Origin of the sequence: Clostridium sp. AM25-23AC (genome assembly GCF_003435125.1) — a bacterium.
GTDB lineage: Bacteria > Bacillota > Clostridia > Lachnospirales > Lachnospiraceae > Pilosibacter > Pilosibacter fragilis.
Genome location: NZ_QWGI01000016.1, coordinates 2,038 through 90,701, shown reverse-complemented (window position 1 = coordinate 90,701; position 88,664 = coordinate 2,038). Strand labels below are relative to the sequence as shown.

Genomic DNA, 88,664 nt, shown 5'->3' with positions numbered 1-88,664 from the left:
TTTTAGCCACAAGTGTTACAAAAAAGCTTGACCACAACAAAGTGTCTTAAATTACGATACCATTATAGTGAGGGGGAAATTGTGAAATGCAGAAAAACAGGAAAAGTAATAATATAATAGGTATTATACAGAGTTTCCTTATATTGATATTAGTAGTTCTTGTTATTTTTATGATGATTCAGATCAGCAGGCTGCAGGGGACAGCACGCGTAATAAATTATGCAGGTCTGGTACGTGGAGCTACACAGCGCGAAGTAAAATTAGAAATTACAGGAAACCAAAATGAAGAATTAATTAAATATTTGGATGATATTCTTCTTGGATTGAGATATCAGGATGGATATTATGATCTGGTAAAACTCAATGACGAAGAATATCAGGAAAAATTGCAAATCCAGAGTGATTACTGGGATAAATTGAAAACAGAAATTAGAGCAGTAAGAAACAAGGGATACGAAAATACAGATATTGTTAATATGAGTGAAATATATTTTACGATGGCAGATGAAACTGTCTCTGCCGCAGAAAGCTATTCAGAAAAGATTGCTACAAAGATTCGTACCATAGAGCTTTTGTCGGCACTTGATATGTTGAGTCTGGTGATATTGGTTATTATGCAGACGCTAAGGGCAATGCAGATGGCAATGCAAAACAGACTGCTGGAACAGAGAGCATTCATAGATGCCCATACTGGGCTGCCAAATAAAAATGCCTGTAATGAGCTTCTTGATAAAAAAGATATGATTACTGATCCTACAGCATGTATAATGTTTGATTTAAATAATCTAAAAACTGTAAATGATACAATGGGACATTCCGCAGGAGATCAGTTAATAATGAATTTCGCAAAGCTTTTGCGAAGCGTTATTCCAGAAAAGGATTTTGTTGGAAGATATGGCGGAGATGAGTTTGTGGCAGTCATTTATCATACAAGCGAGGCGGAAATTAAGGAAATAATAAAATCCTTGTACGAAGAAAAAGACAGATTAAATAGTCATGAAAATCAAATACCAATCGACTATGCATGCGGATGGGCGTTATCCTCCGGTAATATGTCGTGTACAATGCAGATGTTATTGGATGATGCAGATGCCTATATGTATAAAAATAAACAGTTATGCAAGAAATATCATTAGCTTTCAGCTCAGTTTCAATTCCCTGAAAAAACTTTACTGCCTCCCGGAGGATTTTCACTGGCACGATTTGTGTCATGTATACGCAACGCTGATGGTTCATTGCCAGGTCAATATCAAAGAACAGGCCGTCGTGCTCGGATATTCCAGCGGAATTTTCCCGATGCAACACTAAGTTGTCCCGAGCCAGAAAGCTTGTGAAGAGGTTCTTGGATTCAAAGAGTATTCGGAAAATTTGATAAAAAGTTCGACGATATGAGCTCGAAAAATTGCTTCCGGGAAAGAATCTGTTGCGGAAACGCGGGAAATACCGTATAATAATGCGGTCTGATCTGTACATTTAGAGCGGATTTATCCGTAAAATAATGGAAAATCCGAATTGTGCGTATTTCAGAAAATTTTTTTTGTCGTAAGAGTAAAAAATATTATGTAAACTGTCCGAGAGAAAAAACACTTGACAAGAATTTGTGTTTTTCCGCTTACGGAGAAGATCAGAGAAAAAGAACTAAAAAACCAAAAAACAGCGATGAACGCATCGCAAAAACGTGAGAAATGTAGGTAAAATAAGGATTTATGAGAAAACTAGCATTACCAGAAGAGATACTCTTGAGTATCCAGCAGCCCGCCCGCTACATCGGCGGTGAGGTGAACATGGTGAAGAAAAATCCGTCCCTTGTGGACATTCGGTTTGCCATGTGCTTTCCGGATGTGTATGACATCGGTATGTCCCATCTGGGAATCCAGATCCTCTACGATATGTTTAACAAGTATGAGGACGTGTACTGTGAGCGTGTATACTCCCCGTGGACAGACCTTGATAAGATCATGAGGGAGAAACATATCCCATTATTTGCCCTTGAGTCCCAGGACCCGGTGAAGGAATTCGATTTCCTTGGAATTACGCTTCAGTATGAGATGTGCTACACGAATATTTTACAGGTGCTGGAGCTTTCCGACATTCCGCTTCACGCGGAGGATCGTACCTGGGATGATCCGGTCGTCATCGGTGGCGGTCCGTGTTCCTACAACCCGGAGCCGATCGCGGTGTTCTTTGATATGTTTTATATCGGAGAGGGAGAAATCTCCTACCGGAAGCTTCTTGATGTCTACAAGGAGTCCAGAAAGAACGGGGATTCCAGACAGGAGTTCTTGAGAAAGGCAGCGGGAATTCCGGGAATCTATGTTCCGTCCTTATACGAAGTGACATATGAGGAAGACGGCACGATCAGGAGCTTTCTGCCGACAGCGACGGGGGTGCCGGAGAAGGTGGAAAAGCAGCTTGTTATGGAAATGACAGAGTCCGTCTACCCGGAGAAACCGTTGGTTCCGTTTATCAAGGCGACCCAGGACCGCGTGGTTCTCGAGATCATGCGTGGCTGCATCCGCGGCTGTCGTTTCTGTCAGGCTGGAATGATCTACCGTCCGGTCCGCGAGAAGAATGTAGAGCATTTAAAAGAGCTGGCTTATAAGATGTTAAAGAGCACGGGACACGAGGAGATCTCCTTAAGCTCCTTAAGTTCTAGTGACTACAGAAGTCTGGAAGAACTTGTAACATTCCTGATCGATACCTTCCACGGCAAAGGCGTGAACGTGTCCCTGCCGTCCCTGCGTATCGACGCCTTCTCCCTTGACGTTATGAGCAAGGTTCAGGATGTCAAGAAGAGCAGCCTGACCTTCGCGCCGGAGGCGGGTTCCCAGAGACTGAGAAATGTTATTAATAAGGGACTGACAGAGGAAGATATCTTAAACGGCTCCGCATTGGCATTTCAGGGCGGATGGAACCGTGTAAAGCTGTATTTCATGCTGGGACTTCCGACAGAGACCGTGGAAGATATGGAAGGAATTGCCCTGCTTTCCGAGAAGATCGCGGAGAAGTACTACGAGATTCCGAAGGACAAGCGAAACGGAAAGGTACAGGTCGTTGCGAGTACGTCATTCTTCGTTCCGAAGCCATTTACCCCGTTCCAGTGGGCGCAGATGAGTACAAAAGAGGAGTTCCTCGGAAAAGCCCGCATTGTAAACCACAAGATGCACGAGATGCTGAACCACAAGAGCTTAAAATACAACTGGCATGAGGCGGACGTGACGGTCCTCGAGGGCGTTCTTGCCCGTGGAGACCGGAAGGTCGCTGCTGTCATTGAGGAGGCCTACAGACAGGGTGCGCTCTATGACGCATGGTCTGAGAGCTTTAACAATGAGATCTGGATGAATGCCTTTGAGACATGTGGCGTGGACATCGATTTCTATACGACGAGAGCACGCTCCCTCGATGAGGTATTCCCGTGGGATTTCATCGATACAGGGGTGACGAAGGAATTCTTAAAGAGAGAGTGGATCAATGCCACAAAAGAGACTGTCACCCCAAACTGCAGAATGCGCTGTTCCGGCTGCGGTGTGAGAAGATTTGGAGGAGGTGTCTGTTATGAAGATCAGAATTAAGTTTTCCAAGCAGGGAGCGATGAAGTTCATCGGACATCTCGACACGATGCGGTATTTCCAGAAGGCCATGCGCCGCGCGGATGTGGATATCCGCTATTCCGAAGGTTTCTCCCCACATCAGATCATGTCCTTTGCGGCACCGCTCGGCGTGGGCCTCACCGGAAGCGGCGAGTATCTGGATATTGAGGTGCTGTCCACGGACTCTTCCGCAGGGATGGTGAAACGGCTGAACGACACGATGGTGGAAGGCGTTGAGGTATTGAGCTACCGGAAACTGCCGGATGACGCGGAAAACGCCATGTCCATCGTTGCGGCATGTGATTATACCATCGTCCTGAGAGACGATTACGAGAACGGACTTTCCGTGACAGCGGAAGAATTCTACAACGGAATTCTTGATTTCATCGAAAACGGAAACCTGAATATCGTGAAAAAGACGAAAAAGGGAGAGAAGGAGATGGACTTAAAGCCGCTGATCTACGAGGCGCACCGTGGGGCGGACGGAAACGGACTCTTTTTACAGCTCTCTTCGGGAAGTGCTGCGAATGTAAAGCCGGAGCTGGTCCTCGAGGCATACTGTAAGTCTCTGGGAAAAGAGTATCCGCAGTTTGCGTTCCGCATCAACCGTGAGGAAGTATACGCGGACGCGGGAGAACATAAGTTTGTGACTCTGGAATCCTTCGGAGAAGAAATTGGAGAACATGTTGGATAAACTGATCATTACAGCACTGCGCGGGAAAACTGCCGCAGTGCTTTTTAAAAATGGACATGCCGCTCAGATCGACTTTGAACCGGAAGCGGCGGAGGAAGAGACCGGCGTGATCTTTGTAGGAAAAGTAAAAAATATTTCAAAGAACATCAATGCGGCATTTGTAGAGTACCGGCCGGGTGTCAACGGGTTTTACAGCCTGAAGGAAAATGCGCGCCCGATCTACGCGGATGGAAGGACGGAGCATGGACCGCTGAAAGCCGGAGATGAGATCCTGGTGCAGGTGGAGCGCTCTGCGGTGAAGACGAAGGACGCGGTGCTCACCTCAAATCTTACGCTGACAGGGCAGACGGCGGTTCTGAGTGCCGGGAAAAGTTCCCTTGGAATTTCCGCGAAGATCCGGGATAAGGAATGGCGGGATGCGGTAAAACGGCGCTGGGAGGCGACAGAACACGGAGACTGCGGTCTTGTCGTCAGGACGAACGGAGAGGCGGCTGGGATCGATAAGGTGTTTGAGGAGTTTGCAGCGCTTTATGAACGGTATCTGGTGATCTGTAAAGCAGCGGCAAGCCGGACCTGTTACAGTGTGCTGTATCGGCCGGAGAGTTTTGCGGTTCGTGCGGTCCGGGATCTAAAGATCTGTGATGGACTGGAAGTTGTCACGGATCTGCCGGAAGTTTATAAAGAACTGCAGGATGCGTTAGGGATTACAGACAGCAGGGCGGCGGAGAATTCCGGAACAGCAGCGGATTCTGAGGCGGCAGAAAACTCTGCAGCAACAGCGGATTCCACAGCGGTTGATTCTGCAAAGATGGCATGTTCCATGGCAGCAGGAATGCCATCACTCAGACTTTATACGGATGATTTTCCACTCACAGCTCTATACCATCTGGAGACGATCCTGTCCCAGGCGCTCTCAAAGACGGTCTGGTTAAAATCTGGCGGAAATCTTGTGATCGAGCCTACAGAGGCGCTCACGGTCATTGATGTGAATACGGCTAAGAGCGTTTCAAAGAAGACGTCAGAAGAGACATACCTGAAGACAAATCTGGAAGCGGCGGGGGAGATCGCTGTCCAGCTCCGTCTCAGGAATCTCTCCGGGATCATGATTGTGGACTTTATTGATATGAAGGAAGAGGAGAGCCGGAAGACACTTCTCGCAGCACTGCGGCGCGCTGTCACAGCAGACCCGGTGAAGACCGTACTTGTTGATATGACACCTCTTGGTCTTGTGGAACTCACGAGAAAGAAGATCCGCAGACCGCTGCATGAACAGGTACGGTGAGTCCGGGAAAAGGACTGCCGGGTACGGAAGAGCCGGATAAACAGGTCCGGAGAACGGATACAGGAAACGTTATTGTTCGGCCATAACGAAAAATGTTACAGTTCAGCCATTACATCTTCTTGTTTTCATATTCATGAAAACAAGAAGCTTGGTGGTTCCACCATATGCTGATTTGGATGAAAAAGTGCTTATGCAAGCAAGCTTGCATAAGCACTTTCCCATTCAAACCAGCGCATGGCTGAACTGTAACCGAAAAATATCGAAATTGCGAAAAAATGCTTGACAATACAAGCGCTGTTTGTTATAGTTTTATAGTGTGCCGCACAGTGAGGTTTTCAAGGATTCCATGATGGAAGACACCATAACTGGCGAGTAATGATAATAGGAGGTGCAATATGTACGCGATTATTGCAACTGGCGGTAAGCAGTATAGAGTAGCCGAGGGCGACAGCATCAAGATCGAGAGAATTGACGCAGAGGTTGGTTCTGCAGTGACTTTTGATCAGGTTCTTGCTGTTAACAACGGAGAGCTTACAATCGGATGCCCGACCGTTGAGGGTGCAACAGTATCTGCAACAGTAGAGAAAGTTGGCAAGGGCAAAAAAGTTATCGTTTACAAGTATAAGCGTAAATCTGGCTACCATAAGAAAAATGGTCACAGACAGCTTTATACTCAGGTTAAGATTGAAAAGATCAATGCTTAATTAAGATTATGATTCAGGTAAATATCCTGCGTGACAGGAACGAAGTAGTAAAGGGAATCGATATCAATGGTCATGCTGGCTATGCAGAATACGGACAGGACGTGATTTGTGCTGCTGTTTCCGCACTGGTTCTCAACATGGCAAACTCCGTTGAAACATTTACGGACGATCACTTTGAAGGAAGTGTGGGGGAAGATGGTGGAAGCTTTTCTTTTTCCTTCCCGGACAAAATAAGTTCTGAGTCGCAGCTCCTCATGAAATCCCTGATTCTCGGACTCGAAAATATCCGGGATGAATATGGAGCAGAATATATCAAATTTCGATTCAGGGAGGTGTAACGATATGTTTAAGATGAACCTTCAGTTATTTGCTCATAAGAAAGGTGTTGGTTCCACAAAGAACGGACGTGATTCTGAGTCCAAACGCCTTGGAGCTAAGAGAGCAGACGGACAGTTCGTATTAGCTGGCAACATCCTTTACAGACAGCGCGGAACAAAGATTCACCCGGGTCTCAACGTAGGCATCGGCGGTGATGATACTTTATTCGCTAAAGTTGACGGTGTTGTTAAGTTTGAGAGAAAGGGCAGAGACAAAAAACAGGTTTCTGTATATCCTCAGGCAATCAACGAATAATAACGATGAGCTCCATACTGGATGGTATGGAGCTTTTTTAAGATTTATGTGTAACAGTGAGACTTTGGATTCATGAAAAGAATAAGAAGCGGCACTGTTATATTTTTTAATTTTATTGAGAGGACGGTTTTCCATGTTTACAGACAGTGCAAAAGTATATATCAGATCAGGAAACGGCGGAAACGGACATGTGAGCTTCCGGCGTGAACTGTATGTTCCGAATGGAGGACCTGACGGCGGTGACGGCGGAAGAGGCGGAGACATCATCTTTGAAGTAGATGATGGACTGAACACGCTTGTGGATTTCCGTCATGTAAGGAAGTATGCGGCCGAAAATGGCGAAGAGGGCGGAAAACGCCGCTGCCATGGCGCTGACGGAAAGGACCTGATCGTCAGGGTCCCGGAAGGTACTGTCGTTAAGGACCTGGAAACCGGTAAGGTTATCACAGACATGTCCGGTGAAAACCGCCGGGAAGTGATCTTAAAGGGCGGTAAAGGCGGTCTTGGGAATATGCATTTTGCGACAGCAACCATGCAGGTTCCGAAATATGCCCAGCCGGGACAGCCGGGGCAGGAGCTCTGGGTACAGTTAGAGCTGAAGGTGATCGCAGATGTGGGACTCGTAGGGTTTCCGAATGTCGGAAAATCCACTCTGTTATCCCGTGTTTCCAACGCAAGACCGAAAATCGCGAATTATCATTTCACGACTTTGAACCCGCATCTCGGCGTAGTTAATTTAGGCGATGGCAACAGCTTTGTAATGGCGGATATCCCTGGCCTTATAGAGGGTGCGTCTGAGGGAGCCGGCCTTGGACATGAGTTTCTTCGCCATATCGAGCGCACGAAAGTCCTGCTTCATGTGGTAGACGCAGCTTCCGTTGAGGGACGTGACCCGATCGAGGATGTCCATGCGATCATGGACGAGCTTTCCGCTTATAATCCAGAACTCTTAAAGCTGCCGCAGGCTATCGCAGCCAATAAGCTGGATGCAGTTTATGATGAGGGGGCGGATCCGCTCGCAGACTTAAAGAAAGAGTTCGAGCCGATGGGAATCCCGGTATTTGGAATTTCTGCTGTCAGCGGCGAAGGTGTAAATGATCTTCTCTACTATCTCTATGATGTGATCAGGAAGACAGACCGTACGCCGAAGATCTTTGAGAAAGAATTCGAGATCGAGTATGTGGGTGACCGTTCGCTTCCTTATACTGTCGAGAAGGATGAAGAGGGCATCTATGTGGTTGAGGGGCCGAGAATCGAGAAGATGCTTGGTTACACGAACCTTGATTCTGAGAAGGGCTTTGATTTCTTCCAGAAATTCTTAAAGCAGTCCGGAATCCTTGCCGATCTTGAAAAGGCGGGAATTCAGGAAGGCGATACGGTCCGCATGTACGGACTCGTATTTGACTACTATAAATAATGCATCGGATCTTCTCCGGGTGTCCGTATAAATGCCCGGAGACCATGCTTTTCCATATATGAAAAGGAGTTACTATGACCAGCAAACAGCGTTCCTATTTAAAGGGACTTGCAATGACCATGGATGCCGTTTTACAGATCGGCAAGTCCAGCCTCACACCGGAGATCACCAAATCCGTCGAGGAAGCGTTAAACGCAAGAGAATTGATTAAGATCCATGTACTGAAGAACTGTGCGGATGACGGAAAAGACCTTGCGCAGATCCTTGCAGAGCGCACTCATTCCGAGGTTGTACAGGTCATCGGAAAGATGATCGTTCTGTATAAGCCGGCGAAGGAAGAGAAGGACAGAAAGATCATTCTTCCGTAAACAGTGTGACGATCGCGGCAATCCGGGACTGTTTGACGTCCGGATTGTGCGCGGGCAAAGGGGGGATACGATGAGACGCATCGGTATTCTTGGGGGAACATTTGATCCGGTCCACAACGGTCACCTGCTTCTTGGGGAACAGGCGTATCGGGAGTATGGACTGGATGAGATCTGGTTTATGCCGTCCCATGTTCCGCCGCACAAAAAAGATCATCTTATCACGGATGGGGCGGCGCGCATCAGGATGCTGGAGCTTGCCACGGAATCAATCCCGTATTTTACTGTCTCTGATTTTGAGATGGGACGGGAAGGGAACACCTACACGGCGCAGACTCTGGCACTCTTAAAAGAGGCATATCCGGATATAGAGGTCTATTTTATCATAGGGGCAGATTCCCTGTACCAGCTGGAATCCTGGTATCATCCGGAACAGGTGATGGCGCAGGCTGTGCTTCTGGTATCCGGAAGAACCTACGAGGACGGTGGTGTGCCGCTTGAGGATAAGGTTGCTTACTTCAATGAGAAGTACAACGCGGATATCCGGATCCTTCATAATCCGAAGATCGACGTGGCGTCCGCGGATATCCGGAAAAAAGCGGCAGAAGGCAGGGATCTTTCAAAAGACATGCCGGCGGCTGTGGCGGAGTATATCAGAAAGACAGGCCTGTATCTGACAAAATAGTCTGCCGGATATTCCGGTATCATGACGGTGCATCAGACGCGGGAAAAGAACATGCGGAAACAGATGACCCGCATCTCACAGCAAAAATGCCGGGGCATTCTTGAATTCAGAAAGAAGATTCATTATGGATAGTCGTGTACCTGAAATCAGAAAACATTTAAAGAAAAAACTTGATGCGTACCGCTATGAGCATACGCTTGGCGTGGAATTTACCTGCCAGGCACTTGCGATGCGATATGGGTACGATCTTGATAAAGCCGATCTTGCGGGACTCCTGCATGATTCGGCAAAGCGTTTTGAGGATCCGGTCATGCTTCAAAAATGTCTGGACCGCAATATTCCGGTGACTGCTGAGGAAGAGAGGGATCCGTCCCTGCTTCACGCAAAACTCGGGGCATGGATGGCGGAACATAAATACGAGGTGGATGATCCGGAGATCTTAAGCGCGATCACCTGCCATACGACGGGAAAGCCGGGCATGAGCCTGCTCGACAAGATCCTCTATGTGGCAGATTACATTGAACCGAGACGATCCAAGGCGGCCAACCTTACGGCTATGCGGAAGCTTGCGTTTATCGATCTTGACGAGGCATGCCTCGAGATCATGGAGAGCATTCTTGTATATTTAAAAAGTACGGGCTGCCAGATTGATCCGATGACAGAGGCGGCGTGTGAGGATATGCGCCGTGTCGTTTCGGAAAGGAAGAAAGAGACAGCCGGAGAGGCATCAGCCGTGACCGGAATAACCCATCAGGACAAGGAGGAACAATCAGTTGAATCAGTCAAAAGAAATGGTAAAACTTGCAGTCGAGGCTTTGGAAGAGAAAAAAGGCGAAGACGTAAAAATTATTGACATTGAGGGCGTTTCCGTGATCGCGGATTACTTCGTTCTCGCAAGCGCTTCCAATGCAAACCAGACACAGGCTTTAGTTGATAATGTAGAAGAAAAGCTTTTCAAAGCCGGTTATGAGTGTCATCAGAAAGAGGGAAGCATGAGCTCCACATGGGTCCTTATGGATTACGGCGATGTGATCGTACACGTATTCTCCAAGGAAGACCGCCTGTTTTATGATCTGGAGAGGATCTGGAGAGACGGAAAGATCGTGGAGTCTGTGGATGAGCTGTAAATAATATTGTTTAATTCCTTTTATATCACGAACAGAAAGGGAAAAACCTGCAAATGGTTTTTCCCTTTTATCGCGAATAAGAGAGAAAAACTTGAAATCTGTGTTTTCCCATCTATCGCGAACAAGGCTGGTAAAGTGTTTTCCTTTTATTTCTCAAACATCTGATTATGATGAAAAACTTACTTTTTAAAATCGCTCCATTTTGGATATTTCAAAATTTGTGAACCAAAGTGGGTTACAAAAATGGAACGAAATGGGTTACAAAAATGTACTGTTTTGGGTTACAAAAATGGAATAAAACGGGTTACAAAAATGGAATGGATTGGGTTACAAGAATTCCAAAAACCGTTATCCGCAAAATAGGTTAACATCAGTAGAATGCATTTTGGATATGTCCCCCCAAAAATATCCAAAATGGAAAATGTATATCTTTATACAATCACAGAATTTACTCACTTGTTTGTAGATATAAAACACATGAGGCCAGTCACGGAAGTTCCCGTGGCTGACCTCACATTTTGGTTCAATGAGGGTTCCATCTACCTGTAGCTGTCAGGATTTTGATGTCTTTTGACACAGTACAAAAGACATACTGATAATGTTACATATAAATGAGGAATTGAGGGGATAAAAAGAAGCTTAAAATTCCTCTACACCGAAAAATCGCAGTTGGGAACCATGATCCATATCCATACTTATAATAGGTTGATGCAAGGCATAGAGTAATGGTGAAATATCGAAGAAAATCTTGCGACGCTGTTTCAAGTGTGGTAAGATAATACTATACATTATTAATTCCAAAAAGTTGATAAGTGGGCATTGCCCCGAGATCGATATGATCAGGGGATGCCTACAGAAGGGCTTTCCCTGTTTATATAAAATATCACAGAGAAAGTGAGGAAGATGAATGGATTTTGAAAAGAAACATCAGGAAGATCTGCAAAGACTCAGAGGTTTCCGCTTATTGGATGATGACTTCATGACGAAAGTATTTGAAGATATCCAGTGTGCGGAACTGTTGCTTCGGATCATCCTGAACGATGAAGGCATCCACGTTCTGGAAGTACACAGTCAGCGTGGCATCAAGAATTTACAGGGCCGGTCCGTAAGACTGGACATTCTTGCTATCGATAGTCATGACCGTGTATTTAATGTAGAGGTTCAGCGGAGTGACAAAGGTGCTGGCGCGAAGAGGGCCCGATACAACAGCGCATTGATTGATGCGAATGTCACCGAACCAGGTGATTTGTATGAGGCTCTGAATGAGACTTTCGTAATCTTCATTACAGAAAATGATGTTATGAAAGCAGATCTCCCAATCTATCATATTGATAGGGTTGTAAAGGAAACTGGGAAATTGTTTAAGGATGAGGCGCATATCATATATGTGAATTCCCAGATTAAGGATGAAACGAAACTTGGGCGATTAATGCATGATTTCAGCTGCACAAACGCAAAGGATATGCATAACAAGGTCCTTGCAGACCGCGTCCGGTATTTTAAGGAAGATGAGAGAGGAGTGGCGATTATGTGTCGTGAAATGGAAATTATGAGAAATCAGGCACATGAGGAAGGTGTTGAAATAGGCATCAAAAAAGGTAGAATGCTGCAGTTGATTAAGCAGGTCTGCGCCAAGATGCAGAAGTTTTCTTCAGCAGAGGAAATTGCAAATGATCTTGTCGAACAGGACGTGCCTTTGATTCAGAAAATTATGGATGTAGCCCCGAACTTTGGTCCGGATTACAACGTTGATGCTATTTATAAGGCATTAAACTTGTAGAGCTGCCGAAACTCTCCTTGTGGAGAAAAATTACAGCAAAAGATATTTCCCCAAGAGCTTCCCTGAGAGGAGGCTCTTTTTTGATGCCAGCACCAACTTTTGCGACACATACCCTGCTGGCTGTCAAAAATTTTACAGCCAAAATGGGGCGATATTGGAAAAATTCATTTTGGAAAATTTGAAGTGTTAGAGCCCGGAGGAATCGACCACTCAGAGTCCAGTAGAAACAACCAATCCGAGCTCATTAGAAATAGCCAATGCACCTGCTTGGCTAATTAATTATCGACAATTATTCGGTAGGATCACTGATTTCTATCGAATAAGTTTTCAGGTTACGACCTCGATAGCTTTCACCTATCATGAGATAAACGGTGGCAGCATCAAAAGTCCTATCTAACGCACAGAGTAATGAATCCTCTTCTCGAAAGAAGTCCCTCCACTTATCTGGTGTTAGGTTACTGGTGAAAATCATGCAGTTTGGGCCTTCCTTACTGCATCTTCGGTCAATCATATCGAAAAACAGACGGGTGTTTTCCATGTCGAAGATGCTTCTGCCGATTTCATCGATAATCAGACATGATGGTCTGACAAGCCCAGATATTGCACTGCTTTCAGTGCCTGTTCTTCGGGCCTTTGTGAATTTTTCATTCAGTTCTGTGGCTTTTATGAAATAAGCTTTTAATCCTTTTTGGCAACAGGCATTACCATATGCCATTGATAAATGCGTTTTTCCAACACCTGGAGGACCGATAAAAGCTATATTCTGTCTTGAGTATAGCGCTGTCAGATTCGGAAGATTTCTTATCTGCGCTGCATGCTCGCCAGTCACTCTGCTGAAATCAAAGTTTTCGAATGTACTTGGCTCTTTCTGTGGAATACGGCTGTGCTGCAATAGTGCGCTTATTGCTTTATCTCGCTGATTTTTTCTGAGAAAAGCTATGAATCTTTTTATGGCTTCCAGGTGCTCCGGTGGAACTTTCTTTTCAGAAAGATATAAAGCAATCTCCTGTGCTGTTATTTTTATATCCAGAGCAGCAGCATCTGCCTGAATCTGTTCAATCAGTGTATCATTCATTTCTGTTACCTCCAAAAGCAAACTTTGCGAAAGCAGATTTTGGTGGATCTTCTTTTTTCTGAGTGATACTGATCTTTACAGGAACAGAAGGGTTTTCTTCTGGTTGATCATCAGTAAACTGACCTTTGCAGAAACTGTCTTTGCGGCTCCATGTCACATCGTGGGTTATTAAGACTTTTCTCAACTCCAGGTCATAGATATACAATGTAAAATCTTCTCTTTGAACACGGCAGGTATGTTGAACATAACCGTATGGAATTCCAAAACGTCTTCCTTCATATGTGACAAAACCATCAAATGAAATACAGCGGATCGGGCACAAATACTTTCGGACATCAAAGGTATCCATAAGTATGGATGCATTTTTTATACAGCTTACAGAATGTCTTTCATGAGGAATACAGTCAACAGCTTTGTGATATCGATTGTTCTGATTATCGCACCATTTCCATGCTTCATAGTTGAGATCTGTAATAGTACCAAAAACTCGTCCTGCTAGAAAGTTTTCTTTTACAAAGCGTACCAGGCGCTCAACAGAACCTTTCGTGAACGGATGTCTGGGTCTGCACAGTTTCGTTTCAAAGCCGATGGTATTCATAAAAGCTTCATAATCATGATTCCAAACCGGATGTCCTTCCGAATCACGATGGAGCACAACACTTTTCATATTGTCCGTCAGAACGTGTCCAGGAACTCCCATACGTTTAAAAGCATGAATCATACCAATAAAGAGATTTTCCTGTTTTGCATTTGGAAAGAACTCTATATAGCGTTCCCCGCAATGATGGCAGATCATTGCAAAACAAGCTACTTTGTAAGAAGTGCCATCACCTGTGTCCACATTTACAAATCCCCAGTCCATTTGATAACTCTCACCAGCATCACTGGAATATCTGCGTCCACGGTTGCCCTGCGGTGCAACTGTCTGCCTTTTGGGCGGAATAAGATATTTATGAGATTGAATGTATCTCTTTACCGTAGTTAAGCTCCCTTGAAAGCCTTGTTCCTGAATTCGTTCCAGAATAACTTCAGAATTAGATACCCCTTTTTTCAGCAGGTCATCAATAACTCCTGTATATCCAGAGATAATGGTTGTATTCGCTTTGCGGCCTGTAAGAGCATGTGGTGTTATCTGGAAATCATTCTTTTTTAATCGTCGTAGCTGTGCTCTTGTCATTCCTGTACGGCGTTCCATTTCAGCAAGGTTAATTCTATTGATATCGAACTTATCACCTTGCTCTGACTTCATTTCTTCAATGACTTGTGTTATGATAGTCTGCAAGTCATTACTGTTATTCTCATTCATGTTTCTCCTTTCGTGGTGCATTGGCTAACACCATTATAGAACATGAAGTAATATCGTAATGGCTTCTTTTATTGGATTAAGATTGGCTGTTTCTATCGGACTCAGATTGGTTAATTCTGCTGGTCTTAGGATGGCTGTTTCTATCGGACTCTAACAGAGGTAAGATTTGACGTCCTATTTTGGATTTTGGAAAAAATTTAGGAAATGTACAAAATAGCGGCAAATCCGCATGGATAAAGGATTTGCGATAATTTTCTATTTTCGTGTAAAAAAGTAGTTTTGTTTTGGGAGAGATCGCTCAGGCGATGCCGAAGGGGAACGCAGAAGCTCCCAGGCAAAAGGACCGGTTTCGGACGACGCTCCGAAAAGGCCGGGCGGCAGCGCCCGACCACCGAAGGTGCAACCTCCCAAAGCGGAGGGAATCTCTCAGGTAACTCAACGGGGGCACAAAACCGTAAAGGGCGGTTTTGTGCCCTTTTTTGCTGTCCTAAAAAAGAAACGGAGGAGCGGTATAGCCATCACTCCGAGGCGATGTCGAGACCGGCGTCCCCGCCTCCGTCGGGGACGGAGATCTCCGCCTCGCCCGCGATCTCGCTGGCGGTCTTTTCTTCGCCGTTTTTTTCCTCCTCGTCCTCAAAGAGGGAGTCGTACTCCTCGCCGTCTCCCTCTTGCAGCATGGCCGCGGTCTTGGCCGCCATGTAAAGCTTGTGGTTGTATTCCATCAGCCGCTGTTCATCCTCCGGAGGGACTTGACCGCCGGAGGCGATGCGGTGGTAGATCTCCAGCATCTTGCCCATCTCCTCTGCGGCCTTCGACAGAGCATTGCCCTGCTGCTTTGCAACCTCGGCGTTGTGGATGGCAGTCTCCCGCTCGATGATGCTCTCCATCACGCCCTGGGCCTCGTTGTATTGCGCGTCCACGGCGGACAGCTCACGGGAGATCTCCACACGATCCACATTGGGCGCGCCGCCCTGCTGGCAATTTTTGAGCGCCTGCGACAGGTCGCGTTTCCGTGTCCACAGCGTATCCATCTGCGCGGCGTATGCCTTCTTCGCATCTTGAATTTTCATTGCGGAACCTCCTGTCTAAATGTTTTTCATATCCTTATTATCGACAGAAAAATGTTTTTCATATCCTTATTATCGACAGAAAAGGGTCCGGATTTAAGCCGGAGCACGGAAAACAGGACAAAAGCTTAACTGATCGTGGGCAAGACCACTGCCGGACCGCCCTTCCTCGACAAGACCTTGTGGGAACAAACGCTCCGGTTGAAACCGAGAAGGGGAGAGAACATCATGAAAAAAGCGATTGCTTTGCTGCTGACGTTTGTAACGCTGCTGTCCTTCGCGAACGCCAAGGAGGATCTGGCCGCTGAGGATCTCCATATCCCGGGCACCGGTTAAGGCTGATCCATCGCTGTCAAGAAGGGAAAAGCGGGGCGGTCCCTTTCGCCCTCATTTTGCGTGTCCGCGCGCGTTTGTCATGCGCCGTTACCCAAACCGGATCATGGCGAAGGGGGTTCCGCGTATTTAATATGCACTGAATAATAGAAAAAGCCTTATATTTCAATCCATAGAAGCCAATCCGTGGTATAATAGGAGCAAGGGAACTGGCAAAAATCCAGCAAAAATCGTGCACCTGGAGGGCAACTATGTATCGTTACAGCAATGGCCAGATCAGCTTGGCGGATTTCAAACAGCCGGTGGATATGAATCTGAAGGAAAGCAACCGTTGGGTAAAGAAAGCCCAGACGATCCCCTGACTGGAGATCGAGAAGCGCTACGCCGCACTATTCACCAACCGGAAAGGCAATGTGGCCAAGCCGCTGCGTCTGGCCTTGGAGGTCTGCATTATTCAGGCGGAGTATGGCTATTCTGACGAGGAAACCGCGCTCCAGATCCAGGAAAACCCATATCTTCAATATTTCTGCGGGTATCCTGGCTATGATGACGAAAAGCTGCCCTTGATTATGGGCAAAGCTATGAAACAGCAGTACGAGATCTTTATGGTGATGTGCCTTTTAGACAACGTCAGTACGAGGCTCTTGTAGATGGGCAGTGGGTTGATGGTGTTGCTGATAATGTAGTGCAAATTGGTGGTATGATCACCAGACATTGGAGAAGCCAAAAGGAAATCAGCCGATTTACAGGATCACTTATGAAGATTGCCGTCATATGGTCGATGCTATGGAGGATTCGTTTCATTCGGACGTCTTTGGAGTTGAAAAAGAAAAAGGTAAGGTTGAGGGAATCCTTGCTGCAGTATATCAAAGTATATTCGGCAAGTATGCATATCCATCATTAGAAGAAAAAGCCGCAAATCTATTGTATTTTATGATCAAGGACCATCCTTATGCGGATGGCTGAAAGAGAATTGCGGCATCACTTTTTCTTGAATTCCTGGATAAAAACAACGCTTTATTCCAAGATTGAGAAAAACGACTCAGCGATGGAACCTTGGTGGCCGTTACGTTGATGATTGCTGAATCCAATCCAGAAGAAAAAGAAGTAATGGTGAAACTGGTGATGAATCTACTGAATTTGCAATAAAAAGCACGGATTGCAATACTTGTCCCTGAGATTCTCACCAGCAAATACTGCTGTGAGAAATGCTTGTGTTTTATCACGATGAATTAACAGAGGAAGATATTAAAATTCTCTCTCTGGTTTCGGAGATTACAAAGAACGAGATAGCGAAAATGCTGTCAAGATTTGCAAAGAATTCAAAGTGAGTGAAAATCGAAAGGAGACCAGACTATGGGAAGGCTTTATAAAATCAACCCGCCGTGTCCCAAGTGCCATGAGGAACATAATTGGTGGCATATCCAGCTGACGGATGAGGAACAGGCGAAGATGGATGCGTATGTGGCAGCCAGTGAGGGAAAATCATCCTTGGAGTTACTTCTGGGCGAGCCGGGAATTGTTGTTACACGAAAGCTTAAGTGTTGTTGCTGCGGTCACGTATTTGAAGCGGAAGCCGGGCTGCGGAAATTCGACGAAGTCGGATACCGGGATCGGGATTTTATTGCGGCGGTCGGCGAAATACCCGTGTGATAAGATTAAGGAGTTGATGAGATGCATTTGGATCAGTCGGCATTGGGAATCCTGCGTAAAGCAGAAGATAAGAACGGTCGGAAATACATGGATTAGCGGATACCGTATATGGATCAGCTAGGACTGATCATGGTCTATAAATCCGACAGCCGGTATGAGAAGTATATGATTTACTTTTTCACAAGTCCGGCAAGTAAATGTCCCGGCAAATACCTGCATACAACCTACGGAAGTATCCAGGTGGAAGATGGTTCATTGACAATCAGAACAAAGAACAGCGTCTATGAGTTTGAGCTGGATGCATCATGCGTATCAGAGAAGTGGATATGATTTTGCTGTTACGTATGGTAAACGAGTATTTTCGTGATGATGGCATGTAAGGCAGACAATGCCAGGTACTGGGCTGCGGGAGCGATTCCGCGGCCGTTTTCATAGCGTTAGATCTGAAATTAACAGAGAGAAAAAGGAATGATAAACATATGAGCAGTTTTGAGAATGTAGAGGTTTTTGAAGATACTAAAAAGCTGTGCGAGACAAACGGAAGGATTAAGGACACCCTTGCACGATCGGTGAAAAACCAGAAACTCATTCTGGAAGGAGAGGAGCTGTCTCCTGTGGATAAGACGCGTTTCTCGGATGAAGCGAAGATTGTTGTATCCACAGAGCGGACTTTCGAGGCGGCTGCAGGTTATGCAGGTCAGAAGGTGGCGGTACATAACTTTGCCTCTGCCACAAATCCGGGCGGCGGCGTGACAAGGGGATCCAGCGCACAGGAGGAATGTCTGTGTCGGTGTTCCGGCCTGTATTTCTGCCTGAGCGTACCGGAAATGATGAAAGGATTCTATTACCCTCATCGGAATGCAAAGAATCCGATCAACAATGCGGATATCATCTATACGCCGGATGTGACCGTATTCAAGACGGATACGGGCAGGCCGAAGCTGATGGATGAAAAAGACTGGTATGAAGTGGATGTGATCACCTGTGCGGCACCGAACCTGCGGGAACGGCCGAGCAACCGGTTCAACCAGGGTAACGGTGACCGGGCGGTAAAAGTCAGTGACCGGGAACTCCTGGAAATTCATAAGAAGAGGCTGACCAGGATTCTGGATGTTGCCGTACTGAACGGTGACGAAGTGGTGATTCTGGGCGCATTCGGATGCGGAGCATTTCAGAATAAGCCGGAAGTGGTGGCGCGTGCTGCCAAAGAAGTGATTGCGGATTATCTGTACGCATTTAAAACCATTGAATTTGCGGTCTATTGCCCGCCGCGGGATGATACGAACTTCAAAGTGTTTAAGCGGGTGATGGGAGCGTAAAGAATTGAAAGGAGACAAGCGATGGGAGAAAATTATGCATATATGGATGCCGATGAGGTGATGGAATTGCAGGATATTAAAGTTGGTGAAATAACCCGTGCAAAAACATGATTTTTGAATAGCAAAAGAAAGGCAGTCTCTGCTTAGGTAGGGATTGTCTTTCGTATATTCGCAAGAATTAAACCGCAGGTTCAATGCAGTTTTTCCTGTGCCGTGATATAACTGTCGTATCAGGGATATTACGGGAAAGGAGAAACTGTCCATGGATACTGTAAAGAGAATTGCAAAGCGAATGAGTCCGAAGGAAAACAGAAAGAGTTACAAGGAAGAATGTTCCGTTTTCCTGTCACATCGGAAGAGAGAATCATTATGGGAAAGGATTTCCATATGGAAAGAGGACGTCATCTGTATTTATCAAAGACTGCGGTACGGATACTGTTACCGTGACATCTGGTCGATTGACCAATGGTTTCTTACGGTTGTTCCGAACATGATTCATGACCTTCGTGTCAACAGCCATGGTTATCCCAGCTTCTTTGAAGGACCGGAAGAAGAAAATATCCGGAAATGGGATCGTATCCTGGGAAGAATGGAATTTCTGTTCCGGGAAGCAAATGAGGATACATGCAGAAAGAAGAATCTGTATGAGGAAGAGCATGACCTGGCACAGGAAGAATTCACGACAAAATACGGCATGTTCGGTGAGAAGCTGAAGACGGAAGAGGAGATTGCGAGAGAAAAGCGGGAGCATACACACCGGTTGTATATGATGAGCGATGTGCCGGAATATGTAGAAATCTCGGGAAAGTGGCTGGCGGCAGAGGGCGAACTGCGTGAGTATCGGGACCAGTGCCTGAAGCAGGGCATGGAGCTTATGACGAAGTATTTTCGGAACCTGTGGGATTGATATGCAGGGACGGACAAAAAGGAAGAGGTGGGGAATCGAAGGAGGATTCCCTGCCGCTTCTGTCATGGGCTTTCTGTTTCTTCCGGTAATATGCCTTGCCGTTCGGCATGGTCCGCGTTGCCGGGTTCAAAATTCCCCAGGTAGAACGCTGTGCGGAATGGTATGTCTTTTGTGCTTTCTTACTCTGTTTGCTGATCGGAACAAATGATTTCTTCATGCGGCACCTCGATTCTGTCCCAGTGTTTCCATGATGTTATTGCAGAATTCCATGTAATCGTTGTGTCCGAAAAGAAGCATCTTGTTGCACAGCAATTCCATGGATTTCTCAAATTCCGCCGTATCTTTCTTTCTGACTTTGCAGATAATGATGTGGTACGGGGAATTGTCCCGTGAGAATTCACTTCCGAACCGCACGGAAACATGGTTCTGTGTGAGCAGGGAATCTGCAAGATAGTCCTTGTGGTCGATGTACATATATGGGACGGACAGGATGGACCGGCCGTCCAGTCTCAGAAAATTTTTCATAGGCTCCTCCTTTGTGATAGCTGTCTGTAAGGAAAATGTTGCGAAATTTGCATTCCGCAGCCGTGGTGCCTGAAACCGTACCCTGGCACCGGCGTGATCACTCACGGGTTTTCTACAGGGAAATTGTTTACCTTTTTATTTTTTGAATTAATTTACCATGAACCGAAAGATACAATGGATAAAAGATAACAAAATAATCTATGCCACTGAACATTAACAAGACCATCTGCATTTTTAAAATGACCCTGTACGGAAAAATCATTTAAATGTCCGCTTCAAACAGGAAAGTCTGATTGTACCGGTCAAGGGCAATCTGCATTTCCATGATCTCACCGGAGATGCATTCATAATCACGTTTTACCAGTTCTGGATCATAATTGGTGTAGCGGTATTCAGGAACGGCATTTCTGGAGCTGAATGCATGGGAAGATTCCCTCATTTTTGGCAGATATTTCCGCATGGTGTCCAGAGTCGCTTTGCGGGAGCTAAGTTGTGCCATTCTTACCAGAATGCTGTCGACACTCATTTCCGTATCGCCTACCCTGATCTTTGCGGTGGCATTGGCCAGGTTTAGGGCGTGCTTGATGATGACGGCTTTTCGGTCGATTTCTTTTAACGTCTCAGAAACGGCGGAATAGTCATATTTCGGGATGACCGGTTCCTCGCCGACAGCGGCAACGTAAGTGCGGGATGACGCTTCCTGGGCCTCCCAGTAAGATTTTTCGTCCGCCAGACTTTTGAGCAGTTTATTGGCATAAGCCGAAGTTATTTTCATAATGTGTTTCGCCTCCTTCGCATCACTTCCTTATGACACGATTATAAGGCAGGAGAGAGAAGATGTCATTGAACCACTGGTTTAAACTGACCCATAAACGAGGAATATCCCCGTCAATGACGAGGATATTTTCAATACTGGTATGTAATAATCTGCTGAGAATGATAAAGTTGTCCAGGCTCGGCAGCGATTTTCCGGCGATCCACTTATAGATTGCCTGTGGGTTTTCAAAGCCGAACGCACCCTGGATCTCGCGGATCGTATAGTTTTGCTCCGAAAGCAGCTGCTTTATCCGCTTCCCGGTTTCCACGGGCTGGATTGACAAATACATCGGTTCCATTTGCATCCCTCCATGATTCTGTACTATCCCGAAACACTTGCTTTCATTCTATCACGAACGCAGCGGATTGAACAGCGAAATTTATCCGGCCGGACGGTTTATTTAGAAAGCTGATTGGCATGGACAATAGAAGGTGGGCGAGTAAAATCTGTTTTGATTTTGGCAGATCAATGCTTCTGCAAGGTTTACAATCAGGTCAATGTCTCACTATGATTCAGTACCGATGTACTGTACAGAAACAGTACATCCTGATTCTTAAATTCTATAAAACGTTCAAGTAAATCTGCCCTCAGATACCGGATATCCACCAGAGTGATTTTGGCATACCCTTCCGAAAGAAGAGGCGCGATACTGCTGCCAAAGGAATCCCGGAAAATGACAAGCTCTTTGTCCGATTTACAGTTCGGATTCTCGATGGTTATCAGGGAGCGGGGACCGGAAAGAAAGATCTCATAAGGATCTTTGCCGGATTTTTTCTCCATATTGTAGATGGAACCCATCGTCTGATCCTCATGATTGGTCACGATACAGCCATCTAAAACATCATTGGACAGGTAATATAGCGTTTCCGGCGGCAGTGGAAGAGCAGACTGACCATAATATACACCATAAAAAGGGACATCCAACGCATATTCTGTGTAAGCTCCTGAGATAGACGTCCCCATGCCCTCCGCAAGAACAGCTGCCGTCTCTGGAAGCTTCTCCTGACGCCAATGGGTATCGGTCTTATAGTAATCCGTAATATCCAGCGTTCCTGTGATATCGATATAGTCTGCGTAGTTCATGTGATTCCGCATCACATGGAACAGTTTTTCATAGTCCATGGAGAGGTATCCATGTTTCTCCGCAAGAAAGTAGCTTTTATCCGGGACAATGGAGAGATAGATATTCATCTCCTTGCCAGCCAGATATTTCTCATAGATATATGCAAACCGGTCCGCTGCATGTTCCAGAGAATCCATTTGAAGCGGATATTCAAGCTTTGCTGCATAACCATCCTGTATATAAATATCATGATTATCAAGCTGACCAAACACATCGTAGGTGGTATAGGCTTTCAACGTCCGGAACTGATCTCGCAGCGGAAATTGATCAAGAGTATACTTTTCAAATTCCATCATAAAGCTTCCATCGGACATGGTATCCGGGGAAAACTTCGGGCGCTGTGCAAGCTTTCGCCGTTCGTTGTCAGAAAACTCCTGGGGCGGCAGCAGCCAGGACGCCATGGTAAGGCTAACAAATACGACTCCCAGCACAACCACTGTAACTATGTTGTTTATATGATTGATATTTTTTGCATTGTTTGTATTCTTCATGCTTTTTATATTCTTACATTCTATCATCTATCATTCCTTCCCGACCTCAGAATTCCTAAAACCTGAAATAAAGAAATGGGTTAAAGGAGCCATCCACAAGAAAAGCCGTACAGATAAGCAGCAGGGCTGAAAGTGCCAGTGGTTCTACGAATAACATAACTGCTGTTCCTGTTTTCCATTGCTGGATCTGTCTGTAAAAGGACTTTGGAATCGGTGTCGCACCAAGCAGGGCTATCATCAAGACCACAAAATAGCTGCGGAAATAGTAGCTGCATGCTTCAGAAATCAATGGATATCCGCCTGCTCCAAACATGGCTTTCAGATACGAGAATGCCTGGGGCATATCAGTGGCATCAAAGATCACAAAACTGATTGCAGCAGCAGTCAATACATAGATGCGGTTTAAGACATGGCTCTTTTTAAGGATTTCCAGAAGCCATATCTTCTCCAGAATCAGCAGCAGGGCAAAATAAAGTCCCCAGATTACGAAATTCCAGGCGGCACCATGCCAGAAGCCCGTCAGCATCCAGACCAGGAATATATTAAACAGATGCCGCGGTAAACTTACATGACTGCCTCCCAGAGGAATATAGACATAATCCCGAAACCAGGTGCCGAGAGACATATGCCAGCGACGCCAGAATTCAGTTATACTTTTCGAGATAAAAGGATAATTAAAATTTTCCAGAAAATCAAATCCAAATAGCTTTCCAAGTCCGATGGCCATATCACTGTATCCTGAAAAATCAAAATATACATGAAGGGTATAGGCGACTGCATAGAGCCAGAAGAAAAGTACCGATTTATCATCCGAAGTCCGGAAGATGCTGCACAATTCTCCAAGCAGATTGGCGATCAGAATCTTCTTGCCGAGTCCTAAGATAAATCGGCGGATTCCCTGAGCCGTCTTGCCCATAGTATGAATACGCCCCTTCAACTGTTCTGCAATATCCGAATAGCGGACGATGGGACCGGCGATCAGCTGAGGAAAGAGTGCCACATATGCAGCCAGGTCTATCGGATTTCTCTGGGCTTTCACATCCTGCCTGTATACATCCACCGTATAGCTGAGTATCTGGAAGGTATAAAAGCTGATTCCGATGGGAAGTGTGATGTTAAGCAGGGAAATCGAACATCCGGTGACGGCATTTACATTGCGGATAAAAAAATCTGCGTATTTAAAATAACCAAGCATGAGAAGGCTGGATGAAACCGAAAGTGCGAGAAAAAGCCTGGCAAGCTTCGGAACACCCTGATAACGCTCGATCAGCAATCCAAATATATAAGCCATCAGGATGGCAAACATCATCCAAATCACATATCTCGGTTCTCCCCAGCCATAGAAAAAAAGGCTGGAAAGCAGGAGAACCGTATTTTTCAATGATCCCGGTGCTGCTGCATAGAGGATCAGGACACCGGGCAGCAACCAGAATAAAAATGGTATGCTCGAAAAAAGCATAGGTTCCTCCTAATCAAGTACAGCCGGTGCATCCACCAGAACGGTGGAATCCGGTGCCACTTCCGAGCAGGCCTCAACCAGATCATCGACACATTCCTCAGCGCCATATGCCATCATGACATAATCCGCAACCGAGATGACAACCACTTTATCCGGGAATCCGCACATCCAGTGCTGACCTTGAATCTCAGCTTTGTAATCCTCGGCAAATTCTTCTGCTTTCGAGGTGTCCTTAAGCTTCGCAAAGGCGGAACTGAAGGTGTTGGTGTTCATCATATGCTGCAGGGTAGCTGTATCATCATCCAGCATATCATAAAGCTCATCATTTACATGAAGAAGATACTCAAATATCTCCTTATTCTCATCAGTCATGGCGAATTTTGCCGGCGCTTCCGCTTCATTCTCTGCATCACCGCCTACAGCTGCAAACTGCCTGTCCTCGCCAAAAGCATCCCAAACTTCTGTATAAAAATCAACCGCCGATTCAATCACCGTCTCCGGGGATTTCGTCGGTTCATCTGCAGGCTTGCTGCCGCATCCTGCCAGAGAAGCAGCCATGGTAAGAGTCAGAAGCGTTGTAATTGTTTTTTTCATATTGAAAAATTCCTTTCATTATAGGTTTTTGCTTATCAGACTTTATTATCTCAGAAAACCAGGTATAAAGCAAGGCGGGTATAAAAACAGTAAGAATTGTAAAAAAATGTAAGGAAAACTTTATGGCATATGGTCAGGAGTTTATTTATAATAATAATAGAAATGTTGTCTTGTAATACAAACATATGGAGAGGCGGTGTCATAATGAGAAAAGAATTATTAGTCATATTGGGAATCTCCGGCCTGCTTCTGGCCGGCTGCCATACTGTACCCAATGCAGCGCAGGAAACAAACACGATCGCCCCTACTGGTTATGCTTCTGAAGAGGTACAACGCATCTCTTTATTTTATGATGGTTCCCTGTATTTGTATAATGCCACCGGCTTTGATTTCCAACAAAAGGGAAGCTGGGAGTATTTAGGTCAGATAGCCTTTGTGAATAATTTGGAATATCCTACAAAAGATTTAAACGGCACCCATTTAAACGTAGGGCAGGAGGTTTACAGGGATCCGGAATCTCCTCAAAAACTATATGTAAAGTATGATTCAGGTTTTGCACTCTTTGAAGCAGAAAAGGCTACAAAGGAAGAAACTGTGGAGTATCTTGATTATGTACATGCGGAAATTAGGCTGGCAACTTCTGACAGCCTTCAGCTGAAGCTTTCCAATGTCAGCAATGAAACGATAATCTATGGAGAAGCGTATACAATGGAGGTCTTTCGGGATGATAGATGGGAGAAACTTCCGGTTTTACCCGACGATTATGGTTTTATAGAGATTGCCTACGAATTGGAACCCGGAGAATCTCGGTTTATGGATATAGATTTTGCATGGTTATACGGAGAACTCCAGAAAGGCAGATATAAAATGATAAAAGAGATCTATTTGCCGGACGGCAGAGTATATTCGGTACCGGCAGAATTTGAAATACAATAAAACATGAAGCCCCACCGGATCTCGAATGATGTCGTATAGTCATAGATATCCAGTGGGGCTTTTTCTCTGAGCCATATAAGATGTCTGCCTTTTTCGAGCGGCAAGTCATCGTGAGTTCATCACGGTGGGAGTGAGATCTCCGGCGGGGAGAGACGTTCCTCGAGGATCACAGTGATTCTTTAAGAACTATCCGTAAAAATAAAAATCGGTTTAATTCATCATACGGAAAAGACCGATGACCTTTCCGAGGATCTCGACCTGGTCAAGAATGATCGGATCCATCGAGGAATTTTCCGGTTGGAGACGGAAATGGCCGTTTTCCTTATAGAAAGTTTTTACAGTTGCGGAATCGTCCACCAGAGCAACGACCTTATCACCGTTTTCAGCGTTTGGCTGCTTTGCAACGATCACTTTATCGCCGTTGTAGATTCCGGCCTCGATCATACTGTTTCCTTTTACCTTCAACATAAATACTTCCTTATTTGGAAGAATTTCTGCAGGAATCGGGAGATAATCTTCGATGTTCTGTTCTGCAAGGATTGGCACTCCGGCAGCGACCGTACCGATCACCGGCACGTTTACGAGTTCGCGTCTCGTCAGGGCGAAATCGTCATCAAGGATCTCGATCGTTCTCGGCTTTGTCGGATCACGACGGATATAGCCGTTTTTTTCCAAGGATTCCAGATGAGAGTGCACGGAGGAAGTGGACTTTAAGTGTACCGCTTCACAAATCTCGCGCACAGCCGGCGGATAACCTTTCTTTAAGATCATTTCTTTTATATATTCAAGTATTTCTCTCTGCTTATCAGTAATTTTTCCCTGACTCATGAAATCCCTCCTTTTTTCATCTGTATACATAGTACCATAAAATACGGGAAAAAGCAAACCTTTGTTCGAAAAATACCGAAAAAGAATTGACAAACATATGTTCGTGTGATAGAATTTGATACAGAACAGATGTTCGCAAACGTAAGTTTGGACTCGCTGGATACAAAGGAGGAAGCTGTATGAAGAAGTATTTGATAGCCCTTGTTATGATTGTAATGATTATGTCCTGCTTTTTCGGAAAGACTCTGGTTATGGCGAATGAAGAGAGTGATGATACAGTCTATAACCGCTATTATACGACGATCGAGGTAGAAAAAGGTGATACACTCTGGTCGATTGCAAAAACTTATTATCACCACTCCGGTATGTCGGTACGGGAATACGTTTATGAGCTGAAATTGATAAACGGAATGGTTTCAGATGAGATACGCGCCGGAAATATGATCTCCGTGGAATACTATGCGGAGACACCGGGGAATCCGTATATAAAGTGATCCTCAAAAAGATGTTTCCCGGATATGAGTGTTGCGGTAAGAACCGTTTTTTGACCAGAGAATAAGATCCCATGGACAGATATATGTTCCGGGGTCTTATTCTTTATAAGACAATGGCTTGCTATTGCCGGTGAGAGACATTACAATAGGATTAACAGCAGAGACCACAGGAGGCACAGATGAGATTATTCCATTTATCAGATCTTCATATCGGAAAGAGAGTGAATGAATTTTCTATGATCGAGGACCAGAAATATATTCTTGAAAGGATCCTGGATCTCGCGGAGAAGGAGATGCCGGACGGAGTGATCCTGGCAGGAGATATCTATGATAAACAGATTCCCTCCGCGGAAGCAGTTCAGGTGTTCGATGAGTTTATCACAAAGCTGGCGGAGAGAAAATTCCCCATCTTTGTTATCAGCGGAAACCATGATTCTGCGGAACGACTGGCTTTTGGAGGAAGACTGCTAAACAGCCGGGGAATTTATCTCTCCCCCGTCTATGATGGAACTGTCATGAAAATTCCGATCGCAGATCAGTATGGGACGGTCTGGATCCATCTTCTTCCGTTTATCCGTCCGGCAGCTGTGCGCCGCGTATTTGAAGATGAGTCAGATTTGATTACAGATGTCCAGTCTGCAGTACGTGCAGTGATCAGCCACATGGAGATCGATCCGAATGAGAGAAATATCCTCGTGGCGCACCAGTTTGTTACAGGAGCGTCCCGATGCGAATCGGAGGATATCCAGGTCGGAGGTCTTGATAATATTGATGCCTCAGTCTTTGAGGCTTTTGATTATACAGCCTTGGGGCATATCCATAGTCCTCAGAATGTGGGAAAGGGCATGGTGCGGTACTGCGGAACGCCCCTGAAATATTCCTTCTCTGAGACGGATCAGGAAAAAACGATCACGGTCGTGGAGATGGAAGAAAAGGGAACGGTAAAGATCAGACTTCTGCCTTTAAAACCATTTCGGGATATGCGAAAGCTCCGGGGAACATATATGGAACTGACTGCCCGTTCGTTTTATCGGGATATGAACTGTGAAGACTATATTCAGGTAACGTTGACGGATGAGGATGATGTGCCGGATGGACTTCAGAAGCTGAGAGTCATCTATCCGAATATTATGCAGCTTTTGTATGATAATCAAAGGACAAGAGCCAGCAGCCAGATTGACGCGGTTCAGGATGTAGAAGAAAAAACAGAGTTAGAACTGTTCCGGGAGTTTTATGAGCTTCAGAATAACCAGCCTATGATGAAACAGCAGGAAGAGTTTGCAGAAAAATTGATCCGGGAGATAAAAGAATGAAGCCAAAAAAACTGGTGATCAGTGCTTTTGGCCCCTATGCGGGAGAGAGCACGATTGATTTTGAAAAACTTGGAGAACACGGGCTCTACTTGATTACGGGGGATACAGGTGCCGGTAAGACAACGGTCTTTGACGCAATCACATTTGCCCTGTATGGGGAAGCGAGTGGGACTGTGCGGGAATCCGGAATGTTCCGCAGCAAATACGCAAAGGCAGAGACAGAAACATTCGTAGAATTGACTTTTTCCTACCAGCGAAAAGAATATAAAATCCGGAGAAATCCGGAATATCAGACCCAAAAGAAACGCGGAACCGGATTTACAACGAAAAAAGCAGATGCGGAGCTCTTTTATCCCGACGAACGTCAGCCTGTTACAAAGATGGGGGCAGTGACAAAGGCGGTAACGGAACTTATGGGGCTTGACTATAAGCAATTTACCCAGATCGCGATGATCGCACAGGGGGATTTTCAGAAACTCCTGATTGCAGGAACTGCCGAACGTGGGGAAATCTTCCGGCAGATTTTTCATACGGAAATCTATCAGACGATTCAGATACGTCTCAGGGACGAAGAACGGAGAAGAAGAAAAGATTACGATGAACTGCGCCGGAGTATCAGCCAGTATTTGAATGATGCCAGTTTTGAGGAGGATCCGGCTGCCGGTCAGGAGTTCCTTGCTTTAAAGAAAGCCGGTTTCGAGGGGAAAATAACTGATGGAATCAATTTACTGTGTGCTGAGACGAAAAAAGAGCAGGAACGTTTGGAGATACTGGATGAAACTCTAAGGAAAATTGAAGAGCAGATTTGCAGTGTTAGTGAAAAAAAGGGAAAAGCGGACCTACTAAAAAAGACAGCAGCTGAACTTAAAGCAAAACAGCAGGAGTTGGAGTTACTGCAGCCGGAATATGGACGGGTGCTCGCTGAGTGGAACAGGATAGAAAAGCAGGAAGGAACACGCGAGAAACTGACAGAACGGATTCAGAAACTTGAACTTAGCCGTCAAAGCTTTATCGAGCTGGATAAGACTCGTGAAGAGATCGCCGGAAAAGAAAAGCTTCTTTTGAAGATTCAGGAAGAAAAAAAGGAAAATGAAAATCAAGTCAGCAGCCTCCAGAAAGAACTGGAAGACAGGCGCGGGGAGAAAGAGCATAATCTGGGAGTGCCGGTAGAAAGAGAACGGCTCACACGTGCAAAAGAGAAACTTTTACACCGAAAAAATGAACTGGAAGAACAAATGAACCGGGTGGAGTCTATCAATAGAGAGTTAAAAAATGCTCAGGAGGAATACCGGAGTGCTGTTGATCAGTGCGATGAGATTCGCAGTGTCTATGCACATCTTGAACGCTTATTTTTGGATGCTCAGGCTGGAATTCTGGCCCAAAATTTACAGGCTGGAATGCCCTGCCCGGTATGCGGTTCGATTCATCATCCGGCTCCGGCGAAACTTTCAGAAGAGATTCCGGACCAGAAGGAACTGAAGCGAAAAGAACAGGAAAAGGCGCAGGCAGAAGAAAAGGTCCAGAGACTTAGTGAAAGAGCCAGCTTTTTTAAAAGGAATTTAGATCAGGAAATGAGAAATACAGCTGAGCTGATCTGCGGAACGGAAAAAAATCTGGTCAAAGAGGCCTTAATTGTAACTGGTCCAGACGAGCTTGTGACTGCAGCAGATCCGGTAATTGAAAAATTAGATGATGAACTCCGGGCTTTGGAGATCCGCATAAAAGCGAACACAGAACAGCAGAAAGTGCTGGATGGATTGGGTGGTATGATAAACCGTCTGGAAACAGATCTGAATGTTGCAGGAGAAAGAAACAAAGAACTTGCTCTTTCAGAACAGAATCTGGTGACAGTATTAACAATGCTGCGGAAGCATGTGGAAGAGTTTCAGAGAAAGCTGGAAGGTCAAAATGCTGTGGAGATTGAAAATAATCTGCAAGCCATGAAAACCAGAAAAAGTGAACTTGATCAGGAAGCAATTGACGCGAAAAAGGCTCTGGAGCGATGTCAGAACCAGAATGCCAGTCTGAATTCAGCAGCGGAAGCTCTTAAAAAGCAGATTCGGGGATTCGAAGATATTCCAGAAAAAGAACTTTCAGAGACAATGGAATATTTGGAAACAGAGAAGGCAGAGACATCAAAGCTTCGTGAAAAAATACATTCGTCCTGGCACAATAATCTCAGAATCTATGAAGCTGTATGTGGCCAGCAGGGCAGAATGGAACAGACGGAAAAGGAATATGTCTGGATCCATTCCCTTGCGGATACGGCAGGCGGAACATTAAACGGTAAAAGTAAAGTTGAACTTGAAACCTATGTCCAGATGGCATATTTTGACCGGATCTTACGGCGGGCGAATCTTCGGCTGATGACGATGAGCAGCGGACAGTATGAGATGAAGCGGCGGGAAAGTGCTGACAATAAAAAGGATAAAAGTGGGTTGGAGCTAAATGTCATCGACCATTACAACGGAAGTGAGCGGAGTGTAAAGACACTTTCCGGAGGCGAGACTTTTCAGGCATCTCTGTCTCTTGCACTTGGCCTTTCAGATGAGATCCAGTCTATGGCCGGTGGAATCCAGATGGATGCCATGTTCGTGGACGAGGGGTTTGGTTCTCTGGATGAAGACGCATTAAATCAAGCAGTAAAGGCATTGGGAAATCTGGCAGAAGGGAAAAAACTGGTTGGCATCATTTCTCATGTTTCAGAGCTGAAAGACAGGATCGACAAGAAAATTGTAATAACAAAAAATCGCAGCGGAGAGAGAGTTGGAAGCAGCATAACGGTATTAGGGGATTATTCAGCCGATGGGGTGTCCGTATTTATGTAAAAACGTTGGGAGCCAACGGAGAGTGGCTCCCAACGAAAATATATATTTATGGAATCATGACAGGTGCCTGTGTAAATTCGTTTTTCTGCGATTTCCCGGATTTTAGTTCCCGCACCATCCTGGTGAGTTCAGACGCAGTTAGATTTTTCTTAAAAAGTTCATACGCGGAAGAGGAGAGGATATTTTTTGCGTCAGCAGTTTTTGCAATAACCGGGATATCACAGTGCCTTTTTAATTCTGAAAGAAGCAGTGAGGAAGATCTTTTGAATCCCAGGATCCGGATCCATGGAGCACGGAATAAATCTGCAAACATACACTGGTCTTCGACGCTAATATCAAGCATGAGATTCATGAGTGCACGGCTGACTCTGGCATAAGTATACTGTCGGTCTTTCCTGAGAGCAGTCAGAGTATCCGTCCGAAAGAATTCTAATCGGTTTTTATAGAGCTTTGCCGCAAGATCTCCCGGCATTCCGAAAATATTCTGAAGTTTCTCCAGATCGGAAGTTAAAATTTTCTGATTCAGGAGGAGAGAAAAATCATTTGGGAACAGCGGAACCTCAGATTCTTCTTTCATGCATTCAAAATGCGAATCCGGTAGAACAGCAGCGAGAAATTCCAAATCCTGCGAAAAAACTGCTTTTCGGATAGCTGTTGCGGAAGCGAAGGAGCCGTTCCGATCCTCAGAATGGTAGCCTGGGTCTGAGCGTTTCAGAGTCCAAGGACTAATATCGGAAGAGAATTCTTTTAATGCTTTCAGATATTCAACTGCGAGAATGTCATTTGGAGAAGCTGGCACAGTCTCTTTCTTTGCGAGAGTCAGAGCCTGCGGGTATGTGAGACCACTTCGAAGACCTTCGCGGATCAGGGCGGACTGTTCGTTCGTTTCCAATGCGGAATGATCAGCCAGTTGCCACAATTCTTCGATATTGCCGGATTCACTGCCAAAGGAAAGGACATCGATCATTCCCATATGGTGAAACAGAGAGACGCCGCAGCGGGCAAAATCTTGGGCAGCGCTTAAGGTTCCAAAGATCGGCATCTCGATCACGAGATCAGCCCCTGAGAGAAGGGCAGAGCGGGTACGGAAGGTTTTGCTGTACATTGCCGGAATCCCCCGCTGTACAAAATCACCGCTCATGACAACGACAATGAAATTGGCGCCTGTCTGGCGTTTTGTCTCTTCAATCTGATATTTATGGCCATTGTGGAACGGATTATATTCTGCGATGATAGCGGCTGTTTTCATGGTGTAAACTCCTTAAATAAAGTCGATCAGTGGTCAAAAATAAATTTGCAGTTCTTTCAGATTTTCAGTTCTTTTGGCAGAGTGAAATTGATTTATTGCTGCGAGTAAGGCAGTGTCATACCGTGCCGAAAATACAAATCATTATTTAATAATATAGACGAAACAAAAACTTAATGCAATATTTATTGTTATCAAAGGAAAAATGTGATATACTGCGTTTAAACAATGTGTGAAAGTTCTGACGATTTCACAACTGAACAGATGTCAGATTTTTACGCATATGTTTTTAAGACTATATTTTACATCTTTGCGGCGGTCACCGCAATCTTTGGAAATAAGACGCAGAAAGGATGGATGCTATATGAAACTGATTTACGCAATTATCCGTTATGACAATGAGGACGATGTTACAACTTCTCTTACAAAACACAAATTCAGTGTGACACGTCTTTCTACTACCGGTGGATTCCTGAAAAAAGGTAATACAACTCTGATGATCGTTACTGAGCCGGAACGTGTCGACGAGGCTATCGATATTATTAAGAAGGAATGCGGTCATCACCAGAAGATCACCATCAATATGCCATATGTATCCGGTTCCTCTATGGTTCATTGTGCAACCATGCCGATGTCTGTCGATGTGGGAGGAGCAACGATCTTCGTTGTGGATGTTGAGCGGTATGAAAAGATCTGATAACAGAAAATAGATGGGGAAAAAGTGTTCTTCTATATTCCAGACGGAAGGGATCGGCGATAACAGATCCTATGAAATTGTAAGAGCTTTGGCAGTCTTTGCTTGCCGAAGCTCTTATATTTTTATTATTGTTTTTAATTTAACGAGAGGTATTGAAAAAAGTGCAAAAAATTGGGGAATATAGTCTTGTATCCAGTATTTAGCTGCGATATAATAAAAACACGTATGAAAACCTATATTGAGGAAGGAGTCAATCATCATGGCATTTATTGATCTTATGAAGGAAAAGGCAAAACAGGATGTAATGACCATCATCCTGCCGGAGAGCAACGATAAGAGAACTCTTATCGCAGCAGCACAGGTATTAAAGGAGAAGACAGCTGACCTGATCATGATCGGAAAAGAGGAGAAGATCATGGATGGTGCTCACTGGCTGGAAGTGGACCTTACAGGTCTTAAAGTCGTAGATCCGGATACAGATCCGAAATTCGACCATTATGCAGAGACACTGTTCAAATTAAGAGAGAAAAAGGGCATGACTCTCGAGAAAGCACAGGAGATCTTAAAGACAGACTACATCACATACGGCGTTATGATGGTAAAAGAAAAAGACGCTGACGGACTTGTTGCAGGTGCTTGCCACGCAACAGCTGATACATTGAGACCGGCTCTTCAGATCTTAAAGACAGCTCCGGGAACAGAGCTTGTATCCGGTTTCTTCATCATGGACGTTCCGAACTGCGAATACGGTGCAAACGGAACATTCCTCTTCGCTGACTGTGGATTAAACCAGGATCCGACATCTGCAGAGCTCGCTGCAATCGCTGACAGCTCCGCTAAGAGCTTCCGCGCACTTGTTGGAGAAAAGCCGATCGTGGCTATGCTTTCCCACTCCACAAAGGGCAGTGCGAAACACGCACTTGTAGATAAAGTTGTAGAAGCTACAAAGATCGCAAACGAGAAGTACCCGCAGCTTGACCTTGACGGTGAGTTACAGCTTGATGCTGCAATCGTTCCGTCCGTAGCAAAGGCAAAAGCAAAAGGAAGCGAAGTTGCCGGACATGCTAATGTACTGATCTTCCCGAACCTTGACTGTGGTAACATTGGTTACAAGCTGGTTCAGAGACTTGCAAAAGCAGAAGCTTATGGTCCGATGCTTCAGGGTATCGCAAGACCGGTCAACGATCTTTCCCGTGGATGCTCCGCTGAGGATATCGTTGGTGTAGTAGCCCTCACAGCTGTACAGGCTCAGATGGCTTAATCCATAATTGCTCAACAACATAAGGGAACGGCGCATAATCGATATGAGGAGACGGCGTTCCCTTTTTAAACTTAATTTAAACAAGGAGTTTTATCTGTCATGAATATTTTAGTTATCAACTGCGGAAGCTCTTCCTTAAAGTACCAGTTAATCAACTCTGACACAGAGGCAGTCCTTGCAAAGGGTCTTTGTGAGAGAATCGGTATCGAAGGAAGCCAGATCACATACCAGCCGGCAGGCGGAGAGAAGGAAGTTACTGTTTCCCCGATGCCGACACACACACAGGCTATCCAGATGGTATTAGACGCTCTTACAAACAAGAAGAGCGGCGTTATTGCAAGCCTTGCAGAGGTTGGCGCTGTTGGTCACCGTGTTGTACATGGCGGTGAGAAGTTTACTTCTTCCACAGTGATCACAGATGAGGCTATGAAGGCAATCGAAGAGTGCAACGATCTTGCGCCGCTTCACAACCCGGCAAACCTGATCGGCATCCGCGCTTGCCAGGAGCTTATGCCGAACGTACCGATGGTAGCTGTATTCGATACCGCTTTCCATCAGACAATGCCGGAGGAGGCTTATCTTTACGGTCTTCCGTACGAGTACTATGAGAAGTACAAAGTAAGAAGATACGGCTTCCACGGAACATCCCACAGCTTTGTGTCCAAGAGAGCTGCTGAGGTTGCCGGAAAACCGTACGAAGATTTAAAGATCATTGTTTGCCATCTTGGTAACGGCGCAAGCCTTTCCGCTGTAAAGAACGGCAAATCCGTAGATACAAGCATGGGTCTCACTCCACTTGAGGGACTTATCATGGGAACTCGTTCCGGTGATATGGATCCGGCTATCATGGAGTTCATCGCTAAGAAAGAGAACCTCGACATCGCAGGCGTTATGAACGTTCTGAATAAAAAGTCCGGTGTTCTTGGCCTGTCCGGCGTATCCAGCGACTTCCGTGACATCGAGGAAGCAGCTGAGGCTGGCAACGACCGCGCAGCGAAAGCTCTTGCAGCTTACAACTACCGTGTTGTTAAGTACATCGGTGCTTACACAGCGGCTATGGACGGCGTAGATGTGATCGCATTCACAGCAGGTCTTGGTGAGAACGGCAAGTCCATGAGAAAAGCTGTTTGCGAGCATTTATCCTACCTTGGCATCAAGATCGACGACGAGGCTAACAGCGTAAGAGGAAAAGATATCGTAATCTCCACACCGGATTCCAAGGTTAAAGTTATGGTAATCCCGACAAACGAGGAGCTTGCGATCGCAAGGGAGACCCTGGCTCTCGTAAAATAATTTTTGACAGTTTGTCCGTGCGGATATCTGCATGGTGAACTGATTCGCAATGACGCTGACCCGTTCGGAACCCTGTGAGAGCAGGAGATGAGCGGGTTGGCTTCTGTGCTGTCTGGAGGTTTTAACGTCTTCAGGACGGCTTTGAAGCCCTCACGACATACGCTGGGGTTTCTTACAGGTACGAAAATATTTCGTTCCTGGTGCTCTTAATGCGCGCTCTGGCGCGGTTAAGAATTTGTCACAAGAATATGGTTTGAGCGCAGAAATGCATGAAAAATAGAGCTTTTAAAATTTAATATTTTATTAGAAAAATTGTTGACAAATTGTTCCTGTTCATATATAATATCTTAGTGCGTATTAGGAGAAACATAATATGCTGATTAATTTATCTGAAGTTTTTACTCTGGAAGGCAAAGAGAAAACCTGGGAAGTACCGTTTGAAGCGAAAGCTTACAATGGCTCCCGAGTTGAGTATCCGGTGGTTTCTGCGAACCCGGTAAAGATCACTGTAAAAAACCTTGGAAACAGAAAGCTGAGTCTTACGGGAAATACTTCCGTGACTCTTGCGATTCCCTGTTCAAGATGTCTGGAACCGGTGAATTACACCACAGATATTGAGTTTGACCAGGAGATCGATATGAATGCTTCCGATGAGGACAGAGTGAAGGACTTGGATGAACAATCTTATTTATCTGGTTATAATCTGGATGCCGATATGCTGGTTTGCAATGAGTTATCATTGTACCTGCCTATGAAGGTCCTTTGCAAGGATAATTGCAAGGGAATCTGCAGTAGATGTGGAGCAAATCTCAACAAGGGAGATTGCGGCTGTGATACATGGGTTCCTGACCCGCGGATGGCAGCCATCCAGGATATTTTCAAACAGTTTAAGGAGGTGTAACCATGTCTATCTGTCCTAAGAATAAATCTTCCAAAGCGAGAAGAGACAGCCGCAGAGCGAACTGGAAAATGTCCGCTATGAACTTAGTAAAGTGCAGCAAGTGCGGTGCTTTAATGATGCCTCATAGAGTATGCAAGGCATGCGGCAGCTACAACAAGCGTGAAATCGTTAAAGTTGAAGACTAATTAAGAATTATGAGATCCTCCGGTGGTTTTCCCCCGGGGGATTTTTTCGTCTACAGCAAGAAGCCAGATACCGCGGTATCTGGTTTTTTGCATTTGAAGCTTTTCGTTGTTCCTGCATATTTATCTCGTGAAATTTTCAGAATAATCCATTAAGATCTGCGCGACATACTGCATATCAGAAGGTGAGAAGCGCTGATCGCAGGGAAGGGATATAATGTGGTCATAAATGTATTGTACTGATGATTCCGGTAGCGGATGAACCAGCGGTCCCATTGGCCAGTAGACAGTCGAGAGAATCTGGTGATCTGTCAGGTATTGCTGTAATTCGCTGCGTTTTTCGGCATACAGGCAGAAATGGCTTGGAACAGCAGACTCCGGAAGTTCGGAAAAGACTATCTGCACACCGCGAAGCGGTGCTGCAAGGGCTTTTAAAAGTGCAGCATAGTTTTCACGCCTTGTCCTGCAAATGGAATCGAAGTCAGCATGGCGTAGGAGATATTCTGAATTATCATCACTGGCAAAGCTATCAAACATCTGACGAAGTCGAAGTTCTCCCTCCCAGAAAATATCTCTGTTTTCTGTCTCGATGGATTCTTTGCGTTGCTTGAGATGTGTTAATTCTACCGGCAGAAGAGGTGTTTCAAAGGTTCCGTTTCGTTTAACAGCAAATCCCCCGCAGGCAACCCCCATCCATTTTCGGAAGCTTCCGGCAAAATAATCACAGAGAGGATCGATACCGTCAGCTGAAAGCATGGAATGAGTTGCATCTTCAAAAATAACAACTCCTTTTTCTTTGCAGGCTTTAACAAAGCTGTGATCATAGTTGCAGAAGCCATAGTAACCGCAAAGAGATAAAACACTGATTTCATCGATAACTGCTGTGTCAAAAATGCTGTGCAAATTCTGGTCCAGCTCATAAAATTTCAGCTGATATCCGGCTTTCTTAAAAGGAGCAAGGACCGTTCCACAGGTATACATAGGCACATACGCGACTTTACGCGTATCGTACCGTGCAATATCCTGTAAACAATAATAGATACCGCATCGTCCGGACATGGTAAATGCCAGATCATCACCAGGTGAGCAGATACGCGAAAAGTATCCGTTTTCGATAGGTGTGTTGGGTTCGTAGTGGAACATACCACCAATTTTTCGCATGTTTCATTTCCTCCTTACCAGTAGAAAAAGGTTACACGGATGTTTTTGTCCGTTAGCTAAAAACTCATTATAATTATAATAGATTGTTAATAAAAACGAAAGCTTTATTTTGTGCAATAATAAATTTCCTATTACACAAAAGGAACACAATAATATCATTAATAATTATTGTTTTATAATATGATTGCCAAAGCATAAAAAGAGTGTGTTAGGCAGTCATGAAAACTTCTGAAAATGCTGTCATAATAAAAAATAATACAAAAAATTAACGAAATAATGAATATCTTTTTTTATTGTTAAGAGAAAGCTAAAATTATTGACAATCCTATTGGCATAGACTATACTTATTTTAGCAAGAATGGTACGAAACTTTTAAATTGTCAGATAAAAATTCAATGCAAAAGAGGCACAGGAGGTTATTAACAGTTAAATTTTAAGTCAAACGTCCGTGAGACTTGGTGCGTGATTCTGCTCAGCGTAAGCTGACATATTCTTTACAGAATCACTGTACATCCTCGTGGAGCGTTTATCTCAGTCGGAGACTAACTCCCACTGAGACTAATTTGTTATTACTCGCCACCTGAAGAGGTGAGAGTCTTCTCGACTGAGATAAATCATATAGATAGATGTTGAGTTTTATAGGATATAGGGTAGAGTACTATTAAAAGGAGTTAATACTCTGAGTAAATATTATTCTATACATAAATTTTCAAAAATTATAGGCGTATCTGTTCAGACATTACGAAATTGGGATGTCAATGGAAAGATATCAATAAAAATGTTGAAGGATTCATTATGGACGCAAATGGTTACTACAGCTTGGATAAGGTTAAGGTTGCACAGTAATTAACGGCAACACAGTAATTGATGAATGTCGGGCTGTCTGGTTTTCGGATCGTCCGATTTTTCAGCAGATAATAATTATTATGTGAAAGGAAAGAAACTATGAGACTTGAAAATTTGACTTGGCCGAAAGCACAGGAATATTTTGAAAAAAATGATATGGTACTTATATCTATCGGCAGTATTGAGTGTCACGGTCGTCACATGCCGCTTGGAACCGATACACTGATTCCAAATCATTTGTTGGAGAAAATCGAGAAGAAGAGTGATGTTTTGATTGCTCCGACCATTCCATATGGTTCCAGCCCAGGTTTAGCTCCGTATCCTGGTTCAATTGATATTGACAGCGAGGTACTCTATCAGTTTTGCCGTCAGGTTTTCCTGAGTCTGTATCGTCACGGCGCAAGAAAATTCGTTTTTCTGAACGGACATGGCGGTAACATCAAGATGATTCAGCGCCTTGGCATGGAATTCGAGGATAAAGGCTGCCTGGTTGCTATGCTTAACTGGTGGCTGATGGCATGGGATATGAACCCAGCATGGAAAGGCGGTCACGGCGGCGGTGAGGAAACAGCTGCGATTCTTGGAATTGATCCGTCTTTAGTTGACAAGAGTGAGATAGGTGGTGAACTCCAGTTTAAGCACCTGTCTGATAATCTGAAGACAACTGGTTTCCGTTCTGTTGAGTATAAGGGAGTTACCGTTGAGATTCCCCGCAAAACTCCGCATGTTACAGACAACGGATGGATTGGACCGGATCATCCGAGTACCGCTACAGAAGAGTGGGGCAAGGAAATGCTCGAGACCACAGCAAACTATATTGTTGATTTCATGGAAGAGTTCAAGAAAGTTAAACTTTCATAAAGCAATGCCAGAGTGGATAAGAACGTGACGCTGAAAATGATTGCAGCAATTTTAAATGCAAATGGCGCATAGTAAAATATGATACGAAAAGACCGTCGGCCCAGATTTCTCTGGTAACCGGCGGTCTTCCCTATGAGCAAAACAATTAAATGTAAAAGAGCAATGCATCGTATGTCGGATACGGGAGATAATCCTCCGGGATCAGGACTTCCGCATCGTTGACAGCCAGACGGAGCGTTTCCATCTCGGCAAGGATCGTGTCATGGTAGTAAGTACCAGCCTTTAAGTAGTCATCCATGCCTTCCGCAGTACCGATCATATCCTTTAAGATATCAAGCTCATCAGAGATCGTATCTGCGAGTCCGGAGAGCTTTGTGATCAGCTTTTCTTCCGCCTTTGTTGTAATGCCAGGAACAAGCTCTTTCTTGGTGCTGCCTGTGCATGCGAGATCATTTACATAGGAGAACAGAGACGGAAGGAAGTCTTTCTGTACCATTTCCTCCATAGTCTTAGCCTCGATATGGATCGTTTTTGCGTAATCCTCAAGAAGGATCTCGTAACGGGAGAAGAGTTCTTCTTTTGTCAATACATGATGCTTTGTGAAAAGCTCGATGTTCTTTTCGGCAATTAAATGCGGAAGAGCTTCCGGCGTCGATTTCAGGTTCGGGAGTCCGCGTTTCTTGGCTTCCGCTAACCACTCATCGGTATAGCCGTTGCCGTTGAAAATGATCCTTGCATGGTCTGTGAAGGTATCCTTTAAAAGCTTGTGGATCGCCAAATCAAGCTCTGAGCCGGTAAGCCCTTCTAAGACCTTGCAGAAGCCTGCGAGAGACTCTGCAACTGCTGTATTTAAGATCACGTTCGGACCTGACAGGGAGAAAGAGGAGCCCGGCATACGGAACTCAAACTTATTTCCTGTGAAGGCGAACGGTGATGTACGGTTACGATCTGTGTTATCTTTTGTGAAGTGCGGGAGTACCTTCGGGCCGATGGACATCTGAACGGCACCCTTTCCTTCAAAATATGTTTCGGATTTAATGGAATCGACAACAGCCTCCAGCTCTTCACCTAAGAACATGGAAACGACTGCAGGCGGTGCCTCGTTTGCTCCGAGACGGTGATCGTTTCCGGCCGTTGCAACGGAGATTCTTAAAAGATCCGCATAATCATCAACAGCTTCCACAACGGCTGCTAAGAACAGTAAGAACTGTGTGTTTTCTGCCGGTGTCTTTCCTGGATTCAGAAGATTTTCACCGGTATCCGTGGAGAGTGCCCAGTTGTTATGTTTTCCGCTTCCGTTGATGCCCTCGAACGGTTTCTCATGGAGCAGGCACGCAAGGTCATGGCGGTCAGCAACCTTCTTCATCATCTCCATAACGAGCTGGTTGTGGTCAACAGCAACATTGACGGTTTCAAAGACAGGAGCAAGCTCATGCTGCGCAGGAGCAACCTCGTTGTGTTCAGTCTTTGCCGGAATTCCGAGCTTCCAGAGTTCTTCATTTAATTCTTCCATGAAGGCTTCCACTCTCGGCTTGATGGAACCAAAGTAGTGGTCATCCATTTCCTGTCCCTTCGGAGCCGGAGCGCCGAATAAGGTACGTCTGCAGAAGATCAGGTCTTTTCTTAAGCGGTAGCACTCTTTGTCTACCAGGAAATATTCCTGTTCAGCGCCTACCGTAGTGTTGACGCGTTTGACATCTGTTTTTCCTAAAATGTGGAGTAAGTGGGTAGCTTCTTTGCTGACAGCTTCCATGGAGCGGAGCAGCGGAGTCTTTTTATCGAGTGCCTCGCCGCTGTAAGAACAAAAGGCAGTTGGGATACAGAGCGTATGTCCCTTGATGAATGCGAAAGAGGTAGGATCCCATGCGGTATAGCCGCGGGCTTCGAAGGTAGCGCGTAAACCGCCTGACGGGAAGCTGGACGCGTCCGGCTCACCTTTTACGAGTTCTTTTCCGGAAAATTCCATGATTGCTTCGCCGACACCGGTCGGAGAGAGAAAACTGTCATGCTTCTCAGCGGTGATGCCTGTCATCGGCTGGAACCAGTGGGTGAAATGGGTAGCGCCATGCTCCAGAGCCCATTCTTTCATGGCAACAGCTACAGAGTTTGCGACATCCAGTTCCAGATGGGAACCGCTGTTGATGGTCTTTGCAAGTGCTTTGTAGATATCCTTCGGGAGACGTGCTTTCATTTCGGAGTCGTTGAATACAAGACTTCCATACAGTTCAGGAATGCTTTTGCTCATAGATGTTTCTCCTTTCAACTCCGCTGGGGAACTTCTTTGCTCCCATATGCGGGAAATTATACTTGATTTGCTGCCTGTTCCGGGGTGGGGAACAGACAGTAGTCACTTTACGGATCGATATTTAAGTATAGGGGGTTATGGGGAAGATCCGTAAAATGCGAGAAGGGCACCGGGGTGTATGTTTCATGCACCCAAGCGCCCTTGCTCTTATGGTGGTATAATATACTCGTTTTTCAGGATTTGTCAACACATTTTTTTGAATCTTTTTTTGATCACAGACAGCGTTCCTATTATTAAACATTTTTCTGTTTCGGATGGTCTTACAGTTGTTCTGCCGTTTCAAGGAGTCAAAACAGTTTTAAACAATTCTATGTCAGGACATAAGAATCGTCTTTTCAGGCTGCGAATCCCGTATGGAAGGAATTGGATGAAAAAACTTTAACAAACTGCGAAAAAACTACTTTACAAATTTGAAAAAATGGAATATAGTAGTTCCATATTTTTTTAGCGCAGTCAATACCTATGAGCAATTAATCCTGCGTAAAAATAAGTTTCATAGTGATGGAATGAATTAGACAAAGGTGTCAGAGTCTTAGTACTTCTGTCACCTTTTTTTACTTGAAAGCGTTGTCAAGCGGTTAGACATTCTGCGTGCCTGCACGCAGTGAAGAATAGGCATTTGACGGCCAAGCCGGTATGGTAAGCAGGGCGATAGCCCGGATTACGAATGCTGGCGGTAGCTGCGGGAGTGCCGAAGCCACGGAGCAGCTGGCTTTCAGCATTATATGAAACTACAGTTTCCCCACATTAACAGTAATATAAATTTGGAGGTAAGGTATGGCAGTTAAATACGTATTCGTCACGGGAGGCGTTGTCTCCGGACTCGGCAAAGGTATTACCGCCGCATCCCTTGGACGTCTCTTAAAGGCAAGAGGTTATCAGGTAACGATGCAGAAGTTCGATCCTTATATCAATATTGATCCGGGTACCATGAATCCGATCCAGCATGGAGAAGTGTTCGTCACAGACGATGGAACAGAGACCGACCTGGACCTTGGACATTATGAACGCTTCATTGATGAGAGCCTTGATAAGAACTCCAACGTAACCACCGGAAAGATCTACTGGACCGTTCTTCAAAAAGAGCGTCACGGAGACTTCGGCGGAGGTACCGTACAGGTGATCCCACACATCACAAACGAGATCAAAGCAAGATTTTACCGCGCGAAATCCCCGGATGAGGACCGCATCGCGATCATTGAGGTCGGCGGTACCGTCGGCGATATCGAGAGCCAGCCGTTCTTAGAGGCGATCCGTCAGTTCCGCCACGAGATCGGATACCAGAACTCAGTTCTGATCCATGTAACGCTTGTTCCATATTTAAAGGCATCCGGCGAATTAAAGACAAAACCGACCCAGCAGAGTGTTAAAGCCCTTCAGGGAATGGGAATCTTCCCGGATGTGATCGTATGCCGTACTGAGGTTCCGCTTGAGGATGGCATTGAGAGCAAGATCGCATTATTCTGCAACGTCCCGGAGGATCATGTGCTCCAGAACCTGGATGTTGAATATTTATACGAAGCTCCACTTGCAATGGAAAAAGAGCGCCTGGCCCAGGTCGTATGTGAGTGCCTGAACATTCCGTGCCCGGAGCCGCAGCTCGGCGATTGGAAACAGATGGTGGACGCGTTAAAGAATCCGACGAGCGAAGTGACCATCGCCCTGGTAGGAAAATATATCCAGCTTCATGACGCATACCTCAGCGTTATGGAGGCATTAAAGCACGGAGGCATCGCAAACCGCACAAAGGTATCCATCAAGTGGGTGGATTCCGAGTTCTTAACTCCGGAGATCCTCGATGACACCTTTGCCGGTGTGGACGGAATCATTATTCCGGGCGGTTTTGGTTCCAGAGGAACCGAGGGAATGATCCTGGCAGCCAACTATGCGAGAGAGAACAAGATCCCATTCCTCGGAATCTGCCTCGGCATGCAGATGGCCATGGTCGCATTTGCGAGAAATGTTCTGGGATATGAGGATGCAAACAGCTCCGAACTGAATCCGGATACAACACATCCGGTGGTTGATCTGATGCCGGATCAGAACGGTATTGAGAACCTTGGCGGAACCTTACGTCTTGGTTCCTATCCGTGTGTTCTCGACAAAAAGTCCAAGGCATATGCCCTTTATGGAACAGAATTGATCAATGAGCGTCACAGACACCGCTTTGAGATCAACAACCATTACCGCGATGATTTTACATCCCATGGCATGATGATCTCCGGTCAGTCCCCGGACGGTCATATCGTTGAGATGATCGAGCTCCCGGATCACCCGTTCTATGTGGGAATTCAGGCTCATCCAGAATTAAAATCAAGACCGAACCATGCACATCCGCTTTTCGCAGGCTTTGTTGAAAGTGCGGAGGAGCAGGGCGTACTCAGACGTGCAAAGAAGCTTCTCATGAAGAGAAATCATCTTTCCGAGCCGGAAGCGCACCGCTATCTCCAGAAGACCAGCATGGACACAGGAAGAACCATGACGGAGAGCGCCCATATGGTCACCATGCTGATCCATGAAGATTAATGTTTATCCCCGCCGTGTGCGGAGAGCCAAGCTGGACCTGCAAGTCGGTAATCATCCGGCACTTTACCTGGTTATTGCAAAAAAAATTGTTACAGTTCAGTCATTATATCTTCTTGTTTTCATATTCATGAAAACAAGAAGCTTGGTGGTTCCTCCATATGCTGATTTGGATGAAAAAGTGCTTATGCAAGCAAGCTTGCAACACACTTTCTCATTCAAACCAGCGCATGGCTGAACTGTAACAAAAAGTTAAAGTATTTGCCGGATTTTTACTGCAGTTTTTGCATATGTGTGGTATATTTACATATAAAAGTGGTGCAAAGCGACTAACCGGATAGCGTGCCTGCACGCAGAGCCGGCTAGGCATTTGGCAACCAGACCCCACATGCATTTACAGAAAGAGAGGATTTGAGACATGTTTAAAGTCAATGAAAATTTTGCCAATCTGCCGGGCAGCTATCTCTTCGCAAATATCGCAAAGAGAGTATCCGCATTCCAGGCAGAGCACCCGGAGAAGGAGATCATCCGTCTCGGAATCGGTGATGTGACACAGCCGATCGCTCCAGCGATCATTGAAGCGATGCACAAAGCTGTCGATGAGATGGGGCATGCTGAGACTTTCCGCGGCTACGCTCCGGAGCAGGGCTATGACTTTTTAAGAAATATTATTGCAAAAGAGGATTTCCAGGAGAACGGCTGCGACATCTCTGCTGACGAGATCTTCATATCCGACGGCGCAAAGTGTGACTGCGGAAATATCCAGGAATTATTTTCCTTGGACAGCGTTGTCGCTGTATGCGATCCAGTATACCCGGTATACGTGGATTCCAATGTTATGGCAGGCCGCAGCGGTCTTTACAACGGTGAGACAGGCCGTTTCGACAAGATCGTATATATGCCGTGTACTGCTGACAACGGATTCCTTCCGGAGTTCCCGAGGGAGCATGTAGACTTGATCTATCTCTGCTTCCCGAATAACCCGACCGGTGAGGCGATCAAGAAGGCAGATCTCCAGGCATGGGTGGATTTCGCGAACAAGAACGGCGCTGTCATCATCTATGACGCTGCTTACGAGGCATATATCACAGAGGCAGGCATCCCGCACTCCATCTATGAATGTGAGGGCGCTAAGACATGTGCGATCGAACTGCGCAGCTTCTCCAAGAAAGCAGGCTTTACCGGCATGCGTCTCGGATTTGCTGTAATTCCAAAGGACTTAAAGAGCGGTGATGTAAGCTTAAACGCTATGTGGATGCGCCGTCAGGGTTCCAAGTACAACGGAACTCCGTATATCATCCAACGCGCAGGTGAGGCTGTGTACTCTCCGGAAGGGAAGGCGCAGGTCGCTGAGCAGATCGCGCGCTACATGAAGAACGCGAAGACGATCTACACAGGCTTGAAGGACGCAGGTTTTACCGTATATGGCGGCGTAAACTCCCCGTATATCTGGTTAAAGACTCCGAACGACATGAAGTCCTGGGATTTCTTTGATTTCCTGTTAAACAACGCCGGGATCGTGGGCACTCCGGGGGCAGGTTTCGGTCCGTCCGGAGAGGGATATTTCCGGATCACTGCATTCGGAACTTACGAAAATTCTTTAAAAGCACTTGACAGAATCAAAAATCTCTGATAAAACATAAAACATCAAAAAGATATCAAACAAAGGCGTTGAAGGAAACTCCCTTTCGAAAGACTTTACAGAGAACCGTGTGACAGCTGAGAGCATGGAAGAAACGAGAAAGGCGGGAACGCTCCGGAGCCGGCTGCTCGAAGATCGGATACGATGGTAGGACAGCACGCAAGCTGCACGTTACGCGGCCGAGTCGTTAGGATGATGGTCCGACAGCGAAAGCGGCGACTCATGAGTGGCATGGAAATGCAATGCGGGTGGTACCGCGGGTGATATAGATCCCGTCCCGGAGAACTTTTAAAAGCAAAAGTCTCCGGGGCGGGATTTTTGTTGTTCAAGCTAAAAGGCCTCAAATTTTACCCCACAAATTTAGGAGGATCAGATTATGGAGTTTGTAACAGGATTAGAAGACAGAAAAGTAAAAACTCTTGAAGAATTGGAAAGAGAAGAGTCCGTTGGTACCGAAGTTACTGTTGAAGGCATGGTACACAGCATCCGCGATATGGGAGAAATCTCCTTTGTGATCTTAAGAAGCCGCGATGGTCTCTTACAGACCGTGATCCAGGCAGGATCCGAAAAGGAAGTCCTCTCCGAGATCCGTGAAGGTCAGGCAGTCCGCGTGACTGGAACTGTTTTCAAGGAAGAGCGTGCACCCCACGGAATTGAGATCCATCTTGCCGATGCAAGGATCCTTTCAAAACCGGAAGAGCCGATGCCAATTGCCATCGACAAGTGGAAACTTCCCACATCCCTGGAGGCAAACTTAAACCGCCGTGCCATCGCATTGAGGAACGTCCGTGAGCGCGCGAAATTCCGCATCCAGGAAGGTATCTGCCGCGGCTTCCGCGAGTTTATGACAAGCCAGGGATTCACCGAGATCCATACCCCGAAGATCGGTGCGAAATCCGCAGAGGGCGGCGCGAACCTCTTTAAACTCCAGTACTTCCACAGACCGGCAGTCCTGGCACAGAGCCCGCAGTTCTACAAACAGATGATGGTCGGCGTGTTCGACAGAGTCTTTGAGACCGGCCCGGTGTTCCGTGCGGAGAAGCACAACACAAAGAGACATTTAAACGAGTACACAAGCCTTGATTTCGAGATGGGATTCATCGACAGCTTCATGGATATCTGCAAGATGGAGACGGCGATGCTGCAGTATGTGATAGAACTCCTGAAAAAAGACTACGCGAAGGAGATTGCCCTCTTAAAGATCGAACTCCCGAACTTGGAAAAAATCCCATTCGTTCGCTTCGATGAAGCGAAACGGCTGATCGCTGAAAAGTATGACAGACAGATCAGAAGCCCACATGACTTAGAGCCGGAGGAAGAGGCGCTGATCGGCGAGTACTTCAAATCTGAGTACGGAGCAGATTTTGTTTTCGTTACCCACTATCCGTCAAAGAAACGTCCGTTCTATGCGATGGACGATCCGGAGAACAAGGAATTCACCTTAAGCTTCGACCTTTTATTCCGCGGTCTTGAGATCACCACAGGCGGCCAGCGGATCCATGATTACGAGACGCTCTTAAAGAAGATCGCGGAGAAAGGCATGGACATCGAGGGGATGGAAGATTATCTTGACTGTTTCAAATACGGAATGCCGCCCCACGGTGGTCTCGGAATCGGCCTTGAGCGCCTGACCATGAAGATGATCGGAGAGGACAACGTCCGTGAGGCATGCCTGTTCCCGAGAGATATGACAAGATTAAAACCGTGATGGTATAGAGAAAGGATTTGAGATTATGGCAGAGATGATCACCGATAAGACGATGGATGAGATTGAGATCCTGGCAAAGCTTCACCTGACAGAAGACGAGAAAGAAAAATCAAGACAGGATCTTCAGCAGATGCTCGATTATGTTGATATGCTGAATCAATTAGATACCTCCGATGTGGAGCCGTTGACCCACATCTTCCCGATCAAGAACGTGTTCCGCGAGGACGTTGTTCTTGAGAGTACCCCGAAGGAAGAATTGTTAAAGAATGCGCCGAAGGAAAAGGACGGACAGTTCCTTGTTCCAAAAACCATCGGTTAGGAGGAGACGGATATGAAAATACTGGAACTTTCCGCCACAGAGCTGGCAAAGAAGATAAAAGCAGGCGAGATCACCTCAGAGGAAGCCGCAAAGGCGTCCCTGGCGCAGATCGCGAAGGAAGATCAGAAGATCCGCGCGTACCTCACCGTGGATGAGGAGAAGGTCCTGGAACGGGCAAAGGAAGTGGACAATGGAATCCGTTCCGGAAAATACACAGGCCCGTTGGCAGGTGTCCCGATCGCAGTGAAAGATAATATCTGTACAAAAGACATGAGGACCACATGTGCTTCAAAGATCCTTGAAAACTTTGTCCCGTTCTATGATGCGACGGCGGTCACAAGGATCACAGATGCCGGCATGGTGATTCTCGGAAAGACAAACATGGATGAGTTCGCCATGGGAAGTACCACCGAGACTTCCGCATTTGCGGTTACAAAGAACCCGTGGGATACGGAACATGTTCCGGGCGGTTCCTCCGGCGGTTCCTGCGCGGCGGTCGCAGCCGGTGAATGCTTCGCGGCTCTCGGCTCTGATACCGGCGGATCCATCCGTCAGCCAAGCTCCTACTGCGGCGTTACCGGAATCAAGCCGACATACGGAACGGTTTCCCGTTTTGGTCTTGTGGCTTACGCGTCCTCCCTGGACCAGATCGGACCGATTGGCAAGAATGCAGCCGACTGTGCAGCCCTTCTTGAGACCATCACAAGCCATGACGAGAGGGACAGCACCTCCATGGAGAGAACGGACACGGATTTCACTTCCTCCATCGGAAAGGGCATACGCGGCATGAAGATCGGTATCCCGAAAGAGTATCTGTCGGACGGACTTGACGATGATGTCAGAGCAGCCGTCGAGCAGTGTGCAGCCTACTTAAAGGAGTGCGGGGCAGAGGTAGAATACTTTGACCTCGGTCTTATGGAATACACGATCCCGGCATATTACGTGATCGCGGCTGCGGAGGCAAGCTCCAACTTAGAGCGTTTCGACGGTGTCAAATACGGCTACCGAGCGAAAGAGTACGAAGGTCTCCACGACATGTACAAGCGTTCCAGATCCGAGGGATTCGGACCGGAGGTCAAGAGAAGAATTATGCTCGGTTCCTTCGTTTTAAGCTCCGGATATTATGACGCATATTACCTGAAAGCGTTAAAAGTACGCGCCCTGATCAAGAAAGCATTTGATGAAGCATTTGCAAAGTATGACATCATCTTAGGACCGGCTGCTCCGACAGCAGCGCCAAAGATCGGAACATCCCTGAGCGATCCGATGAAGATGTATTTAAGTGATATTTATACAGTTGCCGTAAACCTTGCAGGTCTTCCAGGGCTCACCGTTCCGTGCAGCGTAAACGAGAAAGGACTCCCGATCGGCGTCCAGCTTCTCGGTGACTGCTTCAGAGAAAAGACCCTGTTCGCCGCAGCATATGCCATTGAGAATGTCCGCGGTGGATGGACACTTCCATTTGCCAGAAAGGAGACCTTATCATGAAACAGTATGAAACCGTCATCGGTCTTGAGGTCCATGTGGAGTTAGCCACAAAGACGAAAATTTTCTGCGGATGCAAAACAGATTTCGGCGCTGAACCGAACACCCATGTGTGCCCGATCTGTACGGGTATGCCGGGATCTCTTCCTATATTAAATAAGCAGGTCGTGGAGTTCGCGCTTCGTGCGGGTCTTGCGTTAAACTGCCAGATCAACCAGTTCTGCAAGTTCGACCGTAAGAACTACTTCTACCCGGATAACCCACAGAACTACCAGATCTCCCAGTTGTACCTTCCGATCTGCCACGACGGTTATGTGGAGCTTGAGACATCAGCAGGAACAAAACGCATCGGCATTCATGAGATTCATATGGAGGAGGATGCCGGAAAGCTGGTTCATGACGAGTGGACCGACAGTTCCCTGGTCGATTACAACCGAAGCGGTGTTCCGCTTATTGAGATCGTATCCGAACCGGATATGAGAAGCGCCGACGAGGTCATCCAGTACTTAGAGCATCTTCAGTCCACGATGCAGTACCTCGGCGTTTCCGACTGCCGTCTCCAGGAAGGTTCCATGCGTGCCGACGTGAACCTTTCTGTCCGAGAGATTGGAAGCCCGGTACTTGGAACGAGAAGTGAGATGAAGAACTTAAACTCCTTCAAGGCCATTGCCCATGCCATTGAGGGAGAAAGAGAGCGCCAGATAGAGCTTCTCGAGGATGGACGTGCTGTTGTCCAGGAGACACGCCGCTGGGATGACAACAAGGAAGCTTCCCATGCGATGCGTTCCAAGGAAGATGCGAAGGACTACCGTTATTTCCCGGACCCGGATCTTCCGCCGATCGATATCTCCGACGCGTGGATCGCTTCCATCCGTGCAGCTCAGCCGGAGTTAAAGAAAGCAAAATCCAGGAGATACCAGACTGAATACGGGCTGAACGCTTACGATGCAGATATCCTCACAGGAGATAAGGCGTTAGCTGAACTCTTCGAGAACACCATCAAGGCAGGGGCAGCACCGAAGAAGGCGGCGAACTGGCTGACCGGAGAGACCCTTCGTTTGTTAAAAGAGAAGGAATCAGAGGCATCGAAGATCACCTTCACAGCAGAGCATCTGGCATCCCTTATCGCACTCCTTGAGAAGAGCGTCATCAACAACCAGACTGCAAAGGATGTGTTTGCCGTCATGTTTGAGTCCGATGTGGATCCGGCAGCTTATGTTGAGGAACATGGACTAAAGATGGAGAGCGATTCCGGACTTCTGGAGGAGACCGTGAAGAAGATCCTGGACGCAAACCCGAAAGCTGTGGGCGAGTTAAAAGAAGGAAAAGACAAAGTCATCGGATTCCTCATGGGACAGGTCATGAAGGAGATGAAAGGAAAAGCAAACCCGTCACAGGTGAGCGGGATGATCCATAAACTTGTGCAGGAGTAGAATGCGAAGAAGTCGTTTAAACGGATATGCATGCCTCGTAAGGAACCAGTTAAGGGCAGGTCTGATAAGTGGTATGGGCATATATAATTAGAAAAAGTCATGATGATCGGATCTAAATCTTAGACTGATCGTCATGACTTTTTATCTGTTTCTTCCATATATAAGGTATTTTCTTCCAAAAACCTGTCATTCCCTGTTCATGAAAACTGCATGAAAAAGGTATTGATTTTATGAAAGGTATTTAGTATATTAATTACTATAAAAGTCCCGGAGAGCGGCAATGTGTTTTTACGCCGTTCGATGGGATGATCCGTGTTATGGAAATATTTATCAAGACTTTTCTGCGCACGGACAGGAATTGGAGAGAAAAACATGATAAAAATTGCAGTAGACGCCATGGGTGGGGACAACGCCCCTGGTGAGATCGTAAAAGGTGCTGTCGATGCGGTCACAGAACGAAATGACATTACCGTCTGTTTAACTGGACAGAAAGATGCCATCGAGAAAGAGCTCTCAAAATTCACCTATAAAAAAGAGCAGATCGAGATCGTTGACGCCCCGGAAGTGATCGAAACGGGAGAACCGCCGGTCAACGCAATCCGTAAGAAAAAGAATTCTTCCCTCGTGGTCGGTCTGAACCTCGTGAAAAACGGGGAAGCGGACGGCTTTGTATCCGCCGGAAGCTCTGGAGCCGTTCTCGTCGGCGGACAGGTCATCGTCGGCCGTGTCAAGGGTGTGGAACGCCCGCCGCTAGCACCGCTTATCCCTACGGAAAAGGGTGTCTCTCTTCTGATCGATTGCGGCGCAAACGTTGATGCGAGACCTTCCCACCTGGTACAGTTTGCCCAGATGGGTTCCCTCTATATGAAATATGTGATGGGAATCGAGAATCCGCGTGTGGCGATCGTCAATATCGGTGTGGAAGAAGAAAAGGGAAATGCCCTTGTAAAAGAGACATTCCCGCTCTTAAAAGAGTGCAAAAATATTAACTTCATCGGAAGTATCGAAGCCCGTGAGATCCCCCACGGCGGCGCGGATGTGATCGTCTGCGAGGCCTTTGTGGGAAATGTGATCTTAAAGCTCTACGAGGGCGTGGGCGCGACGATGATGACGATGGTGAAGAAGGGCCTGATGAGCGATCTCAGAAGCAAGATCGGTGCGCTTCTCATCAAACCGGCTTTAAAAACTACGTTAAAGAGCTTCGACGCGAGCCAGTACGGCGGCGCACCGCTCTTAGGCTTAAAAGGACTTGTCGTGAAGACCCACGGAAGTTCCAAGGCAAAAGAGGTAAAGAACTCAATTATCCAGTGTATCTCCTTTAAGGAGAATGAGATTTCTGATAAAATAAAAGAGTGTCTTGCCCCGGAAGAGACAGAAGCATAACCGTTTGGTCGGGTGTTATCTGCGCTGCAGACCGAACCGTTACACATTATAAAATCAAGTCTAAATTATTAAGCAAAATAGGAGAGGATGGAAATTATGGAGTTTGAAAAATTACAGCAGATCATCGCAGAGGTTCTTAATATCGATCCGGAGGAGATCACAATGAACACTACATTCGTTGACGATCTTGGCGCAGATTCCCTGGATGTATTCCAGATCATCATGGGTATCGAGGAAGAGTTCGACATCGAGATCCCGACTGAGGAAGCTGAGAAGATCGCAAGTGTCGGCGATGCTGTTGAGGCAATCAAAAACGCATTAAATTAATCGCAGGAAAAGGTGTCTCTTTACAGGGACACCTTCTTTTAAAGAAAGGTTAATCATGAAAGAAAAACTTGAAAAACTTCAGGAAGTGATCGGTTACCAGTTCCGGGATCCAGGACTTCTGACTCACGCCCTGACCCACAGTTCCTACGCAAATGAAAAGCACTGGGATAAGACGCGCTGCAATGAGCGTCTGGAATTCCTTGGCGATGCTGTGCTCGAGGTGATCTCCAGCGATTTCCTGTTCCACACATACGAGTCTATGCCGGAGGGCGAGATGACGAAACTCCGTGCCAGCCTTGTCTGTGAGCCGACGTTGGCTTACTGCGCGGATGTGATCCCGCTTGGCGACTATCTGCTTCTCGGAAAAGGCGAGGATCTGACCGGTGGAAGAAAGCGTCCGTCTGTTGTTTCCGACGCGATGGAGGCGGTCATTGGCGCGATTTATCTGGATGGTGGTCTTGCTAATGCAAAAGAGTTCATCCATCGTTTTATTCTGAATGATATTGAACATAAACAGCTCTTTTACGATAGCAAAACTATCCTGCAGGAAATGGTTCAGGCAAAGTACAAAGAAACGCTTGTCTATGAACTGATCAAGGAAGAGGGACCGGATCACAACAAGTCCTTTGAGGTCTGCGTAAAAATCGGGGACGAGGAGATCGGAAGAGGTCTCGGACGGACAAAGAAAGCGGCGGAACAGGTTGCCGCCTACCACGGAATCTGTAAGATCCAGTAAGGCACAGATCACGTAGTTTTAAGAAATAGGAAAATTAACGCATGTATTTAAAGAGTATCGAAGTCCAGGGGTTCAAATCCTTTGCCAATAAGATCGTATTTGAATTCCACAACGGAATTACCGGCATCGTTGGTCCGAATGGAAGCGGAAAGAGCAATGTTGCTGATGCAGTCCGCTGGGTGCTCGGTGAGCAGAAAGTAAAACAGCTCAGAAGTTCCTCCATGCAGGATGTGATTTTCTCCGGTACGGAGATGAGAAAGCCCCAGGGATTTGCCTATGTAGCTATCACCCTGGATAATTCCGACCACCAGCTTGCCATCGATTACGACGAGGTCACGGTCTCCAGACGGATCTACCGCTCCGGTGAAAGTGAATATCTCTTAAACGGCAGTGCCTGCCGCTTAAAGGATATCAATGAGCTTTTCTATGATACAGGTATCGGTAAAGAGGGCTATTCCATCATCGGACAGGGCCAGATCGATAAGATCTTAAGCGGACGCCCTGAGGACCGTCGCGAGCTGTTCGATGAGGCAGCCGGAATCGTAAAGTTTAAGAGAAGAAAGGCCATCGCCCAGAAGAAACTGGAGGATGAGAAACAGAATCTCGTCCGTGTATCGGATATCTTAAGTGAACTGGAAAAACAGGTAGGTCCTCTCGCAAAGCAGGCGGAGACGGCGAAGGAGTATTTAAGGCTCCGGGAAGAGTTAAAGCGTTACGATGTAAACCTCTTCCTTACCGACTTGAAGGCCATCGAAGATCAGAAACTGGAGCTCACAAGAAAAGAGCACACGGTAACCGGCGATATGGAGGAATCCAAAACCGCTGCAGAGGCTTTAAAAGAGGAGTATGACCGGATCTCCGAGACAGTCCGGCTGCTGGATGAAAAGATCTCCGAAAAGCAGAACGCCGCGAACGAAGCGAAGATGTCCGCGGGAAACTTAGAAGGTCAGATCAATGTCTTAAGGGAGCAGATCCATGCCGAGGAGTTAAACGCGGAGCACATTAAAAACAGGACTGCTGCCATCGACGAGGAATTATCCGCGAAAAATAAAGAGCAGGAAGCTATCAAAGAGGAGCGGGAAACCCTCGGAAATAAGATCCTGGAAGTACTGGAACATCTCTCTGGCGCAGAAGGTGCCTTAAAGATCTCCGCCACCCACGCCGACAGTCTCGAGCAGTCCATCGAGCAGTTAAAGGGCGCGCTGATCGCGGCTCTGAATGAAAGATCAGAGTTATCTGTAAAGAAACAGCGCTATGATACGATGCTGGAGCAGGTACAGGTCCGCAGATCCGAGGTTGCCCAGAAGCTCCTAAAGGTCAAGAGCGACGAGGAGAACTGGGATAACCAGATTGCAGAGCAGAACGAGCGCCTGACAGCCATCGACGCCGAGATTGAAAAACTTCTTTCCCAGGCAGAATCCCTGGAAGAGGAAGTAAAGACGGCAAACGAAGAGATCCGCCGTTTAAACAAAAACTTAAGCCACACGGAACAGGATTACCACACGGCCCACACAAAGCTGGAATCCTTAAGGAATCTGGCGGAGCGCTATGACGGCTATGGAAACAGCATCAAGCGCGTCATGGAGGTCCGTGACCGGGTAAAAGGCATCCATGGCGTTGTGGCGGACCTCATCGATGTTCCGAAGGAATATGAGATCGCCATCGAGACAGCTCTCGGAGGATCGATCCAGAACATCGTCACGGACTCCGAGCAGACCGCGAAGATCCTGATCGAACACTTGAAAAAGAACCGGTTCGGACGTGCCACATTTCTTCCGTTATCCGCGATCTCCGCGGGAAATGGATTTAACACACCGGGTGCCCTAAAAGAGCCTGGTGCCATCGGAATCGCCGCGGATCTCGTCCATGTGCAGCCGGAATACCAGACCCTGGCAAGATACCTTCTGGGTCGCGTCCTCGTGGTGGATCACATTGACAATGCCATCGCCATCGCGAGAAAATACCGCCACTCCATCCGCATCGTAACGCCGGAAGGAGATCTCTTAAATCCAGGCGGATCCATGAGCGGTGGTGCCTTTAAAAACTCCAGCAATCTTCTCGGAAGAAAGAGGGAGATGGAGGAATTAGAAGAGGCTTGTAAGAAAGCCCTGACTACCGTTGATAAGATCCAGGCGGAAACCGTATTCCAGGAAGGGATCTTCCAGGAAAAGAGCGGCGAACTGGAAAATGTAAAGAGTGACCTCCAGAAGAAATATCTGGAAGAAAATACGACAAAGATTGCGCTGAAACAGTTGGAGGGAAAGAAAGAGGAACTCTACGAGTCCTCCTCGGACATGAACCTGGAAAACCGTCAGCTGGAAGAGCAGATCCACGAACTGCGGGACAGCCTCGCTGCCATCGCAGAAGAGATAAAGAGTCTGGAACAGGAAAATACCGACCGGAACGCAAAGATCGAATCGGATTCCGCAGCTTTAGAGCAGGCGAAGGCAGACCGGGATAATGCATCCGCGGCTCTCTCAGAAGTCCAGCTGGAAGCTGCGAACTTAAAACAGCAGGATTCCTTCCTCGACCAGAATATCCATCGTCTCGAAGAGGAGAAGAACCGTCTTCTCACTGAAAAAATGTCCCTGCGGGACGGACACACGGATAGTAAAAACGAGGTGGAGAAGCGCCTCGCACAGATTGAAGAATTAAAGCAGAAGATTGAGAATGCCGGAAAAGACGCGGAAACCTACTACCAGGAGATGACTGCCGCGCAGGAAGAAAAAGCGGCAAAGAATGAGGCCCAGAAGGGTTTCTTTGAGAAGCGGGAAGCGCTCTCCGCGAGGATCTCCGACCTGGACAAAGAACTTTTCCGTCTCCAGAACCAGAGCGACAAACTGGCAGAACGACAGGATGCGCAGGTGGACTATATGTGGAATGAATATGGTCTCACATTCTCGACGGCGGAGCTCTTGAGAGACGGATCTCTTGACAATGTGGCGGACATGAAACGACAGATCGCTGAGCGGAAAAACGCGATCCGAGGTCTCGGAAATGTCAACGTCAACGCCATCGAGGACTACAAGGAAATTTCTGAGCGCTACGAGTTTATGAAGACCCAGCATGATGATCTTATTACGGCACAGGATGCCCTCTATAAGATCATCGAGGAGCTGGATATCGGAATGCGGAAGCAGTTCACGGAAAAATTTGCCATGATCCGGGCGGAATTTGACAAGGTATTCCGGGAACTCTTCGGAGGCGGACACGGAAGTCTGGAGCTCATCGAGGATGAAGATATCCTGGAGGCAGGAATCCAGATCATTTCCCAGCCGCCGGGAAAGAAGCTCCAGAACATGATGCAGATGTCCGGCGGAGAAAAGGCACTGACGGCCATCGCCCTGCTTTTCGCGATCCAGAACTTAAAACCGTCCCCGTTCTGTCTCTTAGATGAGATTGAGGCGGCCCTGGACGATTCCAATGTGGACCGCTACGCAAAATATCTGCATAAACTGACAAAACATACCCAGTTCATCGTCATCACACACCGGAGAGGCACCATGCTCGCCGCTGACCGTCTCTACGGAATCACGATGCAGGAGAAAGGCGTATCCACGCTTGTCTCCGTGAACCTGATTGAAAATGATTTAAAATAGGGAGGATTCGTATGGAAGAGAAGAAAAAAGGCTTTTTCTCGCGCCTCGTCGAAGGTCTCACAAAGACCAGAGAAAACATTGTGTCCGGAATGGATTCCATCTTTTCCGGCTTCTCCGCGATTGATGACGATTTCTATGAGGAGCTTGAGGAGACCCTGATCATGGGCGATATGGGGATCCAGACCACCATGGCGGTCATCGAGGACCTCAAGAAGAACGTAAAAGAACAGCATATCAAGGACCCGGAGCAGTGCCGGGAAGCCCTGATCGCCAGCATCCGCAGCAAGATGGACCTCGGTGAGAACGCATATGAATTCGAACACCGAAAATCCGTTGTTCTTGTCATCGGTGTCAACGGTGTCGGAAAGACCACATCCATCGGAAAGCTTGCGGACCAGTTAAAGGCAGAGGGAAAGAAAGTCGTCCTCGCCGCAGCTGATACCTTCCGTGCTGCAGCCATCGACCAGCTTGCCGAGTGGGCGAACCGCGCGGGCGTGGAGCTGATCGCCCAGAAAGAGGGATCCGATCCTGCTGCCGTGATCTACGACGCCATCTCCGCAGCAAAATCCAGAAATGCGGATGTGCTGATCTGCGATACGGCGGGAAGACTTCACAATAAGAAAAACCTCATGGAGGAGCTTAAGAAGATCAACCGCATCATCGATAAAGAATACCCGGAAGCTTACCGTGAGACTCTCGTAGTCCTCGACGGAACCACAGGACAGAACGCCCTGGTACAGGCCCGCCAGTTTATGGAAGCAGCTGATATCACCGGCATCATCCTCACAAAGCTTGACGGAACCGCAAAGGGCGGCATCGCCGTTGCGATCCAGTCCGAGCTCGGCATCCCGGTAAAATATGTGGGAGTCGGAGAGAAGATCGATGACTTACAGAAATTCAATTCCGAGGACTTTGTGAAGGCCCTGTTCGCGAAGCAGCCGGAATAACCCGAAAAATATGCCCTGTCAGATGCCTGCGTCAGACGCGGCTGTCCACGGCATTATACAGTAAATGACAGCGTAAGCTGTAACAATAAGGAGAATACAAATGGAAATGCAGGAACTCAGCCTCGAAAAATTTGAAGAAGCTTCCGAGATCGTAAAGAAAGTGACACAGGAGACAAAGCTGATCTACAGCGAATATTTCTCTGAGCGTTACGGAAACAAGATCTATTTTAAACCGGAGAACATGCAGCGTACCGGTGCTTACAAGGTACGCGGCGCTTACTATAAGATCAGCCAGCTCACACCGGAAGAGCGCTCCCGCGGTCTGATCACAGCATCTGCCGGAAACCATGCACAGGGCGTCGCTTACGCCGCAAAGCTTGCAGGCGTTAAGGCGACAGTCGTTATGCCGGTATCCACACCGCTCATCAAGGTAAACCGCACGAAATCCTACGGTGCTGAAGTTGTCCTTTACGGAAATGTCTTCGATGAGGCATGCGCCCACGCTTATGAGCTCGCTGATGAGCACGGATATACCTTTGTTCACCCGTTCAATGACTTAGAGGTGGCTACCGGTCAGGGCAGCATCGCCATGGAGATCATCAAGGAGCTCCCGACCGTAGACTATATCCTCGTTCCGGTTGGCGGCGGCGGACTCTGCACAGGCGTTTCCACCCTGGCAAAGCTCTTAAACCCGAAGATCAAGGTCATCGCCGTTGAACCGGCAGGAGCTGCCTGCTTAAAGGCATCCTTAGAGGCAGGAGAGGTGACAACGGTATCAAAGATCAATACCATCGCCGACGGTACCGCGGTACAGACACCTGGTGACAAGCTGTTCCCGTACCTTCAGGCAAACGTGGATCATGTGATCACCGTGGACGACTCTGAACTGACACTATCCTTCCTCGATATGGCCGAGAATCACAAGATGATCGTCGAGAACTCCGGACTTTTAACTGTAGCGGCCTTAAAGCATCTTGACTTTAAGGGTAAGAAAGTCGTATCCGTATTGAGCGGTGGAAACATGGACGTTCTCACCATGGCTACCGTTGTCCAGAATGGACTGATGCAGAGAGACCGTATCTTCACCGTAAGCGTTATGCTTCCGGATAAGCCGGGTCAGCTGGCAGCTGTTTCCTCACTGATTGCAAAGGAGCAGGGCAACGTGATCAAGCTGGAGCACAACGTATTTGCCAACGTAAACCGTACCGCAGGCGTAGAGCTCACGATCACTCTCGAGTCCTTCGGAACCGAGCATAAGGATCAGATCATCAAGGCTTTAGAGGCAGCAGGCTACTGCCCGGTGATCACTAAGACGAACGGAATCTATATGTAATATTCATTTATTGCCAGATGTCCAGGCAGACCCGGGCAAGATATGCCTGGATATCTGGCAATTTGTTACTTAATAAAGGGGAAAATGTATGTACAGAAGCGAAACTAAGACAGCGCTTCATAAGAATATCCTGTATTTTATCCGTTGGACCGCGATCTCCATCGTGATGGGAACCGTCTGTGGCCTTATCGGAACGGCGTTTGGATACGGGGTCATCTATGCCCAGCGGCTGTTTAAGACCCACAGCTTTATGCTGTACCTGATGCCTGTGGCCGGCGTCCTGATCGTCCTGCTTCACCAGATGTTCCATGAGCTCGGAAACAGGGGAACGAACCTGATCTTAGAGTCCATCTCCTCGGACGAGCGGATCCCGATGGCAACACTGCCCTGTATCTTTATCTCGACGATCTTAAGCCAGGCTGTAGGTGCTTCCGCCGGAAAAGAGGGAGCGGCCTTACAGATCGGCGGATGCATCGGAAATTATTTCGGCGATGTGTTCCATATGGATGAGAGAGATAAGAAAGTCATGATCATGAGCGGCATGAGCGGCTGCTTTGGTGCGATCTTCGGGACGCCGCTTGCGGCAGCCATGTTCGGAATTGAGGTCATCAGCATTGGTGTCGCCTACTACGCGGCTCTCGTTCCCTGCGTATTTGCTTCCTTTATCGGGGCGCAGATTTCAGGAGCTCTCGGTCTTCACGGCGAATCCTTCCTGATCCTTCATATTCCGAAGTTTTCTCTTGTTCCGGCGCTCTACACCGTTGGTCTTGGTCTTACCTGCGCTCTTTTAAGTGTCTGCTTCTGCATCCTGCTCCATGAGACTCAGCATCTCTATAAAAATAAGATCGGGAATGTCTATGTGCGGATCCTTGTTGCGGCAGGACTTTCCATCGCGCTGGCACTTATCTTCGGACGGGATTACTGCGGAGCCGGATTCAACCTTGTTGAGAAAGCAGTTGACGGGGAATCAGCATATCTTGGATTTTTGTTGAAAATGATCTTCACGGCAGTCGCCCTGGGCGGCGGATTTAAAGGCGGAGAGATTGTTCCAACACTGGCGGTGGGAGCTTCCTTCGGATGCACCTTCGGACTGCTCACAGGCTTCGAACCGTCCCTCTGTGCGGCAGCAGGAATGCTCGCTACCTTTGTCGGTGTCACAAACTGCCCGATCGCGACTATGTTCCTGGGATTCGAGCTATTTGGCTTTGAGGCAATGCCGTACTTTGCGGTGGCGGTCGCCATCAGCTTTACGCTGTCGGGATATTATGGTCTCTACAGCGGACAGAAGTTTACATACTCCAAGACGAAGGCGGAGTTTATTAACCGGAAGGCGCACTAAAGGTATCAGACCGTGCTTTAGCACATCAGCAGTCAGGTATTACGGAAATACTCCTCGGGTTTCAAGGGTTTTCTGTGATATCCGATTGCTTTTTTATTGCGGAGATGTTATGATAATCGTTACAGGTCCATATACATGCGGTGCTGTCATGAACCACCGGGCTGTTGTTTTATCCATATGCCCAGGCGTCATGAGAGTTAAAAGGGAAACAGGTCAAAAGCCTGCGCGAGCCCGTCACTGTAGATCCGGAGTACATGAGCATTGTCCGTCACAAACGGACAGTCACTGGCAGTTTCTGCTGGGAAGGCGTCTCATATGCGATGATGGATGAGCCAGGAAACCTGCCGGATGTCTGCTGGGAGAAAAAAGAACCAGGCTGGGACCTGAAAATTCATTTTTCAAGCGAGGAGAAGAGTAAATGAGAAAAGCAAACCTTTATGCCGTTATGACAGCGGCAGCCGTATCCATGGCAATCCTTTCCGGATGCTCCGGAAGCCAGACAGCAGCAACAACTGCTGCAGAGACTACTACAGTCGCAGAGACAACCGCGGAGGAAACTACAGCAGAAGCGACAGAGGCTGAAGAAGAGGACGAAGAGAATTACGATACAGGAGATGCTTCCATGGATAACACAAGAAATCAGGATGAGATCGGCGAGAATGAACTTCTTGTAGTAAGCTTTGGTACAAGCTATAATGACAGCCGCAGACTGACAGTCGGCGCTATCGAGAACGCCATCGAGAACGCATTCCCGGACTATTCCGTTAGAAGAGGTTTCACAAGCCAGATCATCATTGACCATGTAAAGAAAAGAGACAATATTGCGATCGATAACGTGACAGAGGCTTTAAACCGTGCCATCGACAACGGTGTCAAGAATCTTGTTGTACAGCCGACCCACCTTATGAATGGTCTTGAGTACACAGATCTTGTAAATGAGTTAGCAGAAAACTCCGATGCCTTCGAGCATGTTGCTGTCGGCGAGCCGCTTTTAACTTCCGACGATGACTTCAAGACTGTGATCTCCGCAATCACAGACGCAACAAAGGAGTATGATGACGGCGAGACAGCGATCTGCTTCATGGGCCATGGCACAGAGGCCGATTCCAACGCTGTTTACCAGAAAATGCAGGATATGTTAAAGGAAGAGGGCTTTGACAACTACTATGTAGGTACTGTTGAGGCAACTCCGTCCTGTGAGGATGTTATTGCACAGGTAAAAGAGGGCTCCTACAAGAAGGTCGTTTTAGAGCCGCTTATGATCGTAGCTGGTGACCATGCGAACAACGATATGGCCGGTGACGATGACGATTCCTGGAAGAGCCAGTTTGAGGCTGCAGGTTATGAGGTTACCTGCCTTGTAAGAGGACTCGGTGAACTCGAGCCGATCCAGCAGCTCTTTGTGCAGCATGCCCAGGCTGCCGTTGACAGTCTCGCAAAATAAGATAGCTCACTATGGGCGGTCGATGATTCGACCGCCTTTTTCTGATACAGGAATGTAGTGATGCTGACTTATCTGAAGCAGCCAGAATGCTGATAGCAGGCACTGCACTGATAATTTGAAGGGAGAGAAAAATTTTATGCATAAATTAAAACAGTTTACATTTGCACTTGCCGCAGTCTGCGCCCTGTCCACAGCATGCGGACAGCCCGGCACGACTGAGACAACATCTGCCTCTGCTGCAGAAACCAAGGCTGAAACTACGGTGGAGACGACTGCTGCCGTTGAATCAAAAGCCGCCGTTGCCTCCGGCAATGAGACCGCTGCGGAACAGACGATTGACACCGTGGGCCTCGTTCCGGTATCCGCAGCGGACCTGAAAGAGGGAACTTACGATATTTCCGTAGAGTCCAGTTCCTCCATGTTTAAGATCATATCCTGTGCCCTGACCGTCCAGGACGGCGCGATGACCGCGAGAATGACTATGGGCGGAACCGGATATCTCTATGTCTACATGGGAACCGGCGAGGAGGCATCGAAGGTTCCGGAATCCGACCTGATCTCCTTTGAAGAGAATTCTGATGGGACCCACAGCTTTACGGTCCCGGTGGAGACATTAAATGAGGTGCTTCCGTGCACCGCGTTCAGCAAGAAGAAAGAGAAATGGTATGACAGAGAACTCGTCTTTGAGGCATCGGGAATTCCGGCAGATGCGTTTCTCAATACATCCTTAAAGACTGTGGAAGATCTCGGTCTCGCAGATGGAACCTATACTGTAGAAGCCGCTCTGACCGGCGGGTCCGGCCGTGCGTCTGTGGAATCCCCGGCGGTGGTCGAGGTAAAGGACGGAAAGGCAGAAGCGACGATCATCTGGAGCAGCTCCAACTACGACTATATGCGGGTGGACGAGGAGAAGTTTCTTCCGGTCAATACGGAGGGAAATTCCACCTTTGTGATCACGGTGACTGGTTTTGACAGCCCGCTGACTGTTTACGCCGACACGACGGCCATGAGCACTCCGCATGAGATCGAATACACGCTGACCTTTGATTCCAGCACGCTGGAAGAGCAGAAACAATAACACGGTATGGACAAGAACAGAATTCATTTATTCCGCAGAAGGCGGGAGACAGATAAGAGGTACAGGCGGTATGTCAGATGCCTCACCGTGATTCTTTTGAGTGTAGTCATGCTATGTGCTGGGTGCACCGGGAAAGACGCAGAGGGAAGCTCTGCCGGTGGCTCTGGGGAACAGACCGCTGCGGCAGACAGCCGGCAAAACGAAGCCGGCAGCAGCACTGAGGCAGCCCCAAAAACGGAGACAGCTGCTACAGCTTCCCGCAGCTGGAACAATATGTCCCCGGTAAGTTCCATGGATCTTCTCTATGCGGATCAGTTTTCCGTGGATTATTATGAGAATGACATCTCGCTCATCACCATCGAGGATACAGACCAGTTCCTTCTTCTGCCGGAAGGGATGTCCGCGCCGGCCGGACTGCCGGATTCCATCAAAATCCTCCAGAAACCGGTAAAAAATATCTATCTTGTGGCGACATCCGCTATGGATGATTTCATTCACCTGGACGCAATGGATTTGATTGCGCTCTCCGGCACAAAGGACACCGGATGGTATCTGCCGGAAGCAAAAACGGCAATGGAAGAGGGAAAAATTGCCTATGCCGGAAAGTACAGCGCTCCGGACTACGAGAAGATCTTAAGCAGTGACTGCGGTCTCGCCGTGGAGTCCACCATGATCTACCATACTCCCGAGGTAAAAGAACAGTTGGAACGCCTTGGGATCCCGGTTCTCGTGGAGCGGTCCAGCTATGAGGGCCATCCCCTGGGAAGAATGGAGTGGATCCGGCTCTACGGTGTCCTGACGGGAAAAGAGGCTGAGGCGGAACAGATATTTCGCGAAAATATTGACGCTCTGTCCGATGTTCTCGACATGGAACCATCCGGAAAAACGGCCGCTTTTTTCTATGTGACGAATTCCGGCAGCGTCAATGTCAGGAAGAATGGGGACTATATCGCAAAAATGATCGCCCTGGCAGGCGGAACTTACATTCCCGGGAATGCCGGTTCTGATGAGAACGCACTTTCAACGATGAACATGGATTTTGAGTCCTTCTATGCCGCCGCGAAGGATGCGGATGTGCTGATCTACAACAGTACCATTGACGGGGAACTCACCGCGATCGATGAGCTTTGCGCAAAGAATCAGCTTTTTGCGGATTTCAAGGCAGTGAAAGAGGGCAATGTCTGGTGTACCGGGAAGAACATGTTCCAGGAGACCATGGGCCTGGGGGATATGATCCGGGATATGAACGCGGTGTTTGCCGACGATACCGAATATAGCTTTACATATCTTCATCAACTGAAGTGACACGCAGGTGACAGCTGATCAACAGCACGGGATCGTCACTGCGTTGAATTCACACCTGTTGATGAGAACACGAAAAAGTTTAAATTATAGTAACTGTTCAGTAGGTCTGCGCACTTGCTGCGCTGACCGTAAGAAAACATAGGCTGGAAGGCAAAAATCCCATCAGCGAAGCTGATCTGGAATGGATTTTTGCACGTAACTATGAAGGTACTGAATAGTTACAAATTATAAATGAAAGGGGGAAGAACGCCTATGTCAACCCAGTCTAAGCGGATCGTCCGGGCCTACCTGCTGTTATTTGTCCTGCTTGCAGCCTTAAGCTTTCTGAGCCTGGCCGTCGGCAGCGTGCGCGTATCGGCAGCAGATATTCTTGTGGCCCTGGGTGGAAAAGAGGGGACTGATATGACCCGTCATATTCTCTTTGATATCCGCCTCCCCAGAATGCTGGCGGCGTTGATCCTCGGCGGGGCGTTATCGGTGTCGGGCTTTCTGCTGCAGACATTTTTCTCGAATCCCATCGCCGGCCCCTTCGTCCTTGGAATCTCTTCCGGCGCGAAGCTCGCCGTTTCGATCTTCATGATCCTGTTTCTCGGACAGGGACTCATCATGAATTCCTGGGTCATGATCGGTGCGGCTTTTCTCGGTGCAATGGCCTCCATGGGCTTCGTGCTGGCGGTCTCAAAAAAGCTTCCTCAGATGTCCATGTTAGTGGTAAGCGGGATCATGATCGGATATATCTGTTCGGCGGCAACGGATTTTATCGTAACCTTCGCCGATGACTCCAATATCGTGAACCTCCACAACTGGTCCATGGGCAGCTTTTCCGGCATCTCCATGGACGGGGTAAAGATCTGTCTCCTTGTGACTGCAGCAGCTCTCTTTTGTTCCATGCTGCTCTCAAAAGCCATGGGTGCCTATCAGCTGGGGGAGGTCTACGCGAGAAACATGGGTGTCAATATCAAACGGTTCCGGATCGAGCTGATCCTGTTATCCAGCATTCTTTCCGCTACAGTGACAGCCTTTGCGGGCCCCGTCTCCTTCGTGGGGATCGCGGTGCCCCATATGATCAAACAGCTGTTTAAGACCGCGAAGCCCATCGTTGTGATCCCGGGATGTTTCCTTGGCGGTGCAGTATTCTGCCTGTTCAGCGATCTGCTGGCGAGAACGTTGTTTTCACCGACAGAACTTTCCATCAGTTCTGTGACGGCGGTGTTCGGAGCGCCGGTGGTGATTGCCATGATGATAAAAAGAGTGAAACGTTGATAGGAATAGTCTGAAAGGAGAGCCCATGCAGAACTACCTGACAGCAGACAATTTAACCGTCGGATACCGCGGAAAACCGATCCTGTCCGACATCTCCATGAACATCCGCCGCGGATCCATCGTCACGCTGATCGGACCGAACGGGGCTGGAAAATCCACGATCTTAAAGAGCATCATCCGGGAACTTTCCCCATTAGGCGGAAGTGTATTTCTTGACGGCACAGCCCTGGAGGATTACTCGGATCCTGATTTTGCGAAAAAGACCGCGGTGGTCATGACGGGTCGGCCGGATCCGGAGCTTATGACGTGTTTTGACGTGGCGGCAGCAGGAAGATATCCGTATACCGGGCGGTTCGGGATCCTGTCCAAAGAAGACAAGAAAAAGGTCATGGATGCCCTCGAAATGGTCCGGTGCGAAAGCCTTGCGGATGTCCTGTTCCAGAACACCAGCGACGGACAGAAACAGCGGATCCTCTTAGCCCGGGCGATCTGCCAGGAACCGGAGCTTCTCGTTCTCGACGAGCCCACATCCTTTCTCGATATCCGGCACAAACTGGAGCTTCTCGATATCTTGAAGAAACTGGTCCATGAGCGCAATGTGGCAGTCCTCATGTCGCTTCACGAGCTGGATCTTGCGGAGAGGATCTCTGACTATGTGCTCTGCGCGGAAAACGGGACCATCGGGAGAACAGGGACGCCCCAGGAGGTGTTTGAGGGAGACTATATCGCAAAGCTCTACGGAATCGAACACGGGAGCTATCTGACGTCCCTTGGATTTCCGGAACTCCCGAGAACAGACGGAGCGCCGGGGGTCTTTGTCATCGGCGGCATGGGGAGCGGGATTCCTGTGTACCATGCCTTAAACCGGGCGGGGATCCCCTTTGCGGCGGGCGTGATCCATGAAAACGATATGGAGTACCAGACAGCGAGAGTGCTGGCAGCAGAAGTGATCCGGGAAGCGGCCTTCGAACCGGTGGGAGAGCAGGCGTTTCTTAGGGCGAAGAAAGTGCTAGAGTCCTGTGAGGCCGTTTTCTGCCCGTTAAACGTCTTCGGAACTATGAATAAAAAAAACCGGGAACTTCTCCGGATCGGAACGGAACTCGGAAAATTACGGCAAATTCATCTTGACAAATCTGATTCCGGTGATATACTAAATGACAAGTGAAAAAACAACACGTTGACAGGAAGAGTACGTTCGGAAACTGCTCAGAGAGGGATACATTTGGTGAGAGTTATCCTGCACGGAACGAGCTGAAGACCACCCTGGAGTGTCCCTTAATCGGGAACGGTGATTCCGTTATCATCAAATGAAGTGGTATAGAAATTCTATACAAGCAGGGTGGAACCACGGGTAATCTCGTCCCTTGATTATGTGAAAACGCATAATCAAGGGACTTTTTTATTTACGCGAACAACGAGCCAAAGTCCGCGCTTGCGCGAGACCTTGGCGACTGCCGCGATAACAAGGGGAAACTCGCGAAGCGTGTTTTCACTTGTTTGCGCGAGTGACAAAACAGAGACTGTGTTCACACAGGAAACTGAAAACGCGGTATTACAAGCCACGGCTCGCGTGAGATTTTCACTGAGAAAAAGCAGCTGTAAAATATCTCGGCTGCACGAAATTTTTCCAAGAGAAAAAGGAGAATGAACATGAAAGTAACATTAAAAGACGGCTCTTTTAAAGAGTATGCACAGCCGATGGCTGTCATCGACATCGCAAAAGACATCAGCGAAGGTCTTGCAAGAATGGCCTGTGTCGCAGAGATCGACGGAGAAGTAAAGGATCTGCGCACGATCGTTGACAAGGACTGCACTTTAAATATCTTCACAGCAAAGGATCCAGAAGGACTTGCAGCACTCCGCCACACAGCAAGCCATGTAATGGCTCAGGCGATCAAGCGAATCTGGCCGGAGACAAAGCTTGCCATCGGTCCGTCCATTGCTGACGGTTTCTACTACGATATCGACCGTGATGAACCGGTAACATCCGACGACCTCGCAAAGATCGAGGCTGAGATGAAGAAGATCATCAAGGAAGCTCTCCCGTTAGAGCGTTTTGAGCTTCCGAGAGCAGAGGCGATCGCCCTTATGAAAGAGAAGAACGAGCCGTACAAGGTAGAGCTCATTGAGGATCTTCCGGAAGATTCCATCATCAGCTTCTACAAGCAGGGTGAGTTCACCGACCTCTGTGCAGGTCCGCACCTCATGAACACAAAGGAAGTCGGCAAGGCATTCAAGCTCATGAACATCGCAGGCGCTTACTGGCGCGGAAGCGAGAAGAACAAGATGCTGACCCGTATCTACGCAACAGCCTTTGCGAAAAAAGAGGACTTAGACGCTTACGTTACCATGATGGAAGAGGCGAAGAAGCGTGACCACAGAAAGCTCGGCAAAGAGCTCGGTCTCTTCATGATGAGCGATGCAGGTCCAGGATTCCCGTTCTTCCTTCCAAAGGGAATGGTCTTAAAGAACACACTGCTTGACTACTGGCGCGAGATCCACAAAAAAGCAGGTTATGTAGAAATCTCCACACCGATCATCTTAAACAGAAGCCTCTGGGAGACATCCGGTCACTGGGATCACTATAAAAACAACATGTATACAACCGTCATCGACGGCGAAGATTACGCCATCAAACCGATGAACTGCCCGGGCGGCGTTCTTGTTTACGCTTCCGAGCCGCGTTCCTACCGTGACCTTCCGCTCCGTATGGGTGAGCTCGGTATCGTTCACCGCCATGAGAAATCCGGTCAGCTTCACGGACTCATGCGTGTACGCTGTTTCACACAGGATGATGCCCATATCTTCATGACTCCGGAGCAGATCCGTGATGAGATCAAGAACGTAGCAGGTCTGATCAACCAGGTATATTCCCTGTTCGGATTCAAATATCATGTAGAGCTCTCCACAAGACCGGAAGACTCCATGGGAAGCGACGAGGACTGGGAGCTTGCAACAAACTCCTTACAGGGCGCATTAGACGACCTTGGACTTGACTATGTGATCAACGAAGGAGACGGCGCATTCTACGGTCCGAAGATCGACTTCCATCTGGTAGACGCGATCGGCAGAACATGGCAGTGCGGTACGATCCAGCTTGACTTCCAGCTTCCGCAGCGTTTCGAGCTTGAGTACATCGGCGCTGACGGTGAGAAGCACAGACCGATCATGATCCACCGCGTATGCTTCGGTTCCATCGAGCGTTTCATCGGTATCCTGATCGAGCACTTCGCTGGCGCATTCCCGACATGGCTTTCACCGGTTCAGGTTAAGGTTCTCCCGATCTCTGAGAAGTACGAGGAGTACGCAAAATCTGTCAAAGCAGCTCTTGACGCGGCTGACATCCGTGCTGAGATCGACCTCCGTTCTGAGAAGATCGGCTACAAGATCCGTGAGGCACAGGGGCAGAAGATCCCGTACATGTTAGTTGTCGGCCAGAAGGAGCAGGCAGATGGAACTGTATCCGTAAGAAGCCGCTTCAAAGGCGATGAGGGCGCTGAAGATCTCAACGTATTTATCGCAAACATCAAGGCTGAGATCGCTGGCCGTGTAAACCGTCCGGTCGAGGTTAAAAAGGAGGAGGAGAAATAATCCTCTGCTCGTTTAACTAGGTGCTGAAATTTCAGATTTTCGCCGGTCTTCGGAATTTTCCGGGGACCGGCTTTTTTTCTGTTTTTTGTCTGTCTGCTTGCACTTTTTTCCGAATGATGGTATCATATTACGGAATATGACCGTTGGGAGGTTTATCAATTGGCGAAGAAAAAGAACAAGAAAGTCGTTCGTTATCGCCGGCCCCTGAATATCAATGTGGGCATGATCATTTTTGCCCTTATTTTCTTATATATGGCATTTTATCTCTATACCTACCTTCGCAGGGACAAGGTGGAGTTTTATGAAGTTGTGGAGGGAAGTATCGTAAACGATACGAGGCACACCGGAATCATTTTCCGGACAGAGGAGCCGAAATACACGGACCGTGCCGGAAATATCAACTTTTATCTGAGAGAGGGGAAAAGGGCAGCTGTCGGTACGAGAGTCTATTCCATTGATGAGACGGGAACGCTTTCCGCCCTGCTCGCGGAAAAAACGGACGGGTCTGTAGCCCTCTCAAAGGAAAACCTCGCTTCCTTAAAAAAGCAGCTGTCCAGCTTCAGCCAGACATTCACGAACGAAGATTTCCGGGAGGTCTATGATACGAAAAACACCCTGGATGCGGAAGTCCTGGAGTATGTGAGCGTTGATACCTTAAAAAATCTCGACAGCGCAGTCTCTGAACTGGGCGGAAATTTCACCCAGGTGCGGGCGGATCAGTCCGGCATTGTGTCCTACTCGGTGGATTCCATGGAGACACTGACACCGAACCAGGTGACAGCGGATATGTTTGACAAGAGTTCCTACAAGAAATCCAGCGTGCGCTCAGGACAGCTCGTGGAGACCGGGGCACCGGCCTACAAGATCATCACCTCCGAGGACTGGTCCATCGTGTTCCCGATGTCGGAGCAGGAGCTTACCACTTATAATGGAAAGACTTCCCTCGCCGTGAAGTTTAACGGCAGGGATCTTGAGACCTCCGGCGCGTTCTCCACAGTGACAGGCGGAGATGGAAAGACATACGGAAAACTCGATTTTTCTAAATATATGGAACAGTTTGTTTCCGACCGGTATGTGGATTTTGAGATCGTGACCGATGAAGTCCGGGGACTCAAGATCCCGAGAAGCTCCGTCACCGATGTGACTTTCTATGTGATCCCGAAGGATTATTATGTGAGCGCAAAGAAGGATTCTTCCGATTCCTCCTCCGTCTCCCAAAGCGGCTTCCGCAAGGAGACCTACGCGGATGGAAAGACGGTGGGTGTCATCACTTCGTGCACGATCTACTACGCGGATGATGAATACTATTACGTGGATGCCGGGGAGAACAGTGAACTGAAAGCCGGGGATTTCCTTACAAAGGACGATTCCGAAGAGCGTTACCAGATCGGAATGACCCAGACGGTACAGGGCGTCTACAATATCAACCGTGGATACGCGGTATTCAGAAGGATTGAGATCCTTTCTTCGAATGATGAGTATTACACCATCAAAAAGGGCACCGATTATGGTCTGTCCGTCTACGACCACATCGTCCTGGATGCCAACGCCGTGACCGGAAACGGAATGATCATCTATCAGTAGGAGGTTTTTATCATGTCAGTTGCAGAGAATATAAAGAACGTAAGGGAACGAATGAACGCAGCCTGCCTTCGCGCGGGAAGAGATCCGAAGGAGGTCACCCTGATCTCCGTCAGCAAGACGAAGCCGGTCTCCATGTTGATGGAGGCCTATGAGGCGGGAGAGCGCGACTACGGCGAGAATAAGGTACAGGAGATCACGGAGAAGCGCCCGCAGATCCCGGAGGACGCAAAGTTCCACATGATCGGCCATCTCCAAACAAACAAGGTCGGACAAGTCATCGACAAAGTGGTCCTGATCCACTCCTGTGACAGCGTCCACCTGGCAGAGAAGATCGAGAAGGAAGCCGCAAAGCGCGATATGATCGCCAATGTGCTCCTTGAGGTCAATGTGGCGAGAGAGGAGAGCAAATTCGGCATGTTCTTAGAGGACGTAATTCCGAATTTAAAGGAGATCCAGGCATTTCCCCATGTCTGCGTAAAGGGAATGATGACCATTGCACCAAATGTCGAAAATGCAGAAGAAAATCGAAAATATTTTAAAGAATTATATCAATTATATGTTGACATCAAAAATAAAAACATTGATAATGGTACTATGAGTGTGCTGTCCATGGGTATGACCGGTGACTTCGAGGTAGCCGTTGAGGAGGGTGCAACCATGATTAGAGTAGGAACCGGAATCTTTGGTTCCAGATAGATTGGAGAGAACTAGATATGAGCTTTTTAGGCAAGATTATGGATACGATGCGTCTGAACGACGATGAAGATGACGATTACTTCTTAGATGACGATTATGAGGATGAAAAGCCGGCGAGAAAGAACCTTTTCAAGAAGCAGACAGCTGATGATTTCGATGATTATGAGGAGGAGAAGCCAAGATTTTTACCCCGCACCACCAACAGCAATAAGGTTGTTCCGATGCGCCGCGGAAGCGGAATGGAAGTTTCCTTAATTAAACCGACCTCCTTAGATGACGCAAAGGAGATCTGCGATTACCTGCTTGCCGGAAAGGCAGTAGTCCTTAATATGGAGGGAATCCACACCGAGACCGCACAGCGGATCATCGATTTCACATCCGGATCCACATATTCCATGAACGGAAATCTCCAGAAAATTTCCAACTACATTTTTATCGCAACCCCGCAGTCCGTTGAGCTGTCCGGTGACTTCCAGGATCTTCTTACCGGAGGAAACTTAGACGTATCCGGACTCAACATCCATCTTTAATTAAGGATCCATATGGAAAAGGAAGAACAGCTTTTTAGGAAGCGGATCCAGGAACTGGCAGAAAACGCTTACTCCCGCGATATCCCGCTTCACACAGATTTTCTGACGCTCGCAGAACAGACTGTCTTCCAGAATATGTCGGCTACACTGCCGCCGGTGAAGTTCGTACTTTCCGGCGGCTTTCCGATGTCTGAAAGAAAGGTTTTGTGCTTTCTGGCGTCCTATGAGGAGGAACTTTACGCGCCGCCCTTCGTGTGTTTAAAGATCGTTCCCGCAAACAGGCGCTTCGCGGAGAAGCTCACCCACAGAGACTATCTCGGGGCGATCATGAATCTCGGAATCGAGAGGGCCATGATCGGGGACATCGTCCTGCAGGATGGAAATGCCTGGGCGTTTGTCATGGAAAAGATGAGCAGATATCTTGCGGAGAATCTCACGATGATCCGGCACACCTCTGTTGTCACGGAGATCACGGCAGATTTTTCTGAGCTTCCGGAGCCAGAGATGGAGGAAATTTCAGGAACAGTGAGTTCCGTCCGCCTGGATTCTGTTATCGCGCTTTGCGGAAGACTTTCCAGGACGAGGGCAGCATCATATATCGAAGACGAGAAGGTCTCTGTCAACGGGGCTGTCTGCACGAATGTATCGCTGAATCTTCGGGGCGGAGAGATCTTATCGATCCGCGGCATCGGCAAATTCCGGTTTGGCGAGCCAGGAAATCTTACGAAAAAGGGGCGGACATCTGTCGTGGTGTACCGCTATAAATAGGAGGTTAGCCTTATGATCACAGAACATGTAAACCGGATCCCTGTCCATCTCGACGGGAAGACCATTTATGATATCGTACTGGAAGATTCTTTTGACGCCCTTGCAAAGGAGATCTCCGCGCTGGGCACTGAGAAGAAAAAGATCTGCATCATCGCGGATTCCAACGTGGCTGACTTGTATCTTGATGAAGTGACAAAGATCCTTTCCGGTTGCTGCCGTGAGGTCACATCCTACGTGTTCCCGGCAGGAGAAGAGAATAAGAACCTGAAGACAGTCCAGGGCGCTTACGAGCACCTGATCTTAAACCATTATGACAGAAAGGATCTTCTTGTGGCTTTAGGTGGCGGTGTCACGGGAGACCTCTGCGGATTTGTGGCTGCAACCTATCTCCGCGGCGTGGATTTTGTCCAGATCCCGACAACACTGTTGTCCCAGGTGGACTCCGGAATAGGCGGAAAGACCGGTGTAGACTTTGATTCCTACAAAAATATGGTAGGCGCTTTCCACATGCCGAAGCTTGTATACACGAATGTGTCCGTACTTCGCACACTTCCGGACGATCAGTTCTCCGGCGGTATGGGAGAGGTCATCAAGCACGGCCTGATCCGCGATAAGGAGTATTTTGACTGGATCAAGACAAACAAGGAGAAGATCCTCGCAAAAGATGCGGACACCTTAAAGCTTCTGATCCAGGGAAGTGATTTCATCAAGCGGGAGGTCGTTGAGATCGATCCAACAGAGCAGAATGAGCGCGCGACATTAAATTTTGGCCACACCTTAGGCCATGCCATCGAGAAATTAAAGAACTTTACGATGCTTCACGGCCACTGTGTCGCTGTCGGTGCCCTGGCTGCCATGAATATCTGCAAAGAGCGCGGACTTGTAAAACAGGATGAGATCAGCGTGTACAAGGCACTGATGGAGTACTTCGCTATCCCGATATCCGTTTCCGGCCTTGATCCGGAGGAAGTCATCGCTGCGACAAAAAATGATAAGAAGATGGAAGCCGGCGTTATCAAGTTTATTCTTCTGGACCGTGTGGGTCACGCCTATATCGACCGCACCGTCACGAAGGATGAGATGGAGCGCGCCCTGGCAACTATTTTCAGATAGGAGTTTTTATGAATACCATCGGAAAACGCTACGGCATTCTTGCCGTATGTTCCGCCCTGCTCATCGCTCTGGACCAGTGGGCGAAGAGTATGGCTTACAACACGCTGCGGGTCAATGGGCCGCTTGTGCTGATCAAGGGAGTCTTTGAGCTTCTGTACTCGGAAAACAGGGGAGCTGCCTTTGGAATTCTTCAGGGAAAACAGTGGTTTTTCTTCCTGGTTGCTGCGGCTGTTGTGATCGCGGTCCTTGTTTTTGTGGCAAAGCTTCCTTCCGGGAACCGGTATCTGCCGCTCTATATTTCCATGGTCCTTCTTCTTTCCGGCGCGGTCGGAAACCTGATCGACCGTGCGGTGAGAGGATTTGTGGTGGATTTCTTCTACTTCAGCCTCATTGATTTCCCGATCTTTAATGTGGCAGACTGTTATGTAGTCTGCGCGGCCGGACTTCTGATCCTTCTCATCGGCTTTTTCTATAAGGAAGATGAGCTTTCCTTCCTTTCATCGAAAAAAGGAGAATAACCAGTGAGAGAAGAATATTTTGTGACGGAGGAGACGGCGGGAGACCGTATCGATAAGTTCCTTGCGGAACAGTATGAGAATCTTTCACGCTCTTTCCTTCAGAAGCTTTTAAAATCAGGGGAAGTTATGGTAGATGGACGCCCGGTGAAGGCAAGCTACAAGGTGGCTGAGGGGGATCTGATCTCCTTCGAGGTGCCGGAGGCTGTGGAGCCGGAGATCGTGCCGGAGGATATTCCACTGGATATTTTATATGAGGACCATGATGTGATCCTTGTAAATAAGCCGAAGGGGATGGTGGTTCATCCGGCTGCTGGACATTATACGGGGACATTGGTGAATGCGCTGATGTTTCACTGTAAGGAAGACCTCTCCGGGATCAACGGAGTTCTGCGCCCGGGAATCGTCCACAGGATCGATATGGACACCACTGGCGTCATCATCGCATGCAAGAATGATCTCGCCCACAATTCCATAGCGGCACAGCTCAAGGAGCATTCCATCACCCGCCGTTATCAGGCGATCGTTCACGGAGCCCTGAAGGACGATGAGGGAGTGATCGACGAACCTATCGGGAGAAGCCCAAAGGACCGGAAGAAGATGGCAGTCAATTATAACAACGGAAAATCCGCAGTGACCCATTACAAGGTGCTCACACGGTTTAAGGATTTCACCCATATCGAGTGCCGCCTGGAGACGGGTAGAACGCACCAGATCCGCGTCCATATGGCAAGCATTGGACATCCGCTCTTGGGTGATGCCGTTTATGGTCCGGCGAAATGCCCGTATAAGCTTCAGGGGCAGACGCTGCACGCAGGGATTTTAGGGTTCGTGCATCCGCGGACGGGGGAGTATATGGAGTTTTCGGCACCGTTGCCGGAATATTTTGAGGAGCTTTTGAGAAAATTGCCGGGATAATTTTTCCCGGCTTTTTTGTGTAATAAAAAAATCCTCGAAACGTGCCAATGATGCGCACTCGCACGAGGATGTGGATTGTCGCAAGCGACCGCGCTCGGCGCGAGAATGTGACTTGGCACATTCTTACTTATTCTGCTTTATGCATATACTGATACAAAAATTCAGAAAATTTACGGGATAACTCTTGCATATTGACTGCAATTTTTGTATAATATAGCTATCAGAAGGCTTGGTGACAGAAAGGAGCTGTGGCATATGAGTGATAACCTTATTATTACGATCGGAAGAGAATGCGGAAGCGGAGGAAGACATATCGGGCAGGCATTAGCAGAAAAACTCGGTGTAAAATGTTATGACAAAGAGCTCCTGAATCTGGCCGCAAAAGAGAGCGGTCTCTGTAAAGAGCTGTTTGAGACCCACGACGAGAAGCCGACGAGCAGTTTCTTATATTCCCTGGTAATGGATACATATTCCCTTGGATATACGAACTCTGCATATATGGATATGCCGATCAACCACAAGATCTTCCTTGCGCAGTTTGATACGATCAAAAACCTTGCGGACAAGGAATCCTGCGTAATTATCGGACGCTGTGCTGACTACGCGCTGGCTGATTATCCGAACGTGGTATCCGTATTTATTACAGCCAACGAGGACGTGAAGATCAGGACTTTGATGGAACGCCATAAGATTTCTGAGTCCCAGGCGAAGGATGTCATGATCAAGACCGATAAAAAACGTGCCAGTTACTATAACTATTATTCCAGTAAGCGCTGGGGCGATTCCAAGAGCTACGATCTCTGCATGAACAGCAGCAAGATCGGTTATGACGGAGTTGTGAAGATGATCCAGGATTTTGTGGAGATCAAGAAAGGTTATAAGAAATAAGTGATATGAAGACGGGGCAGGAAGCAGAATCAAAGCTGTTTTCTACCCTGTTTTATTGTCTGAAATTATACCAACGTATGTAAAAAGGGCCAGCGCTTTGAGGCACTGGCCTAATAATGTTGAATATGATAGCTTTTTTTATTCCACCGTCACAGATTTCGCAAGATTTCTCGGCTGATCCACATCGAGGCCTTTCTGGACGGAAGCGTAGTAGGCGATGAGCTGGAGGACAACGGCGATCGGGAATACGGTGAATTTATCATCTTCCTTCGGGATCCGGATGATCACATCGGCGATTCCCTCGTCGACAGCGGTATCTTCCGTTACAAGAAGCACCACATAAGCACCTCTCGCCTTCACCTCACGGATATTGGAGATGGTCTTTGCGAAGATGTGTTTCTGAGTCGCAATAGCGATCACCGGAACGTGGTCTGTGATCAGGGCGATAGTTCCGTGCTTTAATTCACCTGCTGCGTAAGCCTCCGCGTGGATGTAGGAGATCTCCTTTAACTTTAACGCGCCTTCCAAGGAGAACGCGTAGTCCATGCCGCGGCCGATAAAGAACACATCCGGGTAATTCACGATGTGGGTGACGATCTCATTGATCGTATTCTCATCGCGGATCATGGTCTCCATGGCGGAAGCGCAGTTTAAGAGATCACTCATGAACTGCTCTGCATGTTCCTCCGTGTATACGCCGCGTACAAGTGCCATGCGGCAGAAGAGAAGATAGAGGGCAGCGATCTGTACCGTGTAGGCTTTTGTGCTCGCCACGGCGATCTCAGGGCCTCCATGGGTATAGATCACGTAGTCGCTCTCGCGGGCGATCGTGGATCCCTTTACGTTTACAACTGAAATTACAGTGGAACCGCATTCCCTTGCGAGTCGGAGTGCCGCCAGGGTATCGATGGTCTCGCCGGACTGGGAGATCACGATGGTGAGGGTCGAGTCATCGATCAGCGGCTCCTCGTAGCGGAACTCAGAGGCGATGGACACGGTCACCGGAATTCTGAGGCGCGGCTCAATGAGGGCTCTCGCCACCATTCCCGCATGCATGGCAGTTCCGCAGGCGATGACACGAATATTTGTGATCCGCTTTAAGAGCTCATCCGGGATCTTCTCATCGGAGAGGTCCGGAAGACCTTTTGTGAGGCGCGGAAGAATCGTCTTTTTTAATACTTCCGGCTGCTCGTGGATCTCCTTCATCATGAAATGCGGGAAGCCGTTCTTCATGGCTGCGTCCGTGTTCCAGGATGCCTCCAGTATCTCCGGCTCCACCTTTGTACCGTCAAGCTCGTAGAGGCTCGCGTGGTAGGCAGTGAGCTGTACGATCTTTCCTTCCGGGACAACAAAGTATTTTTTTGAGTACGGAAGAAGAGCCGTCAGGTCAGAGGCGATCATGGCTCCGGAAGCTGTGTAAGCGGCTACAAGCGGGCTTACGTTTCTCACTGCATAAACTTCACCCGGGCGGTCCTCAAACATGATACAGAAGGCGTAGGAACCTTCCAGCTGTCTTAAGAACTCATGGATGGAGGAGAACGGGTCACCGTTGTAGATCTCGTTTAAGGTCGCAGCGGCAACTTCCGTGTCTGTCTGGGAATGGAGCTTTCCCTCCAGGTGGTATTTTGCTGTCAGGGCATGGTAGTTCTCGATGATGCCGTTATGGATCATCGTCACTTTTCCTGCCACATGCGGATGGGCATTCTCACTTGTCACGCCGCCGTGGGTCGCCCAGCGGGTGTGGCCGATTCCGCAATGGGAAACGATGGGATCTTCCTCGCATACTTTGCGCAAGGCAGCAACTTTTCCGACTTTTTTGATAAAGTGGATTTTTGAGTTCTCGTCAAATAAAGCGATTCCCGCGCTGTCGTAACCGCGGTACTCAAGCTGGGTGAGACCATTGAGCAGTACTGTCTGCGCGTCTAAAGGACCGCAGTATCCGATAATTCCACACATATATTTTCATCTCCAGTTTTTCGTTATGTAATATTAGACTATGTTTAATGCGGCGTCATGCTGTCTTTTGAACCTTGCAGGATCTTCTTAATATTCAGAAGGGACGCAGAAAAATTCCTGTAAGCAAGCTTACGGGACATTCCTGTATCCCCCCCTGACGACTGCACGAGCCAATTTGTTACGATTATAGTATTAAATGGCTGGAAAGTCAATCCGCGCCTGTTTCCATGGGGAAAATTAAAGAAATCTTAACAAATTTTCCTTCCCCTATATGTTATACTAACTCCGTTATATTTACATAATGCAGGAGATGTACGCTCGAAAATGAAGTTGAACGACCATTTAGATTTTCATAAATTACCTTTTGATAAAGAAAAGATCCGCGAGCAGGTGGAGAAGATCGCCGCGGACTGCATGCACTGGGTGACAGGCAGTCAGAATGCGAGACCGCTTTTAGCGATGGTTTTATGTACCTGTATCGCGTTTTCCGCCATGCTTCCCTATATTCCGGTGATCGCCCCGGCGGAGACCAGCACGGAGCGGATCTATGAGCCGGAGACCGTCGATATTCTCGAGGATCCTACAGAAAATACGACGGATGAGACCACAGCGGAGATCGATCCGGATGCACCGGCTCCATATAAATTAAACTTTTCGAACATGTACGAGGAGGGATCGGAAACCAGCTATGCGGAGATCCTGATGAAAGAATTAATCCAGAAGGACTCCAAGTGGTTTGCCGCGATCTATGACATGGCAAACAAAGCTCCGGCAAAGCTTGCCCCGTCCTTTGGCCGCAAGGCGTCCTCTGTTCTCGGACAGTATAACCCGACCTCGAAGACTCATGATAAGAACAATCCGGCTTCCTGGTATGTGGAGCATTTTAAGAATGTCAAGGTTACGTTTTACAACGGCGACGGCGAGGTCACGTCCGCAGTGTCAAATGCCCAGGATATTCTTTCCATGGCAAGTGTTTATGCGTTTTATAACGGGATCACGGATCTTGACACGATCCGCACCTATGTGAATGACCTCTGGACGAAGTCCCATTCCTACCAGGCATCCCTTGGAAATGTCTATTACTGCGACGGCTGCGTGGATCCGAACGCGTCTGCGGAAGAGGGAGATTCCGAGCTGGAAGGCGAGGATACCTTTGTATCCGGACGAAATATCGACACGGAGATCCGGACAGACGCAGGCGATGAGGTCATCGACCAGGCCGGAGATACGGTTTCTGTAAACGGCGAGAGCCACGGTGATGGTTCCTCCGCATCAGGTTCCGCCCAGGATTCCTCCGCACATACGTCCATGGTGGCTGAAACAACGACAGTTCCTCCGTCGGCTGCAAACCATACAGAAGGTGCCACGACGAAAGAGTCCACTACAAGCGCCCTGGATTCCCTGGCTGAGACGGCTGAGAGCGTGATACAGGAGACCACAAAGAAAGCGACGATCATCCGCATGGAGGATAAGACCGAGGCAGCCACGAAAGTTCCGGAGGCGGAAGCTTCAACGACTGCAGCACCGACAACGAAAGAGGAGACGGTTCGCGAAACCACTGCTCCTTCCACGGAAGGAACGGAAGAGACTTCAGTGAAGGTCATCCGAGTCGGCAGCAATGAAGAAGCGGACCATGAATATTCCGGTTATGCTGTCCGGGCGGCAGCGGAAGAGCAGAATGCGGAGACATTCCTTTTAGAGCCGGAAACGGCGGCAGGAAGTGAAGCAGGCAGTGAAACCGGTGGTCTGGAACAGGCAGCCGAAGTGGAGGAGAGCGCTGCCAACGGATATAGCGTCCATACGGCGGCTGCATCCCATGCACTGATCTGTCCCGGACATATCGATCTGAAGATCTCAGCGACTATCCGCACACTCAACGAAAATTCAAATCTTTACAGTGTCGATGACGCAGGAAACACTGTGGGAGAGACGGAGTCCGTATCCGCGGATGGAACCGGCTGGGAAGGCTGGAACAGGAGAATGACTGCTTTTGTGAGCCATATCAACCGTCAGGACTGGACAGAGACATATGGGCTCAACGTAGTCGTGGAGGGCACGAGAGCGCCGCTCTCAACGACGGAGATTGACTCCTACATGAGCAGGCTTCCAAAAGATACTTCAGAGACGAGAAAGAATATTATCCGGTATGCCCTTCAATCTGTCGGAAAAGTTCCGTATTACTGGGGTGGAAAGGCCAGCGCCCAGAATTATACTGGCAACAATTTCGGTTCCGTCACGATCCCGGACCACAAGGGACGTATCTTAAAGGGACTCGACTGCTCCGGATGGGTCAACTGGGTATACTGGTCCGTCACAGGAACGCATCTGCCGTATGAGGGCACAGAGGGCTTAAGGACTCTTGGACGGCAGGTAAGACGTCAGGATTTGAAGCCGGGCGATATCGTGGTAATCACGGGATCCACGCCGCATGTTATCATGTTCCTCGGATTTACCTCAAACGGACAGATCCAGTGTGTCCATGAGACGGGTTCCGCGAACAATGTCACAATTGGCGTGATGAACGCGAACTGGCCGTATTATAGAAATCTGCTGGATTAATGGAATGTAGTTCTGGGAATTAACCGATTTGTCTGGTTCTGGGGACGAAAAAGTAATTTTAAATAATTTGATCTGTATGAATCTGTATGAAATTGATTTTATGATTGTGATGAACATTTTTGTGCGGATCATGTGCAGCACCTTCTTTACAGCACATCAGGGGTCTAGAAAGACTGGAATGCGGCTGGAGAGAAGGTGCTTGCTTTATTTAGATTTAGTGTGCTGAATAAATGAATGATAGATATATTATGGCATTTTTGTTTTGAAAGCTGTCAATGTAGGTAAACTTATCACAATGTCGTAATGAAGAAACCTAGTGCTTACGGCAATTTTTGATTTCTTTGTGTAAAGTACTATCTACATTTTTTGTGTACAATATATCACAAAGCCGTAATATGTAGGTCGGGTTATCACAAAGTCGTCATATATAGGTAAATATGTCACAAAGTCGTCACCAAGTAGGTAAACCGTTAATGTTCCATTTTTCCTCTCTAAAAGAACATCGAATCTTGCAAAATTAAGAAGTAATGGCGTAGGATGGAATATTGCACCAACGTTCATCAGTGTAATTTTTAAATAGTTTTCTTCAGCGAAAAATGAACCATCTCCAAAGTACTGGTTTATAAGGGCTCACACAGCTTTTGTTTTACTAACTAGGAAAGCGCTCGCCGCTACATTGGTTTTTTCCCAGAAATAGATACTTTGATATAATCCGCTTTTCCTTCTTTTCTATGTACAAAAATTAAATGTTATACTAAATATGATATATTGAATCGGAGGTGAAGGATATAAATCTGATTACAGCGGGATCGTCTGTTTGTGACGCCGGTAAAATCGGCAGTTTCCTATATGCCGGATGCCCGATATGAGTTGCCGATAACGAAAGTGAAGAAAAAGAATTAATAAAAATTGAATCGAGGAGGCAGTTCTGCGCTGATAATTGGATACGCTGAAGAAAATATGGCGGGAGTGGATTGAAAGGAAAATTTTTTGGATGCTTATAAGAGAAAAAATTACAGATAATTAACTAAAATAGAAACAATATATTACGAATTATGAAGATATGAAGAAGTGTATTGAAAACAGTACAATTTGATAATATAATTCAAAAAAAAGGAAAGAGTAACGCGGACTGCACCAAGACAGGAGGCAGTATGGGCAAGGAGAAAATTAAAATAAGATATATCATTTTCGTGCTGATAACCATGGGCGTAATATTTTTTGGAAAAATAACTAGGCTTGATAATTTAAACGCAGAAAAAATCGCCGGGATCATACTCGTGTCCCCACCTTATAAAAAGAGAATAACAGGTCAGCAAAAGATTGAAGAATTTACAATCCTGTTTAATGACAGAAAAAAGAAACCTGTATTCTCAATCACTCCACCCAAATGGTCGGGACAAAGGAGCCATTATATCAATGGAAACATACCAATATAATATTATTTTTTGCGGGGAGAACATTACGGTGAACAGACCAAAATATGTCATGGACAAATCGATAGATTTTGAGTTGGATCAGTTCCTGAAAAATATAATTAATAAAGCCCCATTAAGATGGATGCCTCCCGGATAAGGAGGTCGCTATGATGAATAAATCCGTAAAAACATGGTTTCTGTGGCAAAGAGCTATATGGCAGTAACATATGAATGTGAATAGGAAAGTTTGTTTCATATAACATATGAAAACAAAAGGATTAACGAATATTGAAAAGGAGATGATTCCAATGGATATGTCCCATGTAGATAACTAGCACTGCACACTAAGTAACGAGACATACTAAACAATGAAAAGGAGAGCACTCTATGAAAAAAAGATTTCTGGTACTCTGCAGCATGACACTATTCCTCTTGTCTGCCTATTCATCCACCTCTTTTGCAGATCAAAAGGCGGGGGAATCTAAAACCTATACGGTAGATGATATCAATAATGGCTTCACCAATTATTTAGTATAAATTAAACATAACTTTGAACTTCACAGCAAGAGGGAAAAATGAAAAAAACAAAGTTTGAGATTTTGATTTTTATATGTATGATACTTTTGGGATTAGGGTGTTTTCTTATTGCCACGAAAAATAACCAATATAATTTTTTCGAGGATATTTTATCACGTTATCCCGAAGAGAATATTGCAGGAACTCTTATGGTAGATTTAACACATGATGGTAATGATGAGTTACTTGTTATAAGCCAGGATGCCTTGGAAATCACATTGGAAATATATGCTATAATAGATGGCAATCCTATTGTAATATATAAAGACCATGCCTCTGATAACCATGCTGGATGGCGTTGGTACTATTTAACTGTTGTTGACCATAAAAACTATATCCTACAGTATACACCTGAGATATGGAATGGCATAGGAAATTACCATTTTGAAATATTTTCCTTTAATCAGAAGGGCCAGAAAGAAATATTAGAGACACAGGAACTGCCATATGATTCGATACATACTTCAGAGGATAATAAGCAGGATTTATTAATCAAAACACAGAATTTTAAAGCTATCTATGAAAAATGGCAAACCAACAGCATACCATTGATTACCATAGGCAGCGATCCGCTAACCGGTGATAATGATAATTATGTCCTGGAGAAAAAAAGTAATATTGAATAATTCCTATTATAGCGTAAATGTGTTTAATAATAAAAGCTTTGGGAAATCTAATAGAAGTAGTTTGCCTTTGTTTGGCATAAAGACCGATTGCCTTGATTACTGATACGGTTTTATCACCAGCATACCCTTATGCGGATGTCGTATTTCAAAGTGATACAAACTCAGGAAGTTATTTTCCCTGTTATACCGGTTGTATTACATTGATTGATGCAATATGTCGTGCAGTAAGCAGTAATTCTAATATTAATACGGACGATCATATTCGGCAAATGGAACGACGTCTATTAAATCATAAAATTTTCATATGGGGTATTGAAAGATAATGTCGTATTATTAGCACTGGCATAATGCGGCATTATTTTTATATTAGGATACGAGGAGGACTGACATGTTTGCAAATAAAAAGGCAGGAATTATAATTCCGAAAAAATAGTAGAAAAGCGGGATTTCCATGTGATTGTGATAAGTGTCCTACATCTTTGTGACATGTTTACCTACATCGACAATATATTATGGCATTTTTTGTTTTGAAAGCCGGAATATTGACATTGGGGATGGAATAGAGTATGATATGGATAGATTTCCAACTATTCGTGAAAGAACAGTTTATCGAATAGTTATGGCAAAATTCCGGTCATCTACCATGTTTTCCATGAAATGAGGTTTTCTAATGAAATTACAAAGACTTTTAAGCCTGGTTCGTCAGGCTGTTGATGATTATGCTCTCATCGATGATCAGGACCATATTGCTGTCGGTGTCTCCGGCGGCAAGGACAGCCTGGCTCTTCTCTATGCGCTCCATGAACTGCAGCGCTTTTACCCGAAACATTTTACGCTTCATGCATTCACAGTCGATCTCGGATTCGGAATTCAGGATTTTAGCGGTATAAAGACCTTTTGCGACGGCTTTCAGGTTCCTCTCACGATAATCCCCACCGAGATCGGAAAAATCGTTTTTGAGACCCGTAAAGAGTCCAATCCATGCTCTCTGTGTGCGAAAATGCGCAAAGGAGCCCTAAATCTTGAGGCAAAGGCCGCCGGATGCAATAAGATCGCTTACGCGCATCATAAGGATGATATTATTGAGACGATGCTGTTGTCTTTGATGTTCGAAGGACGTTTTTATACGTTTCCACCAAAGACATTTTTGGACCGCACAGAACTTACGGTGATCCGCCCTCTCATGTATGTCTCTGAGGCGGATGTGATCGGATTTAAGAATAAATATAATCTTCCGGTGTGCAAAAATCCATGCCCTGCGGATGGACATACGAAACGCGAGTATGTTAAGAATTTAACCAGTCAGTTAAATAAAGAAAATCCGGGAATTAAGGAACGGCTGTTTCATGCGGTAATTTCCGGAAATATTGAAGGGTGGAATTCTGGGAATATCGGAATGGATGAAATTTGCCATGAAAATGACCGTGAAAGCAAGAATAAAAAGGAGGAATTCTGATGGCCACACTCTCCTACCATGAACAGAAGAATATAGAAAATACAAAAAAGCTCCGGGAACTTCAGAAAGAACTCCCCTATTTCTGCACGGATTTCTTCCGTGGAATTGAAGCAAGTACCTCTGTAAGGACCAGGATCGCGTATGCACATGACCTGAAAATCTTTTTTCAGTTCTTAAAAACTGCAAATCCCAGAACTTTTGATAATCCTGCACATACTCTTACGCCGGGTGATCTTGAAAAATTGACGGTATCAGATCTCGAAGAATATATTGATTATCTGAAGTGTCATCCCAGCGATACCTGTGAAGACGTTGTCAATACAGAACGTGGACTCATGCGAAAGGTCTCTTCTCTCCGCAGCTTTTACAGTTATTTCTTCCGAAATGAGCTGATCGAGAAGAACCCCGCCGCTCTCGTGCGCATGCCGAAGCTCCACGAAAAGGAAATTATCCGTCTGGAGATCGATGAGGTGGCAAAGCTGCTCGATGAGGTCGAGGAAGGTGATAAACTGACTGAGAAGCAGAAACTTTACCATGAGCGAACAAAAGTTCGGGATCTTGCCATGATGTCACTCCTTCTGGGAACCGGCATCCGCGTCTCCGAATGCGTTGGATTAAATATCAATGACATCGACCTAGATACCTGCGGTGCCAGAGTCTACCGGAAAGGCGGCAAGGAATCCGTGATCTATTTCAGCGACGAAGTCCGCGACGTGCTGGAAGACTATCTGGACGAGCGCGAAATGATCGATGCCGTCCCTGGAAATGAGGACGCCCTTTTTCTCTCCATGCAGCGAAAACGGATCAATGTGCGCAGCGTGGAAAATCTCGTAAAAAAATACGCGAAACTTGTCACACCGCTGAAAAAGATTACCCCGCATAAGCTCCGCAGCACCTACGGTACCAGCCTTTATCGTGAAACAGGCGATATCTACCTCGTTGCCTCCGTCTTAGGCCATAATGATGTCAATACGACAAGAAAACATTATGCGGCTCAGGAAGAAGAACGCAGACGGTCGGCGCGGAACGTTGTAAGGCTGCGCGAAGATTGACATATAAATGAAAAAGTAAAAAAATTTTTTTGATGAAAAAGGCTAATTTCGTACTTTATTTCCGTGTAAAGTGAAAACTACCGTTAATCCGCTTTGACATGACATTTGCAACTTACTATGCCAAGAAACGCGGAGAAAGCAAACCACATCGAGTTAGCCATTACTCATATGGTCAAAAGGCTTATTTAGAGTCATCTATGCATTGGAGAGGCAAGATATCGACTTTAATGCACAGAAACTTCGTTAATCTCTATTGGATTCATACTAATTTCTCCCATCTGAAATACGATGTATTCAGATGGCTTATTAAAGTTACCATTTTTACAATTCAAAAAAGGTTCAAAATTCTCTTGACTGTTTATAGTTTGTCACCTCCTGGTCTATTTTCTTTCACACTATCACCTCCAGAATCACACGCGCTCAAATGACAGATATCTCGTTCCCTGAAACGTATGTTTCCCAATGTCGCCTTCCGCCAGCATTCCGTATTCTCTGCCAGAAACCGGCAGTTCCATCCGGTCACCGCTCTCTACCTGAAACGTGACATAGTAGCTGGTACTTGAAGTCGAATGGTAGCCATGCGTTCCAGACAGGTCACCCGCATTTGCATGGCTATGATGTGTGATATTTTCACGCTTTGCGACGATGGTTGCACTCATTGACAAACGCGGTGACTGATTGTTTTTATGCCATGTTCCGATTCCTGTCACAAACTGGAAGATGATCATGCCAAAAACCATTACGAAGATAATCGGAAACATAAACCCAAACAGCATAAACATATAGCTCACCTCTTCTTCATCTTTCGTCCAATGATTACTCTGAGCACAAAACATACGACAATCACGAAAAGCGAGGCAGCGATATACAGTAATGCTTCTGTATACCACGGTGCAGAATACGATTCGTATAGTTTCGGAAAGCGCTTATACCCATAGAAATCCATACCCGTTTTAATCACAATCATGTAGAAACTTGCATAGATAATATATTTTAATAAATCGTATAGTTTATTCATGCCATTGCCTCCGCGATATTCTGTTTTAACCTTTTGGCCTCGGCAAACTGGAAGTTATCGAAGAGCATCCCTTAATTGCAACAAGCTACTACGGATACTTTCTCCAGCTCCACCAATAGCCTGCGCTATAATGATTGCGGCAACTATAATTGCCACTGCGACAATAATTTTTCCAATCAAATATTGATATTCTTTCATTTTGATTACCTCCATCTACAAGTATCGATTTTCTCAATTCTCAAAACAGGGAGTTGTCAGTCCTTCTTGTTCTTTTCAATAGCATTAATAGTGCAAGCAAAACCTGTAATCATTGAAAGTAGTATTGCTCCACCCATTGCTTCGTTCATTCCAGCACCAAAGAAAAAACCGACCAACGCTGCAATTACCATTAGAATGATTGAAATGATTACTCTCATAATATATGCCTCCATAAATTTGAAATTTATCGCAACATTTCATTCTTGGATTATACTCGCTTATAGATAATTGGTTCATCATATCCAAAAGTTTTCTTTCCATTAACTTCCATGCTTTCAGATACCTCCAGACAACTATCAGAAAACTTTTCCCAAAGCTTAAATGTCATTACCGGTGAAAACTGGCTTGTACTGCCTCCTTCCCAGATTCCATCTTTTTCATGATAGAGCGCCGGAGTGAATTTTTCAGATTTTTTCAATTCAGTGTAGTCAGCATTTTTCATAGAATCATATGAAAACGTACTTTTATCTTCTCCTTCTGGTATTTCATAAGAATACAACACAATTCCATCTTCTTTCTCTGTAATAAGGAAAAGATGTGGGGAAGCATGGCGTTTACCATTTGTCTCATAGTAGCTTTCTTCAACAACAAATTTACCATTAAAATCTTTAGGAAGATTCAAAATTTTCTCATTACAGATTGTATTAATGTGTTCTGCATAAGGATATGTTTTCCCTTCTCTCTGCATATTATCAAACTGCTCTTTGTTATTAAAGTGTCCCGTCATCATATTAATAAAATTATCGAGCTTCATCATGCTTTTTACCTCCAAATTCCGACTTGTTACTCACATGATATCATATTTTTTCTTCAATTACATCCACCAAATTTTAGTACACTGCCATTCGGCTTGCTTCTGTAACCGGCATCCGTTTAATCTTCTCCTGCATTGTTTCCTTTGCATCTTCATTGAAATGATAACGGACAACATAGACTGTCTGGCAATTTTCTTTGTAAATGTGTTCCCCTCTGTTTTTGTATACACAATATGGATTTGTGAAAACATTCGCTATGATTGTCCGTAGGAGGACGGATCATGGTTGACTATACACCGCTTTGGAAAACGATACATGAACGGGAAAATAACTCAATATGCGATGCTTCAGGATAAAGTCCTCGATAACCATACGCTTGACAGGTTGAAAAACACGCACCGCATTCTCGTTACTTCAGTGATGAG

82 protein-coding genes, 2 riboswitches and 1 other annotated feature are annotated in these 88,664 nt (G+C 46.9%); of the genes, 62 read left to right on the top strand and 20 right to left on the bottom strand.

Features of this window, described 5'->3' with window-relative positions:
• The first annotated feature begins 86 nt into the window (after positions 1–86).
• The 13 genes from DW677_RS11030 (at position 87) to DW677_RS10970 (ending at position 12,277) form a co-directional block, all read left to right on the top strand.
• The gene (locus DW677_RS11030) at positions 87–1,136 is read left to right on the top strand and encodes a GGDEF domain-containing protein (protein WP_117567238.1); all 1,050 of its coding nucleotides are present in this window, start codon (positions 87–89) and stop codon (positions 1,134–1,136) included.
• 570 nt (positions 1,137–1,706) lie between these two features.
• Positions 1,707–3,572 (top strand): TIGR03960 family B12-binding radical SAM protein, encoded by a 1,866-nt coding sequence (locus DW677_RS11025; RefSeq protein ID WP_117567236.1) that lies wholly within the window; start codon positions 1,707–1,709, stop codon positions 3,570–3,572.
• Entirely contained in the window at positions 3,556–4,284 is a 729-nt protein-coding gene (locus DW677_RS11020; protein WP_117567234.1) for a TIGR03936 family radical SAM-associated protein, read from the top strand. The genes DW677_RS11025 and DW677_RS11020 overlap by 17 nt, the downstream gene beginning before the upstream one ends.
• Positions 4,274–5,566: a ribonuclease E/G gene (locus DW677_RS11015; RefSeq protein ID WP_117567232.1), complete on the top strand. Its 1,293-nt coding sequence runs from the start codon at positions 4,274–4,276 to the stop codon at positions 5,564–5,566. The genes DW677_RS11020 and DW677_RS11015 overlap by 11 nt, the downstream gene beginning before the upstream one ends.
• A gap of 395 nt (positions 5,567–5,961) precedes the next feature.
• Positions 5,962–6,270 carry a 50S ribosomal protein L21 gene (gene rplU / locus DW677_RS11010; RefSeq protein WP_021905027.1) on the top strand — a complete coding sequence of 103 codons (309 nt, stop codon included), beginning with the start codon at positions 5,962–5,964 and terminating at the stop codon, positions 6,268–6,270.
• Positions 6,271–6,278: 8 nt separating this feature from the next.
• The gene (locus tag DW677_RS11005) at positions 6,279–6,608 is read left to right on the top strand and encodes a ribosomal-processing cysteine protease Prp (protein WP_015554472.1); all 330 of its coding nucleotides are present in this window, start codon (positions 6,279–6,281) and stop codon (positions 6,606–6,608) included.
• Positions 6,609–6,612: 4 nt separating this feature from the next.
• Positions 6,613–6,903, top strand: coding sequence for a 50S ribosomal protein L27 (rpmA, locus tag DW677_RS11000; RefSeq protein WP_015554473.1), 291 nt, complete (start codon positions 6,613–6,615; stop codon positions 6,901–6,903).
• 133 nt (positions 6,904–7,036) lie between these two features.
• Positions 7,037–8,320: a GTPase ObgE gene (obgE, locus tag DW677_RS10995; RefSeq protein ID WP_015554474.1), complete on the top strand. Its 1,284-nt coding sequence runs from the start codon at positions 7,037–7,039 to the stop codon at positions 8,318–8,320.
• A 74-nt stretch (positions 8,321–8,394) separates the two neighbouring features.
• Entirely contained in the window at positions 8,395–8,688 is a 294-nt protein-coding gene (gene yhbY, locus DW677_RS10990; RefSeq protein WP_021905028.1) for a ribosome assembly RNA-binding protein YhbY, read from the top strand.
• A gap of 70 nt (positions 8,689–8,758) precedes the next feature.
• Positions 8,759–9,370: a nicotinate-nucleotide adenylyltransferase gene (gene nadD / locus DW677_RS10985; protein WP_117470309.1), complete on the top strand. Its 612-nt coding sequence runs from the start codon at positions 8,759–8,761 to the stop codon at positions 9,368–9,370.
• A 124-nt stretch (positions 9,371–9,494) separates the two neighbouring features.
• Complete coding sequence (gene yqeK / locus DW677_RS10980) at positions 9,495–10,223, top strand: bis(5'-nucleosyl)-tetraphosphatase (symmetrical) YqeK (protein ID WP_117484562.1); 729 nt, start codon at positions 9,495–9,497, stop codon at positions 10,221–10,223.
• Positions 10,144–10,497 carry a ribosome silencing factor gene (gene rsfS, locus DW677_RS10975; RefSeq protein ID WP_117484561.1) on the top strand — a complete coding sequence of 118 codons (354 nt, stop codon included), beginning with the start codon at positions 10,144–10,146 and terminating at the stop codon, positions 10,495–10,497. Before yqeK ends, rsfS begins: the two co-directional genes overlap by 80 nt.
• Positions 10,498–11,404: 907 nt before the next feature.
• Entirely contained in the window at positions 11,405–12,277 is an 873-nt protein-coding gene (locus DW677_RS10970; protein WP_117470306.1) for a PD-(D/E)XK nuclease family transposase, read from the top strand.
• Between the two features lie 289 nt (positions 12,278–12,566).
• On the opposite strand, the gene DW677_RS10965 is transcribed toward DW677_RS10970, so the two are convergent.
• The 3 genes from DW677_RS10965 to DW677_RS10955 form a co-directional block, all read right to left on the bottom strand.
• On the bottom strand, positions 12,567–13,352 hold the full coding sequence (locus DW677_RS10965; protein ID WP_117470305.1) for an ATP-binding protein: 786 nt from the start codon (positions 13,350–13,352) through the stop codon (positions 12,567–12,569).
• Positions 13,345–14,658, bottom strand: coding sequence for an IS21 family transposase (gene istA / locus DW677_RS10960; protein ID WP_242992154.1), 1,314 nt, complete (start codon positions 14,656–14,658; stop codon positions 13,345–13,347). Before istA ends, DW677_RS10965 begins: the two co-directional genes overlap by 8 nt.
• Positions 14,659–14,933: 275 nt before the next feature.
• Positions 14,934–15,014, top strand: a riboswitch (glycine riboswitch).
• 162 nt (positions 15,015–15,176) lie between these two features.
• Complete coding sequence (locus DW677_RS10955) at positions 15,177–15,728, bottom strand: hypothetical protein (RefSeq protein ID WP_117567228.1); 552 nt, start codon at positions 15,726–15,728, stop codon at positions 15,177–15,179.
• Between the two features lie 743 nt (positions 15,729–16,471).
• On the opposite strand from DW677_RS10955, the gene DW677_RS10950 reads away from it, so the two are divergent.
• The 6 genes from DW677_RS10950 (at position 16,472) to DW677_RS10925 (ending at position 19,937) form a co-directional block, all read left to right on the top strand.
• A complete protein-coding gene (locus tag DW677_RS10950) occupies positions 16,472–16,708 on the top strand; it encodes a transposase (protein ID WP_158553070.1) in 237 nt (78 codons plus the stop codon).
• A 124-nt stretch (positions 16,709–16,832) separates the two neighbouring features.
• Entirely contained in the window at positions 16,833–17,024 is a 192-nt protein-coding gene (locus tag DW677_RS18780; protein WP_242992153.1) for a Fic family protein, read from the top strand.
• A gap of 390 nt (positions 17,025–17,414) precedes the next feature.
• Positions 17,415–17,711, top strand: coding sequence for a hypothetical protein (locus DW677_RS10940; protein WP_117470301.1), 297 nt, complete (start codon positions 17,415–17,417; stop codon positions 17,709–17,711).
• A gap of 108 nt (positions 17,712–17,819) precedes the next feature.
• The gene (locus DW677_RS10935) at positions 17,820–18,041 is read left to right on the top strand and encodes a hypothetical protein (RefSeq protein WP_117567226.1); all 222 of its coding nucleotides are present in this window, start codon (positions 17,820–17,822) and stop codon (positions 18,039–18,041) included.
• A gap of 149 nt (positions 18,042–18,190) precedes the next feature.
• Positions 18,191–19,030, top strand: coding sequence for a TIGR02452 family protein (locus tag DW677_RS10930; protein ID WP_117567224.1), 840 nt, complete (start codon positions 18,191–18,193; stop codon positions 19,028–19,030).
• Between the two features lie 262 nt (positions 19,031–19,292).
• Positions 19,293–19,937, top strand: a complete 645-nt coding sequence (locus tag DW677_RS10925; RefSeq protein ID WP_117504365.1) for a hypothetical protein — start codon at positions 19,293–19,295, stop codon at positions 19,935–19,937.
• Here the strand turns inward: DW677_RS10925 and DW677_RS18170 are convergent.
• The 7 genes from DW677_RS18170 to DW677_RS10895 all read right to left on the bottom strand — a co-directional run bounded on the left by DW677_RS18170 (position 19,903) and on the right by DW677_RS10895 (position 24,946).
• Entirely contained in the window at positions 19,903–20,154 is a 252-nt protein-coding gene (locus tag DW677_RS18170; protein ID WP_015554488.1) for a hypothetical protein, read from the bottom strand. The two genes, DW677_RS10925 and DW677_RS18170, sit on opposite strands and share 35 nt — an antisense overlap.
• Positions 20,151–20,462 (bottom strand): hypothetical protein, encoded by a 312-nt coding sequence (locus DW677_RS10920; RefSeq protein ID WP_117504363.1) that lies wholly within the window; start codon positions 20,460–20,462, stop codon positions 20,151–20,153. Before DW677_RS10920 ends, DW677_RS18170 begins: the two co-directional genes overlap by 4 nt.
• Before the next feature lie 262 nt (positions 20,463–20,724).
• Positions 20,725–21,237, bottom strand: a complete 513-nt coding sequence (locus DW677_RS10915; RefSeq protein ID WP_181968342.1) for a hypothetical protein — start codon at positions 21,235–21,237, stop codon at positions 20,725–20,727.
• A 22-nt stretch (positions 21,238–21,259) separates the two neighbouring features.
• Complete coding sequence (locus DW677_RS10910; protein ID WP_015554491.1) at positions 21,260–21,577, bottom strand: helix-turn-helix transcriptional regulator; 318 nt, start codon at positions 21,575–21,577, stop codon at positions 21,260–21,262.
• A gap of 191 nt (positions 21,578–21,768) precedes the next feature.
• Positions 21,769–22,920 (bottom strand): DHHW family protein, encoded by a 1,152-nt coding sequence (locus DW677_RS10905; RefSeq protein WP_117567222.1) that lies wholly within the window; start codon positions 22,918–22,920, stop codon positions 21,769–21,771.
• Positions 22,921–22,948: 28 nt separating this feature from the next.
• Positions 22,949–24,352, bottom strand: a complete 1,404-nt coding sequence (locus DW677_RS10900; RefSeq protein WP_117567220.1) for an MBOAT family O-acyltransferase — start codon at positions 24,350–24,352, stop codon at positions 22,949–22,951.
• Positions 24,353–24,361: 9 nt separating this feature from the next.
• On the bottom strand, positions 24,362–24,946 hold the full coding sequence (locus DW677_RS10895; protein WP_117567218.1) for a hypothetical protein: 585 nt from the start codon (positions 24,944–24,946) through the stop codon (positions 24,362–24,364).
• A 204-nt stretch (positions 24,947–25,150) separates the two neighbouring features.
• Between DW677_RS10895 and DW677_RS10890 the strand changes: the two genes are divergently transcribed.
• Positions 25,151–25,882 (top strand): immunoglobulin-like domain-containing protein, encoded by a 732-nt coding sequence (locus DW677_RS10890; protein ID WP_117567216.1) that lies wholly within the window; start codon positions 25,151–25,153, stop codon positions 25,880–25,882.
• Between the two features lie 210 nt (positions 25,883–26,092).
• Here DW677_RS10890 and lexA read toward each other — a convergent pair whose 3' ends face one another.
• The gene (gene lexA, locus DW677_RS10885; RefSeq protein WP_015554496.1) at positions 26,093–26,710 is read right to left on the bottom strand and encodes a transcriptional repressor LexA; all 618 of its coding nucleotides are present in this window, start codon (positions 26,708–26,710) and stop codon (positions 26,093–26,095) included.
• Between the two features lie 179 nt (positions 26,711–26,889).
• Here lexA and DW677_RS10880 point away from each other — a divergent pair, with 179 nt between their 5' ends.
• The 3 genes from DW677_RS10880 (at position 26,890) to DW677_RS10870 (ending at position 31,345) form a co-directional block, all read left to right on the top strand.
• On the top strand, positions 26,890–27,204 hold the full coding sequence (locus DW677_RS10880) for a LysM peptidoglycan-binding domain-containing protein (RefSeq protein WP_117470292.1): 315 nt from the start codon (positions 26,890–26,892) through the stop codon (positions 27,202–27,204).
• A gap of 179 nt (positions 27,205–27,383) precedes the next feature.
• Positions 27,384–28,517 carry an exonuclease SbcCD subunit D gene (locus DW677_RS10875; RefSeq protein ID WP_117567214.1) on the top strand — a complete coding sequence of 378 codons (1,134 nt, stop codon included), beginning with the start codon at positions 27,384–27,386 and terminating at the stop codon, positions 28,515–28,517.
• A complete protein-coding gene (locus tag DW677_RS10870; protein ID WP_117567213.1) occupies positions 28,514–31,345 on the top strand; it encodes an SMC family ATPase in 2,832 nt (943 codons plus the stop codon). The genes DW677_RS10875 and DW677_RS10870 overlap by 4 nt, the downstream gene beginning before the upstream one ends.
• A gap of 46 nt (positions 31,346–31,391) precedes the next feature.
• Here DW677_RS10870 and DW677_RS10865 read toward each other — a convergent pair whose 3' ends face one another.
• Positions 31,392–32,594: a nucleotidyltransferase family protein gene (locus tag DW677_RS10865; RefSeq protein ID WP_117567211.1), complete on the bottom strand. Its 1,203-nt coding sequence runs from the start codon at positions 32,592–32,594 to the stop codon at positions 31,392–31,394.
• Positions 32,595–32,955: 361 nt separating this feature from the next.
• On the opposite strand from DW677_RS10865, the gene DW677_RS10860 reads away from it, so the two are divergent.
• From DW677_RS10860 to rpmF, 5 genes are all read left to right on the top strand, one after another.
• Positions 32,956–33,288, top strand: coding sequence for a cyclic-di-AMP receptor (locus DW677_RS10860; RefSeq protein WP_015554501.1), 333 nt, complete (start codon positions 32,956–32,958; stop codon positions 33,286–33,288).
• A gap of 259 nt (positions 33,289–33,547) precedes the next feature.
• Positions 33,548–34,549 (top strand): phosphate acetyltransferase, encoded by a 1,002-nt coding sequence (gene pta, locus DW677_RS10855; protein WP_117470288.1) that lies wholly within the window; start codon positions 33,548–33,550, stop codon positions 34,547–34,549.
• 99 nt (positions 34,550–34,648) lie between these two features.
• Positions 34,649–35,842 carry an acetate kinase gene (locus DW677_RS10850; RefSeq protein ID WP_015554503.1) on the top strand — a complete coding sequence of 398 codons (1,194 nt, stop codon included), beginning with the start codon at positions 34,649–34,651 and terminating at the stop codon, positions 35,840–35,842.
• 373 nt (positions 35,843–36,215) lie between these two features.
• On the top strand, positions 36,216–36,743 hold the full coding sequence (locus tag DW677_RS10845; RefSeq protein WP_117567210.1) for a DUF177 domain-containing protein: 528 nt from the start codon (positions 36,216–36,218) through the stop codon (positions 36,741–36,743).
• A gap of 2 nt (positions 36,744–36,745) precedes the next feature.
• Positions 36,746–36,928 (top strand): 50S ribosomal protein L32, encoded by a 183-nt coding sequence (rpmF, locus tag DW677_RS10840; protein ID WP_015554505.1) that lies wholly within the window; start codon positions 36,746–36,748, stop codon positions 36,926–36,928.
• A 120-nt stretch (positions 36,929–37,048) separates the two neighbouring features.
• Here rpmF and DW677_RS10835 read toward each other — a convergent pair whose 3' ends face one another.
• Entirely contained in the window at positions 37,049–38,086 is a 1,038-nt protein-coding gene (locus DW677_RS10835; RefSeq protein ID WP_117567208.1) for a DegT/DnrJ/EryC1/StrS aminotransferase, read from the bottom strand.
• A gap of 945 nt (positions 38,087–39,031) precedes the next feature.
• Between DW677_RS10835 and DW677_RS10825 the strand changes: the two genes are divergently transcribed.
• Entirely contained in the window at positions 39,032–39,793 is a 762-nt protein-coding gene (locus DW677_RS10825; protein ID WP_117470286.1) for a creatininase family protein, read from the top strand.
• Between the two features lie 145 nt (positions 39,794–39,938).
• Here DW677_RS10825 and DW677_RS10820 read toward each other — a convergent pair whose 3' ends face one another.
• Positions 39,939–42,038 (bottom strand): glutamine synthetase III, encoded by a 2,100-nt coding sequence (locus DW677_RS10820; protein ID WP_117567206.1) that lies wholly within the window; start codon positions 42,036–42,038, stop codon positions 39,939–39,941.
• 837 nt (positions 42,039–42,875) lie between these two features.
• Here DW677_RS10820 and DW677_RS10815 point away from each other — a divergent pair.
• From DW677_RS10815 to DW677_RS10680, 27 genes are all read left to right on the top strand, one after another.
• Complete coding sequence (locus DW677_RS10815) at positions 42,876–44,624, top strand: CTP synthase (protein ID WP_117470284.1); 1,749 nt, start codon at positions 42,876–42,878, stop codon at positions 44,622–44,624.
• A 415-nt stretch (positions 44,625–45,039) separates the two neighbouring features.
• On the top strand, positions 45,040–46,254 hold the full coding sequence (locus DW677_RS10805) for an LL-diaminopimelate aminotransferase (protein ID WP_117504336.1): 1,215 nt from the start codon (positions 45,040–45,042) through the stop codon (positions 46,252–46,254).
• 385 nt (positions 46,255–46,639) lie between these two features.
• Positions 46,640–47,971 (top strand): aspartate--tRNA(Asn) ligase, encoded by a 1,332-nt coding sequence (gene aspS, locus DW677_RS10800; RefSeq protein WP_117504334.1) that lies wholly within the window; start codon positions 46,640–46,642, stop codon positions 47,969–47,971.
• 25 nt (positions 47,972–47,996) lie between these two features.
• The gene (gene gatC / locus DW677_RS10795) at positions 47,997–48,290 is read left to right on the top strand and encodes an Asp-tRNA(Asn)/Glu-tRNA(Gln) amidotransferase subunit GatC (RefSeq protein ID WP_015554512.1); all 294 of its coding nucleotides are present in this window, start codon (positions 47,997–47,999) and stop codon (positions 48,288–48,290) included.
• A 12-nt stretch (positions 48,291–48,302) separates the two neighbouring features.
• On the top strand, positions 48,303–49,778 hold the full coding sequence (gene gatA / locus DW677_RS10790) for an Asp-tRNA(Asn)/Glu-tRNA(Gln) amidotransferase subunit GatA (protein WP_117504332.1): 1,476 nt from the start codon (positions 48,303–48,305) through the stop codon (positions 49,776–49,778).
• Positions 49,775–51,208, top strand: coding sequence for an Asp-tRNA(Asn)/Glu-tRNA(Gln) amidotransferase subunit GatB (gatB, locus tag DW677_RS10785; RefSeq protein ID WP_347473151.1), 1,434 nt, complete (start codon positions 49,775–49,777; stop codon positions 51,206–51,208). The genes gatA and gatB overlap by 4 nt, the downstream gene beginning before the upstream one ends.
• A 372-nt stretch (positions 51,209–51,580) precedes the next feature.
• Complete coding sequence (plsX, locus tag DW677_RS10780) at positions 51,581–52,591, top strand: phosphate acyltransferase PlsX (RefSeq protein ID WP_117470279.1); 1,011 nt, start codon at positions 51,581–51,583, stop codon at positions 52,589–52,591.
• Positions 52,592–52,687: 96 nt separating this feature from the next.
• Positions 52,688–52,918, top strand: coding sequence for an acyl carrier protein (gene acpP, locus DW677_RS10775; protein WP_015554516.1), 231 nt, complete (start codon positions 52,688–52,690; stop codon positions 52,916–52,918).
• Between the two features lie 55 nt (positions 52,919–52,973).
• On the top strand, positions 52,974–53,654 hold the full coding sequence (gene rnc, locus DW677_RS10770) for a ribonuclease III (RefSeq protein ID WP_117470278.1): 681 nt from the start codon (positions 52,974–52,976) through the stop codon (positions 53,652–53,654).
• Positions 53,655–53,695: 41 nt separating this feature from the next.
• Complete coding sequence (smc, locus tag DW677_RS10765) at positions 53,696–57,253, top strand: chromosome segregation protein SMC (protein WP_117470277.1); 3,558 nt, start codon at positions 53,696–53,698, stop codon at positions 57,251–57,253.
• A gap of 11 nt (positions 57,254–57,264) precedes the next feature.
• A complete protein-coding gene (gene ftsY, locus DW677_RS10760) occupies positions 57,265–58,200 on the top strand; it encodes a signal recognition particle-docking protein FtsY (RefSeq protein WP_021905056.1) in 936 nt (311 codons plus the stop codon).
• A 106-nt stretch (positions 58,201–58,306) separates the two neighbouring features.
• Positions 58,307–59,533, top strand: coding sequence for a threonine ammonia-lyase (gene ilvA, locus DW677_RS10755; RefSeq protein WP_117470315.1), 1,227 nt, complete (start codon positions 58,307–58,309; stop codon positions 59,531–59,533).
• A gap of 88 nt (positions 59,534–59,621) precedes the next feature.
• Positions 59,622–60,872, top strand: coding sequence for a chloride channel protein (locus DW677_RS10750; RefSeq protein ID WP_117567202.1), 1,251 nt, complete (start codon positions 59,622–59,624; stop codon positions 60,870–60,872).
• Between the two features lie 166 nt (positions 60,873–61,038).
• Positions 61,039–61,236, top strand: a riboswitch (cobalamin riboswitch).
• 54 nt (positions 61,237–61,290) lie between these two features.
• Positions 61,291–62,316, top strand: coding sequence for a sirohydrochlorin cobaltochelatase (locus tag DW677_RS10745; protein ID WP_117504326.1), 1,026 nt, complete (start codon positions 61,291–61,293; stop codon positions 62,314–62,316).
• Positions 62,317–62,452: 136 nt separating this feature from the next.
• On the top strand, positions 62,453–63,394 hold the full coding sequence (locus DW677_RS10740; protein WP_117567200.1) for a hypothetical protein: 942 nt from the start codon (positions 62,453–62,455) through the stop codon (positions 63,392–63,394).
• 6 nt (positions 63,395–63,400) lie between these two features.
• Entirely contained in the window at positions 63,401–64,699 is a 1,299-nt protein-coding gene (locus DW677_RS10735; protein ID WP_242992152.1) for an ABC transporter substrate-binding protein, read from the top strand.
• Between the two features lie 252 nt (positions 64,700–64,951).
• Positions 64,952–65,962, top strand: a complete 1,011-nt coding sequence (locus tag DW677_RS10730; protein ID WP_117504322.1) for an iron ABC transporter permease — start codon at positions 64,952–64,954, stop codon at positions 65,960–65,962.
• A 25-nt stretch (positions 65,963–65,987) separates the two neighbouring features.
• On the top strand, positions 65,988–67,127 hold the full coding sequence (locus tag DW677_RS10725; RefSeq protein ID WP_117504320.1) for an ABC transporter ATP-binding protein: 1,140 nt from the start codon (positions 65,988–65,990) through the stop codon (positions 67,125–67,127).
• 3 nt (positions 67,128–67,130) lie between these two features.
• Positions 67,131–67,330 (top strand) — a binding site (T-box leader).
• Between the two features lie 282 nt (positions 67,331–67,612).
• Positions 67,613–69,553 carry a threonine--tRNA ligase gene (thrS, locus tag DW677_RS10720; RefSeq protein ID WP_181968341.1) on the top strand — a complete coding sequence of 647 codons (1,941 nt, stop codon included), beginning with the start codon at positions 67,613–67,615 and terminating at the stop codon, positions 69,551–69,553.
• A 159-nt stretch (positions 69,554–69,712) separates the two neighbouring features.
• Complete coding sequence (locus tag DW677_RS10715; protein ID WP_117504316.1) at positions 69,713–71,137, top strand: HlyD family efflux transporter periplasmic adaptor subunit; 1,425 nt, start codon at positions 69,713–69,715, stop codon at positions 71,135–71,137.
• Positions 71,138–71,149: 12 nt separating this feature from the next.
• A complete protein-coding gene (locus DW677_RS10710) occupies positions 71,150–71,833 on the top strand; it encodes a YggS family pyridoxal phosphate-dependent enzyme (RefSeq protein WP_015554528.1) in 684 nt (227 codons plus the stop codon).
• Between the two features lie 17 nt (positions 71,834–71,850).
• Positions 71,851–72,363, top strand: a complete 513-nt coding sequence (locus DW677_RS10705; RefSeq protein ID WP_015554529.1) for a cell division protein SepF — start codon at positions 71,851–71,853, stop codon at positions 72,361–72,363.
• A gap of 12 nt (positions 72,364–72,375) precedes the next feature.
• On the top strand, positions 72,376–73,131 hold the full coding sequence (locus tag DW677_RS10700; protein ID WP_117470267.1) for a YlmH/Sll1252 family protein: 756 nt from the start codon (positions 72,376–72,378) through the stop codon (positions 73,129–73,131).
• Between the two features lie 12 nt (positions 73,132–73,143).
• Positions 73,144–74,244: a 3-dehydroquinate synthase gene (gene aroB, locus DW677_RS10695; protein ID WP_117470266.1), complete on the top strand. Its 1,101-nt coding sequence runs from the start codon at positions 73,144–73,146 to the stop codon at positions 74,242–74,244.
• An 8-nt stretch (positions 74,245–74,252) separates the two neighbouring features.
• The gene (lspA, locus tag DW677_RS10690) at positions 74,253–74,762 is read left to right on the top strand and encodes a signal peptidase II (RefSeq protein ID WP_117567198.1); all 510 of its coding nucleotides are present in this window, start codon (positions 74,253–74,255) and stop codon (positions 74,760–74,762) included.
• A 3-nt stretch (positions 74,763–74,765) separates the two neighbouring features.
• Complete coding sequence (locus DW677_RS10685) at positions 74,766–75,677, top strand: RluA family pseudouridine synthase (protein WP_117504310.1); 912 nt, start codon at positions 74,766–74,768, stop codon at positions 75,675–75,677.
• A gap of 255 nt (positions 75,678–75,932) precedes the next feature.
• Positions 75,933–76,565, top strand: a complete 633-nt coding sequence (locus tag DW677_RS10680) for a cytidylate kinase-like family protein (RefSeq protein ID WP_015554533.1) — start codon at positions 75,933–75,935, stop codon at positions 76,563–76,565.
• A 138-nt stretch (positions 76,566–76,703) separates the two neighbouring features.
• On the opposite strand, the gene glmS is transcribed toward DW677_RS10680, so the two are convergent.
• A complete protein-coding gene (glmS, locus tag DW677_RS10675; RefSeq protein WP_117552609.1) occupies positions 76,704–78,521 on the bottom strand; it encodes a glutamine--fructose-6-phosphate transaminase (isomerizing) in 1,818 nt (605 codons plus the stop codon).
• A gap of 324 nt (positions 78,522–78,845) precedes the next feature.
• On the opposite strand from glmS, the gene DW677_RS10670 reads away from it, so the two are divergent.
• From DW677_RS10670 to DW677_RS10650, 6 genes are all read left to right on the top strand, one after another.
• On the top strand, positions 78,846–81,080 hold the full coding sequence (locus tag DW677_RS10670) for an NlpC/P60 family protein (RefSeq protein WP_117567197.1): 2,235 nt from the start codon (positions 78,846–78,848) through the stop codon (positions 81,078–81,080).
• Between the two features lie 1,154 nt (positions 81,081–82,234).
• Positions 82,235–82,519 (top strand): hypothetical protein, encoded by a 285-nt coding sequence (locus DW677_RS10665; RefSeq protein WP_117470262.1) that lies wholly within the window; start codon positions 82,235–82,237, stop codon positions 82,517–82,519.
• Positions 82,520–82,885: 366 nt separating this feature from the next.
• On the top strand, positions 82,886–83,035 hold the full coding sequence (locus tag DW677_RS18330; protein WP_158553069.1) for a hypothetical protein: 150 nt from the start codon (positions 82,886–82,888) through the stop codon (positions 83,033–83,035).
• 38 nt (positions 83,036–83,073) lie between these two features.
• A complete protein-coding gene (locus tag DW677_RS10660) occupies positions 83,074–83,700 on the top strand; it encodes a hypothetical protein (RefSeq protein ID WP_117470261.1) in 627 nt (208 codons plus the stop codon).
• Positions 83,701–84,370: 670 nt separating this feature from the next.
• Positions 84,371–85,156, top strand: coding sequence for an ATP-binding protein (locus tag DW677_RS10655; RefSeq protein WP_117567195.1), 786 nt, complete (start codon positions 84,371–84,373; stop codon positions 85,154–85,156).
• Positions 85,156–86,208, top strand: a complete 1,053-nt coding sequence (locus tag DW677_RS10650) for a tyrosine-type recombinase/integrase (RefSeq protein WP_015554543.1) — start codon at positions 85,156–85,158, stop codon at positions 86,206–86,208. The genes DW677_RS10655 and DW677_RS10650 overlap by 1 nt, the downstream gene beginning before the upstream one ends.
• A gap of 410 nt (positions 86,209–86,618) precedes the next feature.
• On the opposite strand, the gene DW677_RS10640 is transcribed toward DW677_RS10650, so the two are convergent.
• From DW677_RS10640 to DW677_RS10625, 5 genes are all read right to left on the bottom strand, one after another.
• On the bottom strand, positions 86,619–86,990 hold the full coding sequence (locus DW677_RS10640; RefSeq protein WP_117567194.1) for a DUF2500 domain-containing protein: 372 nt from the start codon (positions 86,988–86,990) through the stop codon (positions 86,619–86,621).
• Between the two features lie 290 nt (positions 86,991–87,280).
• Positions 87,281–87,424: a hypothetical protein gene (locus DW677_RS18325; protein WP_015554546.1), complete on the bottom strand. Its 144-nt coding sequence runs from the start codon at positions 87,422–87,424 to the stop codon at positions 87,281–87,283.
• A 56-nt stretch (positions 87,425–87,480) separates the two neighbouring features.
• A complete protein-coding gene (locus DW677_RS18320) occupies positions 87,481–87,642 on the bottom strand; it encodes a hypothetical protein (protein ID WP_015554547.1) in 162 nt (53 codons plus the stop codon).
• A gap of 50 nt (positions 87,643–87,692) precedes the next feature.
• Positions 87,693–88,241: a hypothetical protein gene (locus DW677_RS10630; RefSeq protein ID WP_015554548.1), complete on the bottom strand. Its 549-nt coding sequence runs from the start codon at positions 88,239–88,241 to the stop codon at positions 87,693–87,695.
• A gap of 73 nt (positions 88,242–88,314) precedes the next feature.
• A complete protein-coding gene (locus tag DW677_RS10625) occupies positions 88,315–88,443 on the bottom strand; it encodes a transposon-encoded TnpW family protein (protein ID WP_242990524.1) in 129 nt (42 codons plus the stop codon).
• Positions 88,444–88,664: the final 221 nt, after the last annotated feature.

Coding starts and splice junctions, on each gene's coding strand:
- DW677_RS11030 (WP_117567238.1), top strand. CDS start 87: ATGCAGAAAAACAGGAAAAGTAATAATATAATAGGTATTATACAGAGT.
- DW677_RS11025 (WP_117567236.1), top strand. CDS start 1,707: ATGAGAAAACTAGCATTACCAGAAGAGATACTCTTGAGTATCCAGCAG.
- DW677_RS11020 (WP_117567234.1), top strand. CDS start 3,556: ATGAAGATCAGAATTAAGTTTTCCAAGCAGGGAGCGATGAAGTTCATC.
- DW677_RS11015 (WP_117567232.1), top strand. CDS start 4,274: ATGTTGGATAAACTGATCATTACAGCACTGCGCGGGAAAACTGCCGCA.
- rplU (WP_021905027.1), top strand. CDS start 5,962: ATGTACGCGATTATTGCAACTGGCGGTAAGCAGTATAGAGTAGCCGAG.
- DW677_RS11005 (WP_015554472.1), top strand. CDS start 6,279: ATGATTCAGGTAAATATCCTGCGTGACAGGAACGAAGTAGTAAAGGGA.
- rpmA (WP_015554473.1), top strand. CDS start 6,613: ATGTTTAAGATGAACCTTCAGTTATTTGCTCATAAGAAAGGTGTTGGT.
- obgE (WP_015554474.1), top strand. CDS start 7,037: ATGTTTACAGACAGTGCAAAAGTATATATCAGATCAGGAAACGGCGGA.
- yhbY (WP_021905028.1), top strand. CDS start 8,395: ATGACCAGCAAACAGCGTTCCTATTTAAAGGGACTTGCAATGACCATG.
- nadD (WP_117470309.1), top strand. CDS start 8,759: ATGAGACGCATCGGTATTCTTGGGGGAACATTTGATCCGGTCCACAAC.
- yqeK (WP_117484562.1), top strand. CDS start 9,495: ATGGATAGTCGTGTACCTGAAATCAGAAAACATTTAAAGAAAAAACTT.
- DW677_RS10970 (WP_117470306.1), top strand. CDS start 11,405: ATGGATTTTGAAAAGAAACATCAGGAAGATCTGCAAAGACTCAGAGGT.
- DW677_RS10965 (WP_117470305.1), bottom strand. CDS start 13,352: ATGAATGATACACTGATTGAACAGATTCAGGCAGATGCTGCTGCTCTG.
- istA (WP_242992154.1), bottom strand. CDS start 14,658: ATGAATGAGAATAACAGTAATGACTTGCAGACTATCATAACACAAGTC.
- DW677_RS10955 (WP_117567228.1), bottom strand. CDS start 15,728: ATGAAAATTCAAGATGCGAAGAAGGCATACGCCGCGCAGATGGATACG.
- DW677_RS18780 (WP_242992153.1), top strand. CDS start 16,833: ATGGTCGATGCTATGGAGGATTCGTTTCATTCGGACGTCTTTGGAGTT.
- DW677_RS10940 (WP_117470301.1), top strand. CDS start 17,415: ATGGGAAGGCTTTATAAAATCAACCCGCCGTGTCCCAAGTGCCATGAG.
- DW677_RS10935 (WP_117567226.1), top strand. CDS start 17,820: ATGGATCAGCTAGGACTGATCATGGTCTATAAATCCGACAGCCGGTAT.
- DW677_RS10930 (WP_117567224.1), top strand. CDS start 18,191: ATGAGCAGTTTTGAGAATGTAGAGGTTTTTGAAGATACTAAAAAGCTG.
- DW677_RS10925 (WP_117504365.1), top strand. CDS start 19,293: ATGGATACTGTAAAGAGAATTGCAAAGCGAATGAGTCCGAAGGAAAAC.
- DW677_RS18170 (WP_015554488.1), bottom strand. CDS start 20,154: ATGAAGAAATCATTTGTTCCGATCAGCAAACAGAGTAAGAAAGCACAA.
- DW677_RS10920 (WP_117504363.1), bottom strand. CDS start 20,462: ATGAAAAATTTTCTGAGACTGGACGGCCGGTCCATCCTGTCCGTCCCA.
- DW677_RS10915 (WP_181968342.1), bottom strand. CDS start 21,237: ATGAAAATAACTTCGGCTTATGCCAATAAACTGCTCAAAAGTCTGGCG.
- DW677_RS10910 (WP_015554491.1), bottom strand. CDS start 21,577: ATGGAACCGATGTATTTGTCAATCCAGCCCGTGGAAACCGGGAAGCGG.
- DW677_RS10905 (WP_117567222.1), bottom strand. CDS start 22,920: ATGATAGAATGTAAGAATATAAAAAGCATGAAGAATACAAACAATGCA.
- DW677_RS10900 (WP_117567220.1), bottom strand. CDS start 24,352: ATGCTTTTTTCGAGCATACCATTTTTATTCTGGTTGCTGCCCGGTGTC.
- DW677_RS10895 (WP_117567218.1), bottom strand. CDS start 24,946: ATGAAAAAAACAATTACAACGCTTCTGACTCTTACCATGGCTGCTTCT.
- DW677_RS10890 (WP_117567216.1), top strand. CDS start 25,151: ATGAGAAAAGAATTATTAGTCATATTGGGAATCTCCGGCCTGCTTCTG.
- lexA (WP_015554496.1), bottom strand. CDS start 26,710: ATGAGTCAGGGAAAAATTACTGATAAGCAGAGAGAAATACTTGAATAT.
- DW677_RS10880 (WP_117470292.1), top strand. CDS start 26,890: ATGAAGAAGTATTTGATAGCCCTTGTTATGATTGTAATGATTATGTCC.
- DW677_RS10875 (WP_117567214.1), top strand. CDS start 27,384: ATGAGATTATTCCATTTATCAGATCTTCATATCGGAAAGAGAGTGAAT.
- DW677_RS10870 (WP_117567213.1), top strand. CDS start 28,514: ATGAAGCCAAAAAAACTGGTGATCAGTGCTTTTGGCCCCTATGCGGGA.
- DW677_RS10865 (WP_117567211.1), bottom strand. CDS start 32,594: ATGAAAACAGCCGCTATCATCGCAGAATATAATCCGTTCCACAATGGC.
- DW677_RS10860 (WP_015554501.1), top strand. CDS start 32,956: ATGAAACTGATTTACGCAATTATCCGTTATGACAATGAGGACGATGTT.
- pta (WP_117470288.1), top strand. CDS start 33,548: ATGGCATTTATTGATCTTATGAAGGAAAAGGCAAAACAGGATGTAATG.
- DW677_RS10850 (WP_015554503.1), top strand. CDS start 34,649: ATGAATATTTTAGTTATCAACTGCGGAAGCTCTTCCTTAAAGTACCAG.
- DW677_RS10845 (WP_117567210.1), top strand. CDS start 36,216: ATGCTGATTAATTTATCTGAAGTTTTTACTCTGGAAGGCAAAGAGAAA.
- rpmF (WP_015554505.1), top strand. CDS start 36,746: ATGTCTATCTGTCCTAAGAATAAATCTTCCAAAGCGAGAAGAGACAGC.
- DW677_RS10835 (WP_117567208.1), bottom strand. CDS start 38,086: ATGCGAAAAATTGGTGGTATGTTCCACTACGAACCCAACACACCTATC.
- DW677_RS10825 (WP_117470286.1), top strand. CDS start 39,032: ATGAGACTTGAAAATTTGACTTGGCCGAAAGCACAGGAATATTTTGAA.
- DW677_RS10820 (WP_117567206.1), bottom strand. CDS start 42,038: ATGAGCAAAAGCATTCCTGAACTGTATGGAAGTCTTGTATTCAACGAC.
- DW677_RS10815 (WP_117470284.1), top strand. CDS start 42,876: ATGGCAGTTAAATACGTATTCGTCACGGGAGGCGTTGTCTCCGGACTC.
- DW677_RS10805 (WP_117504336.1), top strand. CDS start 45,040: ATGTTTAAAGTCAATGAAAATTTTGCCAATCTGCCGGGCAGCTATCTC.
- aspS (WP_117504334.1), top strand. CDS start 46,640: ATGGAGTTTGTAACAGGATTAGAAGACAGAAAAGTAAAAACTCTTGAA.
- gatC (WP_015554512.1), top strand. CDS start 47,997: ATGGCAGAGATGATCACCGATAAGACGATGGATGAGATTGAGATCCTG.
- gatA (WP_117504332.1), top strand. CDS start 48,303: ATGAAAATACTGGAACTTTCCGCCACAGAGCTGGCAAAGAAGATAAAA.
- gatB (WP_347473151.1), top strand. CDS start 49,775: ATGAAACAGTATGAAACCGTCATCGGTCTTGAGGTCCATGTGGAGTTA.
- plsX (WP_117470279.1), top strand. CDS start 51,581: ATGATAAAAATTGCAGTAGACGCCATGGGTGGGGACAACGCCCCTGGT.
- acpP (WP_015554516.1), top strand. CDS start 52,688: ATGGAGTTTGAAAAATTACAGCAGATCATCGCAGAGGTTCTTAATATC.
- rnc (WP_117470278.1), top strand. CDS start 52,974: ATGAAAGAAAAACTTGAAAAACTTCAGGAAGTGATCGGTTACCAGTTC.
- smc (WP_117470277.1), top strand. CDS start 53,696: ATGTATTTAAAGAGTATCGAAGTCCAGGGGTTCAAATCCTTTGCCAAT.
- ftsY (WP_021905056.1), top strand. CDS start 57,265: ATGGAAGAGAAGAAAAAAGGCTTTTTCTCGCGCCTCGTCGAAGGTCTC.
- ilvA (WP_117470315.1), top strand. CDS start 58,307: ATGCAGGAACTCAGCCTCGAAAAATTTGAAGAAGCTTCCGAGATCGTA.
- DW677_RS10750 (WP_117567202.1), top strand. CDS start 59,622: ATGTACAGAAGCGAAACTAAGACAGCGCTTCATAAGAATATCCTGTAT.
- DW677_RS10745 (WP_117504326.1), top strand. CDS start 61,291: ATGAGAAAAGCAAACCTTTATGCCGTTATGACAGCGGCAGCCGTATCC.
- DW677_RS10740 (WP_117567200.1), top strand. CDS start 62,453: ATGCATAAATTAAAACAGTTTACATTTGCACTTGCCGCAGTCTGCGCC.
- DW677_RS10735 (WP_242992152.1), top strand. CDS start 63,401: ATGGACAAGAACAGAATTCATTTATTCCGCAGAAGGCGGGAGACAGAT.
- DW677_RS10730 (WP_117504322.1), top strand. CDS start 64,952: ATGTCAACCCAGTCTAAGCGGATCGTCCGGGCCTACCTGCTGTTATTT.
- DW677_RS10725 (WP_117504320.1), top strand. CDS start 65,988: ATGCAGAACTACCTGACAGCAGACAATTTAACCGTCGGATACCGCGGA.
- thrS (WP_181968341.1), top strand. CDS start 67,613: ATGAAAGTAACATTAAAAGACGGCTCTTTTAAAGAGTATGCACAGCCG.
- DW677_RS10710 (WP_015554528.1), top strand. CDS start 71,150: ATGTCAGTTGCAGAGAATATAAAGAACGTAAGGGAACGAATGAACGCA.
- DW677_RS10705 (WP_015554529.1), top strand. CDS start 71,851: ATGAGCTTTTTAGGCAAGATTATGGATACGATGCGTCTGAACGACGAT.
- DW677_RS10700 (WP_117470267.1), top strand. CDS start 72,376: ATGGAAAAGGAAGAACAGCTTTTTAGGAAGCGGATCCAGGAACTGGCA.
- aroB (WP_117470266.1), top strand. CDS start 73,144: ATGATCACAGAACATGTAAACCGGATCCCTGTCCATCTCGACGGGAAG.
- lspA (WP_117567198.1), top strand. CDS start 74,253: ATGAATACCATCGGAAAACGCTACGGCATTCTTGCCGTATGTTCCGCC.
- DW677_RS10680 (WP_015554533.1), top strand. CDS start 75,933: ATGAGTGATAACCTTATTATTACGATCGGAAGAGAATGCGGAAGCGGA.
- glmS (WP_117552609.1), bottom strand. CDS start 78,521: ATGTGTGGAATTATCGGATACTGCGGTCCTTTAGACGCGCAGACAGTA.
- DW677_RS10670 (WP_117567197.1), top strand. CDS start 78,846: ATGAAGTTGAACGACCATTTAGATTTTCATAAATTACCTTTTGATAAA.
- DW677_RS10665 (WP_117470262.1), top strand. CDS start 82,235: ATGGGCAAGGAGAAAATTAAAATAAGATATATCATTTTCGTGCTGATA.
- DW677_RS18330 (WP_158553069.1), top strand. CDS start 82,886: ATGAAAAAAAGATTTCTGGTACTCTGCAGCATGACACTATTCCTCTTG.
- DW677_RS10660 (WP_117470261.1), top strand. CDS start 83,074: ATGAAAAAAACAAAGTTTGAGATTTTGATTTTTATATGTATGATACTT.
- DW677_RS10655 (WP_117567195.1), top strand. CDS start 84,371: ATGAAATTACAAAGACTTTTAAGCCTGGTTCGTCAGGCTGTTGATGAT.
- DW677_RS10650 (WP_015554543.1), top strand. CDS start 85,156: ATGGCCACACTCTCCTACCATGAACAGAAGAATATAGAAAATACAAAA.
- DW677_RS10640 (WP_117567194.1), bottom strand. CDS start 86,990: ATGTTTATGCTGTTTGGGTTTATGTTTCCGATTATCTTCGTAATGGTT.
- DW677_RS18325 (WP_015554546.1), bottom strand. CDS start 87,424: ATGAAAGAATATCAATATTTGATTGGAAAAATTATTGTCGCAGTGGCA.
- DW677_RS18320 (WP_015554547.1), bottom strand. CDS start 87,642: ATGAGAGTAATCATTTCAATCATTCTAATGGTAATTGCAGCGTTGGTC.
- DW677_RS10630 (WP_015554548.1), bottom strand. CDS start 88,241: ATGATGAAGCTCGATAATTTTATTAATATGATGACGGGACACTTTAAT.